This window comes from Xanthomonas sp. DAR 80977, assembly GCF_041240605.1.
Classification (GTDB): domain Bacteria; phylum Pseudomonadota; class Gammaproteobacteria; order Xanthomonadales; family Xanthomonadaceae; genus Xanthomonas_A; species Xanthomonas_A bundabergensis.
In genome coordinates this window covers 1,196,307-1,310,191 of record NZ_CP162487.1, presented here as the reverse complement: position 1 = coordinate 1,310,191, position 113,885 = coordinate 1,196,307, and the positions used below count along the sequence as shown (strand labels likewise).

General features: G+C 71.0%; 97 protein-coding genes (2 of these 97 cut by a window edge). 42 read left to right on the top strand and 55 right to left on the bottom strand.

Annotated features, from left to right (window positions below):
* The 3 genes from AB3X10_RS05565 to AB3X10_RS05555 all read left to right on the top strand — a co-directional run.
* Positions 1-780, top strand: the 3' portion of a protein-coding gene (locus AB3X10_RS05565; RefSeq protein ID WP_369979778.1) for an assimilatory sulfite reductase (NADPH) flavoprotein subunit. 1,092 nt of this gene lie to the left of the window's left edge; only the last 780 of its 1,872 coding nucleotides appear in the window; its start codon lies beyond the left edge, outside the window; it ends in the stop codon at positions 778-780.
* A gap of 123 nt (positions 781-903) precedes the next feature.
* A complete protein-coding gene (gene cysI, locus AB3X10_RS05560) occupies positions 904-2,625 on the top strand; it encodes an assimilatory sulfite reductase (NADPH) hemoprotein subunit (protein ID WP_369979775.1) in 1,722 nt (573 codons plus the stop codon).
* A complete protein-coding gene (locus AB3X10_RS05555) occupies positions 2,622-3,362 on the top strand; it encodes a phosphoadenylyl-sulfate reductase (RefSeq protein WP_369979773.1) in 741 nt (246 codons plus the stop codon). Before cysI ends, AB3X10_RS05555 begins: the two co-directional genes overlap by 4 nt.
* A gap of 317 nt (positions 3,363-3,679) precedes the next feature.
* Here AB3X10_RS05555 and AB3X10_RS05550 read toward each other — a convergent pair whose 3' ends face one another.
* From AB3X10_RS05550 to AB3X10_RS05540, 3 genes are all read right to left on the bottom strand, one after another.
* Complete coding sequence (locus AB3X10_RS05550) at positions 3,680-5,152, bottom strand: PepSY-associated TM helix domain-containing protein (protein WP_369979771.1); 1,473 nt, start codon at positions 5,150-5,152, stop codon at positions 3,680-3,682.
* On the bottom strand, positions 5,152-7,212 hold the full coding sequence (locus tag AB3X10_RS05545) for a TonB-dependent receptor (RefSeq protein WP_369979769.1): 2,061 nt from the start codon (positions 7,210-7,212) through the stop codon (positions 5,152-5,154). Before AB3X10_RS05545 ends, AB3X10_RS05550 begins: the two co-directional genes overlap by 1 nt.
* A gap of 68 nt (positions 7,213-7,280) precedes the next feature.
* A complete protein-coding gene (locus tag AB3X10_RS05540; RefSeq protein ID WP_369979766.1) occupies positions 7,281-7,691 on the bottom strand; it encodes a DUF2946 family protein in 411 nt (136 codons plus the stop codon).
* A 330-nt stretch (positions 7,692-8,021) separates the two neighbouring features.
* Between AB3X10_RS05540 and AB3X10_RS05535 the strand changes: the two genes are divergently transcribed.
* The 4 genes from AB3X10_RS05535 (at position 8,022) to AB3X10_RS05520 (ending at position 10,830) form a co-directional block, all read left to right on the top strand.
* Positions 8,022-8,369: an ArsR/SmtB family transcription factor gene (locus AB3X10_RS05535; RefSeq protein WP_369979764.1), complete on the top strand. Its 348-nt coding sequence runs from the start codon at positions 8,022-8,024 to the stop codon at positions 8,367-8,369.
* Positions 8,370-8,401: 32 nt separating this feature from the next.
* Positions 8,402-8,827 carry an arsenate reductase (glutaredoxin) gene (gene arsC / locus AB3X10_RS05530; protein ID WP_369979762.1) on the top strand — a complete coding sequence of 142 codons (426 nt, stop codon included), beginning with the start codon at positions 8,402-8,404 and terminating at the stop codon, positions 8,825-8,827.
* The gene (gene arsH / locus AB3X10_RS05525; protein WP_369979760.1) at positions 8,802-9,554 is read left to right on the top strand and encodes an arsenical resistance protein ArsH; all 753 of its coding nucleotides are present in this window, start codon (positions 8,802-8,804) and stop codon (positions 9,552-9,554) included. The genes arsC and arsH overlap by 26 nt, the downstream gene beginning before the upstream one ends.
* Before the next feature lie 67 nt (positions 9,555-9,621).
* Positions 9,622-10,830 (top strand): sensor histidine kinase, encoded by a 1,209-nt coding sequence (locus tag AB3X10_RS05520; protein WP_369979758.1) that lies wholly within the window; start codon positions 9,622-9,624, stop codon positions 10,828-10,830.
* Between the two features lie 46 nt (positions 10,831-10,876).
* Here the strand turns inward: AB3X10_RS05520 and AB3X10_RS05515 are convergent, their stop codons facing one another.
* Both AB3X10_RS05515 and AB3X10_RS05510 read right to left on the bottom strand, forming a co-directional pair.
* Positions 10,877-11,464, bottom strand: coding sequence for a phospholipid scramblase-related protein (locus tag AB3X10_RS05515; protein WP_369979757.1), 588 nt, complete (start codon positions 11,462-11,464; stop codon positions 10,877-10,879).
* Between the two features lie 227 nt (positions 11,465-11,691).
* Positions 11,692-12,675 (bottom strand): LysR family transcriptional regulator, encoded by a 984-nt coding sequence (locus AB3X10_RS05510; RefSeq protein WP_369979756.1) that lies wholly within the window; start codon positions 12,673-12,675, stop codon positions 11,692-11,694.
* A 168-nt stretch (positions 12,676-12,843) separates the two neighbouring features.
* On the opposite strand from AB3X10_RS05510, the gene cobA reads away from it, so the two are divergent.
* Positions 12,844-14,061, top strand: a complete 1,218-nt coding sequence (cobA, locus tag AB3X10_RS05505) for a uroporphyrinogen-III C-methyltransferase (RefSeq protein ID WP_369979754.1) — start codon at positions 12,844-12,846, stop codon at positions 14,059-14,061.
* Between the two features lie 28 nt (positions 14,062-14,089).
* The gene (cysK, locus tag AB3X10_RS05500; RefSeq protein ID WP_369979752.1) at positions 14,090-15,049 is read left to right on the top strand and encodes a cysteine synthase A; all 960 of its coding nucleotides are present in this window, start codon (positions 14,090-14,092) and stop codon (positions 15,047-15,049) included.
* A 443-nt stretch (positions 15,050-15,492) separates the two neighbouring features.
* Here the strand turns inward: cysK and xdhC are convergent, their stop codons facing one another.
* The 15 genes from xdhC to AB3X10_RS05425 form a co-directional block, all read right to left on the bottom strand.
* Positions 15,493-16,554: a xanthine dehydrogenase accessory protein XdhC gene (gene xdhC / locus AB3X10_RS05495; RefSeq protein WP_369979750.1), complete on the bottom strand. Its 1,062-nt coding sequence runs from the start codon at positions 16,552-16,554 to the stop codon at positions 15,493-15,495.
* Positions 16,544-18,871, bottom strand: coding sequence for a xanthine dehydrogenase molybdopterin binding subunit (gene xdhB / locus AB3X10_RS05490; protein ID WP_369979748.1), 2,328 nt, complete (start codon positions 18,869-18,871; stop codon positions 16,544-16,546). The genes xdhC and xdhB overlap by 11 nt, the downstream gene beginning before the upstream one ends.
* Positions 18,864-20,333 (bottom strand): xanthine dehydrogenase small subunit, encoded by a 1,470-nt coding sequence (xdhA, locus tag AB3X10_RS05485; protein WP_369979746.1) that lies wholly within the window; start codon positions 20,331-20,333, stop codon positions 18,864-18,866. The genes xdhB and xdhA overlap by 8 nt, the downstream gene beginning before the upstream one ends.
* A gap of 1 nt (position 20,334) precedes the next feature.
* Entirely contained in the window at positions 20,335-20,700 is a 366-nt protein-coding gene (gene uraH / locus AB3X10_RS05480; protein ID WP_369979744.1) for a hydroxyisourate hydrolase, read from the bottom strand.
* Positions 20,664-22,106: an FAD/NAD(P)-binding protein gene (locus AB3X10_RS05475; RefSeq protein WP_369979743.1), complete on the bottom strand. Its 1,443-nt coding sequence runs from the start codon at positions 22,104-22,106 to the stop codon at positions 20,664-20,666. The genes uraH and AB3X10_RS05475 overlap by 37 nt, the downstream gene beginning before the upstream one ends.
* Entirely contained in the window at positions 22,103-22,594 is a 492-nt protein-coding gene (uraD, locus tag AB3X10_RS05470) for a 2-oxo-4-hydroxy-4-carboxy-5-ureidoimidazoline decarboxylase (RefSeq protein ID WP_369979741.1), read from the bottom strand. Before uraD ends, AB3X10_RS05475 begins: the two co-directional genes overlap by 4 nt.
* Positions 22,591-22,971 (bottom strand): oxalurate catabolism protein HpxZ, encoded by a 381-nt coding sequence (gene hpxZ / locus AB3X10_RS05465; protein WP_369979740.1) that lies wholly within the window; start codon positions 22,969-22,971, stop codon positions 22,591-22,593. The genes uraD and hpxZ overlap by 4 nt, the downstream gene beginning before the upstream one ends.
* Positions 22,968-23,858 carry an allantoinase PuuE gene (gene puuE / locus AB3X10_RS05460; RefSeq protein WP_369979738.1) on the bottom strand — a complete coding sequence of 297 codons (891 nt, stop codon included), beginning with the start codon at positions 23,856-23,858 and terminating at the stop codon, positions 22,968-22,970. Before puuE ends, hpxZ begins: the two co-directional genes overlap by 4 nt.
* Positions 23,855-25,051, bottom strand: a complete 1,197-nt coding sequence (locus AB3X10_RS05455; protein ID WP_369981663.1) for a pyridoxal-phosphate-dependent aminotransferase family protein — start codon at positions 25,049-25,051, stop codon at positions 23,855-23,857. Before AB3X10_RS05455 ends, puuE begins: the two co-directional genes overlap by 4 nt.
* 52 nt (positions 25,052-25,103) lie before the next feature.
* Positions 25,104-26,360, bottom strand: a complete 1,257-nt coding sequence (locus AB3X10_RS05450; protein WP_369979736.1) for an allantoate amidohydrolase — start codon at positions 26,358-26,360, stop codon at positions 25,104-25,106.
* A 465-nt stretch (positions 26,361-26,825) separates the two neighbouring features.
* A complete protein-coding gene (locus AB3X10_RS05445; RefSeq protein WP_369979734.1) occupies positions 26,826-27,740 on the bottom strand; it encodes a LysR family transcriptional regulator in 915 nt (304 codons plus the stop codon).
* Positions 27,741-27,891: 151 nt separating this feature from the next.
* Positions 27,892-28,272 (bottom strand): tetratricopeptide repeat protein, encoded by a 381-nt coding sequence (locus tag AB3X10_RS05440; protein ID WP_369979732.1) that lies wholly within the window; start codon positions 28,270-28,272, stop codon positions 27,892-27,894.
* A 30-nt stretch (positions 28,273-28,302) separates the two neighbouring features.
* Positions 28,303-29,883 (bottom strand): gamma-glutamyltransferase family protein, encoded by a 1,581-nt coding sequence (locus tag AB3X10_RS05435; RefSeq protein ID WP_369979730.1) that lies wholly within the window; start codon positions 29,881-29,883, stop codon positions 28,303-28,305.
* Positions 29,883-31,340, bottom strand: coding sequence for an AtzE family amidohydrolase (locus AB3X10_RS05430; RefSeq protein WP_369979728.1), 1,458 nt, complete (start codon positions 31,338-31,340; stop codon positions 29,883-29,885). The genes AB3X10_RS05435 and AB3X10_RS05430 overlap by 1 nt, the downstream gene beginning before the upstream one ends.
* An 88-nt stretch (positions 31,341-31,428) precedes the next feature.
* Positions 31,429-32,535, bottom strand: coding sequence for a nucleoside hydrolase (locus AB3X10_RS05425; protein ID WP_369979727.1), 1,107 nt, complete (start codon positions 32,533-32,535; stop codon positions 31,429-31,431).
* Between the two features lie 60 nt (positions 32,536-32,595).
* Here AB3X10_RS05425 and AB3X10_RS05420 point away from each other — a divergent pair, with 60 nt between their 5' ends.
* The gene (locus AB3X10_RS05420) at positions 32,596-33,084 is read left to right on the top strand and encodes a hypothetical protein (protein WP_369979726.1); all 489 of its coding nucleotides are present in this window, start codon (positions 32,596-32,598) and stop codon (positions 33,082-33,084) included.
* Here AB3X10_RS05420 and AB3X10_RS05415 read toward each other — a convergent pair.
* Positions 33,081-33,566 (bottom strand): hypothetical protein, encoded by a 486-nt coding sequence (locus AB3X10_RS05415; RefSeq protein WP_369979725.1) that lies wholly within the window; start codon positions 33,564-33,566, stop codon positions 33,081-33,083. The two genes, AB3X10_RS05420 and AB3X10_RS05415, sit on opposite strands and share 4 nt — an antisense overlap.
* 126 nt (positions 33,567-33,692) lie before the next feature.
* Between AB3X10_RS05415 and AB3X10_RS05410 the strand changes: the two genes are divergently transcribed.
* The 3 genes from AB3X10_RS05410 to AB3X10_RS05400 all read left to right on the top strand — a co-directional run bounded on the left by AB3X10_RS05410 (position 33,693) and on the right by AB3X10_RS05400 (position 42,222).
* The gene (locus AB3X10_RS05410; RefSeq protein ID WP_369979723.1) at positions 33,693-34,238 is read left to right on the top strand and encodes an O-acetyl-ADP-ribose deacetylase; all 546 of its coding nucleotides are present in this window, start codon (positions 33,693-33,695) and stop codon (positions 34,236-34,238) included.
* A gap of 264 nt (positions 34,239-34,502) precedes the next feature.
* Positions 34,503-36,200, top strand: coding sequence for a ShlB/FhaC/HecB family hemolysin secretion/activation protein (locus AB3X10_RS05405; RefSeq protein ID WP_369979721.1), 1,698 nt, complete (start codon positions 34,503-34,505; stop codon positions 36,198-36,200).
* Between the two features lie 13 nt (positions 36,201-36,213).
* Positions 36,214-42,222: a GLUG motif-containing protein gene (locus AB3X10_RS05400; RefSeq protein ID WP_369979719.1), complete on the top strand. Its 6,009-nt coding sequence runs from the start codon at positions 36,214-36,216 to the stop codon at positions 42,220-42,222.
* A 187-nt stretch (positions 42,223-42,409) separates the two neighbouring features.
* Here AB3X10_RS05400 and AB3X10_RS05395 read toward each other — a convergent pair whose 3' ends face one another.
* The gene (locus AB3X10_RS05395; RefSeq protein ID WP_369979717.1) at positions 42,410-44,428 is read right to left on the bottom strand and encodes a sensor histidine kinase; all 2,019 of its coding nucleotides are present in this window, start codon (positions 44,426-44,428) and stop codon (positions 42,410-42,412) included.
* Between the two features lie 118 nt (positions 44,429-44,546).
* Between AB3X10_RS05395 and AB3X10_RS05390 the strand changes: the two genes are divergently transcribed.
* Positions 44,547-45,230 (top strand): response regulator transcription factor, encoded by a 684-nt coding sequence (locus tag AB3X10_RS05390; protein ID WP_369979715.1) that lies wholly within the window; start codon positions 44,547-44,549, stop codon positions 45,228-45,230.
* A gap of 177 nt (positions 45,231-45,407) precedes the next feature.
* Here AB3X10_RS05390 and AB3X10_RS05385 read toward each other — a convergent pair whose 3' ends face one another.
* From AB3X10_RS05385 to AB3X10_RS05360, 6 genes are all read right to left on the bottom strand, one after another.
* A complete protein-coding gene (locus tag AB3X10_RS05385) occupies positions 45,408-46,412 on the bottom strand; it encodes a class I fructose-bisphosphate aldolase (RefSeq protein WP_369979713.1) in 1,005 nt (334 codons plus the stop codon).
* A gap of 224 nt (positions 46,413-46,636) precedes the next feature.
* Positions 46,637-48,103, bottom strand: a complete 1,467-nt coding sequence (gene pyk / locus AB3X10_RS05380) for a pyruvate kinase (protein ID WP_145702518.1) — start codon at positions 48,101-48,103, stop codon at positions 46,637-46,639.
* Between the two features lie 387 nt (positions 48,104-48,490).
* On the bottom strand, positions 48,491-49,132 hold the full coding sequence (locus AB3X10_RS05375) for an HAD-IA family hydrolase (protein ID WP_369979710.1): 642 nt from the start codon (positions 49,130-49,132) through the stop codon (positions 48,491-48,493).
* Positions 49,129-50,307, bottom strand: a complete 1,179-nt coding sequence (locus AB3X10_RS05370; protein WP_369979708.1) for a phosphoglycerate kinase — start codon at positions 50,305-50,307, stop codon at positions 49,129-49,131. The genes AB3X10_RS05375 and AB3X10_RS05370 overlap by 4 nt, the downstream gene beginning before the upstream one ends.
* A 240-nt stretch (positions 50,308-50,547) precedes the next feature.
* Positions 50,548-51,912, bottom strand: coding sequence for a DUF3999 domain-containing protein (locus AB3X10_RS05365; protein WP_369979706.1), 1,365 nt, complete (start codon positions 51,910-51,912; stop codon positions 50,548-50,550).
* Positions 51,909-54,605, bottom strand: coding sequence for a DUF2339 domain-containing protein (locus tag AB3X10_RS05360; protein WP_369979704.1), 2,697 nt, complete (start codon positions 54,603-54,605; stop codon positions 51,909-51,911). Before AB3X10_RS05360 ends, AB3X10_RS05365 begins: the two co-directional genes overlap by 4 nt.
* Before the next feature lie 251 nt (positions 54,606-54,856).
* Here AB3X10_RS05360 and AB3X10_RS05355 point away from each other — a divergent pair, with 251 nt between their 5' ends.
* On the top strand, positions 54,857-55,933 hold the full coding sequence (locus AB3X10_RS05355; RefSeq protein ID WP_369979702.1) for a methyl-accepting chemotaxis protein: 1,077 nt from the start codon (positions 54,857-54,859) through the stop codon (positions 55,931-55,933).
* Here the strand turns inward: AB3X10_RS05355 and AB3X10_RS05350 are convergent.
* From AB3X10_RS05350 to AB3X10_RS05335, 4 genes are all read right to left on the bottom strand, one after another.
* Positions 55,839-56,132 (bottom strand): zinc-binding dehydrogenase, encoded by a 294-nt coding sequence (locus AB3X10_RS05350; RefSeq protein WP_369979700.1) that lies wholly within the window; start codon positions 56,130-56,132, stop codon positions 55,839-55,841. The genes AB3X10_RS05355 and AB3X10_RS05350 overlap by 95 nt on opposite strands.
* A gap of 372 nt (positions 56,133-56,504) precedes the next feature.
* Positions 56,505-57,290, bottom strand: coding sequence for an SDR family NAD(P)-dependent oxidoreductase (locus AB3X10_RS05345; protein WP_369979698.1), 786 nt, complete (start codon positions 57,288-57,290; stop codon positions 56,505-56,507).
* Positions 57,291-57,330: 40 nt separating this feature from the next.
* Entirely contained in the window at positions 57,331-58,119 is a 789-nt protein-coding gene (locus AB3X10_RS05340) for an SDR family NAD(P)-dependent oxidoreductase (RefSeq protein WP_369979696.1), read from the bottom strand.
* Positions 58,120-58,187: 68 nt separating this feature from the next.
* A complete protein-coding gene (locus tag AB3X10_RS05335; RefSeq protein ID WP_369979694.1) occupies positions 58,188-59,282 on the bottom strand; it encodes an alkene reductase in 1,095 nt (364 codons plus the stop codon).
* A 197-nt stretch (positions 59,283-59,479) separates the two neighbouring features.
* Here AB3X10_RS05335 and AB3X10_RS05330 point away from each other — a divergent pair, with 197 nt between their 5' ends.
* Complete coding sequence (locus AB3X10_RS05330; RefSeq protein ID WP_369979692.1) at positions 59,480-60,079, top strand: TetR/AcrR family transcriptional regulator; 600 nt, start codon at positions 59,480-59,482, stop codon at positions 60,077-60,079.
* A 321-nt stretch (positions 60,080-60,400) separates the two neighbouring features.
* On the opposite strand, the gene AB3X10_RS05325 is transcribed toward AB3X10_RS05330, so the two are convergent.
* Positions 60,401-60,808, bottom strand: coding sequence for a hypothetical protein (locus AB3X10_RS05325; RefSeq protein WP_369981662.1), 408 nt, complete (start codon positions 60,806-60,808; stop codon positions 60,401-60,403).
* Positions 60,809-61,129: 321 nt separating this feature from the next.
* On the opposite strand from AB3X10_RS05325, the gene AB3X10_RS05320 reads away from it, so the two are divergent.
* Both AB3X10_RS05320 and AB3X10_RS05315 read left to right on the top strand, forming a co-directional pair.
* Positions 61,130-61,615, top strand: coding sequence for a hypothetical protein (locus AB3X10_RS05320; protein WP_369979690.1), 486 nt, complete (start codon positions 61,130-61,132; stop codon positions 61,613-61,615).
* Between the two features lie 50 nt (positions 61,616-61,665).
* A complete protein-coding gene (locus AB3X10_RS05315) occupies positions 61,666-62,124 on the top strand; it encodes a hypothetical protein (RefSeq protein ID WP_369979688.1) in 459 nt (152 codons plus the stop codon).
* A gap of 89 nt (positions 62,125-62,213) precedes the next feature.
* Here the strand turns inward: AB3X10_RS05315 and gap are convergent, their stop codons facing one another.
* Positions 62,214-63,215 carry a type I glyceraldehyde-3-phosphate dehydrogenase gene (gene gap, locus AB3X10_RS05310; protein ID WP_369979686.1) on the bottom strand — a complete coding sequence of 334 codons (1,002 nt, stop codon included), beginning with the start codon at positions 63,213-63,215 and terminating at the stop codon, positions 62,214-62,216.
* Positions 63,216-63,384: 169 nt separating this feature from the next.
* On the opposite strand from gap, the gene AB3X10_RS05305 reads away from it, so the two are divergent.
* From AB3X10_RS05305 to AB3X10_RS05295, 3 genes are all read left to right on the top strand, one after another.
* Entirely contained in the window at positions 63,385-64,014 is a 630-nt protein-coding gene (locus tag AB3X10_RS05305; protein WP_369979684.1) for an OmpW/AlkL family protein, read from the top strand.
* A gap of 118 nt (positions 64,015-64,132) precedes the next feature.
* Positions 64,133-64,756 (top strand): OmpW/AlkL family protein, encoded by a 624-nt coding sequence (locus AB3X10_RS05300; protein WP_369979683.1) that lies wholly within the window; start codon positions 64,133-64,135, stop codon positions 64,754-64,756.
* A 104-nt stretch (positions 64,757-64,860) separates the two neighbouring features.
* Positions 64,861-65,673 carry a S1/P1 nuclease gene (locus tag AB3X10_RS05295; RefSeq protein WP_369979682.1) on the top strand — a complete coding sequence of 271 codons (813 nt, stop codon included), beginning with the start codon at positions 64,861-64,863 and terminating at the stop codon, positions 65,671-65,673.
* A gap of 150 nt (positions 65,674-65,823) precedes the next feature.
* On the opposite strand, the gene trxC is transcribed toward AB3X10_RS05295, so the two are convergent.
* From trxC to AB3X10_RS05275, 4 genes are all read right to left on the bottom strand, one after another.
* Positions 65,824-66,261, bottom strand: a complete 438-nt coding sequence (gene trxC / locus AB3X10_RS05290) for a thioredoxin TrxC (protein WP_369979680.1) — start codon at positions 66,259-66,261, stop codon at positions 65,824-65,826.
* A complete protein-coding gene (locus AB3X10_RS05285; protein ID WP_369979678.1) occupies positions 66,258-66,737 on the bottom strand; it encodes an OsmC family protein in 480 nt (159 codons plus the stop codon). Before AB3X10_RS05285 ends, trxC begins: the two co-directional genes overlap by 4 nt.
* A 97-nt stretch (positions 66,738-66,834) precedes the next feature.
* Positions 66,835-70,053 (bottom strand): efflux RND transporter permease subunit, encoded by a 3,219-nt coding sequence (locus tag AB3X10_RS05280; RefSeq protein WP_369979676.1) that lies wholly within the window; start codon positions 70,051-70,053, stop codon positions 66,835-66,837.
* A 1-nt stretch (position 70,054) separates the two neighbouring features.
* Positions 70,055-71,137, bottom strand: a complete 1,083-nt coding sequence (locus AB3X10_RS05275; protein ID WP_369979674.1) for an efflux RND transporter periplasmic adaptor subunit — start codon at positions 71,135-71,137, stop codon at positions 70,055-70,057.
* A gap of 136 nt (positions 71,138-71,273) precedes the next feature.
* Between AB3X10_RS05275 and AB3X10_RS05270 the strand changes: the two genes are divergently transcribed.
* The 8 genes from AB3X10_RS05270 (at position 71,274) to AB3X10_RS05235 (ending at position 76,181) form a co-directional block, all read left to right on the top strand.
* Positions 71,274-71,636: a rhodanese-like domain-containing protein gene (locus AB3X10_RS05270; RefSeq protein WP_145702560.1), complete on the top strand. Its 363-nt coding sequence runs from the start codon at positions 71,274-71,276 to the stop codon at positions 71,634-71,636.
* Positions 71,637-71,641: 5 nt separating this feature from the next.
* The gene (locus AB3X10_RS05265; RefSeq protein WP_369979671.1) at positions 71,642-71,992 is read left to right on the top strand and encodes an ArsR/SmtB family transcription factor; all 351 of its coding nucleotides are present in this window, start codon (positions 71,642-71,644) and stop codon (positions 71,990-71,992) included.
* A complete protein-coding gene (locus tag AB3X10_RS05260) occupies positions 71,989-72,822 on the top strand; it encodes an MBL fold metallo-hydrolase (RefSeq protein WP_369979669.1) in 834 nt (277 codons plus the stop codon). Before AB3X10_RS05265 ends, AB3X10_RS05260 begins: the two co-directional genes overlap by 4 nt.
* Positions 72,823-72,840: 18 nt before the next feature.
* Positions 72,841-73,344, top strand: coding sequence for a hypothetical protein (locus AB3X10_RS05255; protein WP_369979667.1), 504 nt, complete (start codon positions 72,841-72,843; stop codon positions 73,342-73,344).
* Positions 73,345-73,407: 63 nt separating this feature from the next.
* Positions 73,408-74,148 (top strand): molybdate ABC transporter substrate-binding protein, encoded by a 741-nt coding sequence (gene modA / locus AB3X10_RS05250; protein WP_369981660.1) that lies wholly within the window; start codon positions 73,408-73,410, stop codon positions 74,146-74,148.
* Between the two features lie 10 nt (positions 74,149-74,158).
* Positions 74,159-74,854 (top strand): molybdate ABC transporter permease subunit, encoded by a 696-nt coding sequence (gene modB / locus AB3X10_RS05245; protein ID WP_369979665.1) that lies wholly within the window; start codon positions 74,159-74,161, stop codon positions 74,852-74,854.
* Positions 74,855-74,936: 82 nt separating this feature from the next.
* A complete protein-coding gene (locus tag AB3X10_RS05240) occupies positions 74,937-75,554 on the top strand; it encodes a molybdenum ABC transporter ATP-binding protein (RefSeq protein WP_369979663.1) in 618 nt (205 codons plus the stop codon).
* A gap of 69 nt (positions 75,555-75,623) precedes the next feature.
* A complete protein-coding gene (locus AB3X10_RS05235; protein WP_369979661.1) occupies positions 75,624-76,181 on the top strand; it encodes a flavin reductase family protein in 558 nt (185 codons plus the stop codon).
* A gap of 204 nt (positions 76,182-76,385) precedes the next feature.
* Here AB3X10_RS05235 and AB3X10_RS05230 read toward each other — a convergent pair whose 3' ends face one another.
* Genes AB3X10_RS05230 through AB3X10_RS05220 form a run of 3 tightly spaced genes read right to left on the bottom strand, consistent with a single transcriptional unit; the run spans position 76,386 to position 78,860 of the window.
* The gene (locus AB3X10_RS05230; protein WP_369979660.1) at positions 76,386-76,976 is read right to left on the bottom strand and encodes a hypothetical protein; all 591 of its coding nucleotides are present in this window, start codon (positions 76,974-76,976) and stop codon (positions 76,386-76,388) included.
* Positions 76,973-78,502: a TonB family protein gene (locus AB3X10_RS05225; protein WP_369979657.1), complete on the bottom strand. Its 1,530-nt coding sequence runs from the start codon at positions 78,500-78,502 to the stop codon at positions 76,973-76,975. Before AB3X10_RS05225 ends, AB3X10_RS05230 begins: the two co-directional genes overlap by 4 nt.
* Positions 78,492-78,860: a BlaI/MecI/CopY family transcriptional regulator gene (locus tag AB3X10_RS05220; RefSeq protein WP_369979655.1), complete on the bottom strand. Its 369-nt coding sequence runs from the start codon at positions 78,858-78,860 to the stop codon at positions 78,492-78,494. Before AB3X10_RS05220 ends, AB3X10_RS05225 begins: the two co-directional genes overlap by 11 nt.
* A gap of 110 nt (positions 78,861-78,970) precedes the next feature.
* Here AB3X10_RS05220 and AB3X10_RS05215 point away from each other — a divergent pair, with 110 nt between their 5' ends.
* From AB3X10_RS05215 to AB3X10_RS05170, 10 genes are all read left to right on the top strand, one after another.
* The gene (locus AB3X10_RS05215; RefSeq protein WP_369979652.1) at positions 78,971-80,914 is read left to right on the top strand and encodes an acetyl-CoA hydrolase/transferase C-terminal domain-containing protein; all 1,944 of its coding nucleotides are present in this window, start codon (positions 78,971-78,973) and stop codon (positions 80,912-80,914) included.
* A gap of 300 nt (positions 80,915-81,214) precedes the next feature.
* Entirely contained in the window at positions 81,215-82,255 is a 1,041-nt protein-coding gene (locus AB3X10_RS05210; protein ID WP_369979650.1) for a glycerophosphodiester phosphodiesterase family protein, read from the top strand.
* Positions 82,256-82,410: 155 nt separating this feature from the next.
* Positions 82,411-83,589, top strand: coding sequence for a phosphatidylinositol-specific phospholipase C1-like protein (locus AB3X10_RS05205; RefSeq protein WP_369981659.1), 1,179 nt, complete (start codon positions 82,411-82,413; stop codon positions 83,587-83,589).
* A gap of 127 nt (positions 83,590-83,716) precedes the next feature.
* Positions 83,717-86,437 (top strand): TonB-dependent receptor, encoded by a 2,721-nt coding sequence (locus tag AB3X10_RS05200; protein ID WP_369979647.1) that lies wholly within the window; start codon positions 83,717-83,719, stop codon positions 86,435-86,437.
* 437 nt (positions 86,438-86,874) lie between these two features.
* Positions 86,875-87,834: a L,D-transpeptidase family protein gene (locus tag AB3X10_RS05195; protein ID WP_369979646.1), complete on the top strand. Its 960-nt coding sequence runs from the start codon at positions 86,875-86,877 to the stop codon at positions 87,832-87,834.
* 4 nt (positions 87,835-87,838) lie between these two features.
* Positions 87,839-88,555: a M23 family metallopeptidase gene (locus AB3X10_RS05190; RefSeq protein WP_369979644.1), complete on the top strand. Its 717-nt coding sequence runs from the start codon at positions 87,839-87,841 to the stop codon at positions 88,553-88,555.
* A gap of 287 nt (positions 88,556-88,842) precedes the next feature.
* A complete protein-coding gene (locus AB3X10_RS05185; RefSeq protein ID WP_369979642.1) occupies positions 88,843-89,574 on the top strand; it encodes a DUF3348 domain-containing protein in 732 nt (243 codons plus the stop codon).
* Positions 89,575-89,584: 10 nt separating this feature from the next.
* Entirely contained in the window at positions 89,585-91,681 is a 2,097-nt protein-coding gene (locus tag AB3X10_RS05180) for a DUF802 domain-containing protein (RefSeq protein ID WP_369979640.1), read from the top strand.
* A complete protein-coding gene (locus AB3X10_RS05175) occupies positions 91,678-92,328 on the top strand; it encodes an OmpA family protein (RefSeq protein WP_369979638.1) in 651 nt (216 codons plus the stop codon). The genes AB3X10_RS05180 and AB3X10_RS05175 overlap by 4 nt, the downstream gene beginning before the upstream one ends.
* Positions 92,318-93,040 (top strand): DUF2894 domain-containing protein, encoded by a 723-nt coding sequence (locus tag AB3X10_RS05170; RefSeq protein WP_369979636.1) that lies wholly within the window; start codon positions 92,318-92,320, stop codon positions 93,038-93,040. The genes AB3X10_RS05175 and AB3X10_RS05170 overlap by 11 nt, the downstream gene beginning before the upstream one ends.
* A 161-nt stretch (positions 93,041-93,201) precedes the next feature.
* On the opposite strand, the gene tkt is transcribed toward AB3X10_RS05170, so the two are convergent.
* The 13 genes from tkt to AB3X10_RS05105 all read right to left on the bottom strand — a co-directional run bounded on the left by tkt (position 93,202) and on the right by AB3X10_RS05105 (position 109,021).
* Positions 93,202-95,202, bottom strand: a complete 2,001-nt coding sequence (gene tkt, locus AB3X10_RS05165) for a transketolase (protein WP_369979634.1) — start codon at positions 95,200-95,202, stop codon at positions 93,202-93,204.
* 134 nt (positions 95,203-95,336) lie between these two features.
* Entirely contained in the window at positions 95,337-96,650 is a 1,314-nt protein-coding gene (locus AB3X10_RS05160; protein WP_369979632.1) for a dicarboxylate/amino acid:cation symporter, read from the bottom strand.
* A 117-nt stretch (positions 96,651-96,767) separates the two neighbouring features.
* On the bottom strand, positions 96,768-98,546 hold the full coding sequence (locus tag AB3X10_RS05155) for a BatD family protein (protein WP_369979630.1): 1,779 nt from the start codon (positions 98,544-98,546) through the stop codon (positions 96,768-96,770).
* The gene (locus tag AB3X10_RS05150; RefSeq protein ID WP_369979628.1) at positions 98,543-100,360 is read right to left on the bottom strand and encodes a tetratricopeptide repeat protein; all 1,818 of its coding nucleotides are present in this window, start codon (positions 100,358-100,360) and stop codon (positions 98,543-98,545) included. The genes AB3X10_RS05155 and AB3X10_RS05150 overlap by 4 nt, the downstream gene beginning before the upstream one ends.
* Positions 100,357-101,379 (bottom strand): vWA domain-containing protein, encoded by a 1,023-nt coding sequence (locus AB3X10_RS05145; RefSeq protein ID WP_369979626.1) that lies wholly within the window; start codon positions 101,377-101,379, stop codon positions 100,357-100,359. Before AB3X10_RS05145 ends, AB3X10_RS05150 begins: the two co-directional genes overlap by 4 nt.
* A 5-nt stretch (positions 101,380-101,384) precedes the next feature.
* Positions 101,385-101,840 (bottom strand): DUF4381 family protein, encoded by a 456-nt coding sequence (locus AB3X10_RS05140; RefSeq protein ID WP_369979624.1) that lies wholly within the window; start codon positions 101,838-101,840, stop codon positions 101,385-101,387.
* Positions 101,837-102,766, bottom strand: coding sequence for a DUF58 domain-containing protein (locus AB3X10_RS05135; protein ID WP_369979622.1), 930 nt, complete (start codon positions 102,764-102,766; stop codon positions 101,837-101,839). The genes AB3X10_RS05140 and AB3X10_RS05135 overlap by 4 nt, the downstream gene beginning before the upstream one ends.
* A 122-nt stretch (positions 102,767-102,888) precedes the next feature.
* A complete protein-coding gene (locus AB3X10_RS05130) occupies positions 102,889-103,908 on the bottom strand; it encodes an AAA family ATPase (RefSeq protein WP_369979620.1) in 1,020 nt (339 codons plus the stop codon).
* A 161-nt stretch (positions 103,909-104,069) separates the two neighbouring features.
* Positions 104,070-105,968, bottom strand: coding sequence for a type IV pilus secretin PilQ (locus tag AB3X10_RS05125; RefSeq protein ID WP_369979618.1), 1,899 nt, complete (start codon positions 105,966-105,968; stop codon positions 104,070-104,072).
* A gap of 20 nt (positions 105,969-105,988) precedes the next feature.
* On the bottom strand, positions 105,989-106,513 hold the full coding sequence (locus AB3X10_RS05120; RefSeq protein WP_369981657.1) for a pilus assembly protein PilP: 525 nt from the start codon (positions 106,511-106,513) through the stop codon (positions 105,989-105,991).
* Between the two features lie 11 nt (positions 106,514-106,524).
* Complete coding sequence (locus AB3X10_RS05115; protein WP_369979617.1) at positions 106,525-107,199, bottom strand: type 4a pilus biogenesis protein PilO; 675 nt, start codon at positions 107,197-107,199, stop codon at positions 106,525-106,527.
* Complete coding sequence (locus AB3X10_RS05110) at positions 107,196-107,963, bottom strand: PilN domain-containing protein (protein ID WP_369979615.1); 768 nt, start codon at positions 107,961-107,963, stop codon at positions 107,196-107,198. Before AB3X10_RS05110 ends, AB3X10_RS05115 begins: the two co-directional genes overlap by 4 nt.
* Entirely contained in the window at positions 107,963-109,021 is a 1,059-nt protein-coding gene (locus tag AB3X10_RS05105; protein ID WP_369979613.1) for a pilus assembly protein PilM, read from the bottom strand. Before AB3X10_RS05105 ends, AB3X10_RS05110 begins: the two co-directional genes overlap by 1 nt.
* Before the next feature lie 217 nt (positions 109,022-109,238).
* Here AB3X10_RS05105 and AB3X10_RS05100 point away from each other — a divergent pair, with 217 nt between their 5' ends.
* From AB3X10_RS05100 to AB3X10_RS05090, 3 genes are all read left to right on the top strand, one after another.
* Positions 109,239-111,674, top strand: coding sequence for a penicillin-binding protein 1A (locus tag AB3X10_RS05100; protein WP_369979611.1), 2,436 nt, complete (start codon positions 109,239-109,241; stop codon positions 111,672-111,674).
* A 209-nt stretch (positions 111,675-111,883) separates the two neighbouring features.
* Positions 111,884-112,531, top strand: a complete 648-nt coding sequence (locus tag AB3X10_RS05095) for a hypothetical protein (protein WP_369979609.1) — start codon at positions 111,884-111,886, stop codon at positions 112,529-112,531.
* A gap of 61 nt (positions 112,532-112,592) precedes the next feature.
* Positions 112,593-113,411 (top strand): DMP19 family protein, encoded by an 819-nt coding sequence (locus AB3X10_RS05090; protein WP_369979607.1) that lies wholly within the window; start codon positions 112,593-112,595, stop codon positions 113,409-113,411.
* A gap of 293 nt (positions 113,412-113,704) precedes the next feature.
* On the opposite strand, the gene AB3X10_RS05085 is transcribed toward AB3X10_RS05090, so the two are convergent.
* On the bottom strand, positions 113,705-113,885 hold the 3' end of the coding sequence (locus AB3X10_RS05085; protein WP_369979605.1) for a citrate synthase. 1,109 nt of this gene lie beyond the right edge of the window; only the last 181 of its 1,290 coding nucleotides appear in the window; its start codon lies off the right edge, out of view; its stop codon occupies positions 113,705-113,707.

The following is a 113,885-nucleotide window of genomic DNA, read 5'->3' as shown; positions in this document are numbered from 1 at the left end:
CAGACCGCCGGTCTGGCGGCGTTGCTGGCCGATCACCAGGTGATCGACGTGCTGCGCCGCTGGCCGGCGGATTGGGACCACAGCGCGCTGCTGGAGGCGCTGCGGCCCCTGGCCCCGCGCCTGTACTCGATCGCCTCCAGCCGCAAGCGGGTCGGCGACGAGGTCCACCTCACCGTCGACGTGCTGGCCTACCAGGCGCACGGCCACGCCCATGGCGGCGCGGCCAGCGGCCATCTGGCCGCCCTGGCCGAGGGCGACAGTGCCGCGGTCTACATCGAACCCAACGAACGCTTCCGGGTGCCGGCCGACGCCAGCCGCGACATCCTGATGATCGGCCCCGGCACCGGCGTGGCACCGTTCCGCGGCTTCGTCCAGGAACGCGCCGAGAGCGGCGCCAGCGGCCGCAACTGGCTGTTCTTCGGCGCCCGCCACTTCAACCAGGACTTCCTGTACCAGGCCGAGTGGCAGCAGGCGCTGCGCAGCGGCGAGCTGCAGCGGCTGGAGCTGGCGTTCTCGCGCGACGTGCAGCCGCTGCGCGACGGCAACGTGCCGGGCAAGGTGTACGTGCAGCAGCGCCTGCGCGAGCACGGCCGCGAGGTCTACGACTGGCTGCAGCACGGCGCGCACCTGTACGTGTGCGGCGCGATCGGCATGGGCAAGGACGTGCACGCCACGCTGCAGCAGATCGTGGCCGAGCACGGCGCGCACAGCGCCGAAGACGCGGCCGCCTACCTCACGGCGCTGCAGCGGGAGGGACGGTATGCGCGCGATGTCTATTGAGGCCGGGATTGGGGAGTCGGGATTGGGGATTCGCAAGCGCCGGCTCCCACGGTCTTCGTGTCGCCGGGCCGCCCTTTCCGTTCCTGCTTTGCCAATCCCCAATCCCGACTCCCGAATCCCGCGATGAGCAACGTCGAAGACATCAAGGCCGAAAGCCGCCGCCTGCGCGGGTCGTTGCTGCAGAGCCTGGCCGATCCGGTCACCGGCGCGCTGCGCGAGGACGACCAGACGCTGATCAAGTACCACGGCAGCTACCAGCAGGACGATCGCGACCTGCGCGACGAGCGGCGCCGGCAGAAGCTGGAGCCGGCCTACCAGTTCATGATCCGCACGCGCACGCCGGGCGGGGTGATCACGCCAGAGCAGTGGCTCAAGCTCGACGCCATCGCCACCACCTACGGCAACCACTCGCTGCGCGTCACCACCCGCCAGGCGTTCCAGTTCCATGGCGTGATCAAGCGCGAGCTGAAGACGACGATGCAGGCGATCAACGCCGCGCTGATCGATACCCTGGCCGCCTGCGGCGACGTCAACCGCAACGTGCAGGTCGCGGCCAACCCGCTGGCCTCGCGCGCGCATGCCACGCTGTACGCCGATGCCGCGCGCGTGTCCGAGCACCTGCTGCCCAATACCCGCGCCTACTACGAGATCTGGCTGGACGAGGAGCAGGTGGTCGGCAGCGGCCAGGAGCAGGAGCCGATCTACGGCGACACCTATCTGCCGCGCAAGTTCAAGATCGGCTTCGCGCTGCCGCCGGTCAACGACGTGGACGTGTTCGCCAACGACCTCGGCTTCATCGGCGTGCTCGATGCCGACGGCGCGCTGGCCGGCTACAACGTCAGCATCGGCGGCGGCATGGGCGCCACCCACGGCGACGCCGAGACCTACCCGCGCGTGGCCAACGTGATCGGCTTCATCGAACGCGATCAGCTGCTCGACGTCGCCACCGCGGTGGTCACCACCCAGCGCGATCTGGGCAACCGCACGCTGCGCAAGCGCGCACGCTTCAAGTACACCATCGACGACCATGGCCTGGACACCGTCGTCGCCGAGATCCAGCGCCGCGCCGGCATCGCGCTGCAGCCGACCCGCGCGTTCGCGTTCGAGCACAACGGCGACCGCTACGGCTGGAGCGAAGGCGAGGACGGCCGCGCGCACCTGACCCTGTCGCTGCCGGCCGGGCGCATCGCCGACCACGACGCTGGCGCGCGCCACCTCAGCGGGCTGCGCGAGATCGCCGAGCTGCTGCGGCGCGATGGCGATGGCGCGCACTTCCGCATGACCTCGAACCAGAACCTGGTCATCGCCGGCATTCCCGCCGCGCAGCGCGATGCGGTCGACACCCTGGTGCGCGCGCATGCGCTGGACACCGGCAACCAGGCGCGCACCGCGCTGGCGCGCGCGGCGATGGCCTGCGTGGCGCTGCCGACCTGCGGCCTGGCGATGGCCGAGGCCGAACGCTACCTGCCCGACTTCGCCGGCAAGCTGGAGCCGCTGCTGGACCGGCACGGACTGCGCGAGGCGCCGATCCTGCTGCGCATCTCCGGCTGCCCGAACGGCTGCTCGCGGCCGTACCTGGCCGAGATCGCCCTGGTCGGCAAGGCGCCCGGCCGCTACAACCTGATGCTCGGCGCCGATCACCGCGGCCAGCGCCTGAACACGCTGTACCGCGAGAACATCACCGAGCCGGAAATCCTCGACGCGCTGGACCCGCTGTTCGCGCGCTACGCCGGCGAGCGCGACAGCGGCGAAGGCTTCGGCGACTTCCTGCACCGCAGCGGCCTGGTCGACCTGCCCGCCTATCCCACCCACCGCCACCTCATTCCTTCGGAACTGCACGCATGAGCGCCCTGCCCGCCTCCGCCAACCACGACTCCGCCAACGCGCCGGTCGCCGCGCTGGACCTCGACGCGGTCAACGCGTTGCTGGCGCCGATGACCGCGCCGCAGCGCGTGGCCTGGGCGCTCGAACACGGACCGGCCGAGGCCGCGCTGTCGTCGAGCTTCGGCGCGCAATCGGCGGCGACGCTGCACCTGCTGACCCAGCAGCTGCCGGACATCCCGGTGATCCTGATCGACACCGGCTACCTGTTCGCCGAGACCTACCGCTTCGCCGACGCGCTCACCGACAAGCTCAAGCTCAACCTCAAGGTGTACCGGCCGCTGGTCAGCCGCGCCTGGATGGAAGCGCGCCATGGCCGCCTGTGGGAACAGGGCATGGTCGGCATCGAGCAGTACAACAACCTGCGCAAGGTCGAGCCGATGCGCCGCGCGCTGGACGAACTGAAGGTCGGCACCTGGTTCACCGGCCTGCGCCGCAGCCAGTCCGACAGCCGCGCGCAGACCCCGTTCGTGCAGAAGCGCGGCGAGCGCTACAAGATCAACCCGATCGCCGACTGGAGCGACCGCGACCTGTGGCAGTACATGCAGCAGCACGGCCTGCCCTACCACCCGCTGTGGGAAGAAGGCTACGTCTCGATCGGCGACTTCCACACCACCCGCCGCTGGGAACCGGGCATGCGCGAGGAAGACACCCGCTTCTTCGGCCTCAAGCGCGAGTGCGGGATCCACGACGACGTCTGAGGCAGGACGCTCCACCGCCGGATACCGTCGGGGCTGAAGCCCCTCCTACAGTGCACCCAGCAGGTACCTCGCACCGCCTCCTGTAGGAGCGGTTTCAACCGCGACGAGCGAAGTAGTAAACCTTCCGACTTCGGACACCGTCGGGACTGAAGTCCCTCCCACAGTGCACCCAGCAAGTGAGCCGCAAGTCCCTGTGGGAGCGACTTCAGTCGCGACGAGCGAAGCGATGAACCTTCCGGCATCGGATAACTGTCGGGGTTGAAGCCCCTCCTGCAGTGCATTCGGCAAGCTCAACGACGCCTGCCAGCCGCGCCACTTCACTCGCGCCGCAGCACCCACCACCAATCCAGCGCCAGCATCAGCAGCAGCGACACCCCGACCAGCGGGAACAGCATGCCGCCGACCGCCAACAGCGCCAGCACACCGCGCAAGGTACGCCGCTCCGCCGGCAACGGCGGCACGCCCAACCCGCCGGCCGGCCGGCGCTTCCACCACATCAGCGCGGCGCTGACGCACAGCAGCAGGATCCCCAGGCACGAGGCGATCAACAGCAGCTGGTTGAACATGCCGTACTGCTGTCCCAGGTGCACGTTGATGCCCCATTCCAATGCCTTCGCCATGGGTCCGTAGTCGGCGTAGCGCATGTCCAGCAGCACCTTGCCGCTGTACTGGTCGAGATGGATCACCCGCTGCTGCGCCAGGTCCGGCGGATACACCGACGCGGTGTACACGCCGCGCACCCCGCGCGGCAGCGCCACGCTGTAGCCGGCGGCGATGCCGCGCGCCTGGAACCGCGCCACCGCCGCGTCCAGGCCGATCGCGCCGGGTGCCGCAGGCGGCAGCGCCTCCATCGCCATGCCGCCATGCGCGGCGTGCACGTCGTCGCCACTGTCCGCCGCGCCTGCCGCAACAGGCGCGACTGTAGCCATCGGCATCGGCATCGGCATCGGCATCGGCATCGACACAGCCTGCGGCAGCTGCGACTGCGGCAAGCGCGCCTGGCGCAGCGACCAGGCCGGCACGTCCTCGTCGCGCAAGCGCTGCGTGGACATCGGCAGGTCCACGCGCAGGCCGGCCGGATAGCCGTAGTGATGGCCGTTGATCAGGCGGTTGACCTGCTCGCCCCAGAACCACGACCACGGCATCCCGGTCAGCGCCAGGAACAGCAGCATCGCGCCGACCACGCTGCCGGTCAGCGCATGCAGGTCGCGCCAGAACACGCGCTGCGGCGGCCGCCCGCGCACGCGACTGACGCCGCCGCCGCGGCCGCGCGGCCACCACAGGTAGACCCCGGTCAGCACCAGCAGGATCGCCCAGCCGGCGGCCACTTCGATCAGCGCGCTGGCCCACGGCCCGACCAGGGCCAGGCTGTGCAGGCGGCGGATCGTCCACGCCACCGTGCCGTGCTCGGGCAAGCGGCCCAGCACCCGCGCCCGGTACGGATCCACGTACACCACCACGCGGCGGCCATCGGCCGTGCCCACGGTCACTTCCGCGGATGCGTCGGGTCGCGCCGGCGTGGCATAGCGCAGCGCCTGCCCCGGCTGCGCCGCCAGCGCCGCGGCGACCAGCCGTTGCGGCGCAGCCGGCTGCGCCTGCGCCGGTACCGCGACCGTCTTCAGCGCGCGGTGGAAGTAGCCATCGATCGGCTGCTGGTAGACGAAGGCGGCGCCGGTCAACGCCAGCCAGGCCAGCAGCGGCAGCACCAGCAGGCCGGCGTAGAAATGCCAGCGCCACACCGCGCGGTAGAACCGCGCCGGCGCCGCGGCGGCCGCACTCGGCGCGGCCATCACCAGCCCCAGCTGAGGCTGGCGTACAGCGCGCGGCCGTCGCCCGGCGAGTAGCCGGACGAACCGCTGTCGTACCAGGCGTAGACGTAGTGGCGGTCGCTCAGGTTCTTCAGCTGCAGCGACAGCTCGCGCTGCGCGCGCCATGCCCAGGTCGCGCCGACGTTGGCCAGCGCATAGCCGCCATAGCGGCCCAGCGTGTTGCTGCGCTCCACGTAGTAGTCGCCCTGCGCATTGCCCCAGGCCGACAGCTTCAGCCGCGGCGTGGCCTGCCAGTCGATGCCGGCGCTGGCCAGGTAGTGCGGCACGTTCTCGATCTCCTTGCCGCGCGTGGCCGGCGCGCTCGGGTCGGGAGTGACGATGACCGCGCGCTGCCGCGAATACGCCAGCCACAGCGTCCAGCCCTCGTCCGGGCGCAGGTTCAACTGCGCATCCCAGCCGCGGCGCAAGGTCTTGCCGACGTTGCCGACCTCGCCGCTGCCGACAGTGCCGTTGACGCCGAGGATGGTCGCCACTTCGTCGGACGCGCGCTGCTCCCAGTAGGCGATGCGCGCATCCAGCCGCTTGGCGTCGGCGAACTTCAACCCGGCTTCCCAGCCGTCGTTGTACGACGGCGCCAGGTTGCCGGGCTGGCTGCGGTAGGCGCCGTTGCCGCTGCCGATCTGGAAGGTGCGGCCGATGTTGGCGTAGGCGCTGGCCTGCGCGGTCAGCGCGAACACCGCGCTGAGCTTGGGCTGCCGGATCGCGCCGTAGGCGTAGGCCGGGTAGCGCGCGCCGCCGAGCCGGTCGCGGAAGCTGCCGTCGACCCAGTCCACGCGGTACGCCGGCACCAGCTGCAGGCGCTCGACCGGGCGGATCACCGCCTGCACGTAGGCGCCGCGCGTGTCCAGGTCGAAATCCCAGTCGCGCAACGGCGCGGTGCGGACCCGCGCCACGGTGCGATAGCGTTGCGAGGTGTTGTCCTGCCATTGCCCGTCGATGCCGCCTTCCAGTGCGAACGACGCCGCCCAGTCCACCTCCGGACGCCAGCTGGCCTTGGCCAGGAAACCGCGCTGGGTCTCGTCGGTATCGCGCTCCTGCTGCGCGCCGGCGGCGGTGAAGCGCACCCAGCGCTGGTTCTGGTAGCGATTCCAGTACAGCTTGGCGCTGCCCTGCACGGCATCGGCCAGTTGCGCGTCCAGATGCAGGCTCACCTGCCCGGTCTGGCGCTCGCTGCGATCGTCGCGCGCATAGTCCGGCGAACTGCGCGGCGCGCGTTGCGCACTGGCGTAATCCAGATAGCCCGCTTCCAGCGCCGCGTTGCGGTAGTAGCGCGCACTCAGCCCGGCGCGCCAGCGCGCATCCGGCGCGGTGTAGAACCACTTGCCGGCGAAGGCGCGCTTGCGCGCGTCGGCATGGTCGCGATAGCCGTCGCTGTCGCGCCAGGCGGCGAAATAGTTCTGGCTCCAGCCGCCGCGTTCGATGCCCTGGCTGGCCTGTATCTCGCGGGTGCCGAAACTGCCGGCGGTGATGCTGGCGCGGCCGTCGTTGCCGCCGCTGCGGGTCAGCACATCGACGCTGCCGGCGATGGCGTCCAGCCCGTAGCGCGGATCGTTGGTGCCGCGCACGATCTCGATCGCGGCGATGTCCAGCGGAAACACCGCATCCAGGTACGGCATGCCGCCGGCGTTGTCGTTGCTGGGAATGCCGTCGATCAGCAGCTTGACCGCGTTGACCCGGCCTTCGCCGTTGAAGCCGCGGAACGAGAAGCGGCCGGCGTCGGTGCCCATCTTGAACTGGGTCACCTGCACGCCCGGCGCGCGCATCAGCAGCTCCCAGCTGTAGTCCACGTGCTGGTCCTGCAGCAGGTCGCCGCCGAGGATGTCCACGGAACTCAGCACGCTGCGCGCGGCCGGCGCCGCCAGGGGGTCGGCGTTGACCTGGACCTTGCCCAGGGTCAGGGCGGAATCGCCGGCGGGAGGTTGCACGCCGCTGTCGGCGGCATGCGCCGGCGCGGTCACGCTGGCCGCGAGACAGACGCAGCCGTACGCCGCCATGCGCGGCACGGAAAGGAAACGGATCATCGATGGCTCCATCAGCACGAAGACGTGCCGCGGCGACGCCGCGGCACGAGGGACCGCTCAATCGTGTTTCAGGAGAACGCGGGCGGCCCGCGTGCAGGATGCGCACGCCACAGGTCCGCGCCCACCGCCGGCAGGCGCGGCGCGGCCAGCGGCGCGCGCTGGCGCAACCAGGGCAACACCAGCAACACCAGCGCCAGCAACGGCAGCAGGCGCGCGGCCAGCAGGCAGTAGTCGCATGCCTGCTCGTGCGGCATGCCGCCATCGTCGTGGGCGCCGGCGTGGGCAGGCGACGACACGGCCGGCAACGCAAGGATCGATTGCAGGCCGCGGCTGGTGCACAGCGCGCCGGCGGCGGCAGCGGCCCAGTCGCCGGAGCGCGCCTGCCGCCAGCGGCTCAGCAACGGCGCAGCCAGCATCAGCACGATCGCCAGCATGGCGAGCGTTCCCCAGAGCGACATCGGGCGGCGGCGACGGATCACCGCCGCAGTCTAGTCGAGGCCCCGCGCCGCGCCAACGCGACATAAGCGCGCATCCCGGTCGCGCGCAACGGCCGCCGATCGCGGGCCGCCAAGGCCGACCGCGATCGCCATCCGCCGGCTCGCCCCCGCAACTGCGACGGCAGGCGACGCGGCGAGCGAATCGCACGGCACCTTCGGCAACGCAGCCCTGTCGGCCGCACGCCACGCGGTGTTCGGCGCGCATCGCCGGCCCGGGCACGCCTGGCCGCGTCGCATCCGACGGGACACTGCGCTGCCCATGTCGGCCGCAGCGGCTTGCCTCATTTCGTAATTTCTGGAATTATCGAAACGATGCACGCCGACCACACTGTCGCCGCCTTGCGCGCGCTGGCGCACACGCACCGCCTGGCCGCCTACCGCGCCCTGGTCCAGGCCGGGCCGGACGGGATGGCGGTGGGCGAACTGCGCGCCGCGCTGGGCTTGGCGCCGGCCACGCTGACCGCGCACCTGCACGCGCTGCGCGGCGCCGGCCTGATCGCCGACGAACGCCAGGGCCGGGTGATCCGGCTGCGCGCCGACTACGCACGCATGGAAGCGCTGATCGGGTTCCTGACCGAGAACTGCTGCGGCGGCGGCAGTTGCGCCCTCCCCGCCGCGGTGGCGCCCGCCGCCGCGCGAAAACCCGCGAAACGCCCGTAAGCCTCGCCTTCCCTAGCGCACCGAGTCCTCCGATGAGCCCCATCACGATCTACCACAACCCCGCCTGCGGCACCTCGCGCAATGTCCTGGGACTGATCCGCAACAGCGGCGCGGAACCGACCGTGGTCGAATACCTGAAGACCCCGCCGGACCGCGCCACCCTGCAGGCGCTGATCGCGGCGCTGGGCATCCCGCTGCGCGAGGCGATCCGGCAGAAGGGCACGCCCTACGCCGAACTGGGCCTGGACGACCCGGCGCTGGGCGACGACGCACTGCTCGACGCGATGCTGCAGCACCCGATCCTGATCAACCGGCCGATCGTGGTCACCGCGCTGGGCACGCGCCTGTGCCGGCCATCGGAGACGGTGCTGGAGATCCTGCCCTCGCCGCAGCGCGGCGCCTTCGCCAAGGAAGACGGCGAACCGCTGATCGATGCGGACGGCCGCCGTGTCGGTTGACCTGTCCGACCTGCCGAACCTGGACCCGGCCGCGTTCGTGCGCCCGGATCCGCTGGCCCTGACCGCCGTCCGCGCCGCGCATCCGCCGCGCATCCTGCTGCTGTACGGCTCCCTGCGCGAACGCTCCTACAGCAAGCTGCTGGCGCTGGAAGCGGCGCGGCTGCTGCAGGCGATGGGCGCGGAAACGCGCCTGTTCGATCCCGCCGGCCTGCCGCTGCCCGACGCCGCGCCCGACAGCGACGCGAAGGTGCAGGAACTGCGCGACCTGGCCCTGTGGAGCGAAGGCATGGTCTGGTCTTCGCCCGAACGGCATGGCGCGATGAGCGCGGTGCTCAAGGCGCAGATCGACTGGATCCCGCTCAGCCAGGGCGCGCTGCGCCCCACCCAGGGCAAGACCCTGGCGCTGATGCAGGTGTCCGGCGGCTCGCAGTCGTTCAACGCGCTCAACCAGATGCGCGTGCTCGGCCGCTGGATGCGCATGCTGACCATCCCCAACCAGTCGTCGGTGGCCAAGGCCTGGCAGGAATTCGACACGCCCGGGCGGATGCGCGCGTCGGCCTACTACGAACGGGTGGTGGACGTGATGGAGGAACTGGTCAAGTTCACCCTGCTCACCCGCGAGCTGGCGCCGTACCTGGTGGATCGCTACAGCGAGCGGCTGCCCGGGACCGGGACGCTGGCCGCGGCGTCCGGCGCCGCGCCGGCCGCGACCGTTGCGCCGGCGTGAACGCGGCGTCGTCAAAAACTGTGATCCGTACCCTAGACTGTGGCGCTGATTAATTGGGCCGTGCCGCATGCTTCCTGTCGAAACCGCCGCCAGCCCCGTTTATTGCGCCGCCAAGCCCCGCAACGAGGCGCTGCGCCTGGATGCGCTGCACAGCTACGCGGTCCTGGACACGCCGCGCGAGCCGGCGTTCGACGACATCACCCGCCTGGCGGCGATGATCTGCCAGACCCCGATCGCGGTGGTCAACCTGATCGACAGCGAGCGGCAGTGGTTCAAGAGCGAGATCGGCCTGGGCACCAGGGAAACCCCGCTGGCGACCTCGCTGTGCGCGCACGCGCTGCTCGAGGACGACCTGCTGCTGGTGCCGGATACGCGCGAGGACCCGCGCTTCGCCTCCAATCCCCTGGTCACCGGCGCAGAACGCCTGCATTTCTATGCCGGCGCCTTGCTCAAGACCTCCGACGGCCTGCCGCTGGGCACCGTGTGCGTGCTCGACCGACGCGCGCGGCAGCTGACCTACGAACAGATCGAAGCGCTGCGCGCGCTGGCGCGGCAGGCGATGGCGCAGCTGGAACTGCGCAAGGCGCTGGCCCTGGCGCAGGAATCCAACCATTACCGCAGCCGCCTGCTGGCCATCGCCGGCCACGACCTGAAGACCCCGCTGCGCACCGCCGCCTACGCCCTGGCCAAGGTCCAGCGCCAGCTCGACCCGTCCAGCGGCCTGCCGCTGGACGACGCGCGCAAGGCGCTGAACCAGGTCTCCGCCGGCCTGGACGATCTGGCCGCCAGCGCGGTCGCCGGCGGCGAGCACAGCCTGCCGGTACTGGCCGAAGTGGCCTTGGCCGACCTGCTCGGCCCGATCCTGGACACCTGGCGGCCGCAGGCCGCGGCCAAGGGACTGCGGCTGCGCCACGTGCCGACCACGCTGCGCGTGCGCAGCCACGCCACGCTGCTGGCCACGCTGATCGGCAACCTGCTCGGCAACGCGGTCAAGTACACCGAGCACGGCTCGGTGCTGATCGGCTGCCGGCGCCGGGGCGACCGGGTGGTGGTGGAGATCATCGACAGCGGCATCGGCATGGACGGCGACAGCCTGCGCACGCTGTTCCAGGCCTTCCGCCAGGCCGATCCGCGCAGCGAAGGGCTGGGCCTGGGGCTGTGGATCGTGCGCCGCACCGCCGAGACGCTGGGCTGCAGCGTCGAGGTGCGCAGCCGCCCGGGCCAGGGCAGCCGCTTCTCGGTGACGCTGCCGCTGGCGAGCCCGCCGAACGCCTGAGCGCGGCGGCACCGCGCGCCCGTCGCGGCGCGCGCGGCGATGCGGGTTATTCCTTCAGCACCATGTCGATGCACAGCACCGCGGCCATGATCAGGATGCGCACGTCGTCCTCGGCCGGCACCGCGTTCTCGATCGCGAGCATGTAGTTGTCGGCCGAGGTGAACAGCTCCTTGCCCAGCCCGGCCCACTTCTTGGCCACGCGCGCCAGTTCGCGCTCGCCCTGCACGAAGCGGAAGTCCCAGCTGGTCCACTTGCCGCGCAGCGTGCACACCAGCTTCTCGCGCGCATCGAGCACGTCGAACTTGCCGCCGATCGAGAAGAACTTCTGGCTGAAGGAGCCGACCAGGCGATCGTGCTCGTCCAGCACCTCGACCTTGGACAGGAACAGCGAGAAACCGCGCTTGACGGTCAGCACCTTCTGCCCGTTCGGGGTACGCACCTCGACCTGGAACGGGGTCATGCGCTTGTAGTCGGTGAAACGAAAGATCTTGGTGAACAGGCCCAGGTTCGGCTCGCGGCATTCGAGCACCTTCTGGTTGCTCTGCGGATCGAACACGTCGTAGTTGTTGGCGGCCTTGAACATGCCGACCTGCTCCTTGACGAAGAACAGGTTCTGCTGGAGGACGGGGTGCATGGACATCCTTGTAGTGGAGAAGAGGTCGCGCACCGTAACGGCCTGGCGCAGCGATGGCAAACGCCGCAGGCGATGCGCGGCGGCGGCACCCGCGCGCGGTCCGGTTGCGAGGCATGGCGGCGGGCGCGCCGACGGATCGGCCGCAGCGCGGCGGCAGCCGCGCCACGACCAGCGATGGCCGGCGCAGACGCAGTGGCGCGGCGGCTCGGCGGCAGTCGCGCGGCGGCTCAGCTGGTGATGGTCTGGGTCAGCTCTTCCCAGCTCGGCGGGGTCGGCCAGTCCGGTTCCTGGTTGCCTTCCATGACCCGGCGCAGGTCGCGGGTGTCGATCTGCGGCGCCAGCACGTGCACCAGCTCCAGCGCGTAGTCGCGCAGCACGCGGTCGCGCGGCAGCACCGCCCAGGCGATGCATTCGGGGATCTCCGGCGGCGCCGGCCAGGCGCGCAGGTCGGTGTCGCCGGCATGCACCGCCATTTCCGCGAGCAGGCCGACGCCGAGGCCGGCGCGCACGTAGGTCTTGATCAGGTCGGCGTCGAGCGCGGTCAGGGCGATGCTCGGCTCCAGCCCGAGCCGGCTGAAGGCGCGCTGCAGCGAGGAGCCGGAGCGGGTCGAGGATTCGTAGCTGATCAGCGGCTGCACCGCCAGCGCGGCCATGTCCGGCACCCGCTTCGGCACGTCCAGCGCATGCCCGCGCGGCACCAGCACCAGCCGCCGCCAGCGGTACAGCGGCACCGCGATGCCGGCGCCCGGCTCGCTGCCGGCGGTGCTGACGATGGCGATGTCGGCATCGCCCTGGCTGAGCAGGTCCAGCGCCGCGCTCTCGGCGGCCTGCTGCAGGTGCACGCTGACCTGCGGATACGCCAGCTTGATCTGCGCCACCGCCGGCGGCAGCACGAAGCGCGCCTGCGTGTGGGTGGTGGTCAGGGTCAGCTGGCCCTGGCTCTCGCGGCGCTGGTTGGCGGCGTAGGTGCGGATGTTGTTGGCCTCGGCCAGCACCGCGCGGGCGCGCTCGATCACTTCGCGGCCGGCCGGGGTCACCGTTTCCAGGCTGCGGCCCTTGCGCACGAACAGCAGGAAGCCGAGTTCGTCCTCCAGTTGCTTGAGCTGCTTGGACAGCCCCGGCTGGGTGGCGTGCACGCGCGCCGCGGCCAGGGTGATGTTGAGATCGGCGTCGGCAATGGCGACGAGGTAGCGGAGTTGGGTCAGCGTCATCGGAACGAGGGCGAGGCGCCGCCGAATGGAAGCAGCCACGACTGTAGTGGAAATGGGCCTTCCACCTTATAACCGAAAGCTATCTGGTAGAGGCATGAAGTCATTTCCGGAGGCTATAAGCCGGCGCTACGGTCACCCCTCCCACCTCCTTCCTGCGCTGCCGCCGCCGTGAGTCCTGCCCCGATTGCGTTGTACCCGGATCTGCGCGAGCGGCCCGTGCTGGTGGTCGGCGGTGGCGCCGCCGCCGAGCGCCAGGTGCAGGCGCTGCTCGCCGCCGGCGCCGCGCCGCGGCTGGGCGCGCCGGCGCTGAGCCCGGCGTTGCAGGCCTGGGCCGATGCCGGGCGCATCCAGTGGCTGCGCGGCAGCTTCGACGCTGCCTGGCTGGACGCGGTGTGGTACGTGATCGCCGCCAGCGATGCCGCCGCGGTGAACCGGCAGGCGCTGCAGGCCGCGGCCGAGCAGCGGGTACTGGCGCAGGCCGCGCCTGGCGCCGCCGATCCGCTGGCGGCCACCACGGCGGCCGACGCCGCCGGCGACGGCAACGGCGCGTCCGCCGGGGCGCCGCAGGCGCAGCCGATCCGCCCCGGCACGGTGACCCTGGTCGGCGCCGGCCCCGGCGATCCCGGGCTGCTGACGCTCAACGCGCTGCACGCGCTGCGCAGCGCCGACGTGGTCCTGCACGACCGCCTGGTCAGCGCCGCGATCCTGGACCTGCTGCCGGGCACGGCCGAGCGGATCGAAGTCGGCAAGTCGGCCAGCGGCCACAGCGTGCGCCAGGAGCAGATCCACGCGCTGATGCTGGAACATGCGCGGCGCGGGCGCCGCGTGGTGCGGCTGAAGGGCGGCGACCCGTTCGTGTTCGGCCGTGGCGGCGAAGAACTGGAATGCCTGCGCGCGCACGGCGTGCCCTACGCGGTGGTGCCGGGCATCACCGCGGCGCTGGCCTGCGCGGCCTATGCCGGCATCCCGCTCACCCACCGCGAGCATGCGCAGTCGCTGCGCCTGGTCACCGCGCACTGCAAGGAATCGTTCGACACGCTGGACTGGGCCGCGCTGGCGCAGGAACGGCAGACCCTGGCGGTGTACATGGGCGTGGCCGGGCTGGACACGGTGCGCGAGCGCCTGCTGCGCGCCGGGCGCGCCGCCGACACCCCGTTCGCGCTGGTGGAGAACGGCTCGCGCCCGGAACAGCGGGTGGTGGTCGGCACCCTGGCCGACCTGCCCGACACCGCCCGCGCGCACCAGGTGCGCTCGCCGGCACTGCTGATCCTGGGCGAAGTGGCCGCACTGGCGACCGGCCTGCACTGGTTCGGCGCCGCACCGCTGCCGGCGCCGCCCTCACCTTTCCCGAAGCCGGCCGTGCCTACCCTGGCCCACGCCGCCTGACCCGCACACCTTCCCGGAGACCCTGCGCATGGCCATCTACGACAACATCCTCGACACCATCGGCCACACCCCGATCGTCAAGCTGCACCGCCTGCCGCCCGCGCACGTGAGCCTGTACGTCAAGGTCGAGGCGTTCAACCCCGGCGGCTCGGTCAAGGACCGCCTGGCGCTGGCGATCGTGCTCGACGCCGAGGCCAAGGGCCTGCTCAAGCCCGGCGACACCATCGTCGAGGCCACCTCCGGCAACACCGGCGTGGCCCTGGCGATGGTCGCCGCCGCGCGCGGCTACAAGTTCGTGGCGACGATGGTGGAGACCTTCTCGATCGAGCGCCGCAAGCTGATGCGCGCGTTCGGCGCCAAGGTGATCCTGACCCCGGCCGCCGAGCGCGGCAGCGGCATGGTGCGCAAGGCCGAGGAACTGGCGCAGCAGCACGGCTGGTTCCTGGCCCGCCAGTTCGCCAATCCGGCCAACCCGGCCTACCACCGCAGCACCACCGCCGCGGAGATCCTGCGCGATTTCGCCGGGCGCCGGCTGGACCATTTCGTCAGCGGCTGGGGCACCGGCGGCACCCTCACCGGCGTCGGCGAAGTGCTGCGCGTGGCGCGCCCGGACGTGCGCATCACCGCCACCGAGCCGGCCGGCGCGGCCCTGCTGCAGGGCCAGGAGTGGAAGCCGCACAAGATCCAGGGCTGGACTCCGGACTTCGTGCCTGAAGTGCTCAACCGCGAGGTCTACGACGAAGTGCTGAGCGTGGAGGACACCGACGCCATCGCCGTGTCGCGCCGCCTCGCCGCCGAGGAAGGCATCTTCACCGGCATCTCCGGCGGCGGCACCGTGGCCACCGCACTGCGCGTGGCCGAGACCGCCACGCCCGGCTCGGTGATCCTGGCGATGCTGCCCGACACCGGCGAGCGCTACTTCTCCACGCCGCTGTTCGCCGACATCAACGAAGGCTCCGACGACGACTGGCTGGCCGGCCTGCCGTAACGGCGGGTGGTGTCGGCGCGGCCGCATCGTGCGGCTGCGCTGGCCTGGCAGGCAGTATTACAGCGGCGAGGCGTCGCGCAGGAGGGGCTTCCGGCCCCGGCCCCATTCCAGCCTTGGCACGGTGCACTGCGGGAGGACTTCGGTCACGGCGCTTTCCGGCATCGGAAAGAACACCGCCGCGCTCGTCGCGGCTGAAGCCGCTCCTGCATTCGCCTTAGGACAGCCGGCTGGTGCACTGCAGGAGGGGCTTCAGCCCCGACAGGCTGTGTCCGAAGTCGAGCCTCTCCCACTTCGCTTGTCGCGGCTGAAGCCGCTCCTACATGCGCCTTCGGACAGCCGGCTGGGTGCCCTGTGGGAGGGGCTTCAGCCCCGACAGGCTGTGTCCGAAGTCGAGCTTCCCCACTTCGCTCGTCGCGGCTGAAGCCGCTCCTACAAGGGCGAGGTCAGCGTGCGGCGAGCACGGCCCGGGGCAGCGGCAGCGCGTCGCCCTGCGCCTGATCCGCAATCGAACGCTGCGCCGCCAACGCCGATGTGCGCAGCAACAGCTGCGCGACCACGGCCACCGCGATCACCGCCGGGGCCTTGCCCTCGATCCCCGGCAGGCCGATCGGACAGGTCAGCCGTGCCTGCGCGGCCTCGCCCAGGCCGTCGTGGCGCAGCCGCGACAGGAACCGCGCGCGCTTGGAGGCCGAGCCGATCAGGCCGACGAAGCCGGCACGGCCGGCCAGCGCCGCGGCGGTGAGCCGGTAGTCCAGCGCATGATCGTGGGTCAGGATCAGCAGCAGCGCGTCGTCCGATGCGGCGCCGGCGCGCGCGAGCATCGCGGATTCGTGCAGATGCGCGGAGCCGGCGGCAGCAGCCAGCTCCGCGCGCGAATCGGACCAGTCCAGCGCGAACGGCAGGCCGTGCAGCGCACGCGCGATGGCGATGCCGACGTGGCCGGCGCCGAACAGGGACAGCGGCGTACGCCGCGGGCCGATCGCCTGCAGCAACAGCGCGCCGGCCGTGGGCGCCGGCGCACGCAGCGACAGCGCTTGCGGCGGCGCATCGCCGATGCGGTGCTCGATGCGGCCCTCCTGCAGCCGGGTCGACAGCGTGCGCCCCAGCGTCGCCTGCCGCAGCCAGTCGCTGCAGGCCGGATCCAGCCGTTCCAGCAACAGGCGCACGCGGCCGCCGCAGCACTGGCCGAGCAGGTCGTCGGCCTGGGCGTGTCCCGCGCAGTTCGCGCAGGCACCGCGGCAGCGCAGCGCGCGCGCCGGCGCGCCGAGCGTGTAGTCCTGCACCCGCCAGCTGCCCGGCGGCTGCGCCAGCAGTTCGCGCGCCAGCGCGCAGGCGCGCCACTCGAGCACGCCGCCGCCGATGGTGCCGATGCTGCCGTCGGCGCTCACCAGCATGCGCGTGCCGGCCTCGCGCGGGGTCGAACCGGCGGTGGCCAGCACCGTGACCAGCGCGGCCGCACCGCGCGCCAGCGCCGCTTCGGCGTGCAGGCTCCAGTCAGCGCGCATCGGCGTTGCCCGCCGCGATCGCGGCCAGGATCCGTTCCGGCGTGGCCGGCGCGTCCAGTGCCGGCACGCCGGCGCCCGGCACCGCCGCGGCCACGGCCTGGGTCAGCGCCGAGAACACCGAGATCGCCAGCATCAGCGGCGGTTCGCCGACCGCCTTGGAGCGATGGATGGTCGCCTCTTCGTTGCGGCCGGCCTGCCACAGGCGGATGTCCATCCGCGCCGGGCGATCGCTGGCGGTGGGAATCTTGTAGGTGGACGGCGCATGGGTCAGCAGCCGGCCGTGCGCGTCGTAGACCAGTTCCTCGGTGGTCAGCCAGCCCATGCCCTGGACGAAGCCGCCCTCGATCTGGCCCAGGTCGATCGCCGGGTTCAGCGAGCGGCCGACGTCGTGCAGCACGTCCACCGCCAGCACCCTGTGCTCGCCGGTCAGCGTGTCGATCACCACTTCGCTCAGCGCCGCGCCGTAGGCGAAGTAGTAGAACGGGCGGCCGCGGTGGCTGGCGCGGTCGTAGTGGATCTTCGGCGTGGCGTAGTAGCCGCTGGCCGCCAGCGAGATGCGCGCCATGTGCGCCTGCCGGCACAGCGCGCCGAAGTCCAGTTCCAGGCCGCCGGCGACGACCTTGCCGGCGGCGAAGCGCACCTGCTCCGGCGCCACCCCGCCGCGCTCGGCGGCCAGCGCCGCCAGGCGCGCGCGGATCTCGCTGGCCGCGTTGTAGGCGGCCATGCCGTTGAGGTCGGTGCCCGAGGACGCCGCGGTGGCCGAGGTGTTGGGCACCTTGTCGGTGCGCGTGGCGGTGATGCGCACGCGCTCGGTGTCGATGCCGAACACGTCGGCGACGATCTGCGCGACCTTGATCATCAGCCCCTGGCCCATCTCGGTGCCGCCATGGTTGAGCTGCACCGAGCCATCGGCATAGACCAGCACCAGCGCGCCGGCCTGGTTGAGATGGGTGGTGGTGAAGCTGATGCCGAACTTCACCGGGGTCAGCGCCAGGCCTTTCTTCAACACCCGGTGGCGCGCGTTGAAGGCCGCCACCGCCGCCTGTCGCGCGGCGTAATCGGTCCGCGCGGCCAGTTCCTCGATCAGCGCCGGCGCGACGTTGTCCTCCACGGTCATGCCGTAGGGGGTGACGTTGCGGTCAGGCGCCGCGTACAGGTTGGCCCGCCGCACCGCCAGCGCATCGCGGCCCAGCGCGGCGGCGACCGCGTCCAGCACCCGTTCGATCGCCAGCATGCCCTGCGGCCCGCCGAAGCCGCGAAACGCGGTGTTGGACACGGTGTGCGTGCGCAACCGGTGCGAGACGATCTCCACCACCGGCAGCCAGTAGCAGTTGTCGGCATGGAACATCGCGCGGTCGTTGATCGCCAGCGACAGGTCGGTGGTGGCGCCGCAGCGCGAGGCCAGTTCCAGGCGCAGCGCCAGGATGCGGCCGTCGTCGTCGAAGCCGACGCTGTAGTCGACCTGGAAGTCGTGGCGCTTGCCGGTGATGCGCATGTCGTCGTCGCGGTCGTAGCGCAACTTGGCCGGGCGGCCGGTCAGCGCGGCGACCAGCGCGCAGGCCGCCGCCGGCGCCGCCGCCTGGGTCTCCTTGCCGCCGAACGCGCCGCCCATGCGCCGCACTTCCACGGTCACGTCGGCGCTGCCCAGGCCGAGCAGCGTCGCGATCAGGTGCTGCACCTCGCTCGGGTGCTGGGTCGAGGACAGCACATGCAGCTGGCCCTGTTCGCCGGGCAGGGCCACGGCGATCTGCCCTTCCAGGTAGAAATGCTCCTGCCCGCCGATCTCCAGCGCGCCGCCGCAGCGCCGCGGCGCCGCGGCCAGGGCGGCATCGACGTCGCCGCCGCGCGCCATGCGCTGCGCCGGTTCCAGCACCGCGCCGGCGGCGCGCGCCTCGGCGATGCTCAACAGCGCGGGCAACGGCGCGTACTCGACCCGCGCCAGGCGTGCCGCGCGCCGCGCCGCGGCATGGCTGTCGGCGGCGACCACGAACAGCGGCTGGCCGTGATAGAGCACGTCCTCGCTGGCGAACAGCGGATCGTCGTGCGCGACCGGGCCGACATTGTTCTCGCCGGGAATGTCGGCGGCGGCGAACACCGCCACCACGCCCGGCGCCGCGCGCACCGGCGCCAGGTCCACGCGCAGCAGCCGCGCATGCGCGTGTTCGCTCAGGCCGAACGCCAGATGCAGCATGCCGGGCGGTTCGGGCAGGTCGTCGATGTAGCGCGCCTGGCCGCTGACGTGCGCCTGCGCGCTGTCGTGGCGCAGCGAACGATGCACCTGCGGCGGCGACGCGGCGGCGACCGGACCGTCAGCCATCGACCAGCTCCACTGCCAGCACCGACAGCGGCTCGTGCGGATGCGCGTGCCCGATCCACAGCCGCCGCAGCAGGTTCGCCGCGACCGCCAGGCGATACCCCGCCGAACCGCGCGCATCGCCGAGCGGGCTGAAGTCCTGCGCCAGCGTGGCCGCGGCGGCCTCGACCGTGGCCGCGTTCCATGGCTGGCCGAGCAAGGCCTGTTCGGCGCGGTGCGCGCGCTGCGGGATGCCGGCCATGCCGCCGAAGGCGATGCGCGCCTGGGTCACCGTGCCGTCGGCGAGGCGCAGCGCGAACGCGCCGCAGACCGCGGAGATGTCGCTGTCGAAACGCTTGCTGAGCTTGTCCACGCGGTACAGCGTGTCCGCCGGCGGACGCGGCACGTCCACGTGCTCGACGAACTCGCCGGGGAGCAGCGCCTGGCGGCCGTAGACCAGGAAGAAGTCCTCCAGCGGCAGCGTGCGCCGCGCATCGCCGCGGCGCAGGGTCAGGCTGGCGCCGAGCGCGATCAGCGCCGGCGGCATGTCGCCGATCGGCGAGCCGTTGGCGATGTTGCCGCCGATGGTGCCGGCATTGCGCACCTGGGTCCCGCCGATGCGCCGCAGCAGTTCGCCCAGCGCCGGGTGCAGCGCCGCCAGCGCGGCCTGCGCCTCGCTGTAGCGCACGCAGGCGCCGATGCGCAGTCCGTCGGGCGTGTCGTGCAACTGGCGCAGCTCGGGGATGTCGCCGATGAACACCACGTCGTCGAGCACGCGTTGTTGCTTGGTGACCCACAGGCCGACGTCGGTCGCGCCGGCGACCAGGCGCGCGTCGGGGCGTTCCAGCAGCAACGCCGCCAGCGCGTCGGCGCTGCGCGGCGCCGTGCTGCGGCGCACGCGGTCGGCGGCCGCATCGGCATGCGTTTGCGCCAGCGCGGTGTGGCGTCGCAGCGCGCGCAGGCCGGCGAGCGTGGCCGCGTCGTCGCGCGGCGCCAGCGGCACCGCCGCGCCGGCGTCAAGGATCGGGCCATAGCCGGTGCAGCGGCACAGGTTGCCGGCGATCACATCGGCCAGCGCTGCCTGCGCGGTGCCCAGCGCGCCGATGCTGCGCGCGTACAGCGACATCACGAAGCCCGGCGTGCAGAAGCCGCACTGCGAGCCGTGGCGTTGCACCAGTTCCTCCTGCACGGCATGCAGCGCACCCCCGGCCGACAGGCTCTCCACCGTCAGCAGCGCCTTGCCGTCGAGCATCGGCACGAACAGGATGCAGGCGTTGAGCGCGCGCCAACGCACCCGCTCTTCGCCATCGGCGCCGGCCAGTTCGCCGACCAGCACCGTGCACGCGCCGCAATCGCCTTCGGCGCAGCCTTCCTTGCTGCCGGTGCGGCCGAGCCGGTAGCGCAGCAGGTCGAGCACGCTGGCGGTCGGGTCCACCGCATCCAGTTCCAGCAGCTTTCCATCGAGCAGGAACCGCACCGCGTCCATCTCAGCTGCCCCGGTAGGTGGAATAGCCGAACGGCGAGACCAGCAGCGGCACGTGGCAGTGCGCGGCATCGGCCAGGCCGAACGCGATCGGCACCACGTCCAGGAACGGCGGCTCGGACAAGGCCACGCCATGGCCGCGGAAGTAGTCGGCCACATCGAATTCCAGCCGATAGCGCCCTGCCGCCAGCGTCAGCTCGCGCAGCGCCGGGCAGCGCCCGTCGGCATCGGTGACGCCGTCGTGCAGCAACGTCTCGCCGGCGAACAGGCGCAGCGCCACGCCGGCCGCGGGCATCCCGCGGCTCAGGTCCAGCACATGGGTCGACAGGCTGCTCATCCGACGGATTCCTCCACTTGCGGCAACGGCCATTGGCCGACGAATTCGGGTTCGGCGTAGTCCATGTAGGCGCCGACGATCGCCTCGCGCTCGTCCAGGAACAACTGGTCGGCGACCGCCTTCACCAGGCGCGGCAACGCATGCTTGAGCCCGGACAGCGCCGCCGCCGACAGGCCCAGGCTCAACAACGCCGAATAGTTGAATGCGAACAGGCCGTGCAGCGCCGGCGCATGCGCGGGCGTGCGCGGCAGCAGCTCGAAGCCCGGACCCAGGTAGGGATGCGCGTCGAGCAGCGGCACCTCGTGTCCTTGCGGCGGGCGGTAGCGGTCGCGCCAGCGCGCGATGCCGTCGGCCACCGCGGCCAGTTCCGGGCGCAGCGCCGGATCGGTGACCAGGCCGGTGGACAGCACCACGAAATCGAACGGCAGGCGCCCGTGCGGCGTGGTCACCAGCACGCCGCCGGGGTCCTCGGCCACGTCCTGCCACGGGCTGCCCAGATGCAGGCGGAAATTGGGCCAGGCCGCGGCGCGTTCGAAGGTGTCGTTGGTCGGCGGCTGGTTGTGGCGGAAGAACGTGGACATCATCGCGTACTTGTCGGCATCGGGCAGCGCGGCGAAGCGCGGGATGATGCCGCTGCGTTCCATGTGCCGGATCGGGTTGACCCGCGGCAGTTCGGCGCGGCGCAGGAACACGTGCACCTCGCCGGCGCCGGCGGCCAGCGCGTGCTGCGCGTTGTCGAAGGCCGACGCGCCGCCGCCGAGGATGCCGATGCGGCGCCCGGCCAGCGCCGCGTAGTCGATCGCCTCGGAGGTGTGCGCGTAGCGCGAACGCGGCAGCCTGCCCGCCACCAGCGGCGGCACGTGCCATTGCCCGCCGCCCTGGATGCCGGTCGCCAGGATCACCTTGCGCGCGAGCAGGCTGTCGCCGCCGGCCAGGTGCAGCCGCTGCAGGCGCTGCGCCGGCAGCGGTTCGATGCGCAGCAAGCGCGCCTGGTTGCGCACCGGCAGGCCGAGTACCTCGCGGTACCAGCGCAGGTAGTCCATCCAGTCCGCGCGCGGGATCTTGCCCAGCGCGTCCCAGCCCTGCGTGCCGTGCAGCGCTTCCCAGTAGGCGCGGAAGGTCAGCGACGGCATGCCGAAGTCCAGCGCGCTCAGTTCCTTCGGCGTGCGCAGGGTGACCATGCGCGCGTAGGTGACCCACGGGCCTTCCTGGCCGGCCGGGTTCTCGTCGATCACCAGCAGGTTGGAGATGCGCTCGCGCAGCAGGCCGAACGCCGCGCCCAGCCCGCTCTGCCCGCCGCCGACCACGACCACGTCGTAGACATGCTCCGCGCCGTGCCGCTGCGCGCAGGTCCAGTCCGGGCCGCCATGGCCGAGCCATTGCAGCTCGCGCGCGACCTGCGCCGACAGCGCCTGCAGGCCGACCGTCGGCGCGCTCATTGCACTGCCTCCAGCCGCAAGCGCACGATCTTGCCGATCTCGTCGATGGCGGTGGCGATCTCCGCGTCGCGCGCGTTCGCCAGCCGTGCCTGCATCGCGGCGAGGATCCCGGCCTTGTCGGTCAGCCGCACGCAGACGATGAACGGAAAATCGAAACGCGCGCGATAGGCCGCATTGAGCGCGTGGAACCGCGCGAACTCCTCTGCGCTGAGCCGGTCCAGCCCCGCATGCGCCTGCTCGGCGGCCGAGGCGGCGGTCAGGCTGCCGTCGATCGCGGCCTTGCCGGCCAGTTCCGGATGCGCGCGGATCAGCGCCAGCCGCTCGTCGGCGCTGGCCGCATGCAGCACCTGCAGCAGGCCGGCATGCAGATCGGCGAACGGGCGCCGCGCCGCCGCGCGTTCCACCACCCACGGCGAATGCTCGAACAGCGCGTGCAGGCGCGCGACGAACTCGGCCTCGGGCAGCGCATTCCAGTCGACGGCGTTCATGCGTGGTCGCCCTGCAGCGAGACGTGCGCCGACACCACCTTCCAGCCGTCGGCGAAGCGCACCCAGCTCTGGCTCTGGCGGCCGCGGCGGGTGGCGCCTTCGCGCAGGAATTCGGCATCGGCGGTGGCGAAGTCGCGCCCGTAGGCGACGATCTGCACGCGCAACAGCCGCCGCTGCGGCGAACCGCCGCGGCCCTGGCGGAACGCGCGGATCGCGTCGGCGCCGTACAGCGCTTCGCCGACGCCGTAGCGCACCGTGGTCGGCGCATCGTGGAACAGCCGGTCCAGCGCGGCGACGTCGTCGGCCATCAGCGCGCGCTCGTAGGCGGCGAACGCCGCCTGCACCTCGGCCAGCACCTCGGGCGCGTCGACGATCATGCCGGATGCACCTGCTGCCAGTGGCGGGCGATGTCGATGCGCCGCGCGATCCAGGCCTGGCCGCTGGCCAGCGCATGATCGACGAAGCGGGCCAGCGCCAGGGCGCGCGCCGGGCGCCCGGCGATGCGCCCGTGCAGGCCCACCGACATCATCCGCCCGCCTTCGTCGCGCAGCTGCTCGAAGCCGTCGCGCAGGTAGCGGAAGAACGGCTCGCCGTCGGCGAAGCCGTTGTAGGCGACGAACTTCATGTCGTTGGCGTCCAGCGTGTACGGCACCACCAGCTGCGCGCGGCCGTGGCGGCGGTCGTAGTACGGCAGGTCGTCGGCGTAGCTGTCGGCGTCGTAGACGAAGCCGCCCTCCTCGGCCACCAGCCGCGCGGTGTTGGGGCTGGTGCGGCCCTGGTACCAGCCCAGCGGGCGCGCGCCGGTGACTTGCGTGTGCAGCGCGATCGCCGCGGCGATGTGCGCGCGCTCGGTCGCCTCCGGCACCTGCTGGTAGTCGATCCAGCGCAGGCCGTGGCTGGCGATCTCCCAGTCGGCCTCGCGCATCGCCTGCACCGCCTCGGGATTGGCGGCCAGCGCCTGCGCCACGCCGAACACCGTGACCGGCACGCCGCGCGCGGCGAACAGCCGCTGCAGCCGCCAGAAACCGGCGCGGCTGCCGTATTCGTACAGGCTCTCCATCGCCATCGCGCGCGCGCCCGGCTGGCTGTGCGCGCCGACCATCTCCGACAGGAAGGCCTCCGAGCCGGCATCGCCGTTGAGCACGCTGTTCTCGGCGCCCTCCTCGTAGTTGATCACGAACTGCAGCGCCACCCGCGCGCCGCCCGGCCACTGCGGATCCGGCGGTTGCGCGCCATAGCCGACCAGGTCGCGCGCCGCGCTCACCGCTGCGCTCCCTCGGCATGCCAGGCGGCCAGCGCCGCATCCACGCCGGCGCCCGGCGCGCAGGCGTAGCCTTCCGCGCGCAGCACCGCCTCCAGCGCGCCCAGGGTGATCAGCACCTTGTGCTTCATCGCGTTGTAGCCCATCGCGCCGATCCGCCACAGCTTGCCCTGCAGCGGTCCGAACGCGGTGCCGATCTCGATCTCGAAATCCTCGCGCAGGCGCCGCCGCACCGCCTCGCCGTCGATGCCCGCGGGAATCGCCACGCCGGTGACGTTGGCCATGCGGTAGCGGTCGTCGCCGAACACCTGCAGCCCCAGCGCGCGCGCGCCGGCGGCGACCGCGCGGCCGGCCGCGGCATGGCGCGCGAAACGCGCCGGCAGGCCTTCCTGCAGCGCCACGCGCGCGCACTCGCGCGCCGCGTACAGCATGCTGGTGGCCTCGGTGTGGTGGTTCAGGCGCTTGTCGGACCAGTAGTCCATCACCATCGCCAGGTCGAAATAGTTCGAGCCGATGCGCACGCCGCGGCCGTTGGCGATGTCGTCGCGGACGATGCCGCGCTCGACGTGGCGGCGCGCGAAAATCGCCTCGGCGGCCTGCGCGGACACGGTGATCGGCGCCGAACCGGACGGCCCGCCCAGGCACTTCTGCAAGCCGCCGGTGACCACGTCCACGTCCCAGGCGTCGCTGGCGATGCGCATGCCGCCGATGGTCGCGGTGGCATCGACGTAGGACAGCGCGCCGGCGGCGCGGCACAGCGCGCCGAGGCCGTCCAGCGGCTGCGCCATCGTGGTCGAGGTGTCGCCGTGCACGCACGCGACCAGCTTCGGCGCGAAGCGCTCGATCGCGTCGCCCACCGCGTCCATCGGCACCACCTCGCCCCACGGCGCCTCCACGTTCTCGACCACCGCGCCGATGCGGCCGAGGATCTCGCCCAGCAGCAGGCCGAAGCGGCCGAAGTTCAGCACCAGCACGCGATCGCCCGGCGCCACCAGCGAGACCAGCGCCGCCTCGATGCCGGCGCGCGCGGTGCCGTCGACCAGGAAGGTCCAGCGGTTCTCGGTCCCGAACAGCGGCCGGTACAGCGCCATCACCTGGTTCATGTAGCCGGTCATCTCCGGATCGAACTGGCCGAGCAGGTCGGCGGACATCGCGCGCAGCACGCGCGGATGCGCATTGACCGGGCCCGGGCCCATCAGCAGGCGTTGCGGCGGATCGATCTCGCCGAACAGGTCGGCAGGCAGCGGCTCAACGGACAAGGGTGTCTCCCAGGGATTCGATGAAGTGCAGCATCGCCGCCACCGCCAGATCGGCATCGGCGGGATCCACGTGTTCGGCCGGGTGGTGGCTGACGCCGCCGGCGCAGCGCAGGAACAGCATCGCGGTCGGGCACAGCGCCGCCATCACCATCGCGTCGTGGCCGGCGCCGGACACCAGCCGCCGCGGCGCGATGCCCTGCGCGGCGATCGCCGTTTCCAGCGCGGCGACCAGGCGCGGATCGCAGGGACTGGCCGGCAGGTCCTGCACGCACTGCAGCTGCAGCTGCACGCCGCGCGCGGCGGCGATGGCGTGCAGGCGCTGCGCGATCGCCTCGGCCGCCGCATCGCGCACGGCGTCGGCGCCGGCGCGCACGTCGATCGAGAACTCGACCCGCCCCGGCACCACGTTGACCGCCCCCGGCGCCACCTGCAGGCGCCCGACCGTGGCCACCAGGTCGGCCGGGCCGCTGCGCGCCACCTGCTCCACCGCCAGCACGCATTCGGCGGCGGCGGCCAGCGCATCGGCGCGCAGGTCCATGCGCGTGGTGCCGGCATGGCCGGCGCGGCCGACGAGTAGCGCGCGATAGCGCCGCTGCGCGGCGATGCCGGTCACCGCGCCCAGCGCCAGGCCCTCGGCCTCCAGCACCGGTCCCTGTTCGATATGCGCTTCCAGGTAGGCCAGCACGCCGTGCGGCGCACGCGCCGCGGTCGGCAGCGCGGCGATGTCCAGGCCCCAGGCGGCCAGCGCCTCGGCCAGCGCGATGCCGTCGCCGTCGTGTACCTGCAGCGCCGCCGGATCCAGCGTGCCGGCGACGGCGCGGCTGCTCAGCATCGAGGCCGGGAAGCGTGAACCCTCCTCGTCGCCGAACCCGATCACCTCGATCGCGAACGGCAGCCGGCGGCCCTGCGCGTGCAACGCGGCGACGCATTCGATGCCGAGCATGACCCCGAGCGGGCCGTCGTAGCGGCCGGCGTCGCGCACGCTGTCCAGGTGGCTGCCGATCAGCAGCGCCGGCGCCTGCGCCGCAGTGCCCTCGTAGCGGCCGAGCAGGTTGCCGGCCGGATCGAGACGGGTGTGCAGGCCGGCCTCGCCCATCCACTCCGCCACGGCCGCCACGCTGGCGCGATGCGCCGGGCTCAGCCAGCCGCGGAACAGGCCGTCCGCGCTGTCGCTGTAGGGCGCCACGCCGAGCGCATCGCAGCGCGCGACCGCGCGCAGGCCCGGAGTCGAAGCCGGCATCAGCATGGCCGCTGCCGGCTCAGCCGCGGCGGCCCTGGTGGCCGCGATGTCGTTGGGGGTCGCGCATTGGCGGTCTCGCTTCAAGACGGACGGAACGGGACGGGACCGGTCGGAAGCCCGTGCCTGGCGACGCCGCGCCGGCACATTGAATTCCTTTCGAATCAACAATTTGCTCGAAAAATCAAGGCTTCGACAGCGGTCCACTGCACTATACGAACCGCCCCGAACCGCGGCAAACACCGTTTTCGCGCGCGGCCATTGCAAAAAATGCAACGCGATGGGAGCGGGCGTGCCATTTCGTATGGGAGCGCTGCCGCGTTCCTCGCTCTTCAGGTAGGGGGAGACTGGGTGGCGGGGGTGGCGATCGGTCGCGGCTGAAGCCGCTCCTACAGGGGTGGCGCGCCGGCCGCGCCATGGGGAGTGGTCACGGAGGCGGCCCCGGGCCGGCACGCGACCGCATCCGGCCTGCCGCTAGCGCGGCTCCAGGATCGCTTCCACGCGCGGCGCCAGCGCCTTGAGCATGGTCTGCGCGGCCTTGGACAGTTGCCGCTGCGGGGCCACGCACAGCGACAGCGTCATCGGCCTGGCCAGGCCTTCGCGCAAGGGCACGAAGGCCAGCCGCCCGTCGGCCAGATCGGCGAGCACGTCCAGCTGCGACAGCAGGCCCACGCCCACGCCCTGGCGCACCAGCGCGCGCAGCGCGCGCACGTCGTTGCAGCGGATGCAGCGGCGCGTGTCGATGTGCTGGCGCTGGTACACCACCTTGGCGTGCTCGTTGACGATCAGCGGCGCGGCCGGCAGCAGCAGGCGATGCTCGCCGAGCACCTCGTTCAACTGCAGGCTGGCCCTGCCGCTGAGCGGATGCCCGACCGGCATGCAGATGCCCAGCGGAATCTCGGCGAAGGCGACCACCTCCAGATCGATGCCGCTGACCGGATCGAGCAGCAGGCCGAAGTCCACCTCGGCCGCGACGACCTTGTCGGCGACCTTCTGGTTGTCCTCGGTCTGCAGGCCGAAGGTCAGGCCCGGGTGCTCGTCGATCAGCTGCGCCAGCGCATCGACCACGATGCCCTCGCTCAAGGCATCGATCATCGCGATCTCGACATGGCCGCGGCGCAGCCCCTTCAGCTCGTCGAACAGCTCCAGCGTGCGCTGGTAGCCCTTCTCCCAGCGCCGCACGTCGACCAGCAGCAGCTCGCCGGCGCTGGTCAGGCGCAAGCCGCTGGGCAGGCGCTCGAACAACTGCACGCCCAACTCCTGCTCGGCCTTGAGGATCTGCCGGTCGATCGCCGACGCCGACACGTGCAGCGCCTCGGAGGCGCGGCGGATGCTGCGCCAATGCGCCACTTCCATGAAATAGCGGGTGAAGCGGGAGAAGGTCGGCATGGCGGCTTCGGTTCCTGTGGTGCCTGACGCTCGGCGCGGAAGCGGCTGCGTCGTCGCGCGACTGCCATAGTACGGAAGCGCCGCCGCCGGCGCGGCATGCGCCCGCCTTGTTCTTCGCCGGCATGGCGGACGGCATGGCGCACGTCGCGCTTCATTGCGCATGCGGATCGAAATAGGCTTCCCAGGTCGCCGCCGATCGCTGCAGCGTTGCCGCCTGCCGGAAGCGGTCCATGGCCTGGCGGCGCTTGCCGCTGTTGAGCAGTGCGACGCCGAGATTGAAGTGGGTATTGCGGTCGTCCGAGCGCAGCCGCACGGCGCGCTGCAACACCTCGACCGCATCGCCGTAGTTCCCCAGATCGCAACGCACCGCGCCGAGGCAGGTGAGCAGCGCGACATCGTCCGGCGCCGACGCCGCCGCGGCGATGAGCAGCGACTCGGCCTGCGCCAGGTGCGCGGACCAGCGCTGCGGATCGGTCATCGCCGCTTCCACCAGCGCCCTGGCGCGCGCGAGGGATTCGCTGTCGTGGTTCATGGCCATCGCATCCAAGCCACAGGCAGCGCGCTACCAGCCCGCCACCGCGCCATCGCTGCGCGGGTCGCTGGCGCCGCTCAAGGTGCCGTCGGCCTCGCGGACCAGCGCGCCGGCGTGGCCCATCACCGAACTGTAGGCGGGCAGCAACTCGACCGCATGGCCTGCATCGCGCAACGCCTGGACGACCTCCGGAGCGAACCGGTCCTCCAGCTTCAACGTGGTGCTGTCCTCGCCCCAGGTGCGGCCGAGCAGCCAGCGCGGCGCGCTGGCCGCCTGCTGCAAGGGCATGCCGAAGCGCGCGTAGCGGCTGAACAGCGCCGCCTGGGTCTGCGGCTGGCCTTCGCCGCCCATGGTCCCGTAGGCCATGAGCCGGCCGTCGTCGAAGCGCGCCAGCGCCGGATTGAGCGTGTGGAACGGCTTGCGCCCGGGGGCCAGCGCGTTCCAGCCGTCGGCGGCGAGACGGAAGCTGCAGCCGCGGTTCTGCCAGACGATGCCGCTGCGTGGCAGCACCAGCCCGGAACCGAATTCGAAATAGGTGGACTGGATGCAGCTGACCGCGCGGCCGGCGCCGTCGATCGCGCCGAACCAGACGGTGTCGCCGGCCTGCGAGGGCTGCGGCCACGGCAGCGCGCGCGCCGGATCGATGCGTGCGGCCATCGCGTCGAGCGCGGCGGCATCGTCGAGCAAGGCCTGCGCATCCAGCGTCATCCAGGCCGGGTCGCCGACGTGCGCGTCGCGCACCAGGAACGCCTGCTTGGTCGCTTCGACCAGGCCGTGCAGGTGCGCGTAGCCATCGGCCTGGTCGGCGGCCAGGCGGTCGAACAGCGCCAGGATCAGCAGCGAGGCCAGGCCCTGGGTCGGCGGCGCGTGGTTGTACAGGCGCGCGCCGGCGATCGCCACCGACAACGGCACGCTGGCCTCGGCGCGGTGCGCGGCCAGGTCGCTGGCGCGCAGCGGACTGCCCAGGGCCTGCAGGTCGGCCGCGATGTCCGACGCCAGCGCGCCGCGATAGAAATCGTCCAGGCCGGCCGCGGCCAGGCGCTGCAGGGTGGCGGCGAGTTGCGGCTGGCGCAGCAGCTCGCCCTCGCGCAACGGCCGCCCGGCGGCTTCGAAGATCGCCGCGTAGGCACCGGGCTGCTCGCGCAGTTCGGCGCTCTTGGCCGCGGCGATGGCGGCGCCGCCGAGGGTGACCGGCACGCCGGCCGCGGCATGCTGGATGGCGTCGTCGAGCAGGCGCGACAGCGGCAGCTGCGCGTCGCTCTGCTGCAATGCCAGCGCCCAGCCGGACACGGTACCGGCGACGGTGTTGGCCGCGCCCGGACCGCGCCAGGGAATCGCCGCCTGCCCGGCGTAGTGCTGCAGCGTGGCCGCCTGCGCGGCGCGGCCGCAGGCATCGATCGCATGCACGCGGCCGTCGGCTTCGGCGATCAGCCAGAAGCCGTCGCCGCCGATGCCGGTCATGTGCGGATAGACCACCGCCAGGCAGGCCGCGGTCGCCACCGCGGCCTCCACCGCGTTGCCGCCGTCGCGCAGCACATCGCGCCCGGCCTGCGCGGCGAGGTGATGCGGGGCAACCACCATGCCGCGCCGCGAACGCAAGGTATGCAGCATCAGCGCGGCTCCAGCGACGGCGGGGTCGAACCGATCAGGCCATCGCGTTCCAGTTGCGCGGCGAGCGCGAACAGGCGGTCCTCGCGTCCCGGTGCGGCGATCAGCTGCACGCCCATCGGCAGTTGTCCCGGGCGGTACAGCGGCGCGGCCAGCACCGGGCAGCGTGCCAGGCCCAGCGGCTGGGTGAACACGCCGAGGTTGGCGCGCGCCGACACCGCCACGCCGTCGAGCTGGATCGTCTCCTGGTCGATGCGCGGCGCCGCGCACGGCGTGGCCGGCGCCAGCAGCACGTCGACCTCGTCCCACAGGCGCTGCATCGCCTCGGCGAACCACGCGCCGAAACGCTGCGCGTCGGCGATGGCCGCCGCGGGCAGCTGCAGCCCGGCGAGCAGGCGCTCGCGGGTAGCCGGATCGAAATGCTCGCCGTGCGTGGCCAAGGACTGGCGATGGCGGTAGCCGCCCTCGGCCGCGGTCATCACGAACGCCGCCGCGCGCGCGCGTTCGGCCTGCGGCAGGTCGCGCCATGCGTCGCCGCCGAGCGCGGCATGCAGCGCGGCCAGGCCGGCCTCCAGCTGCGGATCGAGGTTGCGCTGGAACCAGCCGCCCAGGCGCGCCACGCGCAACGCGGCGCTGTCCACCGGCGCCAGCCGCTGCCCGCGCATGGCCTCGTACACCGTGCGCAGGTCGGCGACCGAGGTCGCGAAGGGGCCGACCACGTCGAAGGCCTCGACGAACGGGAACACGCCGTCCATCTCCAGGCTGCCATGGCTCGGGCGCAGGCCGTAGACGCCGCACAGCGCCGCCGGCACGCGGATCGAGCCGTTGGTGTCCGAGCCCAGCGCGAACGGTACCCAGCGCGCCGCCACCGCCGCCGCCGAACCGCCGGAGGAACCGCCGGCCAGGCGCTGCGGATCGTGCGGATTGGCGGTGGTGCCGTAGTGCGCGTTGACCGTGGCGAAGCCGTAGGCGAATTCGTCCATGTTGGCGGTGCCGACCAGCACCGCGCCGGCCTCGGCCAGGCGCCGCACCACCGCCGCATCGCGCGTGGCCGGCGCCGCGTCGGCGCGCAGCGCGGCGCCGGCGGTGGTCGCCAGGCCGGCGACATCGAACAGGTCCTTGACCACGAACGGCACCCCGGCCAGCGCACCGCCCTCGCCGCCGCCGGACAGCGCCGCCTGCACGCGGGCGGCATCGGCCTCCGCACGTGCAGGCAGTGGTCGCGTCACCGCACACAAAAGCGGATTCTCGCGATCGATCTGCGCCAGCGCCTGCCGCGCATGCCGTTGTGCGGCCGTGCCATCCGCGCGCGTGGCAGCGACCAGCGTAGCGATGGCGCCGCCCTCCTGCGCGTCTGGCGGTGGCGGCGGCGCAACGAATTCCTGCAGCAGTTGCGCATAGCCGCGCAGCAGCTCGGTATTGCGCTGGATGCCGGCTTGCCAGGTCTCTGGGATCTGCATGACGGGTTGTCTCGATGAGGGGGGACCGATGCACGCTGTCGATCGCCAGAGTCGCCTGCGGCGAGCGGTTCGCGCAACCGAACCGGCGCTAGCCAGGCAGCGGCACGCCCAGCGCCGGCGGCTGCGGCGCGGTCAGCCGTTCCACCAGCAGGCGTTCGATCGCGTCCACATCGACTTCGCGTACCACCTGCTGCGCCTGTTCGCCGAGGCCGGGCTGGTAGCCCGGCGCCCACGACAGGATGTCGCCGTAGCCGGGGCCGAACTCGGTATTGGTGTCGATGTACAGCGTCTCGCTGACCGTGGCCAGCTGCGGCTGCAGCCACAGCGCCGTGGCCAGTTCGTCCCACAGCGGGAACCCCGGTTCGCGCCGGCGCAGCGCATGGCCGATCGGCGTGTCGGCGGCGCTCATGCGCGCCAGCAACTGCGGGGTCAGTTCGGTGGTGGTGGACGGGTCCACCGGCACCATCACCATCCTGCGCCACGGCGAGCGCATCACGATGCTCGCCGCTTCCGGATCCCAGCGGATGTTGAACTCGCGCCGCGGCGAATTGACGAACTCGCGCGCGAACTGCCGCGCCGACACGCTGTCGCGCCGCTGCCGCGGGTTGAGGCTGCCGCCCATGTAGACCAGTTCCTTGGCCAGCGAGGCGAACTGCGGATCCAGCCGCTGCGCCAGCGCCAGGTTGGTCAGCGGGCCGGTGGCGACGATGCTGACTTCGCCGGGAAACTCGCGCACCTTGCGGATCATGAACAACGCCGCCGGCTCGCTGGCGGCCTGCACCACCGACGGATTGCCCAGCGCCAGGTCGGGCACCACGTCGTGCGCGTGGTAGCGCGGCGAACTCTGCACGGTGTCGTGCTCGATCCACTGCCTGGTCCACGCGCCCTTCCACAACAGCTTGCCGTACAGCGCTTCCCAGCGCTCGGTGGCCAGCTCGCTGTTGAGCAGCGGATGCACCGGCCCGGGCAGCACCGGCACCTCGCCGCGGCCGGCGATTTCCAGCAGGCGGCGCGTATGCGCCAGCGCCTCGTCGCGCCAGATGTTGCCGCTGACCACCGAGATGCCGAGCACCTCGACCTCGGGCGATTGCAACAGCAGCAACTGCGCGGGCGTGAAGCCGTCGATGTCGTCTTCGAGGATGACGCGGCGGCGCGGAACGGCAGAAGGATCGGAAGCGGAGGGGGTCGAGGGCATGGGATGAGCGTGGGAAGAAGAGGAAGGCATCGGGCCGATGCCGCGTGTGCACTGCAGCAAGTGAACACCATTGCGCCGGCGCTGCACAGCCCGGGCGCCGCTCGATCCTGCTTCCTACCGTTCGCGCAGCCCATCACCACCCTCCTGCCCGAGCGCGATCCGTCCAGACTGGTGCGGCGTGGCCCGTGCCGCTGCAGCCGCCACCCGAGGTACCTGAGCCTGGCGCTGAGCTACGCCAGCCTATGCGTGCAGATCGGCTGGCAATGGGCGCTCCCGCTGCTGCCGCTATCGGCGCTGCAACGCGTGGCGATCCCGTACGAGGAGGCGCGCTTGCGCGCGCGTCGGCAGCGCCTGCGACCGCTGTTGCACGCAGGTGAGGCGCTGGCCGCGGGCGGCGCTGCGCGAAACGGGAAGCATCGCGATGGCTCGGTACTGCACCCGCATTTCGCCGAGTCGTCGTCGCTGACGCGGCGAGCTTGCGGGAACGACTTCAGGCACGACTGGCTTCGCCGGCGACGCCCGTCGCGACTGACGTCGCTCCCACATTAGCCACGCAGCCACCAGAACGCCGCGGCGGCGGCCAGCAGCAGGAGCAACATGCCCCACAGCCATGCGCCGGGGCGATCGCCGCCGGCCACCGTCGGCCGCGTCCCGGCCCGCGGCGCGTTGCGGTCGCGGTAGCGCTCGACCAGTTCCTTGGCCTCGCGCAGGCGCATGCCCGGATGCTGCTGGCGGGTCAGTTTGATCGCCTGCAACAGCTGCCCCTGGCTCAGCGCCAGCAGCGCCGCCGGCGGCAGCGCATCGGCCTGCGCCCCTGCCGGTGCCGCGGCCGCAGGCGAGGCGGTGCCGGCATGCCGGTTCAGCATCTCCGCGACCGTCTGCGCCGCGCCGGCCTGCAGCCACGCGTCTACCTGCCGCTTGGCGCTGCCCAGGTCCATGCCGCTTTGCGCGCGCAACAGCTTGATGGCCTTGATGATCTCGCCACGCGCCAGGGCCTCGGCGATGTCGGGTGACGGCTGGATCCGGTTCATGTCGCAGGCGCTGAGATGGGGACACGGCAGTCTTGCCGTTCGCCAGTTAAGCCGCCGTTGCACCGGACCGGCGTGAACTCCGTCTTCATCACGTTTCCATCATTGGAATCCCATAAAGATCGCGTCATGAAGATCGAAATCTGGCAAGGCGACATCACCGAACTGGACGTGGACGCCATCGTCAACGCCGCCAACGAATCCCTGCTCGGCGGCGGCGGCGTGGACGGCGCGATCCACCGCGCCGCCGGCCCGCAGTTGCTGGAGGAATGCCTCGCCCTGCCGGAGTTGAAACCCGGCGTGCGCTGCCCGGTCGGCGAGGTCCGCGCCACCGCCGGTTACCGGCTCAAGGCGCGCCACGTGCTGCATACGGTGGGTCCGGTGTGGCGCGACGGCGCCCACGACGAGCCGGCGCTGCTCGCCAACTGCTACTGGCGCTCGCTGCGCCTGGCCGAACAGATGGGCCTGCACTCGGTGGCGTTCCCGGCGATCAGCTGCGGCGTCTACGGCTACCCGCTGCACCAGGCCGCGCGCATCGCCGTGGCCGAGACCGACGCCTGGCAGAAGGCGCACGCCGTGCCCAAGCGGATCATCCTGGTCGCCTACAACGACGCCACCGCCAAGGCCTACCAACAGGCGCTGCGCGACGTCCAGTACACCAGCGCCGCGGCCTGAGCGGTCCCGCGGACGCCGCGACCGGGCCACGCGCTCGGCGGCGAGCGCCTTCGATCCAGCGCTAGTTCGATCCTGCGTTCGCGCGGGACTTGCAGCTGCTTGCCGACAACCGCTCACGGGGCCACGAGCGCGCTGTCGGTGTTTTCCCGACACCGCGTCGGGGACCGCCGCGCGTATTCGCCGCAGCGCTCAGATTTGCTCAGATTGATCGATGGCGGGAAGGCTAAATTGCGCAGGCCTTCACAATAACGCCGCCTTAACATCATGACGATTTCCTGCCGTCCGCGTCCCAGCACGCTGGCGAATGCCCTGTTCGCGCTGCCCTGGGCCGCCAGCCTGGCCTTGACCCTGACCTGCGCGCCGGCGCTTGCGCAAGACGCCGCACCCGCGGCCGGCACCTCCACCGCCGCGGCGGCGCCGATCGCGGTGCAGGCGATCCGCGTGACCGGCGTCGGCGAGCATCCCCGGCAGCAGATCGGCGCGCAGCGCCTGCAGGCGCTGGCCGACGCACGCCTGCGCGAACTCGGCGGCGGCTCGGTCCCGGCCCAGCTCAGCTTCGCCCAGTTGCAGCAGATCGCCGATGCGCTGACCCAGGCCTATCGCCAGGCCGGCTTCCTGGTCGCCCGCGCCTACCTGCCGGTCCAGACCCTCGGTCCCGACCAGGTGGTCGAGATCCGCGTCGCCGAAGGCCGGGTCGGCAAGATCACCGTCGAGGGCGCGCGCCGCTACGACGACCGCCTCATCGCCAGCCCGGCGCTGGCCCTGCAGGGCCAGATCCTGCGCCAACAGGACCTGCAGTCGGCGCTGCTGTACGCACGCGACCTGCCGGGCGTCTCCGTCACCTCCGTGCTCAAGCCCGGCGCGCAGCCCGGCGAGACCGACGTGGTGATCCAGGCCAGCGAAGAGCGCCCGCTGCAGGTCAGCGTCGGCGCCAGCAACTACGGCACCGAGAGCATCGGCCGCTATCGCGCCCAGCTCGGCGTGGACTGGAACAACCCGCTCGGCCTGGGCGACCATTTCTCCGCCAGCTACGCCTATGCGCTCGATCCGGCCAACAACTGGCAGGGCAGCGTCGCCTACCAGGCGCCGATCGCCGACGTTCCGGGCCTGGGCGTCAGCGCCGCCTATACCCGCAGCCTGGTCGATCTGAACACCGGCGCGTTCGCCGCGCTGGACATCCAGGGGCCGACCGAGCAGACATCGCTGGGCCTGGACTGGAAATTCCGCAATACCGATGCCTGGCGCATGCAGGGCTGGCTGCACCTGGTGCAGGAAAGTTCGCGCATCCAGGGCCTGGGCGTGCTGCTGTCCAAGCAGAAGTTCGACGTGGTCGAACTCGGCGCCTCGTTCCGCCACGACGATCGCCAGCGGCATGCGATCGACATGCTGCAGCTCAGCGTGCGCAGCGCGCTGGACGACGACTCGCCGCGTACCGACTACCTGTATGCCCAGCACGACCGCCACTTCCTGGTCGCGCGCCTGGCCTACACCCGCCTGCAGGGCCTGACCGCCACCCAGCGCCTGCAGCTGCGCCTCAACGGCCAATACAGCGACGACACCCTGACCCCGCTGGAACAGTTCTCGCTCGGCGGCCCCACCAGCGTGCGCGCGTTCGCGCTCGGCAGCGCGCTGGGCGATCGCGGCTTCGACTCCAGCCTGGAATACCAGGTCGACGCCCCGGGCTTCGCCGGCGCCGCCTCGCCGTTCGGCGGCCGCCCCTGGAGCGAACTGCTGACCGCCAGCGTGTTCTACGACTATGGCCGGGTCTATCCCAATGGCGCCAACCGCGCCGTGTACGACGCCGTCACCACGTTCCAGGGCCCCGGCGTCGGCCTGAACTTCCGCCTTCCCCACTGGCATGGGCTGGCACTGGACCTGGCCGCGGCCAAGCCCACCGGCGGCACCGAGCCGGCCGACGGCAAGGACCTGCGCTACTGGGCCCGTTTCGGCCTGACCTTCTGACCTGGGGACCACCATGAACCGCATCTACCGCCTCGTCTTCAACCGCAATCTCGGCGTGCTCCAGGTCGCCTCCGAAGTCGCCACCGGCCATGCCGGCGGCGGCCCGCGCGGCGCCGCGCGCCTGTCGGCGCCGCTGCTGCCGCTGGCCCTGGCCTGGGCCCTGGCCGCGCCCGCGCATGCGGGCGGACTGCCATCGCTGTCCGCCGCCACCGGCGCCAACGTGTCGCAGAACGGCGCCACGCTGACCATCGACCAGAACGCGGCCAAGGCCGTGCTCAACTGGAACAGCTTCAATGTCGGCAAGGACGCCAGCGTGGTGTTCGTGCAGCCCTCCAGTTCGGCGGTCGCGCTGAACCTGATCGACGCGGCGCATGGCGCCAGCAGCATCGACGGCAGCCTGCGCGCCAACGGCAACGTGTTCCTGATCAACTCGGCCGGCATCCTGTTCGGCAGCAACGCCAAGGTCAACGTCGGCGGCCTGGTCGCCAGTTCGCTCGGCCTGGCCGAGGACGACGACAACGCCTATGTGCTCGCCCGCGGCGACCACGCCGCCGCCAGCGTGGTCAACCGCGGCAGCATCGCCGCCAGCGGCGGCGGCTCGGTCAACCTGGTCGGCAACCACGTCGCCAACAGCGGCGCGATCGCCGCCGAGAACGGCGCCATCCGCCTGCTCTCCGCCGACCAGGTCAAGGTGACCATGGACAGCGCCGGCGCGATCGGCCTGCAGCTGGTCGCCGCCGCCAGCCAATCCGTCGACGGCACGGAGGCGGCGGTGGAGAACAGCGGCAGCCTGCGCGCCGGCGGCGGCCAGATCCTGTTGCAGGCCGCCAGCAACGGCCTTTCCGACCTGCTGATCAACAACACCGGCACCATCGAGGCCTCCGCCATCGACACCTCCGGCGGCAGCGTCAGGTTCGTCGCCAACGGCGGCGCGATCGCCAGCAGCGGCAGCATCGACGTCTCCGGCAGCCGCGGCGGCAGCGTGCAGCTGCTTTCCGACGCCGCGGTGGACGTCGGCGGCCGCATCGATGCCACCGGCACCACCGCCGGCGGCAGCATCCGCATCGGCGGCGGCTACCAGGGCGGCGAGCATCTGCTGCAGGCCAGCTCGGCCACGGTCGCCAGCGACGCGGTCCTCGACGCCAGCGCCACCGGCGCCGGCAACGGCGGCTCGATCGTGGTCTGGTCCAATGGCCACACCGCGGTGCATGGGTCGCTGGCCGCCAACGGCGCCGGCAACGGCGACGGCGGCCTGCTCGAAACCAGCGGGCACACGGTGGACTTCTCGGGAATCGCGGTCGCCGCCAAGGCCGCCGGCACCGGCGCGGCCGGGACCTGGCTGGTCGACCCGGAAGACCTCAGCGTGGACAGCGCCGCCGCCAGCACGATCGGTAGCGCGCTGGACGGCGGCACCAACGTCACCCTGATCACCACCAGCACCACCGCCAGCGGCCCCGGCAGCGTGACCAGCGGCGGCAGCGGCGACATCAACGTGAACGCGGCGATCAGCTGGGGCGGCAACACCACGCTGACCCTGGATGCCTACCACGACATCAACCTCAATGCCGCGATCACCGCGACCGGCAGCAACGCCGGCCTGGTGCTGAACTACGGCGGCTACACCGCCAACGGCGCGGTCGCCAGCGGCACCGACTACACCGTCAACGCTCCCGTCAGCCTCGGCGGCAGCAATGCCCAGCTGAGCATCAATGGCGATGCCTACACCCTGCTGCACTCCCTGGACGACCTGCAGAACGTGGTGGGCAATACCGGCAACTATGCCTTGGCTGGAAACCTGGATGCCGGCGGAACCACGTATGGATCGCCGATCATGGCCCGCACGGCCTCCGGCGAGTTCAGCGGCACCTTCGCCGGCCTGGGTCACACGATCAGCAACCTGAGCATCAACTCGGGGAACAACTACGTCGGCCTGTTCGGCTATGTCGGCACCGCGACCATCCGCGACCTCGGCCTGGTCGACGCCACGGTCTCCGGCAGCAACTACGTGGGCGCCCTCGCCGGCACCAGCCGGGCCACGCTCAGCAACGTCTACGCCACGGGCAGCGTCAGCGGCGCCAACTACGTCGGCGGACTGGTCGGCTACAACGCCGACGGCACCATCACCGCCAGCCATTCCAGCAGCGCGGTCAGCGCGAGCGGGACCTATTTCGGCGGGCTGGTCGCCTACAACGGCGGCACCATCAGCGATTCGTACGCGACCGGCAACGTCAGCGGCACCTACCGCTACGCAGGCGGTTTGGTCGGGTCCAACACCGGCACGGTCAGCGCGTCCTATGCCACCGGCAATGTGACCGGCCAGGCCTATGTCGGCGGCCTGGTCGGCTATAGCTCCGGCGCTCTTACCAACGTCTACGCCTCCGGCAACGTGTCCGCCTCCGGCAACAACGCTGGCGGCCTGGTCGGGCAGATCGTCGGCAGCTCGATCAGCGGGGCCTATGCGACCGGAAACGTCAGCGCCACGTCGGAGGTCGGCGGCCTGGTGGGCTATACCTACGAGGCGGCCCTCGACCACGTCTACGCGACCGGCACGGTGACCGCCACCAATACGTCGGCGGCGTCGGTCGGCGGCCTGGTCGGCTACCACCGCTACAACTCGAGCCTCAGCAATGCCTATTGGGACGCGAGCAGTTCCGGACAGGCCAATGCGATCGGCTACAGCTTCGAGAATTCGACCTCGTCCAACGTTGCCAGCATCGGCAGCGGCAGCCGCTACGCCCATTCCAGCTACGGCGCGCTGGGCACTTGGTCGCTGGTCGGCGGCACCAGCGACGTCTACGCGGCCACCGACGGCAACGGCGCCGCAGCCTGGATCATGATCGAGGGGCAGACGCGCCCGTTCCTGGCCAGCGAGTACAGCACCCGCATCGCCAACGCCCACCAGTTGCAGTTGATGGCCTACAACCTGTCGGCCAGCTACAGCGTGTCCGCCGACATCGATGCCAGCCAGACCTCCGGCAGCAACGCCAGCGGCATGTGGAGCAGCGCCGGCTTCGATCCGATCGGCGACGCCACCCACGGCTTCAGCGGCAGCCTCGACGGACGCAACCACACGCTGAGCGGCCTGCGCATCGCCCGCAGCGCCGAGAACGACGTCGGCCTGTTCGGCGTGACCGGCAGCGGCAGCACGATCCGCGACCTTACGCTGACCGGCAGCAGCGTGTCCGGAACGGCGTATGTCGGCGGCCTGGTCGGCCAGAACGCCGGCAGCATCAGCGGCGTCTCCGCCTCCGGCAGCGTTGCCGGCACCGGCAACTTCATCGGCGGCCTGGTCGGCTACAACATCGGCGGGACGGTTTCCGGCGCGCGGACCGACGGCAGCGTCGTCGCCAGCGGTGGCGCGTACAGCGGCAACTACGTCGGCGGACTGATCGGCAGCAACAACGCCGGATCGATTTCCGCCTCGTCCTCGAGCAGCACGGTCTCCGGCGGCAGCAGCGTGGGCGGGCTGGTCGGCAACGACTATCAGGGCACCTACGACGACGCTCGCGCCAGCGGCAGCGTGACCAGCACCAGTTCGGCCACCGGCAACAACGTCGGCGGCCTGATCGGCAGCGCGACCCAGAGCACCATCCGCAACGTCCATGCCACCGGCGACGTCACCGCGACCACGGCCAGCGCAGGCGGCCTGGTCGGCCTCGCGGCGTCCAGCAGCATCCAGAACGCCTATGCCCGCGGCCATGTTTCCGGAACCAAGAGCGTCGGCGGACTGGTCGGCCGCAGTTCCAGCACCACGATCAGCAACGTGTATGCGACCGGTGCCGTGACCGGCAGTACCTACGACACCGGCGGACTGGTCGGCAGCCTGTCCGGCGGCAGCGTCGAATCGGCATACGCCGCCGGCAACGTGTCGGGCGGAAGCTATGTCGGCGGACTGGTCGGCTACAACGATTCGGCGACCGTCGGCAGGGTCTACGCCACGGGCAACGTCTCCGGCGACGACTACATCGGCGGGCTGGTCGGCTACAACGACGAGGGCAGCATCGCCAACGCCTACGCCACCGGCACCGCGAGCGGCGACATGTATGTCGCCGGACTGGCCGGCTACAACTACGACGGCACCATCGCCAACACCTATGCCAGCGGCAATGTCGCCGGCAATGCGTATGTCGGCGGCCTGGTCGGCGTCAACTACAGGAACAGCATCAGCGACTCCTACGCCACGGGCAGCGTATCCGGCACCAATGCGGTCGGCGGACTGGTCGGATCCAATTCCAACGGCACCATCGGCGCGAGCTTCTTCGCCACCACCGACGCCAGCGGCAATGCGATCAACACCGGCTTGAACGTGGCCGGCAATGCGGGCGGCAGCATCGACGGCTACAGCGGCGGCAAGACCTGGACCCAGCTGACCACCTTGTCCACCTTCACCGATGCCGGCTGGAACATCGACGACAGCGGCGGAACCGGCCTGGCCTGGCGCATCTACGACGGCGACACGACCCCGTTGCTGCGCACGTTCCTGAAGTCGCTCACGGTCAACACCAACGTCTCCGGCGCGAACAAGACCTACGACGGCACCGTCGCCAGCGGCTCGGCGTCCGGCTACACGACGTCGGGCAACGTCGACAGCAGCCTGCTGTTCGGTTCGTCGCTGAGCTACGCGACCACCGGCAAGAATGCGGGGACCTACTCCACCGGCAACGGCGGCCTCGCCATCGGCGGACTGTATTCCAGCCAGCAGGGCTACGACATCGGCTATTCGGCGAACGGCAGCGTCACCATCGCCCAGGCGTCGCTGACGGTGACGGCATCCGGCGGCCGCAAGACCTACGGCGACACCGCCAGCCTGAGCGGCTACAGCGTCTCCGGCCTGGTCAGCGGCGACGCGGTCTCCGGCGTCACCCTGAGCAGCGCCGGTGCAGCCGCCACCGCAGGCGTCGGCAGCTACGCCATCAACGCCTCCGGCGCTACTGGCACGGGCCTGTCCAACTACGTCATCAGCTATGTCGACGGCAGCCTCAGCGTCGATCCGGCGACGCTGCGCATCGTCGCCACCGACAGCAGCAAGACCTACGGCAGCGCGCTAGACCTGAGCGGCTACAGCGTCTCCGGCCTGGTCAATGGCGATACGGTCTCCGGCGTCACCCTGAGCAGCGGCGGTGCAGCTGCAAGCGCAGGCGTCGGCAGCTATGCCATCAACGCCTCCGGCGCCACTGGCGCGGGCCTGTCCAACTACGTCATCAGCTATGTCGACGGCAGCCTCAGCGTCGATCCGGCGACGCTGCGCATCGTCGCCACCGATAGCAGCAAGACCTACGGCAGCGCGCTCGACCTGAGCGGCTACAGCGTCTCCGGCCTGGTCAATGGCGATGCGGTGTCCACCGTTTCGCTGAGCAGCACCGGTGCGGGCGCCACCGCAGGCGTCGGCCGCTATGCCATCAACGCCTCCGGCGCCACTGGCACGGGCCTGTCCAACTACGTCATCAGCTATGTCGACGGCAGCCTCAGCGTCGATCCGGCGACGCTGCGCATCGTCGCCACCGATAGCAGCAAGACCTATGGCAGCGCGCTCGACCTGAGCGGCTACAGCGTCTCCGGTCTGGTCAATGGCGATGCGGTGTCCACCGTTTCGCTGAGCAGCACCGGTGCGGCCGCTGGCGCCGCGGTCGGCCGCTATGCCATCACCGCGTCCGGCGCCACCGGCAGCGGGTTGTCCAACTACGTCATCAACTATGTCGATGGCGTGCTGACCGTCCAGGCCGCGAGTGGCGGCGGGACCAACCCCGGCATCGAGCTGGGCAATGCGACGGTGCAGGCGATCAACAGCTCGGTGGCGGCAAGCGCATGGAGCGGCGATGCCGGTTCGGCACTGCCGAGCGCTCCGCAGGCCAGCGACGAGGTCGCCAGGGAGCTGGCGGCGAGCGCTCAGGCCCAGGGCGGCGGCGCCGTGTCCGGCAACGCGTCGATCATGATCGTCGACGGTGGCGTTCGCCCGCCGGCATTCGCCTGCAGCCAGGGCGCATCCAACCTGCCCGCGGAAGCCTGCATCATCCAGCAATAGCCGATGCCGGGCCCTGGACGCCTGCTTGCGGCGTCCAGGGCCCGGGCGCCACCATTGCGGCGTCTCGGATGGCCGCTGTGCGCCGAGCGCATGCAGCGTACCGTGCACGTGCGCCGTCTTCCGCAACAGAGTCCGCGCGCTGGATGCGCGCGGCCGCCCATGGCAGCCGGCGCGCGGCGACCCGGCATCAGGGATCGAACGCCGCCGCCGACGGCAACGCGATCCGCGCGCTCGCACGGCGCGGCAGCAGCAGCACGAAGCAGACCGACGTCCCGGATGCGTCACCAGCCAGCCCCACCCAGCCGCCGAGCCGTTCGGCGATCCTGCGTACCAGGTACAGGCCGAGTCCGGCGCCGGGCGTGTTGCTCGCGTTCTCCCCGCGGTAGTACTTCTGGAACAGGCGCTCGCGGTCGGCAGCGCCAATGCGCTCGCCAGGGTTGGCGATCTCCACCCGCAGCCCTTCGCCGCGCCCGCGCACCCGGATGCCGATCGATTCGCCCTGCGGGCAATGGCGGTCGGCATTGGCGATCAGATTGCGCAAGGCGACCCGCAACAGGCCGGCGTCGGTGAGCAGGCTGTCGTCGTCGGTCTGGTAGTCGCAGACCACGCGCTGCGGCGGAAAGTCCCGGCACAACTCGTCCAATAGCGTGCGTAGCGCGCAATGCTGCAGCCGCAATTGCGGACTGGCCTCGCCCATGCGGTCGTCGGCGAGGTACTCGTCCACCAGCGCCAGCAGCCGCTGCGCCGCGTTGCGGATGTTGCCGCAGCGCACACGGTTGCGTTCCGGCGGCGCCTCCAGCTTGCGCGCCAGTTGCTGGGCCGAGGTCATGATGACGGCCAACGGCGTGCGGAACTCGTGCGACACCATCGCCACGAAATCGCGTTGTTCCTGCATCACCCTGCGCTCGGTCTCCAGCGAGGCGCGCAGTTCGTCCTCCAGGGACTGCCGCCGGCGTATCTCGCTGCGCAGTTCGGCGGTACGCAGCGCCACCTCGCGCTCCAGCTTCATGCCGTGCCGGCGCGCCAGTTCCGCCGCGGCATTGGCATGCCGCCGCTCGCGGATCCGCCGCTGCCGCTCGTAGCGGCCGATGATGAAGAAACTCATCAGCGTCATGTGCAGCATGGTGCCGAGCGTGGTGGCGTACTGCGTCCACGCGTTGACCGGGACGATCCCCAGGTTGCGCAGAAATCCGAGCGTCACCCCCAGGTAGAACGGGAAGAAGGCCAGCACGAAGAACAGCGCAGGCGGGTAGCGCCGCCACAGCAGGCCGAGCGCCAGTGCCGCGACCACCAGGATCTCCAGCAGGGCCAGCGCCTGTACCGGTTGCATGCCCCAGGCGTAGTGGCCAGCGAGTACGCACGCCGCACAGAACAGCGCGACCGTCCACAGCAGCCGCGAACTCCAGCGCACGAATCGCGGACGGAAGGCGCGCAGGTTCAACTGCCGGCTCGCGACCTGGAACCCCACCGGCAGGCTGCAGGCGATGCTGATCCCCAGCAGGCTGTCGCTCCACGCCACCGGCAATCCCGAGACCTGCTGCACCAGGCCGATCGACATCGCTTCGTTGAGCACGCAGCCGCCCAGGTACACCACGAACAGCCCGCTCATGCGCGCGCGCGTGGCGATCCAGAACAGCAGATGCAGGCAGATCAGCAACAGATAGAAACCGAAATACAGCCCGAACTGCAGTCCCTCGCGCCGCGACTGGTTGTCGAACGGCAGCCGCTGCCAGACATCCAGGCGGGTGACCAGGGCGTTCTTGCTCTGCAAGCGCAGCAGCACCACGTAGTTGCCGGGACGCGACGGCGCGAACTGGAACACCGGGCTGCGGTAGTCCACCGGCCAGTCGCGCCGCCGCACGTTCTCGCCGCTGTGCCCCAGCGCGCGCCAGGCGCCGCCGTCGACGCTCGCATAGGCCTGCGCATCGTCGATCACGGCGTTGCTCAATCGCAACATCCAGCCTCCAGGCGGTACACTCTCGACCCGCAGCGGCAGACGCAGCCACACGGTGCCGGTGGTGAATCCCGCATTGAGGCCGGCAGGCAACCGGGTCCAGCCGGGCGCCGAAGCGGCCTGGCGGACATCCAGGCGGCCGTGCGGATCGTCCAGGCGCTGCAGATATCCGCTTGCATCGTGGTGCGCGGCGGCCAGCGGCAGCGCTGCAGCCGGCGACCGTGCCGGTTCCGCGGCCAGACACGCGCTCATCCCCAACACCAGCCATGCGCCCACAAGCCAGCGACGACATTCCGCCATCATTTGCCATACCGCACGGTTGCCAACCGATTAAGTTACAGCAAACCGCGATGCACGAGGATCCGCCGCGATGGGCGAGGTGATCTTGCTGGAAGACGAGCCGGTGCTGCGCGAGGAACTCGGCGAGTTCCTGCAGGATCTCGGCTACATCGCCACCTGCGTGGCCAGCGTCGCGGAGTTCCGGCAGCGCTTCGATCCGCTGCGCCAGGCCCTGGCGGTGATCGACGTGGGCCTGCCCGACGGCAGCGGCCTGGAGTTGATCGGCGAACTTCGCCGCGCCGGCCATTGCCTGGGCATCGTGGTGTTCAGCGCGCACAACACCGGCGGCGATCGCATCTCCGGCCTGGACATCGGGGCGGACCACTACCTGGGCAAGGGCACCGACCTGGACGAACTCGCCGCGACCCTGGCCTCGCTCGGCCGGCGCCTGGCGCTGCAGCCACCGGCGGCGCGCTGGATCCTGGAGATGGCCGCGGCACGCCTGAACGTGCCCGATGCGCCGCCGGTGCCGCTCTCGCACCAGGACCTGCTGGTGCTCGGCTGCCTGATGCGCCATGCCGGCGAAAGCGTGGGCCACCGCGAGATCGCCGAGACGCTGGGGGTGAATTTCCTCGACTACGATCGGCGCCGGCTGGACACGCAGATGTACCGGCTGCGACGGCGCGTGGAGGAGATCAGCGGGCGGCCGCTGCCGGTGAAGACGCTGCGCAACAGCGGGTACCGCTTTCATGCGCCTGCGGCGTTGAAGCCTTGAGCTGCGGTGCGAGGCGGTGTTGCATTAAAAGAGTTCGTTAGGGCTACGCCCCGTACCCGCATCCGCCCCTCGGGGCACCTTCCCCGAAAAGGGGGCATGGTCCGGCAGGGAGAAGGAGGGGCGGAAACAAAAAACGCCGGCGATGCCGGCGTTTTTCGTGCGTTCCCTGGCTGGAACTCAGTCCTGCCACTTGCCCAGTGCAGCCAGGCCGTTTTCCTTGGCGCGTTCGTAGACCACCTGCTGCGCCTTGGCGAAGTTGCCCTTCATGTCCTGCGACCACAGCTTCAGCGCGGCCTGCTGCATCGCACGGCCGTAGGAGAAGCTCAGCGGCCACGGCAGCGTGCCGAGCTGGTTCATCGCGTTCAGATGCGCGGTGGACTGCTCGTCGGTCTGCCCGCCGGACAGGAACACGATGCCCGGCAGGATCGCCGGCACGGTGCTCTTCAGGCACATCACGGTGGACTCGGCCACTTCCTCGACGCTGGCCTGCTCGTCGCAGTCCTTGCCGGCGATGACCATCGACGCCTTCAGGATGGTGCCTTCCAGCACCACGTTCTGCTCGTACAGCGCGCCGAACAGCGAACGCAGCGTGGCTTCGGTGACTTCGTAGCAGGTCTCGATGTCGTGGTTGCCGTCCATCAGCACTTCCGGCTCCACCATCGGCACCAGGCCCTGCTCCTGGCACAGCGCCGCGTAGCGCGCCAGCGCATGCGCGTTGGTCTCGATGCACACGCCCGACGGGGTGTCCTCGCCGATGGTGATCACCGCGCGCCACTTGGCGAAGCGAGCGCCGAGCTTGTAGTACTCCTCCAGGCGCGCGCGCAGGCCGTCCAGGCCTTCGGTGATCAGCTCGCCGGGCATGCCGGCCAGCGGATGCGTGCCCTTGTCGACCTTGATCCCGGGAATGATGCCGTGCTCGGCCATGTACTTCGGGAACGGCACGCCGTCCCTGGTCTTCTGGCGGATGGTCTCGTCGTACAGGATCGCGCCGGAGATGTGCTCGCTCAGCTTCGGCGTGGTCAACAGCAGCTCGCGATACGCGCGGCGGTTCTCTTCGACATTCTCGATGCCGACGCCGGCGAAGCGCTTGGCGATCGTGCTGGTGGATTCGTCGATCGCGATGATGCCCTTGCCCGGGGCGACCATCGCCTGTGCGGTTTCGGCAAGCTGTTCGATGCTCATGGAATTCCTGTGGCACGGGGGGAAACCCGAAGTATATCGCGGCAAACGCCGCCCATTCCTTCACGGAATGCCTGCAACCGTTTCCATCCGGTAGACGCAATGCGCGACGCCGCGCGCATTGCCGCACGACGACACGCGCCGCCGCGACGCGGCGCAGGCAAAAAAAAACCGCGCGCTGCCCAGGCAGCGCGCGGTCGTGGGCCGGCGTGGCGACGCCGGCTCGGTTACAGCTCGCCCAGGCCGCTGGCGCGGCCGTCGGGGCCGACCTCGAGCAGGCGCAGCGTGTTGGTCGCGCCGTGGGTTTCCATGTGCTCGCCGCTGGTGAACACCACGCGGTCGCCGGGGCCCATGCGCTCGGCCTCGACCAGCAGGCGGATCGCCGCGCGCGCCGCTTCGCGCGGGGTCAGGCCGCGGCTGTCGAAGTTGATCGGGAACACGCCGCGCATCATCGCCATGCCGCGGCGCGCGCCGTCGTGGCGGGTGAACGCGTAGATCGGCATCTTCGAGCGGAACCGCGACAGGAAGCGCGGGGTGCCGCCGGATTCGGTCAGGGTGACCACGCCGCTCAGGCCGATGTGCTCGGACAGGAACATCGTCGCCATCGCGATCGCCTGGTCGGCGCGCTCGAGGTTGCGCTGCGCGGCCTCGAAATCGGTGTCCATCTCGAACTGGCGCTCGGCGCCCAGGCAGATCCGCGCCATCGCCTGCACCGCCTTGACCGGGTAGGCGCCGGCGGCGGTCTCGGCCGACAGCATCACCGCGTCGGTGCCGTCGATCACCGCGTTGGCCACGTCCAGCACCTCGGCGCGGGTCGGGATCGGGTTCTCGACCATCGACTGCAGCATCTGCGTGGCGGTGATCACCACCTTGTTCTGCGCCAGCGACTCGCGAATGATCTTCTTCTGCAGGCCGGGCAGCTCGGCATCGCCGATCTCCACGCCCAGGTCGCCGCGCGCGACCATTACCACGTCGCTGGCCTCGACGATCTCGCTCAGGTTCTCGATCGCCTCGGTGCGCTCGATCTTGGACACCAGCGCGGCGTCGCAGCCGTGCTCGCGGGCGATGCGGCGCGCATCGTTCATGTCCTGCGCGTTGCGGCAGAACGACACCGCGATGAAATCCACGCCGATCTTGGCGACGATGCCGATCAGTTCCTTGTCGCGCTCGGTCAGCGCGCCCAGCGACAGGCCGCCGCCCTGCTTGTTCAGGCCCTTGCGGTCGGACAGCACGCCGTCGTTGAGCACGGTGTTGACGATGCGCGAACCGTCGACCTCGACCACCTGCAGCTGCAGCAGGCCGTCGTCGAGCAGCAGCACGTCGCCCGGCTTGACGTCGTTGGGCAGGCCCAGGTAGCTGACGCCGACCTCGTTCTCGTCGCCGGCCGGCGCGTTGGCGTCGGCGACCAGGTCGAAGCGCGCGCCGGCCTTCAGCGACACCTTGCCGGCGGCGAAGCGCTCGATGCGGATCTTCGGGCCCGGCAGGTCGGCGAGGATGCCCACTTCGCTGCCCACGCGCTGCGCGGCGGCGCGCACTTCGGCGGCGCGCTTGGCCTGGCCGGAGGGATCGCCGTGCGAGAAATTCAGGCGCACGACGTTGACGCCGGCGCGGAACAGGTCCTCGAGCACGCCGGGCGGATCCGTGGCCGGGCCGAGGGTGGCGAGAATCTTGGTGCGGCGCTGGCGTTCGATCATGAGACGTCGTTCCCTGGAAAAGCCGTCAAAACTAGCACAGGCACTGCGACGGCAGGATGGCGAATCGGCATAGACCACTGCGGATTCATGCATGTCTTGCAGACAGTGCGGGACAGTATGCGGACTCGGCGCCGCCCTTGCGCTGTCCCGGCCGCGCCCGGCCAGCGCCGCGAATCCATGCCGCACAGCCCTGCCTTGCCTCTCTTGCGCCGCTCGCTGCCAGGCCAATTACCTGGTGGCCCGGCGCGCCCAGCGGCGCAGGCAGGCCATCGCACGTGGAGCGAACCGGGAGATGCGGGAGTTCGGCAGCGGGCCGCTTCTACGAATCCCGGCTCTTCAACAGCCGAAGGCTGGTCATCCCCAATCCCGAATCCCGAATCCCAGCCTTCAACCAACCAACGCCGGCAACTGCGCCGGCTCCAGGGCCAACGCGCCGGCACCGGCCTGGCGCAGCTCCGCCTCGTCGCCGAAGCCCCACAGCACGCCGATGCTGCGCATGCCGTGGTGGTTGGCGCCCTCGATGTCCATGCGCCGGTCGCCGATCATCACGCACTGCGCCGGCTGCAGCGACAGCCGCCGCAGCGCCTCGGCGATCAGGTCCGGCTTGGCGCGGCGCTGGCCGTCGTCGCTGGCGCCGACGATCTCCTCGAAATGCGCGGCGAACGGCAGCGTCTCGACGATGCGCCGGGCGAAGCGCTCGTTCTTCGAGGTCACCACCGCCAGGCGATGCCCGGCCGCGGCCAGCGCGGCCACCGCCGCGCCGATCTCGGGGAACACGGTGTGCTCGCGCCAGCCCTGCACGTCGTAGCGCTGCCGGTACAGCGCCAGCGCCTGCTCGACCAGCGCCGGATCATCGAACTGTTCCTGGAAGCTGTCGCGCAGCGGCGGGCCGATCCAGGCGCGCAGCGTGCTTGGCGCCGGCAGCGGCTGCCGCAGCTGCTCGAAGGTGTGCACGATGCTGCCGACGATGCCGGCCTCCGAATCGACCAGGGTGCCGTCCAGGTCGAAGAACAGGGTGTCGGCGCTCACGCGCCGCGCGCCTGCAGCGCCGCCACCGCCGGCAGGGTCTTGCCTTCCAGGAATTCCAGGAACGCGCCGCCGCCGGTGGAGATGTAGCTCACCTGCCCGGCGATGCCGTACTTGTCGACCGCGGCCAGGGTGTCGCCGCCGCCGGCGATGGAGAACGCCGGCGAGGCGGCGATGGCGCGCGCCAGGGTCTCGGTGCCGTGGCCGAACGCATCGAACTCGAACACGCCGACCGGGCCGTTCCAGACCACGGTGCCGGCCTTGGCGATCAGCTCGGCGTAGTGCGCGGCGGTCTGCGGGCCGATGTCCAGGATCAGGTCGTCGTCGGCGACGTCGGCCAGCGCCTTCACCGTCGCTTCGGCGTCGGGCAGGAACTGCTTGGCCACCACTACGTCGGTGGGCAGCGGGATCGCCGCGCCGCGCGCATTGGCATCGGCGACGATCTTGCGCGCGGTGTCGAGCAGGTCCGGCTCGCACAGCGACTTGCCGACCGGGTGGCCGGCCGCGGCGATGAAGGTGTTGGCGATGCCGCCGCCGACGATCAGCTGCTCGACCTTGTTGACCAGGTTCGACAGCAGTTCCAGCTTGGTCGAGACCTTGCTGCCGGCGACGATCGCCAGCAGCGGCTTGGCCGGGTGCTCCAGCGCCTTGGCCAGCGCGTCCAGCTCGGCCATCAACAGCGGGCCGCCGGCCGCCACCGGGGCGAACCTGATCACGCCGTGGGTGGAGGCCTGGGCGCGGTGCGCGGTGCCGAACGCGTCCATCACGAACACGTCGCACAGCGCCGCGTACTTCTTCGACAACGCCTCGTCGTCCTTGCCCTCGCCGACGTTCATGCGGCAATTCTCCAGCAGCACGATCTTGCCCGGCTGCACGTCCACGCCGTCGACCCAGTCGCGCAGCAGCGGCACCTCGGTGCCGAGCAGCGCGGTCAGCCGCGCAGCGACCGGCGCCAGCGAATCGGCCTGCGTCCACACGCCTTCCTTGGGCCGGCCCAGGTGCGAGGTCACCATCACCGCCGCGCCCTGCTCCAGCGCGTGCCGCAGCGTCGGCACCGACGCCAGGATGCGCTGCTCGGAGGTGATCTGGCCGTTGTCGTCGATCGGCACGTTCAGGTCTTGCCGGATCAGCACGCGCTTGCCGGACAGGTCGAGATCGGTCATTCGCAGGATGGGCATTGTCGGTTGCTCGCTATCGTGGGGTTGCTGGGGGATGAACAGGCCGAGGGCGGCATGGGCGCCGCCGCTGCAACGCCCGATGGAGGCGCGCTCGGCCATCGCGCACGCGCGACGGAAGGGCTGCATTGTCCGGCGTCGGCCGCGCAGCGGCAAATCGCGACATCGCGCAACGCCCGGCCGCACCGCGCGACGCGGCCACGCGCCGCGGCAGGCGCGTGGCGCAGCAGCGCCGGCGACGGCTCAGTCCGCGCCGGGCGCGGCCGGTTTGCGCAACAGGCTGAAGGCGAAGCCGAGCACGATCAGCGCGCCGCCGACCAGCAGCGCCCACAACAGCCAGGTCTTCCAGTCGCGCGGCGGCGGTGGCGCCTGCAAGGCGGCGGCGCCGGCCAGCGGCACCGCCGCGCCGAGCGTGGCGGTGGCCGGCGTCCATTGCGGCCCGCGTTGCGTGCGCAAGGCCTGCAGCGTGGTGGCCAGCGGCGCGGCGGCGCGCTGGGTGCGGGCACTGCCGGCGGCCAGCGCGTAGGGCGGCGTGCCCTGGGCCAGGAAGATCAGCGTTTCCGGCTGGTAGCCCAGGCGCAGCGCTGGCCGCTGCCGGCCCGGATCCTGCGTGGCCAGCAGCCGCCAGTAGCGGTCGCGCACCGGCTGCGACAAGGCCTGCGGCGGCGAGCGGCTGGCGCCGGCACCGACCTGGTAGGCCACCCACGGTCCAGCCCGGTCCTGCCACGGCGCCTCGTCGCTGTCGCGGCTCTGCACGCGCCATTCGATCGCGCTGTTGCCGGGCAGCGCGATGTCCAGCTGCGCGACCGGATAGCGGCCGGGCGATGCGAACTCGAAGCTGTGCTGCGCCGGATCGGCATGCAGCGCGTCCAGTTGCTGCCAGCGCCAATCGGCGGCGGCGGGCGTCGGCGCCAGTTCGGCCTGCACCCCGGTCAGGCGCGGCAGCGGCGCCGACGACAGCGGCAGCAGCCGCAGGTAGCGCACCTGGCGATCGATGGCGATGCGCAACTGCTGCAGGCGATTGCCCTGGTTGGCCAGGTCGACCAGGGTCGCCTCCGGCACCAGCAGCTCCCAATCGCGCAGGTCGTCGCTGGCCTCGACCCGGTAGCGCGCCTGCCGCGGCTGCGTATCGGCGGCCCACTGCAGCGACAGCGCGCGCAACGGCTCGCGCAGCGCGCTGGCGTCGATCAGCCAGCCGGCCTCGGCGGCGTCGACCGTGCCGCTGGCGATCCGGGTGCGGATGCGGCGCACGCTGCCGTCGGCATCGCGCTCGGCGATCAGCTCCAGGTCGTCCGCGCCGCCACCGGCCACCGCCGGCAGCGGGAACCAAGGCAGCGGCTGCCGGCGCGGCGTGGTTTCGGCCTGCTCGGCGGCGAACAGGGCCGCCGGCAGCGCGTCGCCGGCGGCGTTGAACACCTCCACGTCGCCCAGCGAGGCCAGATGCGCGCTGCGGTACACCGCGTCGTCGAGCTGCACGCGGTAGGCGCCGGCGGCGGGGTCCTGCAGGGTCAACGGCCATTGCTGCGCATAGTCGTCGCGCTGGCTGGCGGCGGATGCCGCGAGCGGCGCCAATGCCAACAGCAGGACCGCAAGGATCGGGCGTTTCATGGATGGGCCTCCTCGGCCGGTTCGCTGGCGCGCGGCGGTGCCGGCGCGAAATAGCCGACCACGGTACACAACAGGCCGTAAGCGATGAACGAAGCGATGCCGGCGACATTGCCGAGGTTGCCGCGATCCACCAGCAGCAGCTTGCCCAGCACCACCGCCATCAGCAGCGCGCCGGCCAGCCACAGGCCGCGCTGGCGGCGGCGCGAGCCGAGCACCCAGCCGAGCACGCCGAGCACGCTCCACACCACGGTCAGGCTGGTCTGCGCCACGCCATCGGACAGCACCGCATGCCAGGGCACCGCGCTCCAGACATGCACCGCGTGCAGGGTCACGCTGGTGACCCACAGGAAACCGGCGCCGGCCAGCAGTTGCAGGCGCTGGCCGCGCAACGGCGCCGGCGCGTTCGGCGACCACAGCCAGCGCGCGGCCAGCGCCACCACCAGCAGCTGGGTCAGTTCCAGCGGATTGAGCACCGGCACCCACGGCAACGGCGCACTGGCGCCGGGCACGCACAGGGTCCACAGCCACGCCGCCCCGAGCAGGCCGAAATAACTGCCTTGCAGCGCGCCGCGGCAACGGTCGAAGTCCGCGCCCAGCGGCGCGGCCAGCCACGGCCAGCGCAGCAGCGACAGCGCCGCCGCCAGCAGCCAGGGCGCCAGCAGCAACGCCCACTGCCAGCCCTCGGCCAGGGCGAAGCGCCGCGCCAGCCACATGCCCAGCAGCGACAGGACCGACGGCCACACCAGCCACCACGCGAACTGCGCCGCGCGCGCCACCCAGCCGCCGCTGCCGCGCAGGCAGATCAGGCTGCGCACGCCGAGCACCGCGAACAGCGTCCACGCCCAGGCACCGTGCCCGGCGAACGGCTGGCCATGCGCATCGGCCTGCAACGCCGCCAACGGCAGCGCCAGCAACAGCCCGCCGAGCGTGGTCGCGGCCAGCGCGCGTGCCGGCCAACGGCGCTGCGCCTCGGCGGCGAGCCAGCCGCTGAGCGCGACGAAGGCCAGCAACAGGTCGGCTTGCGCGCTGGCGGCGACGAAGCGTTCGATCTCGGCGACGCCGATCCCGCACCACCACGCCAGGCCCCACAGGTAATACACCAGGGCCGGCGTGTCGGCGCCGGCACGGCGGTAGCTCCAGGCGCTGGCGACACCGGCCAGGGCCAGCAGCGCGCCGCTCATGAAGGTCGCATTGGCCAACGCATGGACATCGTGCCAGGCCAGGTCCCAGCCCAGCACGAAGCCGATCGCCGCCGCCAGCTGCAGGCCGGCGCCGCTGACCTGCGGCAGCCAGCGCCGCTGCCGCAGCCCCAGCCACACCAGCGCCGCGCCCTCCAGCGCGAAGATGCTGGCGGTGGCGCGCGCGGACAGCGCCAACGGCACCGCCAGCGTGGCGAAGCCCACCGCCAGCAGCGCATAGGCCTGGCCCAGCACCGCGAAGCGCTCACGCCGGATCAGTGCCGCGGCCAGCAACGCGTACACCGCGGCCAGGCCCAGCGCGCACAGCGCCAACGGCAGGCCCTCGCCGCGCAACAGCCCGGCCTGCAGCGAGAACGCGACCAGCGGCGTGCCGAACACCAGGCTGCCGTCGACCAGGTTGCCGCGCGTGGCCGGCTGGCGCCGCGCGTACAGGATCGGGATCAGCAGGTAGAACGCGAAGAACAGCAGCAGGAACGGCTCGGTGCTGGCGAATTTCGCCGGCTGGTACTGCAGCACGCCCCACAGCGTGCCGATGCCGAAGGTGAAGCCGAAGCCGAGCAGGTTCAGCACCCGCCACGGCCGATACCAGGCGATCGCGAACACCGCCGCGTTGAGCACCGCGTAGTAGGAGAACAGGCCGACATGATTGCCGCTGCCGGTGGAGAGCCAGATCGGCGCCAGGAACCCGGCCAGCGTGGCCAGCACCGCCAGCGTGCGCGATTCCTGCACCACCGCCAGCACGCACATGCTGGCCACCAGCACGATGCTCAGCGCGAACGCCGCGCTGGCCGGAATCAGCGCGGACAGCTTGAACGCGGCGAACACGGTCAGCAGCAGCACGCCGATCGCGCCGCCCTGCAGCGCCAGCGCGAAGCTGCGCTTGCGTTCGCGCTGGTGCCAGCCGAAGCCCAGTCCGGCCAGCGCCGCGGCGGCGATGCCGGCATAGCGCAGTTCGATCGGCATGCGCAGCCAGCCCTGGTCGCCGGCGTATTTCAGCAGCGCGGCGACGCCGGCCAGCAGCACCAGCATGCCGATCTTGACCGGCACGTTGCCTTCGGTGAACCAGCGCTTGGCGCCGGCCAGCAGGCGCTCGATCGGGCCAGGGCCCTGCGGCGCATCAGCCTCGGGCGGTGGCGTCACCGGCGTGCCGCTGGCCTCGCCCGTCACCGATGGCCGGGCTGCGAACGGCGGCGGCAGCGGCGGCGGCACGGGCGCACTGGCGACAGGCGCCGGCGCTGCGAACGGCTGCGCTGCGGCTTCGTCCTCGTCCTCGAACCCGGCAGCGAATTCGGCATCGCGTCCGGTATCGGTATCGGTGGTATCGAAACCAGGGTCGACCTGCGCCGCCTGCGGCGCGGCGCGGCGCAGCCGCGCCAGTTGCAGTTCCAGTGCCGCCACGCGCCGGCGCACGCCCGCCAGCGCCACCAGCAACACGATCAGCAGCACCGGCACCGCCAGTACCGCCACCACCACCAGCACGATCAACCCTTCCATCCGGACTCCATCCCCAAGACGACACGCCGCCAGGCGGCGTGCCAATGGTCCGGCGACGCCGGTCCTGGCGCAGATGGTAGACGAGTTCGCCCTCGCCGCGGCCCGGCCGCCGGCGGCGCAACCCAGGCGCGGCAACGCATGCCGGCGACGGACGCTGCGCAAATGCGTCCTCAAGCCGGTGCATCGGCGGCCGTTAACTCCCTTATCCCGTGTTGCGCCTGCTGTTCCCTCCCCTCCCACCGACAGCGCCAATGAACCTGCCAGCCAAACCCACCGAAGCGGGCATCGACGACCACATCCGTTCCGTGGTCGGCCTGTCCGACCAACTGCTCGGACAGCTGCGCCGTTCGTTGCAACGCATCGACGAGATCAACCGCACCACCCACGTGATCTCGATGAACGCACGCATCGAGTCGGCGCGGATCGGCCATGCCGGACGCGGTTTCAGCGTCATCGCGCAGGAAATGGACGTGCTGTCGCGGCGCGTGGCCGACGCCACCCAGGATCTGGACAAGGTCGCCGCCAGCACCAGCACCGAGATGCGCCACACCCTGCAGCGGCTGGACGACGACGTGCGCCGCACGCGCCTGAGCGAACTGGCGCTGAGCAACATCGACCTGATCGACCGCAATCTCTACGAACGCAGCTGCGACGTGCGCTGGTGGGCCACCGACGCGGCCATCGTCGCCGCCGCGCGGCCTGGCCGCGACGACGACGAACTCGCCTACGCGTCGCGGCGCATGGGCCAGATCCTGGACTCGTACACCGTGTACTTCGACCTGGTGCTGGCCGGCACCGACGGCCGCATCCTCGCCAATGGCCGCCCGCAGCAGTACGCCTCGGCCGGCAGCGACGTGTCCGCGCAGGCCTGGTTCGAGGACGCCACGCGCACCCGCAGCGGCGAGGAATTCGGCTTCCAGGGCGTGCATGCCAGCACCCTGGCCGATGGCGAACGCGTGCTGGTGTATTCGTGCACGGTGCGCGACGGCGGCCGCGTCGACGGCCGCGTGCTGGGCGTGCTCGGCATCGTGTTCCGCTGGGACGCGCTGGCGCAGACGGTGGTGCAGCGCACGCCGCTGTCGGAGCAGGAATGGGGCCGCAGCCGGGTGTGCATCGTCGACCAGCGCGGCCAGGTGCTGGCCGATTCGGCCGGGCGCATGCTGCAGGAGCGGATCGACTTCGCCGGCCGCGAAGCGCTGTTCAAGCAGCCGCGCGGCGCGGTGCTGAGCGATCTCAACGGACGCCCGCACTGCATCGCGCATGCCGCCTCGCCCGGCTACGAGACCTACCGTACAGGCTGGCATTCGCTGATCCTGCAGGCGCTGTAGCGCTGAGCGCGCGGGACGGCCCGCGCGCTCGGTGCTGGCCGATCCCGATCGCCAACTTACCCATGGCGCGCCCGCTCTCGGCATAGCCCAGGGCCTGCGCGGTCGCCTCCAACGGGAATACCCGGTCGATCACCGGCCTGATGATGCCGGCCTCGAGCAGCGCACCGATCTCGCGCAGTTGGTTGCCGCTGGCGGTCATGAACAGGAAGGCGTAGCCGACTCAGCGCCGCCTGGCCTTCCTGCGAATGCGCCGCTCGGCAGGCGGATCGCCTGCCGCAGCGGCCAGGCCAGGCCTTGTTGCGCGGCGAAGTTGCGCGGCGAAGTCCGGGTCCGGCGGGCCGGAGATGGAAATGGGCCTGCCGCCGGAGCCGGCATGGATCAGCACCTTGCGTCCCTTCTGCAGCCGCGCCGTCTCGCGGCCCTCTTCGCGCCACCAGGCCGGCCGACGGCGAGGCACCGATGCTCCGGTGCGCGAGCACCTAACCCGGCGAGAACATCCACACGCAGGCGATCGCCAGGAACGGGATCGAGGCCAGGACCGACAACGCGCGCAAACCCCGGCGCATGGCGGTTACCGGTTGAGGATGCGGGAGAGCACGGCCTGGTGGATCCAGCGCGGCGTCGCCCACATGAAGACCGCGTTCAACTTGTTGAGCAGCCCGGGCACGACGCTGATGCGGCCGGCATCCAGCGCGCGCATGCCGGCACGCACCACCGGCGGGGTCTGCATCATCACGGCCTTCAACTGCGGCGTGATCCGCTGCTGGGCGACGCGCGCGAAGCCGGTATCGGTCAGTCCCGGGCACAGCGTGGTCACGCTGACGCCATCGCGCGCGAACTCGCGATGCAGCGCCTCGCCCAGGCGCAGCACGTAGGCCTTCGCCGCCGAATACACCGCGAAGTCCTCCACGCCCTGGTAGGCCAGCAGGCTGGCCACCTGCAGGATCTTCCCGTGCCGCCGGCGCCGCATGTCCTGGCCGAACAGGTGGGTCATCGCGGTCAGGCTGGCGATATCCAGCTGGATCATCGACAGCACCGGCTCCAGCTCACCGTCCAGGAACGGGCCCTGCAGCCCGTGCCCGGCATTGTTGATCAACACCTCGACCTCGATGCCCCGCGCCTGCAGGCCGGCGTGGAGCCCGCGCACGGCGGCGATCTGCGACAGATCCACCTGCTCGACGAGGATGTCGACGCCGTGCTGCTGCCGCAACGCCTGCGCCAGCGCATCGAGCCGGTCCAGGCGCCGCGCGACCAGGATCAGCTTGTGGCCGCGCGCCGCGTACTGCCTGGCGAATTCCTCGCCGAATCCACTCGATGCGCCGGTGATCAGCACCCAGCTATCGCGTTGCGTTTGCATGATGATGGCCTCGATGACGACAGATGCGGGACCGCGGCCTTCAGGCAGCCGGCCGGTAGCGTTCCGCGGCATTGGCCTGCCGGATGCTTCCCAGCAGCCCTTGCCTGGCGCCGTCGAGCGCGCCCCAGCGGTCGGCGTCGTGCAGCGGCGGGATGGTCACCAGCTCGCGGCGATCGAAGCCGATCAGCGCCGCATCGACCAGCTCTTCCACGTCCATCACCTCGGCCAGCGTGTTGACGTCGATGCCGGCGCGCTCCCAGATCTCGGTACGCGTGGCCGCCGGAAGCACCGCCTGCACGTACACGCCCTTGGGCGCCAGTTCCAGGCTCATGCCCTGCGACAGGAACAGCACGAAGGCCTTGGTCGCGCCATAGACGGTCATGCCGAATTCCGGCGCCAAGCCGACCACCGAGCCGATGTTGACGATCGCGCCGCTGCCGGACTGCGCCAGCCGCGGCGCGATCGCCACCGCCAGCCGCGTCAGCGCGGTGGTGTTGAGCGTCAGCAGGCGTTCGACGCCCTCCGCCGTCTGCTCGGTGAAGCCGCCGGACTGGGCCATGCCGGCGTTGTTGATGAGGATGCCGATGCTGGCGTCGTCGCGCAGGCGCGCTTCGACCGCGGCCAGGTCGGCCGGTGCGGTCAGGTCGGCCTGCAGCACGTCGACCGCGACCTTGTGTTCCTCGCGCAGGCGCGCGGCGAGCGCGTCCAGCCGGGATTTGTCGCGTGCGACCAGGACCAGGTCGTGGCCGCGCTGGGCGAAGCGCTGCGCATAGAGGGCGCCGATGCCGGTGGAGGCACCGGTGACGAGGACGGTGGGGGCGATGCTCATGGACGTGGTCTCTTCTGATCGGAGGGAAGGTGCGGCCACGCTGCGGTGGCCGTGATGGAGACGTGCGGTCAGCCGCCGGCGCTTTCGGCCAGCGTCGGATAGTCGGTGTAGCCCTTGGCGCCGCCGCCGTAGAGCGTGGCCGGATCCGGTGCGGCCAGCGGCGCGCCGGCCTGCAGCCGCTCGACCAGGTCGGGATTGCCGATGAACGCGCGGCCGAAGGCGAACAGGTCGGCGCTGCCGGCGGCGAGGCTGGCGCTGGCCAGCGCCGGGTCGTAGCCGTTGTTGGCGAGGTAGGTCTGCCTGAAGCGGCTGCGCAGCGCTGCGTAGTCGAACGGCGCCACGTCGCGCGGCCCGCCGGTGGCGCCCTCCACGACATGCAGGTAGACGATGCCCAGCGCGCTGAGCCGCTCGGCGATGTAGTCGTACTGCGGCTGCGGATCGCTGCAGGAGATGCCGTTGGCCGGCGACACCGGCGAGATGCGCACGCCGGTGCGTTCGGCGCCGATCTCCTGCGCCACCGCCGCGGCGACCTCGAGCAGCAGGCGCGCGCGGTTCTCGATGGAACCGCCGTAGGCGTCGGTGCGCTGGTTCGCGCCGTCCTTGATGAACTGCTCCAGCAGGTAGCCGTTGGCGCCATGCAGCTCCACGCCGTCGAAGCCGGCGGCGATGGCGTTGGCCGCGGCCTGGCGGAAGTCGTCCACGATGCGCGGCAGCTCGTCGCGCTCCAGCGCGCGCGGCGCGGAGACATCGGCAAAGCCGTTGTTGACGAAGGTCTTGGTGGCGGCGGGGATCGCCGAGGGCGCCACCGGCGCGGTCCCGCCGGGGCGCAGGTCCACGTGCGAGACGCGGCCGACGTGCCAGAGCTGCATGAAGATGCGCCCGCCCCTGGCGTGCACCGCATCGGTGACCGCACGCCATCCCTCGACCTGTGCCGGCGTGTAGATGCCCGGCGTGTCCTGGTAGCCCTGCGCGTCCGCCGAGATCTGCGTCGCCTCGGTGATCAGCAGGCCCGCGGACGCACGCTGCGCGTAGTAGGTGGCGGCCAGCGCGCTGGGCACCAGGCCCTTGCCGGCGCGGTTGCGGGTCAGCGGCGCCATGACGATGCGGTTGGCCAGCGTCAGCGGGCCCAGCGGGTACGGCGTGAACAGTGCGGTGTCGGACATGGTGGCGTTGGTTCTCGATGGAGGGAGGCGCGTCGGCGTCGCGACAGGTCGTGGCGGTGGGCCGGCGCCACCGGAAGCAGGCGGCTCGAAGAAAGCCACGCAATGATGATGGTCATAATCTTACCTGTCAAGGTTTTGATGATGAACAAAATCAATGCATCCTTGCGCCTGGAAAAGCACCGCTGGGGGCATCCGCGATGAAGGTCAGCAGGGCGCAGGCACAGGCGAACCGGGCGCACATCGTCGAAACCGCGTCTGCGCTGTTTCGCGAGCGCGGCTACGAGGGGATCGGCGTCGCCGACCTGATGGCCGCCGCCGGCTTCACCCACGGCGGCTTCTACAAGCACTTCCCGTCCAAGGCCGACCTGATGGCGGAGGCGACGGCATGCGGGATCGCGCAGACCGTGGCGCAGGTGGGCGGGCTCGATACGCCGGAATTCGTCCGCCGCTACGTGTCGCGCGCGCATCGCGATGCCCGCGCGGTGGGCTGCACCATGGCCGCGCTGGGCGGCGACGCCGCACGCGAGCCGGAGGCGATCCGGGCCGCGTTCGCGGACGGCGTCGAAAGCATGCTGGCAGCCCTGCAGCGCGAGGACGATGCAGCGAGCGGCGCCAGCCCTGGCGATGCGCGCGCCAAGCGCCTGGGCATGCTGGCGCACGCCCTCGGCGCGATCGTCATGTCGCGGGCCTGCCCGGACGATTCGCCGCTGGCGGACGAGATCCTCGCGGTGTGCCGCGCCACCATGCTCGCGTCGCTGGATGTGGCGCCGGCGGCAGGCAAGCACAGCGGAAGGTGAGCGCGGCAGCCCGACGTGGCGCCGTCGCCGGCTTGCCGCCAGCGGTCGCCCAAGGCGCGCCGCCGAGGCTGCGCAACGCCCGCGGCCGGCAAACGCGTCGCCACGCCCAGGCGCTGCGGGATGAGCACGGCGCCACGGCAGGCCTGCTCGGCGAAGCCCCTGCGCGAAGAGCGGCAGGCCAGGCACCTGCATCCGCATCGCCGGCGGCTGGCATGCACCCGCCACACCCGCGGCGGCGGCATCCAGTCGCGCGCGACCGCCGTTTCGCAGGCACAAAAAAAGCCCGGGCGCGCGACGCGGCCCGGGCTTGGAGGCAAGCGCTTATTCGCGGTAGCCGCTGTCGTTCTTGTTGTGGATGATCCAGATCAGGTTGCCGCCGCTGCCCATCGACTTGCCGGCGAACACCAGCCGGCCCTGGCCCTTGTAGGCCAGTTCGTAGCGGTAGCGGTCGCCGCCGTAGAAGAACGGGATGAAGGCCTTGCCGGTGACGTAGGAACCCTGGTCGGTGGGTTCGCCGATCAGGTCGGTCACCTGCTTCATCGGCATGCCGATCTTGAGCTGGGTGAACTTGCTGTCCGGCGCCGGCTTGCCGGTGATCTCGCCTTCGTAGTCGTTGACGCCCTTGACGGTCTCGCCGTAGCCGGCTTCGACCTCCGAGGAATTGGTGACCTCGCCGTCGGCGTTCATCCAGCTCGGCGTGCCACTGTGCTTCTTCGCCATCGCCTGCATCGGCACCGTGGCCGCCAGCGCCACGGCCAGCACCAGGGCGCCCGTCCACACACGGTTGATCTGCATTTTTTCGCTCCTTGAATCCATTGAGTGCCCCCTGTCCATTGCCTGCAACGCCAGCGCGGGAACATCCGCTGGCCAGCGGCGCATTAGTGCACGCGTCGCCGCGGATGTCCACGCCCGATCGGCATGGCGGCGCACCGGCGCCGACGCTTGCCGGCGCCGGGACGGCATGGTAAAAATCGCGCCAGCGCGATGCGAACACTCCACGCGTGGCCCATGGATCCGGCATCACCGCCCCAGCGCAAGGACGTCCCCGCAATGCCCACGCTCCGTCGCCCTCACGTGCTGCCCGCGCTGTGCGCCCTGGCGCTGCTTGGCGTGGCGCCGCTGGCCTCGGCCGACATGTTCGGCAGCCCCGAAGACATCGCCCGCAGCTGGCTCGGCCACGACGCCGCTGAGCTGATGATGCAGTGGCCGGTGGACCGCGGCCTGTACACCTCGGAGAACACCGAGACCCACGAAACCGCCTATACCTATAACTTCGGTGTGGAGGAGCATTACCGGACCGACTACTGGACCGAGCAGGGCGGGGTGATCGGCATGGCCCCCGGCGGCAACGGCGTGGCGCCCACGCCGATCTTCGAGCAGAACCAGCGCAGCCAGACCGTTTTCGTGCCGGCCGAACACCACTGCGAGATCACCTTCGTCGCCGATGCCGAGGGCATCATCACCCGCTACGATTTCGCGGGCAGCAAGTGCCAGCCGTATATCCGCAGCTGGGGCCGGCCGAAGAAAAAGAAATAGTCGCCGCGCGTGTTGCCGGCTTTCGATTCGCACACACAGGGGAACATCCGATGAGCGTAAAGAATTCACTCGCCCGTGTCGCCTGGTCGGCGATCGCATTGACGCTGCTGGCGCTGAGCGCCCCGGCGCTGGCCGCAGGTCCGCGCCACGGCGAGATCGTGGCGCTGGAGCCGATCGAGAACAAGAATACCGACGTGCCCGAGCGAACCAAGACCATCAAGAATGCCGCCGCCAACCTCGGCGGTCTGGCCGGCGGCTTCCTCGGCCTGAAGAGCAAGAGCTCGGTGGGCGTCGGCACCGGGCAGGCGGCCGGCGCCGCCGCCGGCGAAACCGTGGGCGCCAAGATCGCCGGCAACGGCCCGGCCGCGCACTACATGGTGAAGATCCGCTTCGACAACAAGTCGCAGACCGTGGTGTCCAAGCCCAGCGCCGAGGTTGCCGGGCTGACGGTCGGCAGCCGGGTCAAGGTCACCGGCAGCGGCGAGGACATGCGCATCGAGGCCGAGTGAGCAGCACCGGCGCGGCCACTGCGCCCGCGCCGCTTGGCAAGCACAAAAAAAGCGCCCTCGGGCGCTTTTTTTGTGGGCGGGGCGGCGGCTTACTTCGCCACCACCTTGACCATTTCCAGGCACTTGTTGGAATAGCCCCACTCGTTGTCGTACCAGGACACCAGCTTGACGAAGGTGCTGTCCAGGGCGATGCCGGCGTCGGCGTCGAAGATCGAGGTGCGCGCGTCGCCGCGGAAATCGGTGGCCACCACCTTGTCCTCGGTGTAGCCGAGGATGCCCTTCAGCGCGCCTTCGCTCTGCGCCTTCACCTCGGCGCAGATCTCGGCGTAGGTGGCCGGCTTGTCCAGCTCCACGGTCAGGTCGACCACCGACACGTCCGAGGTCGGCACGCGGAAGCTCATGCCGGTCAGCTTCTTGTTCAACTCCGGGATCACCACGCCCACGGCCTTGGCTGCGCCGGTGCTGGACGGGATGATGTTCTCGAGGATGCCGCGGCCGCCGCGCCAGTCCTTGTTGCTGGGGCCGTCCACGGTCTTCTGCGTGGCGGTGGCGGCGTGCACGGTGGTCATCAGGCCGCGCTTGATGCCCCACTTGTCGTTGATCACCTTGGCCAGCGGCGCCAGGCAGTTGGTGGTGCAACTGGCGTTGGAGACGATCGCCTGGCCGGCGTAGGTGGCATGGTTGACGCCGTACACGAACATCGGCGTGTCGTCCTTGGACGGGGCCGACAGGATCACCTTCTTGGCGCCGGCGTCGAGGTGCTTCTGCGCGGTCTCCTTGGTCAGGAACAGGCCGGTGGATTCGATCACCACCTCGGCGCCGACCTCGTCCCACTTCAGCGCCGCCGGATCGCGCTCCTGGGTCAGGCGGATCTTCTTGCCGTTGACCACCAGGTGATTGCCGTCGACCGACACCTCGCCGTCGAAGCGGCCGTGCACCGAGTCGTACTGCAGCATGTACGCCAGGTAGTCGGGCTCGAGCAGGTCGTTGATGGCGACGATCTCGATGTCGCTGCCGAAATTCTGTACCGCCGAGCGCAGCACATTGCGTCCGATGCGACCGAAACCGTTGATGCCAACCTTGATTGCCATTTCAGTAGCTCCTGCGGCCGCGCCTGACGCGGCGGATGGAAGGGGGCGAGCATTCTATCAGGCCGGCCGCATGGCGCCCGGCACGCGCAGTCGACGCGTTTGATCAGGATCAAGGCGGCGCCGCGGCGGCGGCAGGACACTGCGCCCACACCCAAACGAGACGCCCATCATGCGCAAGACCTCCCCTCTCCTGCTGTCCGGCCTGGCGGCCGCCCTCGCGCTGTGCGCCCTGCCGGCGCTGGCGCAGTCGCAGGGCGACTGGACCGTGGGCATCGGCGCCCACCAGGTCAATCCGAAGTCCGACAACGGCAAGCTGGCCGGCGGCACCCTGCCGCTGAGCATCGGCAGCGACATCAAGCCGACCGTCACCTTCGAATACTTCGTGCACCAGGACCTGGGCATCGAGGTGCTGGCCGCGCTGCCGTTCAAGCACGACATCGACGTCAAGGGCGTCGGCAAGGTCGGCAGCACCAAGCACCTGCCGCCGGTGGTCTCGCTGCAGTACCACTTCAACAGCGCCAGCAAGGTGTCCCCGTTCGTCGGCGCCGGCATCAACTACACCACCTTCTTCAGCGAGGACACCACCGGCGCGCTGGCCGGCAGCAAGCTCAAGCTGGAGGATTCCTGGGGCCTGGCCGCGCACGTCGGCGTGGACGTCGCGCTCACCGACAAATCGGCGCTGCGGGTGGACCTGCGCTGGATCGACATCGACAGCAAGGTCAAGGTCGACGGCGCCAGCATGGGCACGGCGAACATCGATCCGCTGGCATACGGGCTGGCCTACGTGATGAAGTTCTGAGCCCCGCACGGGCGCCGCGCTTCTCTGGCAGACTACGCTCCACAAGGATGTGGACCGGTCGCCGCCGGGCCGACACTGGGATTCGCATCCGCCCATTCGCCGCCACCGGGGGTCCCCAATGAAGCCACGCCTGTCGTTCCGCCGTTTCGCAGTCGCCGCCCTTGCCGCCATCGCCCTGCCCGCCGCGGCGCAGTCGGCCGGCCACTTCACCACCAGCTACGGCGTGCACGGCATGGTGCCTGGTTCCTCGAACGGCACCCTGAGCGGCAGCGACCAGCGTTTCAGCGCCGACACCGCGCCGGCGGTGTCGTTCAGCTACGAATACTTCTTCCGCGGCAACCTCGGCCTGGAAATCCAGACCCTGGTCGGGCAGCAGAAGATCGGCCTGGAACAGGGCGGCGATATCGGCAGCGCCTGGGCGCTGTCGCCGACGCTCTCGCTGCAGTACCACTTCAACGGCAACGGCGACATCTCCCCGTTCGTCGGCGTCGGCCTCAACTACACCACGTTCCTGGGCGCCGACGGCAAGGGCGCGTTCTCCAGCGACGACGTCAAGTTCAAGGACAGCGTCGGCCCGGCCGTGCATGCCGGCGTGGACTTCGCGATCGGCGAGCGCAGCGCGCTGCGCGTGGACGCGCGCTGGACCAGCATGCGCAGCGACGTGGAAGTGGACAGCGGCAAGCTCGGCAAGGCCAAGCTGGACCCGGTCACCTACGGCCTCGCCTACCTGCTGTACTTCTGATCCCACGCCGGTGTGCCTCGGCCGCACGGGCGAGGCTTAGCGGCAGCGCAACGGTGCGCCGCCGCGGCCATGGCAGCGTCATCGGCGCCGGCTAGAATCGGCGCATGAAATCCTCTCTCTTCGTTTCCGCCGCGCTCGCCGCGGCACTGGCCGCCGCGCCGTCCGCCGCCTTCGCCTGGGGTCCGCTGGGCCATCGCCTGGTCGCCGATCTGGCCGACACGCAACTCACCCCGCAGGCCCGCGCGCAAGTGCGGCAATTGCTGCAGGGCGAACCCGAGCCGACCCTGGCCGGCGTCGCCAACTGGGCCGACCAGTTGCGCGAAAGCGACCCGGACATGGGCAAGCGCACCGGCCCCTGGCACTACGTCAATCTCGGCGAAGAGCAGTGCCACTACGAGCAGACCCGCGATTGCCCCGACGGCAACTGCGCGGTCGAGGCGCTGCGCCGCCAGGCCGCGATCCTCGCCGACCGCAGCCAGCCGCAGGCAGCGCGGACCCAGGCGCTGAAATTCGTGGTGCATTTCGCCGGCGACATCCAGCAGCCGCTGCATGCCGGCTATGCCCACGACAAGGGCGCCAACACGTTCCAGATCCAGTTCGAGGGCAAGGGCAGCAACCTGCATTCGCTGTGGGACAGCGGCCTGCTGCGCAGCCGCGGCCTGGACGAGGCGCATTACCTGGCGCAGCTGCAGGCGCAACCGCTGCCGGCGCCGTCGCCGGCCGGCAGCGCGCTGCCGCCGCCGGCCGCGGCCTGGGCCGAAGCCTCGTGCCGGATCATGCTGCGCCCGGGCTTCTACCCGCCCGGCGCCAAGCTGCCGGCCGACTACGTGGCGACCTGGCGCCCGGTCGCCGAGGCGCAACTGCGCCAGGCCGGCGCGGACCTGGCGGCGACGTTGAACGCGGCGCTGGGCAAGTAGCGCGACGGGCGTACGCCTCACCGTGTCGGTGTGGATGTGTCCCCGCCCCCTGCAGGAGCGGCTTCAGCCGCGACAGGTTCCATCGGTAAGTCCTGTCGCGGCTGAAGCCGCTCCTACAGGAACGCAATGCGAATTCGGCGCCACGGACGCCTAGCCGGCGTGCGCCCGCGCCCAGCGCACGATGTCGGCGGCGCCGATCGCACCGCTCTGCCGCGCCAGTTCGCGGCCATGCCGCAATAGGGCCAGGGTCGGAATGCTGCGGATGCCGAAGCGCGCCGCCAGCGCCGGCTGCGCCTGCGTGTCCAGCTTGCCCAGGCGCATCTGCGGCTCCAGTTGCGCGGCGGCGGCTTCGAAGTGCGGCGCCATGGTCCGGCACGGGCCGCACCACGGCGCCCAGAAATCCACCAGCAGCGCAATGTCGCTGCGCTCGGCGTGCACCGCGAAGTTGTCCGCGTGCAACGCCACCGGCGCGCCGGCGAACAGCGCGCGATGGCAGCGCCCGCATTGCGGCGCCGCCGCCAGGCGCTCGCCCGGCACCCGGTTCAGCGCCTGGCAGTGCGGGCAGGCGATGTGCAGCGGATCGCTCACGCGCCGGCCTCGATGCTCTTGTCGCCGAGCAGGACGTTGCCGTGCGCATCCTTGACCGTGACCTGCACGTCGATGCCCTGGCGCACGCTCTGGGTGACCACGCAGAACTGCTCGAACTGGTCGAGGATGCGCTGCAGCTGCGCATAGTCCTGGTTGCCGTCGGGCAATTGCAGTTCCACCGATGCCTGCGGAATGCGCCAGAAGCCGTCCGCGTTGCGCATCGGCGTGGCGGTGATGTGCGCGACCACGCCGACCGGATCGTTCTTGAACTTGCGCATCGCGAACAGCAGGCTGGCGGCCAGGCAGTTGGCGATGCTGGCCAGCAGGATGCGCGAGGGGTTGGGTCCGCGCTCGTGGCCCAGCGGCGCGGTCTCGTCGCCCAGCCACGGCGCCAGATCGGTCTCGTCGAATTGGATGCGGAACGCGAAGTCCGCCTCCTGCTCGAGGGTGACGCGGATCGGATCGCCGATGGTCATGCAGAACTCCTCATGCAGGTCCGCAGTGACGCAGACAGTGAATGCCGACTCTACGCCGGCCCCGGAAAGACCGCGTGGACGCGCCTGCGCATTGCGCTCACGCGGCCCTGGCGGCGCGGCGCGCCAACGGGTAGTACAGCAGCGGGATCACCAGCAGGGTCAGCGCCGTGCTGATCAGGATGCCGAAGATCAGCGCCACCGCCAGGCCGTTGAAGATCGGATCGTCGAGGATGAACAGCGCGCCCAGCATCGCCGCCAGCCCGGTCAGCACGATCGGCGGCGCGCGCACCGCGCAGGCCTCCACCACCGCCTGCTCGGCGCTGCGGCCCTGCGCCAGCGCCTGGCCGATGAAGTCCACCAGCAGGATCGAGTTGCGCACGATGATGCCGGCCAGCGCGATCATGCCGATCATGCTGGTGGCGGTGAACTGGGCGCCGAGCAGCGCATGCCCCGGCAGCACCCCGATCACCGTCAGCGGGATCGGCGCCATGATCACCAGCGGCACCAGGTAGCTGCGGAACTGCGCCACCACCAGCAGGTAGATCAGCAGCAGGCCGACCGCGTAGGCGATGCCCATGTCGCGGAAGGTCTCGTAGGTGATCTGCCATTCGCCGTCCCACTTGACCGCGAAGTCGGCGCTGTCGGTCGGTTGCGCGATGAAGTGCTGCGCCAGCGCCTGCCCGCCGATGCGGTGTTGGCGCAACTGCCCGACCAGGTCGAACATGCCGTACAGCGGGCTGTCCAGGCGCCCGGCCTCGTCGCCGGTGACGTACACCACCGGCAGCAGGTCCTTGTGCCAGATCGCGCCGTCCCAGGGCAGACGCTGCACCGCGACCAGTTCCGACAGCGGCACCAGCTGGCCGTCGCCGCCGCGCACGCGCAAGGCCAGCATGCGCGCGACGCCGGCCTGGTCGGCCGCATCCAGCCGCAGCCGCACCGGCCGCGGATACTTGGAGGCGCCATCGTGCAGCCAGGTCGCATCCATGCCCTGCACGGACACGGCCAGCGCGTCGGCGATCGCCTCCTGCGTCACGCCCAGCCGCGCCGCGCGCACCCGGTCGACCACGATCAGCTCGCGCGTCGCGGCGCTTTCCACGCTGGTATCGACATCGACCACGTCCGGCATGCGCTGGAAGCGCCGCTGCAACGCCAGCGCCAGCTGGCGGCTGCGCGCATAGTCCGGGCCGTACACCTCGGCCACCAGCGGCGCCAGCACCGGCGGGCCCGGCGGCACCTCCACCACCTTCAGCGCCGCGCCGTGGCGGCGCGCGATCGCCGCCAGTTCCGGACGCAGCGCGCGCGCGATGGCGTGGCTGTGGCGCGTGCGCAGGCGCCTGTCGACCAGGTTCACCTGCAGGTCGCCGACGTTGTTGCCGCGGCGCAGGTCGTACTGGCGCACCAGCCCGTTGAAATTGACCGGCGCCGACGTGCCGGCATAGCCCTGGTAGTCGTGCACGTCAGGATTGCGGTCGAGCACCGCGGACAGGGCGACCAGCAGCGCGTCGGTGTCCTGCAGGGTGCTGCCTTCGGGCAGATCGACCACGATCTGCAATTCGGACTTGTCGTCGAACGGCAGCATCTTCAGCACCACCCACTGCAACCCGACCAGCGCGACCGCCAGCGCCAGCAACGCGGCGATGCCGGCGAACAGCCAGCCGCGCCGCCGCGCGCCGCGCGCGGGGGCGAGAAACGGCTGCAGCAAGCGCGAGAAGAAGCGCTGCAGGCGCGGCGAGGCGGATGCCGATTCGCCGCCGGCAGCGGGCGCCGCCGGCGCATGCCGCGCCAGCAGTTTCAGCGCCAGCCACGGCGTCACGACCAGCGCGATCGCCAGCGACAGCAGCATGCCGACCGAGGCGTTGATCGGGATCGGCCGCATGTACGGGCCCATCAGTCCGCTGACGAAGGCCATCGGCATCAGCGCCGCGATCACGCTGAAGGTGGCGAGGATGGTCGGTCCGCCGACCTCGTCCACCGCCGGCGGGATCGCCTCGCGCAGGGTCTTGCCGCCGGCGCGCATGTGCCGGTGGATGTTCTCCACCACCACGATGGCGTCGTCGACCAGGATGCCGATCGAGAAGATCAGCGCGAACAGCGACACCCGGTTGAGGGTGAAGCCCATCGCCCACGATGCGAACAGGGTCAGCGCCAGGGTCAGCACCACCGCGCTGCCGACCACCACGGCCTCGCGCCAGCCCAGCGCGAACAGCACCAGCAGCACCACCGAGCCGGTCGCGAACACCAGCTTGTGGATCAGCTTGGCGGCCTTGGCGTCGGCACTGGCGCCGTAGTCGCGGGTGACCTCGGCATGCACGCCCTGCGGGATCGTCTCGCCGCGCAGTTGCTGCAGGCGCGCGGCGACCGCGCGGGTGATCGCGGCGGCGTCGCTGCCGGGCTGCTTGGCGATGGCGATGGTCACCGCCGGCGCGCGGCCCTGCGCCGGCCCGCCACGGGCCGCGGGCGCGCCGTACCAGACATAGCTGCTGGGCAGGTCGGCGCCGGCGCGCACCTGCGCCACGTCGCGCAGATGCAGCGGCTGGCCGTCGTGCACGCCGATCACCAGCGCCGCCACCGCGTCGGCATCGGCCAGGAAGGTGCCGGCGGCGACCGGCACCGCGCGCCCGCCGCCGATGCGCTCGCCGAGCTGGCGCACCGCATTGGCCGCCTGCAGCGACTGGCTCAGGTCGGACACGGTCAGGCCGTAGGCGGCCAGCCGCGCCGGATCCAGGGTCAGCGTCAGCACCCGCTGCGGCGCGCCGATGCTGTCGATGTCGCGCGTGCCGGGGATGCGCTTGAGCTCGGTTTCCAGCGTGTGCGCGACCTCGCCCAGGTCCACCGCGCTGCGCTGCGGATCGTCGCTCCACAGGGTCACCGCCATCACCGGCACGTCGTCGATGCCCTTGGGCTTGATCAGCGGCGTGCCCACGCCCATGCCTTGCGGCAAGGCGTCCAGGTTCGAATAGACCTGGTTGTAGAGCCGCACCAGCGCCGCCTGGCGCGGCACCCCGACCTGGAACTCGACGGTCAGCAGCGCCTGCCCCGGGCGGCTGACCGAGGTCACGTGCCTGACCCCTTCGATCTCGGCCAGCGTCTGCTCCAGCGGCGTGCTCAGCAGCTGCTCCACCTCGCGCGCATCGGCGCCGGCGAAGGCCACCGACACGGTGGCCATGGTCACGTCGATCTGCGGCTCCTCCTCGCGCGGCGTGATCGCCACTGCGGCCAGGCCGAGCAGCAGGCCCAGCAGGGCCAGCAGCGGGGTCAGCGGATTGGCCTGGAACCGCGCCGCCAGGCGGCCGGACACGCCCAGTGGCGCCGCCATCTCAGCGCGCCGCCAACGCGCGGCGCTGCGCCGCCAGCGCCTGCCCGGCCGCGACCGGATCGCGCGCCACGCGCTCGCCCGCGCGCAACCCGGCCAGCACTTCGACCCGCTGCGCCTCCTGCCGGCCCACGCGCAACTGGCGCAGGCTCAGGCGGCCGCCGGCGAGCACATAGGCGGCACTGAGTTCGCCACGCTGCAGCAGCGCCGTGCGCGGCATCCACAACGTGGCCGTGGCGGCGTCGGCGCCGCTGTCGGGCAGCGCGAAGGCGACCTTGGCGGTGGTGCCGGGCGCCGGCGCGGGCGCCAGCACCGGCAGCGGGACGCGCACGGTCACGCTGTGGCTGTCCGCATCGGCGGTGGGAAACACCAGCACCTGCGGCACCGCCAGCACGCGGCCGTCGTCCAGCCGCACCTGCGCGCGCGGCGCGGCGCGGATCGCCTCCGCGTCGGACTGCGGCACCTGCACCTCGATCCGCTGCGCGCCGGGCGCATACAGCGACAGCAGCGCCTGCCCCGTCGCCACCGCTTCGCCCGGCTGCACCTGGCGCGCGCTGACCACGCCGGCGAACGGCGCGCGGATCACCGTGTAGTCGGCCGGCTGCCGCGCCTGCGCCAGCTGCGCGGCGGCGGACTGGCGCGCCGCGACCGCGGCATCGCGGGTGGCTCGCGCCTGGTCCAGCTGCGCCCTGGACACGTACTGCGCGCCGGCCAGCGCGGCGTAGCGGCGGTAACTGGCCTCGGCTTCGTCGGCACTGGCCGCGGCCGAACGCCACTGCGCCTGGGCGCTGTCCACGCCGGCGCGCTGCTCCACCGCGCTGAGCCGCAGCAGCACCTGGCCGGCGGCGACGCGGTCGCCGACGTCCACCGCCACCTCGCGCACGCGCCCGTCGGTCTGCGCCGACAGGTCGGCATGGTCCACCGCCGCGACCACGCCATCCCAGGCGCGGCCAGGGGACGCGGCGAACGCCACCGCATCGGTCTGCAACGCAGGCAACGGCGGCACCGCCGCCGAGGGCGATTCGTGGCCGCACGCGGCGAGCGACAGGCTCGCGGCCAGCGCGATCGGGAGGGCAAACGGCTTCACGCGGCGACTCCAGCACGAGGATTCGACCGAATCCGGTCGGTGCCAGCGAACCGTCGCTGGCTGCGAGATAAATTAGAATTTTCTTATATTAGAGTCAACTGATATTATGGCTGGCGTTCATCCACCGGAGCCCCCCATGCCCCATTCCTCCGCCCACGCCCTGGTCGAGCGGGCACGCCCGCAGATCCAGGAAGTCGCCACCGATGCCGCCGCCACGCCGCTGCCCGGCGAATGGATCATCGATGTGCGCGAACCCGGCGAATTCGCCGTCGGCCACCTGCCCAACGCGATCAACATCCCGCGCGGCATCCTCGAATTCCGCCTGGACGCCGATCCGGCGCTGGCCCGCCGCGACCAGCCGATCCTGCTGTACTGCGCCAGCGGCGGCCGCTCCACGCTGGCCGCGCTGAGCCTGCAGCAACTGGGCTACAGCCAGGTGCGCTCGCTGAGCGGCGGCTTCCTCGGCTGGACCGCCGCCGGCCTGCCGGTCGCCTTCTGAGCGCGATGGCCCGCCGCCTGCCGCCCGCGATGGACCCGGCCGCGATGCGCCTGCATGCCGGCGAGGCCGCGCGCCTGCTGAAGGCGCTCGGCAACGAAAAGCGGCTGCTGCTGCTGTGCCTGCTGGTGGATCGCGAGCAGTCGGTGGGCGAGCTCAACGCGCGCGTGGCGCTGAGCCAGTCGGCGCTGTCGCAGCACCTGGCGCTGCTGCGCGAGGACGGCCTGGTGCAGACCCGCCGCGACGGGCAGACCATCTACTATTCGCTGGTCCCGGGTCCGGCGCAGCGCATCCTCGACACCTTGCACGGCATCTACTGCAGCGTCGGCCCTTCCTCTCCCGCCAAGGCAGGCCCATGAGCCACGTCCCGCACGTCCACCCCTTCCACCACGCCGGTTCCGGCACCTGGAGCTATCTGGTCGACGACGGCCGCGAGGCCGCGGTGATCGACCCGGTGCTCGACTTCGATGCGGACACCGCCACGCTGCGCGATGCGCCGGCGCAAGGCCTGGCCGAGCTGTTGTCCGCGCGCGGCCTGCAACTGCGCTGGATCCTGGAAACCCACGCGCACGCCGACCATGTCTCCGCCGCGCAGTGGTTCAAGCGCCGCTGGCCGCAGGCGACGCTGGCGATCGGCGCCGGCATCCGCCAGGTGCGCGCGCGCTTCGCGCCGCAGTTCGGCCTGGCCGCGGACGCCGGCGACACCCGTTGCGGCTTCGACCACCTGTTCGCCGACGGCGAGCGCTTCGCGATCGGCGCGCTGCAGGCGCAGGTGATCGCCGTGCCCGGACATACCGACGACAGCATCGCCTACCTGGTCGGCGATGCGCTGTTCCCCGGCGATTCGCTGTTCATGCCCGACAGCGGCACGGCACGCTGCGATTTCCCCGGCGGCGACGCGGCGACGCTGTTCCGCTCGATCCAGCGGCTGTACGCGCTGCCCGAATCCACCCGCGTGTTCGTCTGCCACGACTACGGCGCCGGCGGCCGCGCGGTGGCCTGCGAAACCAGCATCGGCGCCCAGCGCCGCGGCAACATCCACGTGCGCGACGGCGTCGGCGAAGCCGAGTTCGTCGCGTTGCGCCAGGCGCGCGATGCGACGCTGGCGCCGCCGCGGCTGATGCAGCCGTCGGTGCGCGCCAACATCCAGGCCGGTCGCACCGACGATCTGCACGCCGCGCCACGGTGAAGGCGGTAGGATGCGGGCATGTCCCGATCCCGCCTTTTCGCTCTTCTCGGCCTGGCGCTGGCTGCGACGCAGGCGCAGGCCGCGCATGGCCCGGCCGCGCACACCGGCGCCGACGCAGCCGCGGCGGCCACCGGCGTGCTGCCGATCGCACTCGATGACGCCACGCTGGGCGCCTTGCCGCGCGAGCGGGTCAGCGCCCAGGCGCACGGCCAAGCGCTGGACTGCGAAGGCGTGGCGCTGCGCGCCGTGCTGCAGGCGCAGCGCGCGATGCCCACCGAGCCGCTGCGCGGCGCGCAGTTGCAACGGCGGGTCGAGGTCGCCGCGCGCGACGGCTATGCCTCCGTGTTCACCCTGGCCGAACTGGACCCGACGCTGGGCGCGCGCCGCGTGCTGCTGGTCGACCGCTGCGACGGCAAGCCGCTCGCGGCCGAGGACGGCCCGCTGCGCCTGATCGTGCCGCAGGACCAGCGCCCCGCGCGCTGGGTGCGCCAGGTGCAGTCGATCGCCGTCGTCACCCCCTGACTTCCTAGGAGCCTCGCCATGTCCCGTTTGCTACGCAGCCTGCTGTGCCTGTTCTCGCTCGCCATGGCCGTGGCCACGCCGGCAGCCTGGGCGCAACCGGCCTCCGCGCCGCTGACCGTGTTCGCCGCGGCCAGCCTGAAGGAATCGCTGGACGAGGCCGCCGCCGCCTACCAGCAGGCCAGCGGCACGCCGGTGCAGGTGTCGTACGCGGCCAGCTCGGCGCTGGCGCGACAGGTGGAACAGGGCGCGCCGGCGGATGTGTTCTTCTCCGCCGACCTGGAGTGGATGGACTATCTGCAGCAACGCCAGCTGGTCGATCCGGCGCAACGCCGCAACCTGCTCGGCAACACCCTGGTGCTGGTGGCGCCGGCGGCCAGCAAGGCCAGGGTGGACCTGCGCAAGCCCGGCGCGCTCGCCGCCGCGCTCGGCGCGCAGGGCCGCCTGGCGGTCGGCCAGACCGCCAGCGTGCCGGCCGGCAAGTACGCGCGCGCCGCGCTGCAGACGCTCGGCCAGTGGGACGGCGTGCAGGCGCGCCTGGCCGAATCGGAAAGCGTGCGCAGTGCGCTGATGCTGGTCGCGCGCGGCGAAGCGCCGCTGGGCATCGTCTACGGCTCCGACGCCAAGGCCGAGCCGAAGGTGCGGGTGGTGGCGGTGTTTCCGGCCGACAGCCATGCGCCGATCGTGTATCCGGTGGCGGCGCTGCGCGCGAGCAAGAACGCGGCCGCGGCCGATTTCGTGCGCTGGCTGGGCACCGCGCCGGCGCAGGCGATCTTCCAGCGCCGCGGTTTCTCGCTCGCGCACTGAGCCGTTGCCGTTGTTCGCATTCACCCCGCAGGAACTCACCGCGATCGCGCTCAGCGTCAAGGTCGCATTGGTCGCGGCCCTGGGCAGCCTGCCGTTGGGCGTGGCCTGCGGCTGGTTGCTGGCGCGACGCCGCTTCCCCGGCAAGTCGCTGCTGGATGCGTTGCTGCACCTGCCGTTGGTGATGCCGCCGGTGGTCACCGGCTATGCGCTGCTGATCGTGCTCGGCACGCAGGGACCGGTCGGCGCCTGGCTGCTCGAACACCTGGGCGTGCAGTTCGCGTTCCGCTGGACCGGCGCGGCGCTGGCCAGCGCGGTGATGGGCTTCCCGTTGATGGTGCGTGCGATCCGCCTGGCCCTGGAATCCACCGACCGGCGCCTGGAAGCGGCTGCGGCCACGCTCGGTGCCGCGCCGTGGCGGGTGTTCTTCACCATCACCCTGCCGCTGGCCTGGCCGGGCCTGGTCGCCGGCACCGCGCTCGCCTTTGCCAAGGCGCTGGGCGAATTCGGCGCCACCATCACCTTCGTGTCGAATATCCCCGGCGAAACCCAGACCCTGTCGTCGGCGATCTATGGCCTGTTGCAGGTGCCCGGCGGCGAATCCGGGATCTGGCGGCTGGCGGCGGTGGCCCTGGCGATCTCGCTGGCCGCGCTGCTGCTGTCCGAATGGCTGGTGCGGCGCCAGCGCGGCCCGGAGGCGGACGCATGAGCGGGCGCCTGTTCACCGCCCGCGCGCGGCCGGCAGCGCCCTTCCACGCCGCGCCGCGTTCGCCGCACGGGAGCGCGCGCCGATGTTGAGCATCGACATCGAGGTGCAGCGCGGCCGCTTCCAGCGCCGCCTGCGGGTCGAGGAGACCGCGCGCGTGGTCGCGCTGGTCGGCCCGTCCGGCGCCGGCAAGACCAGCATGCTCAACGCCATCGCCGGCGTGCTGCGGCCGCGCAGCGGACGCATCGTCATCGACGAGCGCGTGCTCTACGACAGCGACGCCGGCATCGACGTGCCGACCCACCGCCGCCGCATCGGCTACGTGTTCCAGGACGCGCGGCTGTTCCCGCACATGGACGTGCGCCGCAACCTCGGCTACGGCCGCCACGGCCGCGGCCGGGCCGAGCGCTTCGGCTTCGATGCGGTGGTGGAGCTGCTCGGCATCGCGCCGCTGCTGGCGCGGCGCCCGGGCAACCTGTCCGGCGGCGAGGCGCAGCGCGTGGCGATCGGCCGCGCGTTGCTGGCGCAGCCGGCGATCCTGCTGTTCGACGAGCCGCTGTCGGCGCTGGACGCGCAGCGCCGCGGCGAACTGATCCCGTACCTGCAGCGCGTGCGCGACGAAGTGCGCCTGCCGATGCTCTACGTCAGCCACCAGGCCGAGGAAGTGGAACGCATCGCCGATGCGATCCATCGGCTGGACTAGCGCGCGCCGACGCCGCGTTCACCGCCGATGGCCAGACTGTGCCATCGCCACCGCCGCGAGGATGCGCCCATGCGCCGCTACCGCAAGCACGATTTCCCGCCCGAGCAGGTGCGCCGGTTCCTGGAACCCGGCCCGGTGGTGCTGGTCGGTTCGGCGTGGAAGGGGCAGCGCGACATCATGACCATGGGCTGGCACATGGTGCTGGAATTCTCGCCATCGCTGATCGCCTGCTGCATCTCCAGCGCCAACCGCAGCTTCGAGCTGGTCCGGCGCAGCAGGCAATGCACGATCAACCTGCCGACCGCGGACCTGGTCGACACCGTGGTCGGCATCGGCAACAGCAGCGGCGCGCAGCTCGACAAGTTCGCCCACTTCGGCCTGACCGCGGTGGCCGGCGCGCAGGTCGATGCGCCGCTGATCGCCGAGTGCTACGCCAGCTTCGAATGCCGCCTGCACGATGGCAGCCGGATCGCCAGGCACAATCTCTTCATCTGGGAAGTGGTCAAGGCGCACGTCGCCACCTCGCCGAAACTGCCCAGGACCCTGCACTACCGCGGCGACGGCAAGTTCATGTTGTCCGGCGCGGAGATCTCGCGGCGGCGCCTGTTCAAGCCGGAAATGCTGTAGCCGTGATCGCCACGCATGTAGCGACGCTGCAGCCCGCACATGCGGCATCCATGTCCAGAAGCCGCCCTGCGTAGGAGCGACTTCAGTCGCGACAGAATCCATCCGCAGCGCCAGTCGCAACCGGGAGCATGCAGCCACCGCAACTGCCGCCGCAACCGCGAAAACGACCCCGCAGCGCTCACCGGCCGGCACCAACTCGCGCGCTCAACGCGCGCCGCGGCCGCCCACGCGCCCGGCCTGCACGCTGGCCTTGCCCTCGCGCACCTCGAAGGTGAACGCGTAGGCCAGCGTCACCGGCACCTCCTCCACCGACAGCGCATCGTCGCAGCGCCCCTCCACCGCCGGCCGCTGCGCGGGGTCGGCATAGATGCAGATCGCCGCCGGCACGAAGCGCCAGCGCGCGACGTCGCGCTGCACCGCCTGCAGCAGATCGGCATTGTCCGCCAGCGCACCGGCACTGCATTCCGCGCGGTCGTACAAGGGCTCGCTGCGCTGCACGGCGCCTTGCGCGGACAGGATCACGCGCACGCACACCGTGGTCGGCGGCAGCGTGCGCCGCGGCGAATCGGCCGGCAGTTGCGGCGTGGCCGCGTCCAGCGGCTGCGGCATGCGGAACACCTGCTGCGGCTGCATCGTATAGGCCGCGATGGCCCCACCTGCGGCGCCATCGCCGCGTGGCGCGAGCAGGCGCTGGTCCACCGAATCCAGTCGTTGCGTCTGCGCGCGCGGCGGCTGGCTGGCGCAGCTGGCCAGGCACAGGGATACGCCAGCCAGGCAGATGATGCGCATGCTCATCGCTTGGCCGTCTTTGCACCCAAGCCGCAATAAAAGCGCTGTGTCGGCCCTTGGTCATCGGCGACGAGGATATCGCAGCTGTATTGACGCGCATCGCCCTCGAAATCCAGCCGATACCAGAGGTAACTGGATGCGTTGGCGACCCTCGGCGGCGCCTCCACCGGCTCCATCCCGGATTCGAATTTGACAGGGATCTTCAGTCGCGAAGCAACCGCCCGCCCATGCTTGCGGGCCGGCTCGAAGCGCCACTGCCGGGACGCCGCAATCGCCGCCTGGTCCAACGCCGAATCGCCGGTGCCATGCCCGAGCAGCCGCACGTCGCTGACCGCACCGGCTTCATCCACGCTGACCAGCAGCATCACCTCTCCCGATGCGCCCTTGCGCAGCGATTCGCGCGGATAGGCGGGTGGCGCCATCGCAAGTGGCTTGGCAGGCGTATTCCCACGCTTGGCAGAGGCCGCCGCCGCATCGGCTGCCCAGGCGAACGTGGGCGAGGAGCGCATCGCGGTGCCGGTCGGCGTTACGCCCGACCCTGAACCAGTCCCCGCCTGCGCGCCTGCATCCGGCGCTTGCGCATCCGACAGCGCAGGCGCAATGCCGCTTCCCGCCAACGCGGACGCCTGCAGTGGCTGCAATGCCCATGCGGCCAGGCCGCCGCACATCGCCGTCATCGCGACCAGCGCAATGCCGGCACGCCGCCGCCAGCCGCGCACCGCCGGCCGCTGCAGCATCCCGATCCGCTGCCGCAAGGTCTGCCCGGCCTGCCAATGGCAGCCGACCGGCAAGGCGATCGCATCCAGCTGGGTCTGCAGCATCGCCTCGGCGTAGCTGCGGCGCGAACCCGGATGCCGCGCCAGCACCGCCGCATCGCAGGCCAGTTCCTGGTCGAAGCGGAACCGCGCCGCGGCCCAGTGCAGCAACGGGTTGAACCAGTACACGCAGCGCAACACCGCCAGCAGCAGGTTGTGGCGGGTGTCGCCGCGGGTGATATGCATGCGCTCGTGGGCCAGCACCAGTTGCGACTGCGCCGCCGGATAGCGCTGCGCGAAATCTATCGGCACCACCACGCGCGGGCGCCAGGCGCCCAGCACCAGCGGACCGTGCAACGCATGTTGCGCGTACAGCACGCCGTCGGCGCCCTGCGTCAGCCGCCCCAGGCTGCGCCGGTAGCGCCGCTGCTGCCGCCACAAGGCGGCGGCCATCGCCGCCGCGCCCAGCATCCACAGCGCGGCCATCCACGGCGCGACCGGGGTGTCGGCCATCGACATCGCAGCCGCCGCGCCACCCGTCCCCTGCGCCACCCCGACCCAGACCTGCGGCATCGCCAGCGCCAACCCCGCCGGGCGCACATCGCCAGGCAGCAGCACGGCCAGCATCGCCAAGGGCACCGCGCTCCACAGCGCATAGGCGATGCCGGCCCCGAACAGCCGCCGCGACGGCGCGCGCAACGCCAACACCGCCACGATCGCCGCGCTGCCGGACAGCGCCGTGGCCCACAGCCCCGCTAGCAAGGTTTCAACGCTCATCGTCCAGCTCCTGGATCAGTCGTTTGAGTTCGGCGATATCGGCGTCGCTGAGCTTGCCGCGCTCGCTGAAATGCGCCACCAACGGCGCCACCCGGCCGCCGAACAGGCGTTCGAGCAGGCCTTCGCTCTGTTGCTGCACCCACTGTTCGCGCTGCAGCAACGGCGCGTACAGATAGCGGCGACCCTGCTTGTCGGCGCGGATCGCGCCCTTGTTGAGCAGGCGATTGAGCAAGGTCTTGACCGTGGGTTCGGCCCAGCCGCCATGCCCGGACAGGGCGGCGAACACCTCTTCGGCGCTGAGCGGGTGCCGGTTCCACAGCACCTCCATCACCACGGCTTCGGCATCGCTGATCGACATTTCGTTTACGCCTGTAATTTTTAACGATTACACGAGTAAACGAACCGCTTGTCAAGCGCCCACGGACTGCGCGGAAGCATGGACCCGCGGCGCTCGCCTAAGCTATGCCGATGACCGACCACATCGAAGACCTCGACGCCGCTGCCGACCTCATCCTGCAGCGCATCCCCGGCGCGCTGCGCATCGGCGCGCCGCTGGGCATCGGCAAGCCGCACCGCCTGCTCAACGCGCTGTACGACCGGGTCGCGGCCGATCCGCAGCGGCCGCTGCAGCTCTACACCGCGCTGTCGCTGAACCCGCCGGCGCCCGGCGGCGGACTGGAAGGCCGCTTCGCGGGCCCGTTCGTGCAGCGCCATTTCGGCGAGGATTTCCCGACGCTCAAGTACGTGCAGGCCATGCAGCGCGATGCGTTGCCGGCGCACATCCAGGTCGAGGAGTTCTACATGCAGTCCGGCGCGCTGCTGCGCTCGACCCAGGCGCAGCGCAGCTACACCAGCCTCAACTACACCCATGCCGCCGATGCGGTGGCGCAGCGCGCGCCCAACCTGATCGTGCAGAAGGTGGCGCGCGAACCCGACGGCACGCGCCTGTCGTTCTCGTGCAACAACGACATCACCCAGGACACGCTGGACGCGGTGCGCCGGCGCGGGCTGCCGCGGCCGCTGCTGGTCGCCGAGGTCGATCCGCAGTTGCCGTGGATCGGCGGCAGCGCGGCGGTGGAGCCGGCGTTCTTCGACGTGGTGGTGGACCCGCCGGGGCCGTATCCGCGCCTGTTCGGGCTGCCGCGGCAGCCGGTGGCCGATGCCGACTACGCCATCGGCCTGTATGCGAGCGCGCTGGTGCGCGACGGCGGCACGCTGCAGATCGGCATCGGCACGCTGGCCGATGCGCTGTGCCACGCATTGGTGCTGCGGCACACCGACAACGCGCGCTACCGGCAGGTGCTGGCGGCGCTGGATCCGGCGCTGGAAACGCACCCGGCGGTGCGCGACTGCGGCGGGCTGGAACCGTTCTCGATCGGCCTGTTCGGCTGCAGCGAAATGCTCAACGAAGGCTTCCGCCAGTTGGTCCAGTGCGGCGTGATCCGGCGCAAGGTGCTGGACGATGCGGAGTTGATGCAGCGCGTGGCCGACGGCAGCGCCGACGCCGACGACCAGGCGCGGCTGCAGCGCGATGGCGAATACCTGCAGGGCGCGTTCTATCTCGGCTCGCCCGAGTTCTACGCCTGGCTGCGCGAGATGCCGGCGGAGGCGCGTGCGGCCATCGGCATGCACCGGATCAGCGCGATCAACCAGCTCTACGGCGACGAGCGCCTGCGCCGCCTGCAACGGCGCGAGGCGCGCTTCTTCAACTCGTGCATGATGGCCACCGTGCTGGGCGCGGCGGTGTCCGATGCGCTGGACGACGGCCGCGTGGTGTCCGGGGTCGGCGGCCAGTACAACTTCGTGGCGATGGCGCACGCCCTGGACGACGCGCGCAGCGTGCTGATGTTCCGCGCCACCCGCGGCGAGGCGCCCGCGCTGCACTCCAACCTGCGCTGGAACTACGGCCACACCACCATCCCGCGCCACCTGCGCGACATCTACCTCAACGAATACGGCATCGCCGACCTGCGCGGCATGACCGACGAGGACTGCGCGATCGAAATGATCGGCATCGCCGATGCGGCATTCCAGCCTGCGCTGCTGGCCGAGGCCAGGCAGGCTGGCAAGCTGCGCAGCGACGTCGCGCTGCCGCGATGGCAGCGCAACCGCGCCGAACGCGTGCGCGCGGCGCTGGCTCCGTTCCGCGCCGACGGCAGCCTGCCCGACTATCCGCTGGGCAGCGACTTCACCGAGATCGAACAGCGCCTGTTGCGCGCGCTGACCTGGCTCAAGCGCCATACCGCCGGCAGCGGTGCCAAGCTCGCCACCGTGGCGCGCGCGCTGCTGTCGCGGCAGGCTGGCGATGCGGCCTGCCTGCAGCGCATGGCGCTGGACGCGCCGCGCGGCATCGGCGAGCGCGTGCAGGCGCGCCTGCTGGCCTACGCACTGCGACAGACCCGCCAGCCCTGAGGACCGCGCCGCGGCGACGCGGCGACGCCTGCACCGCCCGCCTGCACCTCGGTCGTCGCCGAGGTCACCGCATCGCCACATCCGCTGCGTAAGCTGGCCTCGCCCGCCGCATCGGCACCCACGTCCATCCACCACGGCGGCCGTCCATCGGCCTGCCGGTCGCACTGCGCACGGTTGTTTTTGCATTGCGCCGTTCGCCCCGGCAATGGATGGCGGCCGGATGCAGGACGCTGGCGGCACGTCGCTCATTCCCCCAAGACCAAAGGCACGTCGTTCATGCGCGGATCCCGATCGCTCGCTGTGTTGCTTTCCCTGTTGTCGTGCGGCGGCCTGCCCGCCATCGCCGGCACGCATGCCGATGGCCCCGATGCCTACAGCGGCAGCTACGACCGGCCCGGGCGTCCGGCCATCGTCGGTCACCGCGGGGCCGCGGGAATCCGTCCCGAGAACACGCTGTCGTCGTTTCGCGAAGCGCTGGAACTGGGCGCCGACGCGCTGGAGACCGATGTGCACCTGACCCAGGACGGCGTGTGGGTCATCAACCACGATTTCTTCCTGAATGCCGATGTCGCGCGCGACAGCAGCGGGCAATGGAACGCACCCAGGACGCCGTTGTCGGCCATGACCTACGCGCAGATCGAAGGCTACGACATCGGCCGCGCGCGCCCGGATTCGGCGTATGCCAAGGAACACCCTGCGCTGGTGGCGGTCGACGGCGAGCGCGTGCCCACGCTGGACCAACTGATCGCGCTGATCCGCGGCCACGACGACAAAACGCAGCTGTTCCTGGAAATAAAATCCCTGCCGATCGTGCCCGGATTGAGCGCCGGCCCCGAGGTGCTGGCGCGCGGCGTGGTGCAGGCGCTGGACAAGAACGATTTCAAGCAGCGCACCTATGTGCTGTGCTTCGACTGGAACGTGCTGCGTGCGATCCATCGTCTCGACCCGGCGATCCGGCTGGTGTTCCTGACCCAGGACGTCAAGCGTGCACTGGCCCGCGACGACGCGCGTGCGCTGACCAACAAGGATGCGCACAGCGTCATGCAGCAGATGAGCGGCCTGGATGGACTGGGCGGACGTTCGGTCGGCCAGGCGGTCAGGGACGAAGGCGGCGCGGTCTGGGACATCAACTATGCCGACATCACCGCCGCCGACCTGGCGCAGGCCAGACGCGACCATCTGCCGCTCGGCGCATGGACCGTGGACGATGCCGACACCGCGCGCCTGCTGTACAACCTCGGCGTCGACTACATCACCACCAACCGCCCCGACGTGATGCTCAAGGCCTTCGGCAAGGACGCCGCGTTGAACACGCCATTGCCGGCGGGCGCTTCGCACTAGCCGGCAACGCATGCCGCCCGCTGCGCCACCCCGGCGCAGCGGGCCATGCCGATGGTGAACGTGGCAACGTGTGACGCGGCGCGGCAACAAGATGGAAAGCATTGCGTCAAGCTGAGTCGGGATGATCATCACACCTTGTGATCCGGCCTCGCTGCATGCGCTTCCCTTCATCTGCTCATCCGGCACTGGATCGGGCGAATCGCGCGGCAGTGCATGGTGCCCGCGTCGAACGTATCAACCGTATCAGGCACGCACTGTTCGCACTGTTGTCGCTCGTTCCGCTGGCGCTGCACGCCGCGCCGCGGCTCAACGAACTGCAGTACATCGGCAGCCACAACAGCTACCACGCCGGCTTCGCTCCCAGCGAAGCCGAACTGTGGAAACGCACCGATCCGGCCGCGTTCGCGACGCTGGATTACCGCCATCCGCCGCTGGCGCAGCAATTCGACGACGGCGTCAGGCAGGTCGAACTGGACATCTACGCCGATACGAAAGGCGGCCGCTATGCGCACCCGGCGATCGTCGGGCAGATCGCCAAGGCCGGACTGCCGCCGGCGCCGGCCATGGCGCCGCCCGGGGTGATGGAAAAGCCGGGCATCAAGGTCATGCATGTCCAGGACCTGGACCAGCGCAGCACCTGCCAGCCGCTGCGGGCATGCCTGCAGGAAGTGCGCGCATGGTCCAAGCGGCACCCGAACCATCTTCCGCTGTTCGTGCTGCTGGAGACCGAAGAATCGCCGTTGCAGCTGGCGTTCCCGACGGTTGTGCCCGAGCCGTTCGACAGCAAGGCGCTGGACGCGCTGGATGCGGAAATCCGCTCGGTGTTCCGGCGCGGCGAGTATCTGAGTCCCGACCAGGTGCGCGGCAGCGCGCCCACGCTCAATGCCGCGATCCTTGCGCACGGCTGGCCGCCCTTGGCCGAGGCGCGCGGCAAGGTGGTGTTCCTGCTCGACCAGCATTCGGTGGGCCGGCACTACCTGCCGGGCCATCCCTCGCTGCGCGGCCGCGTGTGCTTCACCAATGCCATTCCCGGCGAAGACGATGCGGCCTTCACCGAGCGCAACGACGGCAGCGCCGAAGAGATCGCGCGCCTGGTCAAGGCGGGATACCTGGTGCGCACCCGCACCGATGCGGACCTGAAGGAACCGGCGCGCAACGACACCGCGCGCCGCGACAGCATGCTGGCCAGCGGCGCGCAACTGCTCAGCACCGACTATCCGGACCACGAGCCGGCCGACTCCGGCTATGTGGTGCGCTTCGCAGGCGACGCGGCGGCCCGCTGCAATCCGCAATTCCCGTCCGTGAACTGCGCAGGCAGCGACCTGACCCGCTAGGCGCGCGGCCGTTGCGCCACGACTGAACCCGCCGCTGCGCAACGCACGTGCGATCGCGATCGCCGGCGGCGGCGTGTGCGCGATCGGGTCCGACCGATTCCTCCCAGCCCCCACCCGAGCCACCGACATGCAGCGCACCTACCCGATCGGCCGACTGGCCTGCTCCATCGTCCTGGCGCTGTCCGCGCCGGCATTCGCCGACACCCCGGAACAGGCGGCGCCCAAGACCCTGGCATCGGTCGACGTGGAGGCCGACCAGGCGCCCGCGCCGGGTTCGATCGCCGAGCAGCGCCTGTCCGCCGGCGTCAACAGCGTGCTGGACAAGCAGCAGATCGACGCGATCCCGTCGGCCGGCATCGCCGACGTGCTCGCGCACATGCCGGGGCTGTCCGCCTACAGCGACATGCACCTGGGCCAGGCCGCCACCGGCGAGAACGCCTACGTCAGCATCCGCGGCATGGACGCCAGCTACAACGCCTACACCCTCAACGGCTTCGGCCTGCCGGAAACCGACTCCTCGACCCGCGCGATCTCGTTGAACATGCTGGCCCCGTTCGGCATCCAGTCGGTGCAGGTCTCCAAGGCGCCGACCGCGGACATGCCGGGCGACTCCATCGGCGGCGCCATCGACATGCGCACCCCCAGCGCATTCGACTTCGACCGCGCCTTCTACGCCAAGACCACCGCGCAGGGCAGGCTCAGCGCACTGGCCTCGGACCTGGGGGTGAAGGACAAGGGCGGCACCGTGCAGCAGGAACTGGCCTGGAAATTCGGCGACAACCAGGCGTTCGGCCTCTACGCATCCGGCTACTACGGCAAGTCGCACACTTTGGCGCAGGCCACCTCGCCCAACACCAGCTACACCCCGGTCGATCCGGCGCAAGCCGCCGCCACCGACCTGCGCGATGTCGGCCCGCTGGCGAACACGCAGTACAAATACAGCCTGTACACCAACCAGATCGAACGCTACGGCGCCAACCTGGCGCTCGACTGGCAGGGCGAGAACAGCACGCTGTATGCCCGCGCGATCTACGGCGCCTACAAGGTCACCGGGCAGCAGGACCAGGCCGGCGCCGCGTCGGCCAGCAGCGGCGGCGCGCCGATCGCGGTGCGCGGCGAATACTTCAACACGCGCGACATCAAGGAAACACTGGCGACGCTGCAGCTTGGCGGCGCCACCACCGTGGACCGGCTGCGCTTCGACTACGGCGGCTCGGTCGGCCGCGGCACCCGCAACCGCCCGGACTACGTCGAAGCGAGCATGTATGCGCTCACCACCGGCAACTACGCGTTCGACCTCAGCGACCCGACCTATCCGAACCTGGCGCCCAGTTCCAGCGCGCTGAAGCGCTTCTTCTACAACCTGGACACCCCGCACTTCTGGAAAGTGCAGGGTCACGACGCCGGCAGCCACGACAACCGCATCAACGCGCATGCCGACATCGCCTACCGCGTCGATGGCGATGTGCTGGACAGCGTCAAGGTCGGCCTGTCGGCGGACCATTCCGAGCGCGGCGCCTACGATCACGCCTTCTTCCACAACGACAACAACTTCGTCTACGGCGGCCCCTACTTCGGCGGCCCCGACTATCCGTTCTATGCGGCAGGCGGCCCCGCCCTGTCGGCCTTGCCCGGCAAGATCGTCAACGGCGGCTTCGACGGCAGGTTCGCCGGTCCGCTCAAGATCGTGGACCGCAACTGGGTGCTGGCGCAGGCGGTGCCCTACAAGTACGTCGACGATCCCAATGGCGCCGGCGTGTATACCGCCAACGACTACAACGCCAACACCACCTCCAGCACCGAATCGATCTATTCGGGCTACGCCATGGCCACGCTGCACCTGGGCGCGGTGACCGTGCTGCCCGGCGTGCGCTACGAACTGACCCGCTACTCGGCCGATTCCTGGCAGTCCAATGGCGACGATGCCAGCGGCCGCTTCGTCGGCACCGGCCGCACCTACGGCGACGTGCTGCCCGGGATCAACCTCAACTATCGCCCGGACGCTCTCACCGTCTATCGTGCCTCGCTGCGGCGCAGCTTCAGCCGCCCGGCGTTCGGCCTGATTTCCGGCGAGACGGTCTATTCGATCGACGACACCAGCGGCAAGCTGCTGGGCATTTCCAAGCCCAATCCCGACCTGAATCCGAGCAAGGCCGACAACGCCGACCTGTCGGCGGAGTTCTACGACGCCCACGGCGGCGTGCTCAGCGCCTCGGCCTACTACAAGCGCATCACCGGCTTCGTCTACACCTCGCAGTCGTCCACCAGCAACGACAGTACCCTCGGCGGCCTGGTTCCCACCGGCACCACCCTGGAAAACGGCGTGCCGGTGACCATGCCGCAGAACGGCGGCACCGCCAGGCTGTACGGCGTGGAGCTGGCGCTGAGCAAGCGCCTGCAGGACCTGCCGGGCATCTGGGGCAATTTCGGCGCCACCGCCAACCTCACCCTGCAGCACAGCGCAGCCGACAGCAAGCGCGAGGATCACCCGCAGAAGACCTGGTTGCCGCGCGCGCCGGAGCGGATCTACAACCTCGGCCTGTTCTACGACGACACGAAGCTGCGCGCCGACCTGAGCTACAACTACACCGGCCTGCAACTGCTCGGCCTGACCAGCGACCGGCTCGACTACTACCTGCAGCCGGTGAAGTCGCTGGACTTGAACGCCACCTACCACCTGCCGCACGGCATCGACGTGGGCGTGTCGGTCAAGAACCTGCTCGACGAAGCCACGTTCTACGAAACCCAGGGCAAGTCCAGGCGCTACCTGGCCTACGATCCCGGCGCCGACGGCGCCTATGTCGAGACCGGGCGGGTGTACATGCTGACGCTGGGCTACACCTACTGAGCGCGGCCTGCCTTCGGCGCGGCGCGCCGGAGGCACTGCGCCGCCGCGGCGAGCGCATGAAGGCGCCGATGCACGGCCACGGGCGGCGACTTCGGCGCCATGCAGACAACGACGCGTGTGGGAGCGACTCCGGGCGGCTTCGGGTCATCGGTGACGACAGCAGGAACTACCGGGAACGCCCATCGCGACTGAAGCCGCTCCCACAGCGGCGCCAGCTGCGGTGTGCCCGAGCCGACAATGTCGGAGGCGCGACGGCACACGCACGGTTCTGGCCTCGCCACTTGCGGCGACGCAGCGACGATGGACGCTGCGCGATGCGTCGCACGAGCGCGTCCCGGCCGCGCTGACGCGCTTCTGGTCAGCGCGCAGCCAGCCATTTCACGCTGGCTAGTCGCCGCGCATGGGCATGGTGACGGCAATTCATGCCGGAGTCGCCGATGTCCCGTCTATCGCTTCCACTCGCCTGCCTCGCCGTGCTGTTGGGGAGCGCAGCCGGCAGCGCATCGGCGCAGCCGCCGGCCAAGGCCGCGACCTCCACTGCGGCAACGGACAGCGGCGAGCGTTCGCCGCTGCGCGCGCAGGTGCTGCTGGATCGCGCGCACTTCTCGCCGGGCGAGATCGACGGGCAGCCCGGTTCCAACCAGCGCCGCGCGGTGTCCGGCTTCCAGGCCGCACGCGGATTGACCGTCAACGGCGAACTCGACGACGCCACCTGGCAGGCCCTGGCGCAGGACGCCGCGCCCGCGCTGGTCGCCTACACGCTCACCGCCGAGGACGTCGCCGGCCCCTTCCCGAAGATTCCCGAGGACACCGCGGAGAAGGCCAAGCTGCCGGCGCTGGGCTACGAATCGGTGGAAGAGCGCCTGGGCGAACGCTTCCACGCCGCGCCCGCGCTGTTGCGCGCGCTGAACCCGTCGACCGACTTCGCCCAGGCCGGTGCCAGCGTGCAGGTGCCGAACGTGCTCGGCACCGCCGCGCTGCCGAAGGCGGCCAAGCTGGTGGTCGACAAATCCGACTCCACCGTGCGCCTGCTCGATGCCGGCGGCGCGATCCTGGCCCAGTTCCCCGCCTCCACCGGCAGCGAGCACGACCCGCTGCCGATCGGCGACTGGAAGATCAAGGGCGTGGTACGGCAGCCGACCTTCCACTACAACCCCAAGCTGTTCTGGGACGCCGACAAGTCGGACAAGAAGGCGACGCTGGCGGCAGGCCCGAACAATCCGGTCGGCGAGGTGTGGATCGATCTGTCCAAGGATCATTACGGGCTGCACGGCACGCCGGATCCGGCGCGGGTCGGCAAGGCGCAATCGCATGGCTGCGTGCGCCTGACCAACTGGGATGCGCTGACCGTTGCCGCCGCGGTCAACGCGTCGGTGCCGGTGACCATGCAGGAGTGAGCGGATGAAGACGCTGCTGAGCCTGGCGATGCTGATCGTGGCGCTGGCGCTGGGCTACTGGGTGCTGCGCGCCGGGGTGCAGGTGCGTCCCAGCGCGATGGCCGCGACAGCGTCCGCCAGCGACGCGGCAGCTGCCACGCCCACGATGCAGCCCGCTGCTGCGCCGGCAACGACGCAATCGCAAGCGGCCGCGCCCTCGCCTCCGCCCGTCGCGGCGGACATCGCGCCGACGCCGCCTGCCGCGACCGCGGAGGCGGCCGGAGCCGCGCCGGCGAATGGCTCGGCCGACCTGCTGATCCCGGTGCAAGGCGTGACCGGCGAGCAGTTGCAGGACACCTTCACCGACGCCCGCAGCCAGGGCCGCCGCCACGATGCGATCGACATCCTGGCGCCGGCCGGCACGCCGGTGCTGGCGGTGGCCGACGGCAGCGTGGAGAAGCTGTTCTACAGCGAGCGCGGCGGCCTCACCGTGTACCAGTTCGAACCCAGCGGCCGCTATGCCTACTACTACGCGCACCTGCAGCGTTATGCCGACGGGCTGGCGGAGAAGCAGGCGATCCGCCGCGGCCAGGTGATCGGCTACGTCGGCAGCACCGGCAACGCCGACCCCGGCGCGCCGCACCTGCATTTCGAGATCCACCGGCTGGGCCCGGAAAAGCAGTGGTGGAAAGGCGAATCGCTCAACCCGTATCCGCTGCTGCGCGGCGAACAGCGGCTGTAGCGGGCGCAGGGGCGCCCGCGACAGGATCCTTGCGGGCCGCGCCGCCACTGCGGCACAGCTCTCCGGGCGTGTGGCGCGAAGCGCAGCCAGCCGCCCGCTGGCGCTGGTTCTTGGCCCGCAATCCGTGCCCCCGCCAGGCTTGCGCATGCGGGGCGGGCAGCGGCCAGCAACCCACACCGGGTGTTTGAACCGCGCCGGACCGGCCTGACCGGTTTTCGGCATGCATCCGGGGTCTGCCCGGCCCACGCTGTCATTCGCGTGTAAAATTGCGCGTTTTACGCACAAGCATGGCGAAAGCTCCTCCACGGCCGCCTGTCCCGGGCCCGGCGTTCATTCGCCTCCTCGCACGTCTCACCGAGGCCGAGATCGCGCCGACCAGCCCTGCGCTGGCCGACCGGCTCGGCCAATGGATCGACTGGACGCGCGCCGTGGCCGTGTCCAGGGCGCTGGATGGCAAGCTGCCCGCGATCGACGCCGATGCGCCGTTCGAGGGCGTCGACGAAGCCGAATGCGCGCGGGTGCGCGGCACGCTGGAAGCCGCGATCGGCGCCGACAACGCCGCCGACGCAGGCAGGCCCGGAACCCGGCACGGCGCCGCCGCCGATGCGCAGGCGGCACCGGACTATGCGCCGTTCCAGCAGCGCTACCTATCGCTGCAACGGTCGATGCTGACCGCCACCGGCCGCCTGCGCGGCCAGCTGCGCGACACGCTGGCGCGGTCCTCGGCCGACATGGCGCGGCTGGCGGAGGTGGATGCGGTCATGGAGCTGACCCTGAGCCCGCGCGAGCAGACCCTGCTGGCCGCCGTGCCGAGGCTGCTGGGGCAGCATTTCGAACGCCTGCGCGAGGCCGGGCACACGCCGCCGGCCGATGCGCAAGCGGCGGACCTCCCGCAGCCGCCGAGCGCCGGCGCCTGGCTGGAGGTGTTCCGCCAGGACATGCAGCACGTGCTGCGCGCCGAGCTGGACGTCCGCTTCCATCCCATCGAAGGGCTGCTCGCAGCGCTTCGCACCCGCTGACCGAGACCTCATGTTCAAGAACCTGTTCAATTCCCTCGTGTTCCTGGCCGGCCTCGCCGCCGTGTGCTGGATCGGCGTGGGCTACCTCGGCTCCAACCCGCTGGGCGCCAGCTTCGCGCTGCTGATCGGCGCGTGCTACGTCGCCGGCGCGCTGGAGCTGTACCGCTACCGGCAGGCCACGGCCACGCTCGCCCACGCCGTGGCCGACGCGGACGCGGCGCAATCCGACCTGGGCGGCTGGCTGCAGCGCCTGGACCCGAGCCTGCGCAACGCGGTGCGCCTGCGCATCGAGGGCGAGCGCGTCGCCCTGCCGGGGCCGGGGCTGACCCCGTACCTGGTCGGCCTGCTGGTGCTGCTGGGCATGCTCGGTACCTTCCTGGGCATGATGGCGACCCTGCGCGGCACCGGCCTGGCGCTGGAAAGCGCGACCGACCTGCAGGCCATCCGCGACTCGCTGGCCGCACCGGTCAAGGGCCTGGGCTTCGCGTTCGGCACCTCGATCGCCGGCGTGGCCAGCTCGGCGATGCTCGGCCTGCTCGCCGCGCTGTGCCGGCGCGAGCGGCTGCAGGCGGTGCAAGGGCTCGACCTGGCCATCGCGACCACGCTGCACGTCCATTCGCAGGCGTTCCAGCGCAACGAAGCGTTCAAGCTGCTGCAGCGGCAGACCGAATTGATGCCGGCGCTGATCGACCGGCTGCAGGCGATGGCGGCGGGCATCGAGCAGCAGGGCGCCGCCAGCGGCGAACGCCTGGCCAGCAACCAGGACGCCTTCCACGCCAGGACCGAGGCCGCCTACACGCGCCTGGCCGGCGCGGTGGAGCACTCGCTGCAGGCCGGCGTCGCCGAAAACGCGCGTGCGCTCGGCGCCGCGCTGCAGCCGGTGGTGCAGGCCACGCTGGACGGCCTGGCGCGCGAAACCGCCACGCTGCACGAACGCGTCGGCCAGGCCGTGCAACGGCAACTGGACGGGCTGAGCAGCGGCTTCGAAAGCGCCGCTGCGCGCGCCGCGCAGACCTGGGACGCCGCGTTGGCCGGGCAACGCGATAGCAACGCGGCGCTGGTCCAGGACCTGCGCAGCGCGCTGCAAGGCTTCGGCGACAGCTTCGCCACGCGCTCGGGCGGCCTGCTGGACGCCGTGTCGGCGCGTCTGGACGCCACTGCCGATGGCGCCAGGCAGGCCTGGCACGAGGCGCTGTCGCGTCAGGAAGCGATCAACGCGCAGTTGGCGGCGCGCAACGCGCAGGCGCTGGACGCGGCCGCGACGACGCTGGAACAGCGCGCGGCGGCGCTGGTCGAGGCCATGCAGCGATCGCATGCGCAGTTGCAGGACGCGCTGCAGGCGCGCGACCAGGCGCGCCTGGCCACGTGGACGGACACGTTCGGCGCGATGGTCGCCGCCTTGAACGCGGACTGGGAGCGCAACGGCGAGCGCATCGCGCAGCGCCAGCAGGACATCTGCGACACGCTCGAACGCACCGCCGGTGCGATCGCGGCGCAGACCCAGGCGCATGCCAGCGACACCATCGCCGAGATCTCGCGCCTGGTGCAGACCGCCTCGGAAGCGCCGAAGGCCGCCGCCGACGTCGTCGCCGAGCTGCGCCAGAAACTCTCCGAGAGCATGGTCCGCGACACCGCCATGCTGGAGGAGCGCAGCCGCCTGCTGGACACGCTGCACACCTTGCTCGACGCGGTGAACCACGCCTCCACCGAGCAACGCAGCGCGGTGGACGCCCTGGTCACCACCTCGGCGGATCTGCTCGATCGCGTCGGCACGCGCTTCACCGACCACATCGAAGCCGAGACCGGCAAGCTCGAATCGGTGGCCGCGCAGGTCGCGGTCGGCGCCACCGAGGTGGCGAGCCTGGGCGATGCCTTCGGTGGCGCGGTGCAGGCCTTCGGCCAGTCCAACGACGCGTTGCTGGAGCGCCTGCAGGGCCTCGAGCAGGCGCTGGACAAGTCGCTCGCGCGCAGCGACGAGCAGTTGGCCTACTACGTCGCCCAGGCGCGCGAAGTCATCGACCTGAGCATGCTGTCGCAGAAGCAGATCATCGAGGAACTGCGCCAGCTGTCGGCCGGGCCTGCGCATGACGGAGCCGAAGCGGCATGAGCGACGAGCTCGAGATCGAAGCCGACGCCGGCGCGCCGATCTGGGCCGTGTTCGGCGACCTGATGTCGGTGCTGCTCGGCGCCTTCGTGCTGATCCTGATCGGCGTGATCGGCGTGCAACTGCAGCTGTCGCACAAGCTCGACGAGGAAGTCCGGCAGCGGCAGGCCGAGGCGCGACAACGCAAGACCCTGGAACAGGCGCTGGCCGCGCCGCTGGCGGCGGGCCGGGTGACCCTGGTCGACGGCCGCATCGGCATCCGCGGCAGCGTGCTGTTCGCGCTCAATTCCGACCAGCTGCAACCCGAAGGGCGCGACCTGTTGAACAGCCTGGCCGCGCCGCTGGCCGGCTACCTCAAGGCGCGCGGCGAAATCCTGATGGTGAGCGGCTTCACCGACGACCGCCAGGTCCGCGACAGCAACCGCCAGTTCGCCGACAACTGGGAACTGTCGGCGCAGCGCGCGCTGACCGTGACCCGTGCGCTGATCGACGAAGGCGTGCCGGCCGACGCGGTGTTCGCCGCCGCGTTCGGCGCGCAGCAGCCGGTGAGCCCGAACGTCGACGAAGCCGGACGCGCCAGCAACCGGCGCGTGGAGATGGCGCCGCTGCCGAAGCTGGCCAAGTCCGCCGCGATCCCGCATGCGCGCTGACCCGACACCCGCGAGCGAACGGCTCGGCGCCTGGCGGCAGCGGCAGGCCGATCGCCTGGATCCGCTGCGCTTCGGCTTCATCGAGGCGCTGGCGCGGCGCGCCGACGCCCACCACGGCGAAGCGCGGCGCCTGCTGGAGCAGAAGCTGTCCGCGTTGCTCGATGCCTATGCCGCGGACCTGGCCAGGATGCCGGCGACGACGAGCGATACCGATACCGACACCGATGCCAATGTCGGTGTCGATGTCGATGTCGGTGCCGGTGCCGGTGCCGGTGCCGGTGCCGATGATGCCGATACCGCGCCGGCCGCGACCGCGAGCGCACGCAGCCCGCTCGGCGAGCTGATGGACCGCTTCGCCAGCAACGCGGCGAACGACGCGGCGAACGCCATGCCGCCGCCGTCTGCGCCGCTGCCCGCACTCGACGACGCGCGCAGGCTGTGGACCGAATTGCGCGGCCGCAGCCAGCTGCGGCAATCGTTGCAGCAGGCGCCTTCCGATGCCGGCCCGCTGAATTCGGGCGTGCTGGTGCACCGCTCGCTGGCGCTGATGCGCACGCTGTCGCCGGGCTATCTGCAGCACTTCCTGGCCTACGTCGACGCGCTGTCGTGGCTGCAGCAACTGCACGACGGCGGCGCGCTGGCGGCGCAGCACACACCCGGCGCGGATATCGGCAAGAAGCCGACGCGCGGCAAGCCGCGCAAACGCAGCTGAGCGACGCGGCCATGCTGCTGACCACGATGCACTTTCGGCGCATCTTCAAATTTGGTGATGACGCATCTTGTGGGAGCGACTTCAGTCGCGACGGCGCAAGCACGCACGCAAAAAAAGGCCGGCTTGCGCCGGCCTTTTCCATTGCCGCGGGATAGCGCGGGTTACAGCGCCTTCGCCGCCGCGACCACGTGCTCGCTGGTGATCTGGAAGTACTTGTACAGCTCCTCAGCCGGTGCCGACGCGCCGAACGTGTCGATGCCGACCACCGCGCCGTCCAGGCCCACGTACTTGCGCCAGAAGCCGGTGACGCCGGCCTCCACCGCCACGCGCTTGCGCACCGCGTTCGGCAGCACCGATTCGCGGTAGGCCGCGTCCTGGCGGTCGAACACGTCGGTCGAGGGCATCGACACCACGCGGGTCTTCAGGCCCGCGGCATCCAGCACCTTCTTCGCCTCCACGGCCAGACCGACTTCCGAACCGGTGCCGATCAGGATCAGGTCCGGCGCGCCGCCCTCGGCATCGGCCAGCACATAGCCGCCGCGTTCGATCTGCTGGATCTGCGCGTCGCTGCGCGCCTGGAACGGCAGGTTCTGGCGGCTGAACACCAGGCAGCTCGGGCCATCCTGGCGGGTGATCGCGGCCTTCCAGCTCACCGCGGTCTCCACCGTGTCGCACGGGCGCCACACGTCGTTGTTGGGGATGTAGCGCAGCGAGGCCAGGTGCTCCACCGGCTGATGGGTCGGGCCGTCCTCGCCCAGGCCGATCGAGTCGTGGGTGTAGACGTGGATCGCATGCGCCGGGTTCAGCGCGCTCATGCGCACGCCGTTGCGCGCGTAGTCGCTGAACACCAGGAAGGTGGCGTCGAACGGGATGAAGCCGCCGTGCAGCGCCAGGCCATTGGCGATCGCAGTCATGCCGAACTCGCGCACGCCGTAGTACACGTAGTTGGCGTTCGGATCGTCGCTGGCGACCGACTTGCTGGCCTTCCACAGGGTCAGGTTGGAATGCGCCAGGTCGGCCGAACCGCCGACCAGTTCCGGCAGCAGCGGCGCGAACGCCTCGATCGCCATCTGCGAGGCCTTGCGCGAGGCGATGGTCTGCGCCTCGCTCGCCTGCTTGGCGATGTAGGCGTCGGCCTGGGCGATGAAGTCTTCCGGCAGCTCGCCGTGCGAACGGCGGGTCAGCTCCGCGGCCTCGGCCGGGTACTGCTTGGCGTACTTGTCGAACGCCTGCTCCCACTCCGCCTGGCGCAGCGTGCCGGCGCCGCCGGCGCGCCAGCCGTCGTAGATTTCCTGCGGGATCTCGAACGGGCCGTACGGCCAGTCCAGCGCCTTGCGCGCGCCTTCCAGCTCTTCCTTGCCCAGCGCCGCGCCGTGCGAGGATTCCTTGCCGGCCTTGGTCGGCGCGCCGAAGCCGATGGTGGTGCGGCAGCAGATCAGGGTCGGCTTGTCGCTCTCGCCGAGCGCGGCCTCGATCGCCGCCTTGACCGCGTCGGCATCCTGGCCGTCGACGTCGCGCAGCACGTGCCAGCCATAGGCCTCGAAGCGCGCCGGGGTGTTGTCGCTGAACCAGCCGGCGGTATTGCCGTCGATGGAGATATGGTTGTTGTCCCAGAACGCGACCAGCTTGCCCAGGCCCCAGGTGCCGGCCAGCGAGGCGGCCTCGTGCGAGATGCCCTCCATCATGCAGCCGTCGCCCATGAACACCCAGGTGCGGTGGTCGACAATCTGGTGCTCGGGGCGGTTGTAGCGCTGCGCCAGCAGCTTCTCGGCCAGCGCGAAACCGACCGCGTTGGCGAAGCCCTGGCCGAGCGGGCCGGTGGTGGTCTCCACCCCGGGGGTCTCGCTGTGCTCGGGGTGGCCGGCGGTCCTGCTGTGCAGCTGGCGGAAGCGCTTCAGCTCCTCGATGGGCAGGTCGTAGCCGGACAGGTGCAGCAGCGCGTACTGCAGCATCGAGCCGTGGCCATTGGACAGCACGAAGCGGTCGCGGTTGAACCACTGCGGATTGTTCGGATTGTGGCTGAGGAAGTCGTTCCACAGCACTTCGGCGATGTCGGCCATGCCCATCGGCATGCCGGGATGGCCGGACTTGGCGGCTTCGACCGCATCGGCGGCGAGGAAACGGATCGCGTTGGCGAGTTGGCGGCGGGTAGGCGTCGTCATGAGGGCTCTATTGGACCGGGAGCGGGCGCGGGGGCGTCGGGTCCACTATTGTCCCACAGGCCGGGGCGCAGGACAGTCACCGGACCTGGACGCGGTGCGGCGGCAGGCGCGAACGCCGCCGCCGCTGCGGCCAATCAAGCGGCGGCGGCCGTGCGCGGCGCCGTGTCGTCCGTCTCGCCCTTCGCCACCAGCGTGGTCAGCGCCAGATCGCCGGTCACGTTCAGCGCGGTGCGGCACATGTCCAGGAAATGGTTGACGCCCAGGATCATGCCGATGCCGACCGGGTCCACCCCGACCATCGCGCAGATCAGCGCCACCACCGGCAGCGAGCCGGACGGCACGCCGGCGGTGCCGATGCCGCCGAGGATGCACACCAGCATCACCATGAACTGCTGCGCGATGCTCAGCTCCACGCCGAAGAACTGGGCCAGGAAGATCACGGTGACGCCCTCGAACAGCGCGGTGCCGTTCTGGTTGGCGGTGGCGCCGACGGTCAGCACGAAGCGCGAGACCTTGTTCGGCAGGCCCATCTCGTCGGCCACGCGCAGCGCGGTGGGCAAGGTGGCATTGCTGGAGGCGGTGGAGAACGCCATCACCGTGGCCTCGCGGGTGGCGCGGAAGAACCACAGCGGCGAGCGCCCGGCGAAGCGCACCGCCAGCCCGTAGGTCACCAGCATGTGCAGGCCCAGCGCCAGCACCACCACGCCGACGTAGGCGCCGAGCCGGATCAGCAGTTCGAAGCCGAACAGCGCCGCCAGGTTGAACATGAAGCAGGCCACCGCATACGGCGCCAGGCGGATCACCAGCCCGATCAGGGTCATCGAGATCTCGAAGATGCCTTCGATGGCGCGCCGCAGCGTCGCCACCTTGGCGTCGTCGCTGAGCACCATGCCCACGCCGAACATCACCGCGAAGAACATCAGCGACAGGATCGCGCCGTTGCTGGAGGCGGCGGAGACCACGTTGTCGGGCACGATCGACAGCAGCATGTCCATGCCGCGCGGCTGGTTGCGGCTCTGGTCGACGATCTCGGCGGTGCGCTCCACGTTCTGCTGCAACAGCTGCTGCGCCAGTTCGCGGTCCACGCCCATGCCCGGCTTGAGCACGTTGACCAGGACCAGGCCGAGCAGCACCGCGATGCCCGACAGCACCACCGTATAGCCCAGCGTCTTCCAGCCGATCCGGCCCAGCGCGCGGATGTCGCCCATCTCGGAAATGCCCATCACCAGCGCCGAGAACAGCAGCGGCACGATCAGCATGAAGATCAGGTTGAGGAACAGCTTGGAGAACGGCGTGGTCAGGTACTTGGTCAGCGCCTGCACCCAGGCCGCATCGCCGCCCACGCTCATGTGCACGGCCAGGCCGAACACCAGCCCGAGGGCGAAGCCGATCGCCATCTTCCAGTGCAGAGGCATGCCGGTCTTGGCCTTCACGGGGGTGTCGGTCATGGTGTGCGCCTTGCCAGAGGAAACGCCGAGCTTAACAAACCCGTACTGGCGGGTCGCAAGCCTGGGTCACGCCGCGATTGCCCTGCAGGCGTCGTCGGTCGGGACCGCGAGCACGCCTCACGCGTCGCGCGGATATAGCGGCGGCAGGTCGTCGCTCGCCTTGTTGCGCTGGGTACCGACGCGCCAGCGTGGCCCGGCCCAGAACGCGGCGCGCAGCGCGGCACGCGCCCCGGGCACGTCGCCGGCGCCGCCCCAGCGCGCGCGCTGCAGGCGCAACACCGCCTCGCGTTGCGCCGGATCGTCCAGGCGGGTCAGCAGCCCGTCGAGGTCGGCGACACCGGCCCGTGCGCACAGGATCGCGGCGACCTCTTCCAGGCCGCCGCCGTCCAGCGCCTTGCGCAGGTCGGGCAGGCCGTAGCGCGCGCGCGGCGCAGTCGGCGCCGAGGCTGACGTGGCCTGCGCGATGGCCGGCGCACGCGAACCGCGGCCGCGGCGCCAGGCCCAGACCAGCGTCGCCAGCCACAACACCGCGAATCCCGCCGCCAGCGCCATCCACAGCGGCACCGAACCGAGCCATGCGGGCACCGCGTGGGTCGGCGTCACCGCATTGCCGGCCGGGGCCGCCGCGTCCACGCTCGGCGCCGGCGCGCTGGCCGGAGCCGCGGGCGCGGCGGGCACGCCGCGTCCGGGCAGCACCTGCAGGTTCAGATCGGGCAGCGTGGCCTCGCGCGCGGTGCCGGTGGCCACGTCCCACCACGGCACGCGCAGGCCGCTGACCCGCAACGGCCCGGCGCTCTGCGGCACGATCGAGTAGCGCCGGGTGATCTTCAGCTGCGGGCTGCCGTCGACGAATTTCTCGTCGAACTGCGGCGGCTCGGCGAACACCTGCGCGCCGTCGACGCTGGGCGTGGGCAGTTCCGGGAACTGCGCCTGGGTGGCGCCGCGCGCGCTGGCCTCGACCACGATGTCGGCCGCCTCGCCCACCGCCGCGCGCTGCGGCGTGGCGGTGTAGCGCAGGCGCAGGTCGTGCAGCGGCAGCCACGGCTGCGGCGCATTGGCCGGTTGCGCGCGCACCTGCAGCGTCTGCGTGGCACTGCGCGCGCTCAGGTCGCCGCCGCGGCCGAAATAGTCGTCGAAGAAGCCGCTGGGGCCGCGCCCGCGGAAGCGCGCGCCGGGCAGGGTCAACGGCCCGCTGCGCTCGGGCACCAGCAGGAAGCGACGCTCGACGATGGTGAACATGCGCCCGCCGATCTCGCGCCGGCTCTGGATATCGTCGCCGATGCGCTGCAACGCGGCACCGGCCGGCGGGTCCAGGTCCAGTTCGCCCGAGCTCAGCGGCACCCCCAGGTACAGCCGCACCACCACGCCGACGCTCTGCTGCACGTACGGCTGCGCGTCGTCGGCCACGGTCTGCACCAACACGTCGGCATTGCCGAGCTGCGCCGGATCGCCGGCGCTGGTGCTGCCGGCCGGCGCCGCCGCGGCCGCGGCGACCTGCAGCCGCAGCGGCGCGGTGCGCTCGTTGCCGACGCGCAGCGAGGGGATGTCGATCGTGCCGGTGCCGCGCGGCGTCAGCGCCACGCCGAACAGCGACTTCGCCGTGACCTGGCCGTTGACCATCTGCATCTGCCGGCTGTTGACCTCGTCGCTGAGCGCGAACTCCGCGCGCAGCGGCGCGTACTCCGGCGCCGCCAGGCCCTGGTCGGTCTCGATGTTGAGGGTGACGCTCTCGCCGGCGCCGATGTTGTCGCGGTCCAGCCACGCACGGGTGGCGGCCGACGCCGGCAGCGCCAGCGCGGCCAGCAGCGCCAGCGTCGCCAAACGCGCCAGCCTTGCCGACAGCCTCTGCGCGGCGGATACGCACCCGCGCCAGCGGCGTTGCTTGGGTTCGATCATGGTCCTTCCCGCTGCCTGCGTTCGTGTTCGAGCTTGAATTTGGCGCGCAGCAGGTTGCCCGGATCGTCCGGCACCCGCCGCAGCCAGGCCTCCACCGCCTGGCGCTGTTCCCGCTGTTGCGGAGTTTCCGCCGCGGCCGCGGCGGCGCGTGCGGCCGCCTGCTTGCCGGCCGCGCCCTGCTGCGCCATCGCCTGCTGCATCTGCTGGCGCTGCGCCGCGTCGGCCTGCTGCTGCGCCTGCGCATCGCCCGGCTTCGGCGGACCCGGCGGCTGTGCGTCCTTGGGCGCCGCCGGCGACTGCGACTGCGACTGCGCATTCTTCTGCCCCGGCTGGCCTTGCGCATCCGACGGCGACGGCGCCTTGGCCTGCGCCGGGTCCTGGTCCTTGGGCGCGCCGCCGTTCCCCGACTGCGACTGGCCGTTCTGGTTCTGCTTCGACTGGTCCTTGCCCTGTTGTCCCGGCTTGTTCTGCCCGGACTTGTTCTGCCCGGACTGGCGCTTGCGCGCGGCGTCGACCGCGGCGCGGTTGGCCACCGCATCGGCCATCTGCGGATGCCGCTGCAACGCCTTGTCGTAGGCGTCGATCGCCTCGTCGTAGCGGCCCTGGCGGGCCAGCGCATTGCCCAGGTTGTACCAGCCCTGGTCGCTGTCGACGCCTTCGAACTGCTGCTGCGCGGCAGCGAAATCGCCTTTGCGGTAGGCCTGCACGCCGGCATCCAGACGCTGCTGGCGTACCTGGTCCGGGCGCCGCCACCAGTCGCCGCCGACCGTCGCGCCGGCCGCGGCCTGCGCCGGCAACGGCATGGCCAGCGGCAGCAGCAACACCAGCAGCACTGCTCCGCCGCCACGACGGCGGAACGCGAACAGGGCCAGCAGCAACAGCGGCGGCAGCAGCCAGTACCCCTGATCCAGCCAGACCCGGCCGCTGTGCTCGCCGCTGGCCGCCGCGTCCTGCTGTTCCGTGGGCTGCAGCACGCCCAGCGCGTGCAGATCGGCATCGGTGGGCGCCAGCGTCGCATAGCGGCCGTTGCCGGCGGCCGCCAACGCGCGCAGCGAGGCGGCATCCAGCTGCGCGTGGCCGACCCCGCCCTGGCCGTCGCGATAGGCCGCACCCTGCGCGCTTCCCAGGCCCAGCACCGACACGCGGTAGCCCTGCCCGGCCGCGCGCGCCGCGGCCTGCCGCGCTTGCGCGTCGGCCTGGTCGCTGAGCAGCAGGATGTCGCCGCGGGTGAAACCGGCCTGGCGCAGCAACCGGGCCGCCCAATCGATGGCCAGGTCGCCGCGCTGTCCGGGCACCGGCATCACCTGCGGCGACAGCGCGTCCAGGAACAGGGCCACATTGGCCACGTCGTCGGTCAGCGGCGCCACGGTATAGGGTTCGCCGGCGTAGGCCAGCAGCGCCACTTCGCCGCCGGCGCGCTCGCGCAGCAGCGTCGCCAGCTTGGCGCGCGCCTGCAGCAGCCGCGACGGCGGCAGGTCGCCGGCCTCGATCCGCGGCGACAGGTCCAGCGCGATCACCAGCGGCGTGCGCGACTGCCACAGCGGCTGCTGTTCCTGGCGCCAGCTCGGCCCGGACAGCGCCACCACCGCCAGCGTGTAGCCGAGCGCGGCCAGCCACAGGCCGGACAGCGACTGCCGGCCATCCTTCGCCAGCAGGTGCGACAACAGATGCGCGTCCACCGCGCGCCGCCACACGTTGCTGCGCCGGCGCCGGCGCAGCCAGCTCCATCCCAGCAGCGGCAGCAACAGCAACGCCCACAGCCACTGCGGACGCAGCAGGTGCAACGCCTCCAGGAAACCGAGCACGGCGTTCATTGCCGCCTCCATGGCCACACGAAGGCGATCAGCCCCAGCCCCAGCGCAGCGCCCAGCGGCCACGCATAGCGCTCGATCCGCGGGCGCACCGCCGGGCCCGCCGAACGCACCGGTTCCAGGCGCTCCAGTTCGGCGTAGATCGAGACCAACTGGTCGGTGTCGCGGGCGCGGAAGAAGCGGCCGCCGGTGTCCTGCGCGATCTTGCGCAAGGTGTCCTCGTCGACCTGGTCGTCGCCGCCGCCACCGGGCATCGGCAAGCCGAACAGCGAATAGCCGCCGGTGCCGCCGAAGGCGATGGTGTAGACGCGCACGTGCTCGGCCTTGGCCAGTTCCGCCGCCTTGACCGGTTCCAGCACGCCGGCGGTGTTGACCCCGTCGGTCAGCACGATCAGCACCCGGTCGCCCTGCGGCTGCTCGCGCAGGCGCTTGACCGACAGCGCGATCGCGTCGCCGAGCGCGGTCTCGCGCCCGGCCAGGCCGACCACGCTGTCGCGCAGCTGGTCGCGCACCGTGGCCAGGTCGGCGGTCAGCGGGGTCAGCGCATACGCCTGCTGGCCGAACACCAGCAGGCCGATGCGGTCGCCGTCGCGGCGGTCCAGGAAGTCGGCCAGCACTGCCTTGGCCGCGGTCAGGCGGTCCACCACGCGCCCGCCCAGGGTCATGTCCGGCTCGCTCATGCTGCCGGACAGGTCCACCGCCAGCATCAGCTGCCGCGCCTGCTGCGGCGGCGAGATCGGCTCGCCCAGTTGCAGCGGCCGCGCCGCCGCGCCGCACAGGCAGAACCAGGCCAGCCATGTCAGCCACAGCCCGACCCGCCACAGGCCGCCGCGCGCGGGCGCGGCCGCCACCGCCTGCAGCTGCGCGCCGTACGGCACGCGCAGGGCCGGCGCGCTGCCGCGCTGCGCCGGCAGCAGCAGGCGCGCCAGCAGCGGCAGCGGCATCACCAGCCACATCCACGGCCAGGCGAAGCCGGCGAGCAGGTCGCTGAGGCTTTGCCAGTGCTGCGAGAGCGTGCTCATCGCGATCACGCCCGGCGCCCGCCCATCAGCTCGAGGAAACGGCGCCGCGCCAGCGGCAGCAACGCCTGCAGCTGCGCGCGATCCAGTTCGCGCCGATAGCCGCCGTCGAGCAGCACGCGGCCCGCGCCGGCGGAGAAGTCCTGGCGCTTGCCGCCGTCGAGGAAGCGCAGCCAGGCCTCGCCCTGCAACGCGGCGGCGGCCGGATCGCGGCGACGCGCCGCGCGGCGCAGCAGTTCCGACACCGCCGCCACCTGTGCCGGCGCGGCGCCGGCGCCGAGCGCGGCATCGAACTGGCGCTGCCAACGGCGCCGCCGCGCGCGCCGCCATGCCCACAGGCCCAACGCGATGACCAGCGCCAGCAGCAGCGCCGCGCCCAGCAGCAACCAGCCCGGCGCCGGCGGCCACCAGGCAGGCGCCGGCGGCAGGTGCACATCGCGCAGCGGCAGTTGTTGCGGCGTCATCGCGCCCCGCTCCCGCCGGATGCCGGCAGCAGCCAGGATTCGCTGGCCGCATCGCTGCGCAGCACCCGCACCTGCACGCCGCGGCCGGGCAGTTCGGCGGCCAGGGTGTCCAGCGGCACCACGAATTGCTCGTGCCAGCGCTGTTGCGCGCTGGCCGCCTGCAAGTCGACCTCCACCCGGCGGCCGCCGGCCCAGAACGGCAGCGCCGCGCGCGGCGGCTGCAATTCCAGGGCGTCGGCCAGCAACAGCAGCACCACGTCGTTGTGCAGCGCCAGTCCGGCCCAGCGCGCCGCGGGAATCGCCTGCGCGCTGGCCGGGTCGGCCAGCACCACCAGGCGCGAACCGGGCCGCAGCAGCTTGGCCGCGTGCTCCAGCGCCACGCCGAGGCCGGCATCGTCCTGCGGCGGCTGCGCATACCAGCGCGCCAACGCGTCGAGCACGCGCAAGGCGCCGCGCGGCCCAGCCGCCGGCGGCACCGGCGCTTCGCTGCGGCTGCCGCGCAACGCGGCCAGGCGATCGCCCTGGCGCTGCGCGGTCCACGCCGCCACCGCGCCGGCACGCGCGGCCTGCACCGACTTGAAACGTACGCGGGTGCCGAAATACAGCGCCGGCGCGGTATCGGCCACGATCAGGCTGAGCCGTTCGCGCTCGGCCTGGAACAGCTTGGTATGGGTGCGCCCGCTGCGCGCGGTGAGCCGCCAGTCGATATGGCGCACGTCGTCGCCGGCCACGTATTCGCGCGACTCGGCGTATTCCATGCCGCGCCCGCGCAGCGCCGCCGGCGCACTGCCGCTGAGGCCGTGGCGCCCGCGCCGCGGCGGCGGCACCCGCGCCACGCTCGCGCGCAGCGCCACCAGCTCGGCCAGGGTCGGACGCACGCCGTCGCCGCCGGCCGCGGCCTCGGCGCGTGGCGTCTGCGGCGGCATCGCCTGTCCTGCCATCGCCCGCTACCTCGCCTGCGATACGGTGCCGCAGGCGTTGCGCGCGCCGACGCGAAACGCCGTTGCCAGGCGCCGCGGCCATTGCTCCCGTCGGCACTGCCGCGCGTTCACGGCGGTGGCACCTTGTCCAGCAGCGCGGCGACCAGGCGATCGCCGTCCCAGCCTTCGGCGGTGGCCTCGTAGCTGGGCAGCACGCGGTGGCGCAACACGTCCGGCGCGACCGCACGCACGTCGTCCGGGGTCACGAAATCGCGCCCGGCCAGCCAGGCCCGGGCGCGCGCGCAGCGCTCCAGCGCGATCGAGCCGCGCGGGCTCGCGCCCCAGGCGATGCGCCGCGCCAGCGCCGGGTCGTAGCCGCTGGCATCGCGCGAGGCCAGCACCAGCTCGATCAGATAGCGCTCCAGCGGCGGCGCCATGTGCAGCGACAGCAGCGCACGCCGCGCGGCGAACACGTCCTCCAGCGGCATCCGCGGCGGCGCGGCCTCGCCATGGTCCAGGGTCTCGCGGGCGCGCTCGCGCGCCAGGCGCAGGATCTCGGCCTCGGCGGCAGCCTCCGGGTAGCCGATCCGCACATGCATCAGGAACCGGTCCAGCTGCGCTTCCGGCAACGGGAAGGTGCCTTCCTGCTCGATCGGGTTCTGCGTGGCCATCACCAGGAACAGCTTCGGCAGCGCATAGGTGTGCCGGCCGACCGTGACCTGGCGCTCGCCCATCGCCTCGAGCAATGCCGACTGCACCTTGGCCGGCGCGCGGTTGATCTCGTCGGCGAGCAGGATCGGATGGAAGATCGGCCCGGGCAGGAACTCGAAGCGGCTTTCCTGCGGCCGCCACACCTCGGTCCCGGTCAAATCGGCGGGCAATAGATCCGGAGTGAACTGGACACGGGCGAAATCCGCTTCCAGCCGCGACGCCAGCGCGCGGATCGCGGTGGTCTTGGCCAGGCCGGGCGCGCCTTCGACCAGCAGGTGGCCGTCGGCGAGCAGCGCGATCAGCAAGCGTTCCACCAGCGCGGACTGGCCGACGATGGTTTGCGACAGGCCGTCGCGCAAGGCTAGGAAGGCCGCGTGCAGGCGCTGCTGCTCGGACGCGGCCGGATGGGAGTCGAAGCTCGAGGGCGTGGTGTTCATGCGCCGAGTTTGACCTATCGGCGGTGAAATGGTTCTGCGGATCGTGCCATCGGCGCCGGGGAATTCAGATTTTCCTCATCGGCCGCCACAAAACATGAAGGCGGGAGAAGCGCATGCTTCTCCCGCCTTTGTCGCCACAACGGTCCTTCGGCAGCCCGGGATCAGCCAGCGGCCGGCGCGCGCTTGGCCACGCGCATCACCTTGGGGGTCACGAAGATCAACAGCTCGGCCTTGCTCTTGCTGCGGCCGCGCTTCTTGAACAGGTTGCCCAGGAACGGGATATCGCCCAGGAACGGCACCTTGGAAATGCTGTTGCGGTCGCTGAACTCATACACACCGCCGATCACCACGGTCTGGCCATCGTCCACCAGCACCGCGGTATTGATCTCGCGGCGGTTGATTTCCGGAATGGTGCCGTAGCCTTCGAGCACGCGGTACTGGTCGACTTCGTCCTTCTTCACGTTCATGTTCAGGAAGACGCGGTTGTCGTCGGTGATGGTCGGGGTGACCTTCAGCTCCAGCAGCACTTCCTTGAACTGCACGTTCGGCGTCGCCGCGGTGCCGGCGGTGCCGCCGGTGATGGTGACGTAGCCGATTTCCTTGCCCTGCTTGATCACCGCCTCGCGCTGGTTGGAGGTCACGATGCGCGGGTTGGAGATGACTTCGCCGCGGCCTTCCTCCTGCAGCGCCGACAACTCCAGATCCAGGTTGAAGTTCGAGCCGAGCAAGGTATAGGCCAGGCTCGGCAGCGACGACGCATTGGTGAAGGTGGTTCCGCTGAGATCGACGTTGAGTCCGCGCGTGGCCGCGGTGCCGCCGCCGGTCGCGCCGCTGCCGACGGTCGCGGTGTTGTCGCCGTAGGTATGGGTGCCGCCGATGCCGAACTTGGCGCCCAGGTCGCGGGCGAAGGTATCGGTGGCGATGACGATGCGGCCCTCGATCAGCACCTGGTCGACCGGTCGGTCGATCACGTTGATCAGCTCGCGCATCTGCGCGATCTTCTTCGGGATGTCGCTGATCATCAGCGTGTTGGTACGCTCGTCGGCGACGATGCGCCCGCGCGGCGACAGGAAGCCGTTGTCGTTCTGGTTATTGCCGCTGCCGCCGCTACCGCCGCCGCCACCGCCGCCACTGCCACCGATGCCCTTGGCCTCGGTCAGCGCCTTGAAGATGGTGGTGGCGCTGTGGTAGTTGATCTGGATGTAGTCGGTGGTCAGGTCCTCGCGGTTCTCGATCGCGATCCGCGCGTCTTCCTTGTCCTGCTCGAACTTGGCCAGCTCCTGCTGCGGCGCGACCCAGACCACGGCGCCGTCGCGGCGCTTGTCCAGGCCCTTGGCGCGCAGCACGATGTCCAGCGCCTGGTCCCACGGCACGTTGACCAGGCGCAGGGTGACGCTGCCCTGCACGGTGTCGGAGGCGACGATGTTGAGGTTGGATTCCTCGGCGATCAGCTGCAGCACCGTGCGCACCGGCACGTCCTGGAAGTTGAACGTCACCGGGCGGCCGCTGTAGCCGCGTGCGGCGACCTGCGCCGCCGCCTGGCTGACCGTGGCCGCGCTGACCGCGCCGACCGCCGGCGCCGAGGTCCGCGGAGAGATCTCCACCACGTATTCGTTGCCGGACTGGTAGGCCATCGACTCGAATGCGCCATTGGTGCTCAGCACCAGCTGCGCGCCGCCGGCGTACGGCTTGGCGTCGATGCGCTGGACCGGGGTGGCGAAGTCGGTGACGTTGAGCGGGCGCTGCAGTTCCGCCGGCAGCGACGCGTTGCCGACGTCCACCACCACGCTATTGCCCTGGGTGCGCAGGTCGGGACTGGCGCCGGCGCCGCTGAAGTGCAGGATCAGCCGCCCCGCATCGCCGGCGCCGCGCTTGAAGTCGATCTTCGACACCGTGAGCTTGGCCGCTGCCGGCGCTGACGCAGCCGCCGCGGGCGTCGCCGCCAGCGCGGTGCCCATCGCCGCCGAACTGCCCAGCAGCGTCGCCAACCCCAATGCGCATAGCCGTACCGTCGCGTGGCGCCGGATGGGACGCAGGCTCAGGGCTTTGGAAAAAGTCATCGTGCTATCCCCATAATCAATCATTGATCGTCCAGCGCCACGGCGGCCGGACGTTCCAGCCAACCGCCAGCGCCATCCGGCACCAGTTCAATCAAATCGATGCGATCCTCGTGCACCCCGGTCACGCGGCCATCGCTCTGCCCCATGTAGATGCCGGGGCGGACCCGGTAGGTCACCTTGTCCGGCGCCATCACCAGCGCCACCAGGCCCGCGCCGTTGCCCAGCGTGCCGACCATGTTCAGGCTGTCGAGCGGGAACTGCTCCAGCGGTTCCTTGCGCCGGTTCGGATCCGGACGCAGGCCGTTGTTGCCGTCCGGACTCGCCCAGGCATCGCTGAACGGATCGCGCAGGCCCTGCGCCGCATATTCGAAGGTCTCGAACTGCTGCATCACCGGCAGCGGCTCCAGCGGCTGCGCCGGCCGCGCGCGCACTTCCTTGACCCAGTTCTCCAGGTTGGGCGCATCGCCCGGGGTGCTGGTCACGCCGCGACCGCAACCGCCGAGCAGCGCCACCAGCGCCAGCCCTGCGAAGCACTGCAATGCCATGGTCCGCCGCTTCATGCGCCACCGCCTTGCTGGGAAGCCTTTTTCGCTGCGGCCGCCGCCTTTTCCTGGTCCGCCATCTCCTTGTCGTCCAGGTAGCGATAGGTCTTGACCGTGCCGGACAGCTCCAGCTCGCCGCGCGCGCTGATGCCCGTGGCTTTGTCGCGCGGCTTCAGGTTGATGTCGTGCATGGTCAGGATCACCACCCGCGGCAGCGACGCCACGCCGCTGACGAAGGCGCCGAACTGGTGGTAGCTGCCGACCATGCGCAGCGCGATCGGCTTCTCCGCGTAGAACTCCTTCGGCGACTCCGGACCCGGCTGGAACAGCTCGTTGGCCAGGCCGCTGGACAACGCGGTCTGCGAGATGTCGATGATCAGGTCCGGCATCTCGGTCTTGCTCGGCAACTGCCGCAGCATCTGCTGCAGCACCTGCTCCATCTGCGCCAGCTGCTGCTTCAACGGCTGCAGATTGACCGCGCGGCTCTGCTCCTTCTCGAACGAGGCGCGCAGTTCGGTTTCCTTCTGCTCCAGCGTCCCCAGTTCGTCGCGCTTGTCGCCGATCAGCAGGAACCAGGACAGGATCAGGATGAACAGCGCGAGCAGCACGCAGAAGCCGATCTTGGCCTGCTGCGGCCAGTTGCCGAGGTTGTTGAAGTCCAGGTCTTTCAGGTTGACTTTCTTGCTCATGACGCCGGTCCCTGTTGCGCTGGCGTGGCGGCAGGCGCGGCCGGCGCGGGGGCCGGCGGCGTCGCGGGTGCGGTCGGGGCAGCAGACGCGGGGGCGGCAGCGGGCGCCGGCGTTGCCGCGCCCGGCACTGGCGGCGCGGCCGGCTTGCCAGGCGCCGGCGCGGCAGCGCCAGGCACCGTTTCCGCAGCGTCGCCCGGCACCGGCAGCTTGACCTTGAGGGTGAACACGTAGGGCAAGGCCTTGGCGTCGACGATCGGTCCCTTGACCTCCTTGTCCTGGTCCTTGGCCTCGATCACCGACAGCTCCGGATTGGTCATCCAGCCCGAGCCCTCGAGGTTGCGCATGTAGGCGCTGACCCGCGCATTGGATTGCGAGCGTCCTTCCAGGGTCAGGATGTCGCCTTCCTGCTTGACCGCGGTCAGCACCACGCCGTCGGGGATGGTGCGCACCAGCGAGTCGAACAGGTGCACCATCTGCGAGCGCTTGGCCTGCAGTTCCTCGATGACCCGCTTGCGCGCCAGCAGGCGCCGCTTCTGCTCGTCGAGCTTGTCGATTTCCTGGTTCTGCGCCTTGACCTTCGCGATCTCGGCTTCCAGATAGGCGTTGCGCTCGTTCTGCCCGGTGATCTGACGGTCGTAGTAGAACCAGATCAGCAACGCCAGCAGCACGCCGGCCAGCGCGGCGAAGCCCAACATCGAGTAGAACTCGCGCTCACGCTGCTTGCGTCGCTCCGCCCGCCAGGGCAGCAGGTTGATTTTTGCCATCAGTCAAAGCTCCTCAGAGCCAGGCCGGTGGCGATCATCAGCGCCGGCGCGTCCTGGGCCAGCGCGTGCGCCTGGACCTTCGGCCCCAGGGTCATCTGCGCCAGCGGGTTGGCGACCACGGTCGCCACCCCCAATTGTTCCTCGACCATCTCCGGCAGCCCGGCCAGCGCCGCGCAACCGCCGGCCAGCACGATGTGGTCGACCCGGTTGAATTCGCTGCCGGCGTAGAAGAACTGCAGCAGGCGGCTGATCTGCTGAACCGTCGCCTCCTTGAACGGCTCCAGCACCTCGACCTCGTAGCTTTCCGGCAGCCCGCCCTGGCGCTTGGCCATGCCGGCTTCCTCGTAGGTGAGGCCGTAGCGGCGCATCACTTCGTCGGTCAGCTGCTTGCCGCCGAACACCTGTTCGCGGCTGTACAGGCTGCGGCCGCCGCGCAGCACGTTGAGCGTGGTCATGGTGGCGCCGATGTCGACCAGGGCGACCACGCCGTCGGCCGCCACCGGCAGCTCGCTGGCCACCAGCGCGAACGCGTTCTCGACCGCGAAGGCCTCCACGTCCATGACCCTGGCGACCAGGCCGCCGAGTTCCAGCGCCGACTGGCGCAGCTCGACGTTCTCCGAGCGCGACGCGGCCAGCAGCACCTGCACCATCTCCGGGTTGTTGGGGATGCTGCCGAGCACCTCGAAGTCCAGGTTCACTTCGTCGATCGGGTACGGGATGTAGTTGACCGCCTCCAGCTCGACCTGCGCTTCCAGCTCGTTCTCGTCGAGCTCGGCCGGCATCGGGATCACCTTGGTGATCACCGCCGAGCCGGCCACCGCCGCCGCGGCATGCTTGGCGCGGGTGCCGGAGCGGGTCACGGCGCGGCGGATCGCCTCGCCCACGGCTTCGACCTCGACGATGTTCTTCTCGACCACGGCGTTGGGCGGCAAGGGTTCCACGGCGTAGTGCTCTACGCGGAACCGATTGCCGCTACGCGACAGCTGCAACAGCTTGACCGCGGTCGAACTGATATCGACACCGATCAGCGGTTGCTGACTCTTTGGGATAAGCCCCACGGATTTTCCCCTGCCGACGGGCACTTGGACGCCGATCTTGCGTCCGCGCATTAATAACAAATTTTTTGCAATTGGCAACCGCCCCGGTACAGTCGTGACTTCCATCACGGCATGTCCTGCGGCAGCAAACCCTTCGCATCCCCGGAACCGGCCCCAGCCGTTCCCCGGCGTACTCTATACTCTGCGCCCAAGAAATCTGCAATCGGAATCTCTCTCGATGCCCCGTTTTCGTCGTTGGCTGCGCTGGGCGCTGGTCACGTTCGTCGTCCTCGCCCTGGTCGGAGCCGCCGCCGCTGGCGGGCTCTATTACGTCGTTTCCTCCAAGCTCCCCGACGTGCAGACGCTGCGCCAGGTCGAGCTGCAGGAGCCCATGTACGTCTATGCCAGCGACGGCAAGCTGATGGCCCTGTTCGGCGAGACCCGGCGCTACCCGATCACCATGAAGGACGTGCCGGAGCAGCTGAAGCAGGCGTTCCTGGCCACCGAGGACGCGCGCTTCTACCAGCACGGTGGGGTCGACTACAAAGGCATCGCCCGCGCCGTGTGGCTGCTGGCCACCACCAACGACAAGCGCGTGCCGGGCGGCTCGACCATTACCCAGCAGGTCGCCCGCCAGTTCTTCCTGAGCTCCGAATACAGCTATACGCGCAAGCTGGCCGAGATCCTGCTGGCGCGCAAGATCGAGGCCGAGCTGAGCAAGGACGAGATCTTCGAGCTGTATCTCAACAAGAGCTTCTTCGGCAACCGCGCCTACGGCATCGCCGCCGCGGCCGAGTACTACTACGGCAAGAAGCTCAACGAACTGAGCCTGGACGAGATGGCCTCGCTGGCCGGCATCCCCAAGTTCCCGTCCAGCGGCAACCCGATCAGCAACCCCGAGCGCGCCAAGCAGCGCCGCGACAACTATGTGCTCAGCCGCATGGCCGCGCTGGGTTTCGTCACCCAGGCCGAGGCCGACGCCGCCAAGGCGGTGCCGATGCATGCGACCCCGCACGAGCGCCCGGTCGAGGTCGAGTCGCCCTACGTGGCCGAGCTGGTGCGCCAGGAGATGATCGCCCGCTTCGGCGGCGACGTGCTCGACAAGGGCTACCACGTCACCACCACCATCGATACCGAACTGCAGGCCGCGGCCAACCATGCGGTGCGCCAGGGCCTGGTGATCTACGACCGCCGCCATGGCTGGCACGGCGTGGAGCAGCATTTCGAGGTGGCCGCCGACGCCGACGCGGCCGCGCTGGCCAGCCACCTGGCCGGCATCAATGCGCAGGGCGGCATGCTGCCGAGCATCGTCGCCGCCACCGGCAGCGACGGCAGCGCCACCGTGGTGCTGGCCAACAGGACCGAACTGGTGCTGCCGGTCGCGTCCAGCCGCTGGACCGGGCGCAGCCCCGCCACCCTGCTCAAGCGCGGCGACCTGGTGCGGATCCAGGCCGGCGACCAGCCGGGCGAGTGGGAAGTCACCCAGCTGCCGCGCGGGCAGTCGGCGCTGGTGTCGTTGGACGCCAGCAACGGCGGGCTGCGCGCCCTGGTCGGCGGCTTCAGCTATGCCGGCAACAAGTTCAACCGCGCCACCCAGGCGCGGCGCCAGCCGGGTTCCAGCTTCAAGCCGTTCCTGTACGCGGCCGCGTTCGAGAAGGGCTTCAACCCGGCCTCGATCGTGCTCGATGCGCCGGTGGTGTTCCGCGACCGCCGCGGCAAGACCTGGTCGCCGCAGAACGACGGCGGCGGCTTCAAGGGCCCGATGCGCCTGCGCGAGGCGCTGGTGCAGTCGCGCAACCTGGTCTCGGTGCGCCTGCTCGACAGCATCGGCGTGGACTTCGCGCGCAAGTACATCAGCCAGTTCGGTTTCCAGGAGGCCGAACTGCCGCCCAACCTGTCGATGTCGCTGGGTACCGCGTCGCTGACCCCGCTGTCGGTGGCGCGCGGCTATGCGGTGTTCGCCAACGGCGGCTCGCGGGTGGACACCTGGATCATCGACAAGGTCACCGACCGCGACGGCAACGTGCTGTTCCAGGAGCACCCGCCCACCGCCTGCCGCAGCTGCGGCAGCGTCGGCGGCAGCGCCACCCCGGCCAGCCAGGTCGTCGACGGCTTCAACTTCGGCAGCGCGGCGCCGCCAGCGCCGCCCAAGCCTGCGACAACCGCTGCCGTGACGCCGGCCCCGACCGAGACCGCGCCGGCGACCGATCCGGAAGCCAAGGTGGCGCCGCGCGCGATCGATGAGCGCACCGCCTACCAGCTGGTGTCGATGATGCGCGACGTGGTCCAGCGCGGCACCGGCACCGCGGCCAAGGTGCTGGGCCGCGAAGACGTCGGCGGCAAGACGGGTTCCACCAACGATCACCGCGACGCCTGGTTCTCCGGCTTCGGCGGCCCCTACGTGACCACGGTGTGGGTCGGCCGCGACGACTTCCGCTCGCTCGGCTACCGCGAATACGGCGGCAAGGCGGCGCTGCCGATCTGGATCGAGTACATGCGCGTGGCGCTGAAGGACAAGCCGATCGCCAGCAACGACCCGCCGGCCGGCATGGTCCAGGCCACGCTCAACGGCGCCACCGAGTGGGTCAAGGTCGAGGACATGGACCGCATCCAGGAGTTCGACTACGGCCTGCAGGACCAGAAGACCGACGACGCGGCGTTCGATATTTTCTGACGGCTGCGGGACTCGGGACCGGGGACTCGCGACTCGGCCGGTCCCGATGCCGAGGCGGCGATGGCCGGCGGGACCCGCCCCTGGGCGGACCCCGCGTCGCCGAGGCCGGCCGAGCGGACGGCAGCGTCCGTCCAGCGCGTTGGCCGCACTGCATGCCGGCGTCACCGCGCTGTTGTACAGTCGGGGCAGGCTTTGAGGGAGGCGGCCCCATGCACCACGCTCGGCAACATGCCCAGACCCGCACGCACGAACGCCGCCGGCGGCTGGCCCACGAAGCCGCCCGGCTGATGGCCGAAGGCGGCATCCGCGACTTCCACCAGGCCAAGCTCAAGGCCGCCGACCGGCTCGGCATCCACGACGATGCCTCGCTGCCGCGCAACCGCGAGATCGAGGATGCGCTGCGCGAATACCAGCGCCTGTTCGCCGGACCCGACCACGCCGGCGGCCTGCGCCTGCGCCGCGAGGCCGCGTTGCGCGCGATGGACTTCCTGCACGGCTTCGCGCCGCGCCTGGTCGGCCCGGTGCACGACGGCACCGCCGATGCCAACAGCCCGGTGCAACTGCACCTGCACAGCGACGATGCGGACGCGGTGGCGCGCTTCCTCGAGGAACACCGGATCCCGGCCGAGTCGCGCACGCGCCGGCTGCGCCTGGACCGCGAACGCAGCGAGGAGTTTCCGGTGTGGCTGTTCGCCGCCGAAGAGCTGACCTTCGACCTGACCGTGCTGCCCTACGATGCGCTGCGCCAGGCGCCGCTGTCGCAGGTCGACGAGAAACCGATGCGGCGCGCCTCGGAAAGCCAGCTGCGGCAGCTGCTGACCGAGCAGGACATCGCCGACTACCAGCAACGCCGCTGAACGCCTGCGTGCGCCGCGCGCGGCGCACCGATTGCCTGCCTGCCACCAACGGATCCGCTGCATGCCCGCCATTCCGCCCGATGCCATCGTCGTCTCGCGCAACAGCTTCGACAGCGACGACGCGTACGCACCGATCCAGTCCAACATCAGCTTCATCAACGCCCAGCTCGACCAGTGGCTGCGTCCGGACGAGATCGCCGCCGATGCGATGTGCAGCTACTACGTCGACTTCTACGTGGCGCAGGTGGAAAACGGCGGCTTCGCCCAGTTCGTCTACAACTGCAACGCCGACCCGGCGGTGCTCGATCAGGTCGGGCGCGGCCTGCAGGCGATGCAGGCGCCACGGCATGCCGCGCTGTACGCGGCCAGCCGCGCGCTGCTCGAACAGATGGACGACGACACGCTGCAGGCGTTCATGGACGGCGACTACTTCGGCGACAACCCGGCCCGCGATGCGCTCGACCGGCACAGCGAGGCCTTCTACGCGCTGGCGGAGGAGGAAGACCTGGTCGCGCTGAATTCGGCCTGGCTGCGCAGGCACCCGCACTTGGTGGTGCTGTCGATTCCGGAGATGCAGGCCGAGGTCGAGCGTCGCGCCGCCGCCCTGCCCGATCGCGCCGCGCGCGTCGCCGCGGCGCTGGAGGGCGAACCGCGCTACATGAAGCTGATCCGCCGCCTGTGCGCCGACAGCGGACACATGCTGGACCGTGTCACCGCCGGCGACCCCAGCCACGAACACAACGGCAGCCAGGTACTGGCCTGGCATTTCCTGACCGACCGCGGCCACTACTACCTGCTCGATCTCGACGGCGTGGCGCGCATGCACGACGCCGACAGCCATGCGCTGGTGGCGCAGGTCGAGGCGCCGGCGCAATTGTAGGTCGGCTCGCGCCGGGTCATGCCGCTCGCCGCTGCGCATTGCGGGAGCGGCATCCGCGGGAGCGGCGCCGGGTGGCTTCGGGTCATCCGTCGCGATAGGCACTCCTGGTAACGCCCGTCGCGACTGAAGTCGCTCCCACAAACCTGCATGCATTCACCGCACTGAAGCGCTTTTCATGTGGGAGCGACTTCAGTCGCGACGAGAAGCCTCCGGAAAAGCCGTCGCATCGCGGTACGCCAAAAAAAACGCCCCGCAAAGCGGGGCGTTCTCGCGACGAACCGACGGCAGCGCGATCAGCGCTGGCCGTCGCCCTTGTAGTCGCGCTTGTCGTAGCCGGTGTAGATCTGGCGCGGGCGGCCGATCTTCAGTTCCGGATCGACCTGCTGCTCCAGCCAATGCGACACCCAGCCGGCGGTGCGCGCGATGGCGAACATCACGGTGAACATCTCCACCGGAATGTTCAGCGCCTTGTAG

Excerpts from the sequence above, each read along its gene's own strand:
- AB3X10_RS05425 (WP_369979727.1), bottom strand. The coding sequence starts at position 32,535 with ATGCCCTCGACCCCCTCCGCTTCCGATCCTTCTGCCGTTCCGCGCCGC.
- AB3X10_RS05550 (WP_369979771.1), bottom strand. The coding sequence starts at position 5,152 with ATGGCCGCGCCGAGTGCGGCCGCCGCGGCGCCGGCGCGGTTCTACCGC.
- pyk (WP_145702518.1), bottom strand. The coding sequence starts at position 48,103 with ATGATCGAACGCCAGCGCCGCACCAAGATTCTCGCCACCCTCGGCCCG.
- AB3X10_RS05120 (WP_369981657.1), bottom strand. The coding sequence starts at position 106,513 with ATGGCATTGCAGTGCTTCGCAGGGCTGGCGCTGGTGGCGCTGCTCGGC.
- AB3X10_RS05320 (WP_369979690.1), top strand. The coding sequence starts at position 61,130 with ATGCCCACGCTCCGTCGCCCTCACGTGCTGCCCGCGCTGTGCGCCCTG.
- AB3X10_RS05450 (WP_369979736.1), bottom strand. The coding sequence starts at position 26,360 with ATGCTGATGCCGGCTTCGACTCCGGGCCTGCGCGCGGTCGCGCGCTGC.
- AB3X10_RS05440 (WP_369979732.1), bottom strand. The coding sequence starts at position 28,272 with ATGAACCACGACAGCGAATCCCTCGCGCGCGCCAGGGCGCTGGTGGAA.
- AB3X10_RS05345 (WP_369979698.1), bottom strand. The coding sequence starts at position 57,290 with ATGCAAACGCAACGCGATAGCTGGGTGCTGATCACCGGCGCATCGAGT.
- AB3X10_RS05215 (WP_369979652.1), top strand. The coding sequence starts at position 78,971 with ATGACCGACCACATCGAAGACCTCGACGCCGCTGCCGACCTCATCCTG.
- AB3X10_RS05445 (WP_369979734.1), bottom strand. The coding sequence starts at position 27,740 with ATGCCGACCTTCTCCCGCTTCACCCGCTATTTCATGGAAGTGGCGCAT.
- AB3X10_RS05140 (WP_369979624.1), bottom strand. The coding sequence starts at position 101,840 with ATGACGCCGCAACAACTGCCGCTGCGCGATGTGCACCTGCCGCCGGCG.
- AB3X10_RS05130 (WP_369979620.1), bottom strand. The coding sequence starts at position 103,908 with ATGAACACCACGCCCTCGAGCTTCGACTCCCATCCGGCCGCGTCCGAG.
- AB3X10_RS05335 (WP_369979694.1), bottom strand. The coding sequence starts at position 59,282 with ATGTCCGACACCGCACTGTTCACGCCGTACCCGCTGGGCCCGCTGACG.
- AB3X10_RS05160 (WP_369979632.1), bottom strand. The coding sequence starts at position 96,650 with ATGACCGACACCCCCGTGAAGGCCAAGACCGGCATGCCTCTGCACTGG.
- AB3X10_RS05300 (WP_369979683.1), top strand. The coding sequence starts at position 64,133 with ATGAAGCCACGCCTGTCGTTCCGCCGTTTCGCAGTCGCCGCCCTTGCC.
- AB3X10_RS05180 (WP_369979640.1), top strand. The coding sequence starts at position 89,585 with ATGTTCAAGAACCTGTTCAATTCCCTCGTGTTCCTGGCCGGCCTCGCC.
- AB3X10_RS05095 (WP_369979609.1), top strand. The coding sequence starts at position 111,884 with ATGCACCACGCTCGGCAACATGCCCAGACCCGCACGCACGAACGCCGC.
- AB3X10_RS05315 (WP_369979688.1), top strand. The coding sequence starts at position 61,666 with ATGAGCGTAAAGAATTCACTCGCCCGTGTCGCCTGGTCGGCGATCGCA.
- AB3X10_RS05410 (WP_369979723.1), top strand. The coding sequence starts at position 33,693 with ATGAAGATCGAAATCTGGCAAGGCGACATCACCGAACTGGACGTGGAC.
- AB3X10_RS05360 (WP_369979704.1), bottom strand. The coding sequence starts at position 54,605 with ATGGAAGGGTTGATCGTGCTGGTGGTGGTGGCGGTACTGGCGGTGCCG.
- AB3X10_RS05435 (WP_369979730.1), bottom strand. The coding sequence starts at position 29,883 with ATGCTGCATACCTTGCGTTCGCGGCGCGGCATGGTGGTTGCCCCGCAT.
- cysK (WP_369979752.1), top strand. The coding sequence starts at position 14,090 with ATGGCCATCTACGACAACATCCTCGACACCATCGGCCACACCCCGATC.
- AB3X10_RS05185 (WP_369979642.1), top strand. The coding sequence starts at position 88,843 with ATGGCGAAAGCTCCTCCACGGCCGCCTGTCCCGGGCCCGGCGTTCATT.
- AB3X10_RS05390 (WP_369979715.1), top strand. The coding sequence starts at position 44,547 with ATGGGCGAGGTGATCTTGCTGGAAGACGAGCCGGTGCTGCGCGAGGAA.
- AB3X10_RS05285 (WP_369979678.1), bottom strand. The coding sequence starts at position 66,737 with ATGACCATCGGCGATCCGATCCGCGTCACCCTCGAGCAGGAGGCGGAC.
- AB3X10_RS05365 (WP_369979706.1), bottom strand. The coding sequence starts at position 51,912 with ATGAAACGCCCGATCCTTGCGGTCCTGCTGTTGGCATTGGCGCCGCTC.
- AB3X10_RS05260 (WP_369979669.1), top strand. The coding sequence starts at position 71,989 with ATGAGCCACGTCCCGCACGTCCACCCCTTCCACCACGCCGGTTCCGGC.
- xdhB (WP_369979748.1), bottom strand. The coding sequence starts at position 18,871 with ATGGCTGACGGTCCGGTCGCCGCCGCGTCGCCGCCGCAGGTGCATCGT.
- tkt (WP_369979634.1), bottom strand. The coding sequence starts at position 95,202 with ATGACGACGCCTACCCGCCGCCAACTCGCCAACGCGATCCGTTTCCTC.
- AB3X10_RS05455 (WP_369981663.1), bottom strand. The coding sequence starts at position 25,051 with ATGGGCCCGGGCCCGGTCAATGCGCATCCGCGCGTGCTGCGCGCGATG.
- AB3X10_RS05305 (WP_369979684.1), top strand. The coding sequence starts at position 63,385 with ATGCGCAAGACCTCCCCTCTCCTGCTGTCCGGCCTGGCGGCCGCCCTC.
- AB3X10_RS05405 (WP_369979721.1), top strand. The coding sequence starts at position 34,503 with ATGACGATTTCCTGCCGTCCGCGTCCCAGCACGCTGGCGAATGCCCTG.
- AB3X10_RS05280 (WP_369979676.1), bottom strand. The coding sequence starts at position 70,053 with ATGGCGGCGCCACTGGGCGTGTCCGGCCGCCTGGCGGCGCGGTTCCAG.
- arsC (WP_369979762.1), top strand. The coding sequence starts at position 8,402 with ATGAGCCCCATCACGATCTACCACAACCCCGCCTGCGGCACCTCGCGC.
- AB3X10_RS05195 (WP_369979646.1), top strand. The coding sequence starts at position 86,875 with ATGTCCCGTCTATCGCTTCCACTCGCCTGCCTCGCCGTGCTGTTGGGG.
- AB3X10_RS05510 (WP_369979756.1), bottom strand. The coding sequence starts at position 12,675 with ATGACGCTGACCCAACTCCGCTACCTCGTCGCCATTGCCGACGCCGAT.
- AB3X10_RS05370 (WP_369979708.1), bottom strand. The coding sequence starts at position 50,307 with ATGCCCATCCTGCGAATGACCGATCTCGACCTGTCCGGCAAGCGCGTG.
- AB3X10_RS05325 (WP_369981662.1), bottom strand. The coding sequence starts at position 60,808 with ATGCAGGCGATGGCGAAGAAGCACAGTGGCACGCCGAGCTGGATGAAC.
- AB3X10_RS05235 (WP_369979661.1), top strand. The coding sequence starts at position 75,624 with ATGCGCCGCTACCGCAAGCACGATTTCCCGCCCGAGCAGGTGCGCCGG.
- AB3X10_RS05230 (WP_369979660.1), bottom strand. The coding sequence starts at position 76,976 with ATGAGCATGCGCATCATCTGCCTGGCTGGCGTATCCCTGTGCCTGGCC.
- uraH (WP_369979744.1), bottom strand. The coding sequence starts at position 20,700 with ATGGCCGTTGCCGCAAGTGGAGGAATCCGTCGGATGAGCAGCCTGTCG.
- AB3X10_RS05225 (WP_369979657.1), bottom strand. The coding sequence starts at position 78,502 with ATGAGCGTTGAAACCTTGCTAGCGGGGCTGTGGGCCACGGCGCTGTCC.
- xdhC (WP_369979750.1), bottom strand. The coding sequence starts at position 16,554 with ATGCGCGCTGACTGGAGCCTGCACGCCGAAGCGGCGCTGGCGCGCGGT.
- AB3X10_RS05255 (WP_369979667.1), top strand. The coding sequence starts at position 72,841 with ATGTCCCGATCCCGCCTTTTCGCTCTTCTCGGCCTGGCGCTGGCTGCG.
- AB3X10_RS05475 (WP_369979743.1), bottom strand. The coding sequence starts at position 22,106 with ATGAGCGCGCCGACGGTCGGCCTGCAGGCGCTGTCGGCGCAGGTCGCG.
- AB3X10_RS05295 (WP_369979682.1), top strand. The coding sequence starts at position 64,861 with ATGAAATCCTCTCTCTTCGTTTCCGCCGCGCTCGCCGCGGCACTGGCC.
- cysI (WP_369979775.1), top strand. The coding sequence starts at position 904 with ATGAGCAACGTCGAAGACATCAAGGCCGAAAGCCGCCGCCTGCGCGGG.
- AB3X10_RS05520 (WP_369979758.1), top strand. The coding sequence starts at position 9,622 with ATGCTTCCTGTCGAAACCGCCGCCAGCCCCGTTTATTGCGCCGCCAAG.
- AB3X10_RS05515 (WP_369979757.1), bottom strand. The coding sequence starts at position 11,464 with ATGCACCCCGTCCTCCAGCAGAACCTGTTCTTCGTCAAGGAGCAGGTC.
- uraD (WP_369979741.1), bottom strand. The coding sequence starts at position 22,594 with ATGAACGCCGTCGACTGGAATGCGCTGCCCGAGGCCGAGTTCGTCGCG.
- AB3X10_RS05115 (WP_369979617.1), bottom strand. The coding sequence starts at position 107,199 with ATGAGCAAGAAAGTCAACCTGAAAGACCTGGACTTCAACAACCTCGGC.
- AB3X10_RS05090 (WP_369979607.1), top strand. The coding sequence starts at position 112,593 with ATGCCCGCCATTCCGCCCGATGCCATCGTCGTCTCGCGCAACAGCTTC.
- AB3X10_RS05270 (WP_145702560.1), top strand. The coding sequence starts at position 71,274 with ATGCCCCATTCCTCCGCCCACGCCCTGGTCGAGCGGGCACGCCCGCAG.
- AB3X10_RS05555 (WP_369979773.1), top strand. The coding sequence starts at position 2,622 with ATGAGCGCCCTGCCCGCCTCCGCCAACCACGACTCCGCCAACGCGCCG.
- AB3X10_RS05265 (WP_369979671.1), top strand. The coding sequence starts at position 71,642 with ATGGCCCGCCGCCTGCCGCCCGCGATGGACCCGGCCGCGATGCGCCTG.
- arsH (WP_369979760.1), top strand. The coding sequence starts at position 8,802 with ATGCGGACGGCCGCCGTGTCGGTTGACCTGTCCGACCTGCCGAACCTG.
- AB3X10_RS05170 (WP_369979636.1), top strand. The coding sequence starts at position 92,318 with ATGCGCGCTGACCCGACACCCGCGAGCGAACGGCTCGGCGCCTGGCGG.
- AB3X10_RS05330 (WP_369979692.1), top strand. The coding sequence starts at position 59,480 with ATGAAGGTCAGCAGGGCGCAGGCACAGGCGAACCGGGCGCACATCGTC.
- AB3X10_RS05205 (WP_369981659.1), top strand. The coding sequence starts at position 82,411 with ATGCGCTTCCCTTCATCTGCTCATCCGGCACTGGATCGGGCGAATCGC.
- AB3X10_RS05400 (WP_369979719.1), top strand. The coding sequence starts at position 36,214 with ATGAACCGCATCTACCGCCTCGTCTTCAACCGCAATCTCGGCGTGCTC.
- AB3X10_RS05100 (WP_369979611.1), top strand. The coding sequence starts at position 109,239 with ATGCCCCGTTTTCGTCGTTGGCTGCGCTGGGCGCTGGTCACGTTCGTC.
- AB3X10_RS05385 (WP_369979713.1), bottom strand. The coding sequence starts at position 46,412 with ATGAGCATCGAACAGCTTGCCGAAACCGCACAGGCGATGGTCGCCCCG.
- AB3X10_RS05190 (WP_369979644.1), top strand. The coding sequence starts at position 87,839 with ATGAAGACGCTGCTGAGCCTGGCGATGCTGATCGTGGCGCTGGCGCTG.
- modA (WP_369981660.1), top strand. The coding sequence starts at position 73,408 with ATGGCCGTGGCCACGCCGGCAGCCTGGGCGCAACCGGCCTCCGCGCCG.
- xdhA (WP_369979746.1), bottom strand. The coding sequence starts at position 20,333 with ATGGACGCGGTGCGGTTCCTGCTCGATGGAAAGCTGCTGGAACTGGAT.
- AB3X10_RS05110 (WP_369979615.1), bottom strand. The coding sequence starts at position 107,963 with ATGGCAAAAATCAACCTGCTGCCCTGGCGGGCGGAGCGACGCAAGCAG.
- AB3X10_RS05145 (WP_369979626.1), bottom strand. The coding sequence starts at position 101,379 with ATGAGCACGCTCTCGCAGCACTGGCAAAGCCTCAGCGACCTGCTCGCC.
- AB3X10_RS05240 (WP_369979663.1), top strand. The coding sequence starts at position 74,937 with ATGTTGAGCATCGACATCGAGGTGCAGCGCGGCCGCTTCCAGCGCCGC.
- AB3X10_RS05150 (WP_369979628.1), bottom strand. The coding sequence starts at position 100,360 with ATGAACGCCGTGCTCGGTTTCCTGGAGGCGTTGCACCTGCTGCGTCCG.
- AB3X10_RS05395 (WP_369979717.1), bottom strand. The coding sequence starts at position 44,428 with ATGAGCGCGTGTCTGGCCGCGGAACCGGCACGGTCGCCGGCTGCAGCG.
- AB3X10_RS05430 (WP_369979728.1), bottom strand. The coding sequence starts at position 31,340 with ATGCAGATCCCAGAGACCTGGCAAGCCGGCATCCAGCGCAATACCGAG.
- AB3X10_RS05200 (WP_369979647.1), top strand. The coding sequence starts at position 83,717 with ATGCAGCGCACCTACCCGATCGGCCGACTGGCCTGCTCCATCGTCCTG.
- AB3X10_RS05535 (WP_369979764.1), top strand. The coding sequence starts at position 8,022 with ATGCACGCCGACCACACTGTCGCCGCCTTGCGCGCGCTGGCGCACACG.
- AB3X10_RS05175 (WP_369979638.1), top strand. The coding sequence starts at position 91,678 with ATGAGCGACGAGCTCGAGATCGAAGCCGACGCCGGCGCGCCGATCTGG.
- AB3X10_RS05125 (WP_369979618.1), bottom strand. The coding sequence starts at position 105,968 with ATGACTTTTTCCAAAGCCCTGAGCCTGCGTCCCATCCGGCGCCACGCG.
- AB3X10_RS05135 (WP_369979622.1), bottom strand. The coding sequence starts at position 102,766 with ATGCCGCCGCAGACGCCACGCGCCGAGGCCGCGGCCGGCGGCGACGGC.
- gap (WP_369979686.1), bottom strand. The coding sequence starts at position 63,215 with ATGGCAATCAAGGTTGGCATCAACGGTTTCGGTCGCATCGGACGCAAT.
- hpxZ (WP_369979740.1), bottom strand. The coding sequence starts at position 22,971 with ATGATCGTCGACGCGCCCGAGGTGCTGGCCGAGGTGCAGGCGGCGTTC.
- AB3X10_RS05355 (WP_369979702.1), top strand. The coding sequence starts at position 54,857 with ATGAACCTGCCAGCCAAACCCACCGAAGCGGGCATCGACGACCACATC.
- AB3X10_RS05350 (WP_369979700.1), bottom strand. The coding sequence starts at position 56,132 with ATGACCGCCAGCGGCAACCAACTGCGCGAGATCGGTGCGCTGCTCGAG.
- AB3X10_RS05545 (WP_369979769.1), bottom strand. The coding sequence starts at position 7,212 with ATGATCCGTTTCCTTTCCGTGCCGCGCATGGCGGCGTACGGCTGCGTC.
- AB3X10_RS05220 (WP_369979655.1), bottom strand. The coding sequence starts at position 78,860 with ATGTCGATCAGCGATGCCGAAGCCGTGGTGATGGAGGTGCTGTGGAAC.
- AB3X10_RS05415 (WP_369979725.1), bottom strand. The coding sequence starts at position 33,566 with ATGAACCGGATCCAGCCGTCACCCGACATCGCCGAGGCCCTGGCGCGT.
- AB3X10_RS05155 (WP_369979630.1), bottom strand. The coding sequence starts at position 98,546 with ATGATCGAACCCAAGCAACGCCGCTGGCGCGGGTGCGTATCCGCCGCG.
- AB3X10_RS05340 (WP_369979696.1), bottom strand. The coding sequence starts at position 58,119 with ATGAGCATCGCCCCCACCGTCCTCGTCACCGGTGCCTCCACCGGCATC.